The sequence below is a fragment of the Micromonospora pallida genome (genome assembly GCF_900090325.1).
GTDB lineage: Bacteria > Actinomycetota > Actinomycetes > Mycobacteriales > Micromonosporaceae > Micromonospora > Micromonospora pallida.
The window spans coordinates 1,093,546-1,208,888 of record NZ_FMHW01000002.1 but is presented as its reverse complement, the minus strand read 5'-3'; the positions used below and the strand labels follow the sequence as shown (position 1 = coordinate 1,208,888).

The following is a 115,343-nucleotide window of genomic DNA, read 5'->3' as shown; positions in this document are numbered from 1 at the left end:
AGGAGGAAGGCGGTATTTCCCGGCCGGATATCGCATCCGTGGTCGATCCACGCGGCGTGTTCGGCAGGTGCCGAGGGATGGTTGGAGAGCGCGGTGCGGACCTCGACCGCTGGGTCGGCGGCGAGCCTGGCGAGCTGGTCGTCGGTCAGGTCGACGCGGCCGGTGACTGCCTGCCGGACCGACGGGTCGGGGTGGCGCAGGAGTGTCTCGACCACGTCGGGCGGGACGGTCGGGTTCCTGCCCATCACCTGCAGCGCGTCCGTGTCGCCGCTGGCCAGCACCTGATCGACCAGGGCCCGGGACAGTGGACGCTGCAGCACGTACCAGAAGGCGTGACAGTGCTGGTCCGGCAGATCCGCGGGCTGCATCACCTGCTGCCGGTGCGCGACGGCCGCTGCGGCGGCCGCCCGTACCTCGGGCGCTTCGTCCTCCAGCAGCGCCTGGCACGACCGCTCGTCCAGCAGGTACAGGAAACCGGCCGCGAATCCGCGCACCCCGGGCCGGGGGTGCGCGGCAGCCAGCCGGAACAGCCGCAGCTCATACCCGGTCGCATGGCACAACTCGCCGAACAACTCCTCGCGGATGAACAGCATGTCGGAGGGCGGGTCGTCGAGCTCGGCCAACAACCTCATCAGCGCGTCGTCCGGCAACGGCTCCTGACCGGGCTGGCCGAACGCGCTCAGTCTCACCCGCCACACCGGGTCGGCCAGCAGCTCGGCGCGCGCCACAGCGTCAACGTGCGGGTGGGCGGCCAGCGCCGCGCGGACCCTCGGCGAGGGATGACGCAGCATCGCATCCCGCACCGGCAGGGGCAGCACGCGGCGGCGACGTAGCCCCTCGCACGCCTGCTCCGGCCACGCCTCCACCAGCCGCAGCAGCACGGTGACCGACGCCGCCGGGTTCCTCGCCAGCCCCCGCAGCACGGGCGAAGGAGACAAACACCGATCCAACCAGGCATCACCGATCACCGGCCGCACCCTACGCCCACGCCCGTCGTCACGGACCCAGCGTGCACCCTCAGCGTCTGCACCTGTGCCAGCGCCGAACAGCCCTGGGTGCTCAGTCCTCCCCGACCACGGCCAGGTTGTCACCGAGTGCGGTAGCGATCTCAGCGGCTCGGGAGTGGTCGTCCAGCCGACGGGTGAGGTAGGCGCAGGAGTGGTGGTGGTTGAGGGACCACCAGGCGGCGGAGCCGCCGATACCGCCCTTGGCGATTTTGCCGCGGTCACGGATGAAGCCGAGCGTCCAGGTGAGCCTGGTGCCGAAGACGTGGTCGTGGTCGGTGATCTGCGAGGTGAGCAGTTCGGTGTGCAGCTGCGGGCCGAGCAGCTCGCGCAGGGGCCCCTCTTCGCTGGTGATGGACGAAAAGAAGCGGGCCATGGCGGTCGCGGTCGTGTGGAGGTTGGCCGCGGCGAACACCGTCTGCCGCCAGGCGCGGGAGTTGGTCCGACGGGTGTCCAACGCGCCGTCGGGGATCTGCAGCCATGGTGCTGCGTGCAGTTGCCGCGGCCAGTCGGGGCTGGCGTACTCGAGGTCGGCGACACGTTCGAGTTCGGTGTCCGGTACGCCGAACCAGGCGTCGAGAGCGAGCGCGGGTCGCACGACGCTGTCGAACACCTCCTGGAGGCTGCGTCCGGTGGCGGCGCGGAGGATCCCGTCGATGAGGTGGCCGTACGTCAGCGCGTGCTCCCCCAGCGCGGTGCCCGGGGCGTACTCCGGCGCCGTCCTCGCAAGACTCTCCCGTAGCCCGGCATCGTCGAGCAGGTCCAGGTCCGCAGCCTCTTGCGGAAACCGGGGTTGCCCCGCCTGGTGGGTGAGCACCTGACGCAGCGTGGTCCGGTCCTTGCCCCTCACTCCGTACTCTTTCCAGTACGCCGCGACGGGCTCATCGAGGGCCAACGCACCGTCGCGGACCGCCACCAGCGCGGCGAGGGTGGCGAACGTCTTCGACAACGAGTAGGGCTGGACCAGCGTGTCATCGCGCCACGGGCGTTGCCGCTGCACATCAGCCCATCCCCCGCTGAGCCGAACCACCTCGCGACCGTCCCGCCACACCGACACCCCCGCGCCGGTTTCCCGGCCCTCGTCGACCAGGCGCTGGAACACCTGCCGTACGGCGTCGTACCCCTCTTCGGTGAACCCTTCGACCTTCACCCGGATTACCCTACCCCGGTAGGGTAATCTCGGCAATCGATGGTTGCCGCTCTCCACCTGCTCGACGAACCCGGCACGGACGCGTACGGGTGGCGAATCTGATGATCGCCGCTACCTTTGTCACCGTGCTCGCTACCTGGGACCTGATCGGCCACCTACCCCTGCCACTCGGCGTCGCCGGGCACGAGGGTCGCCCCGCCATCGTCCGGCTCGACGGACTGCGGCTGTCGCCCAGCCGGACAGCCGCCGAGGCCGCGTCGTGACCCGCCGCACCGGCCCCACCGCCCGCGACACGGCAGCCAACCCGAGCTGCACGGTCACCGTGTGCCGGGGCTGCTGCTGCGGCACGAGCAAGATCCCCGGTGTCGACCACGCCGCCCAACTGTCGCAGCTACGGCAGACACTGGCCGGCGTGGCGCAGGTCCGGGTCAGCGACTGCCTCGACACCTGCGACTACGCCAACGTCGTCGTCGTACAGCCCTCGGCTGCCGGCCGGCGAGCCGGCGGCCGACCCGTCTGGCTGGGCCTGGTCAACGACCCCGACGCCGCCGGCGACATCGCCGCCTGGGTCCACGCCGGTGGCCCCGGCCTGGCGGATCCGCCAGGCGTGCTCGACCTGTACACGATCGCCCCCGCCCGACGGACCCGCCAGCAACTGCCCTGAGCAACCCGCCCGCAGCACGTATGCCTTGTGCCCAAACGGCACGGATGCCGGAGGCGGGATGCCTCCGGCATCGAGCGGTGCCGGTCAGCCCCACCAGGTGAGCATGAGCCGCATCGGCTGCTGCCGGGACCAGTAGAAGACGTACGGGTACCGGGTGCCGGTGAACCTGTTCGGCAGCGCCACGGCGTCCCCGCAGCTGGGGTCGAGTCCGGCGGCGTCGGTGCCGGACTGCACCGACCACTGCCATTGCGACCCGGTCCACCAGTTGGTGCGCAGTGGACCGCCCTCCAGATCGCAGGAGAAGAGGTAGGGCCGTTGTGGGGCGTCCCAGCCGTCCTGTACGGCGATCGTGCCGGCGTGCCGGACGTAGGTGGTGCCCGAACTGGAATGGGTGGACCACCACCATGCGCCGTTCCACCAAGTGAGCTCCAGCACGGTGCCGTTGACGCCGATGAACGCCTCGGGGCGGGAGGCGGTGTTGGGTCCGTCCTGGACAGCGACCAGACCCACGCCGTGAGCGTTGTAGCTGGGCTGCGGTGAACCGTGGCCGTACCATCGCCAGGTCAGGCCGTCGAAGCCGTGGCGCCAGAGATTGCCCTGCACGTCCAACACGAAGACCTGGGGCAGGTCGGGTTGGGTGGGCGACAGCCGCAGGTTGACCGCGCCCACCGGGTCGGCGAGGCGGTTCAGGGTCACCCCCGCCGGGACACCCTGGTCCGTCCAGGTCCATTGTCCGGTGTTGTTCTTCCGGCTCCACCAGAGATGCCCGTCGGCGCCGATCACGTAGATGTACGGGACCGCCTGACTGCCGGGAGCGGTCTGTACGGCGACCGCACCGACCGGCGCGCTGACCGTGGTGCCGCCGGGCGTGCCGATGTCGGTCCAGGCCCAGCGGCTGCCGTCCCACCAGTTACCCCACAGGTGGCCGTCGTCGGTGTAGACGAAGACGTAGGCGCGCTCGATGGACGTGAACTGGTCCAGGAACTTGACGACACCGACCGAGCCCCTGATCCGGCCCACCGGGGGCGCGCCGCGCGCGGTCCACCGCCAACTGCCCGCCACCGGCGACATCACCCACAGGGCATCGTTGATGATGTTGAACATGTACGGCCGGGGGTCGCTCGCCGGGCCGTCCTGGAGGCTGACCGCCCCGACCACCCTGGCGTACCCCAGGTTGGGAACCGGAGCGCCGAGGTCTTCGACGTGCCACGCCGAAGCGGTCGACATTGGACCCGCCGTGCTCGACGCGAGCGCGGGCCGCGCCGCCCCGGGCTGAGCGGCGGGGACGGTCAGTAGCGCGCCCACCAGGATGGCGGCGAGTAACCGCGTTCGTCGTCTTGACCTCAGCATCGATGGGGCTCCTGTTCGCGAGGGAATCGCACAACCGCCGGCGCTGTCTGTCGACAGTGCCGGCGGGCGATGGCCCAGAGCGTGGCAGGAGCCCCTCTGCGTCGATGTCCGCATATCGACACCGGTCGGCTTTCCGTCATCCGGGCCGGCGCCAGCCGAGGCAGCGGGCCCGTCAGCGCTCCGGTCCGAGGTGGGTGCGCTCGCCGTCGTGGTCGAGGATGCACAGCATCTCGGCCGGTCCACGGTCCACGCCGAACGCGTGCGGCACCATCGTGGAGAACTCGGCCGCCTCGCCCGCCTCGACCCGGATGGTCCGCTCGCCGAGCCGCAGCAGCACCGTCCCGGAGAGCACGGTGAACCAGTCGCGCCCCGGATGCACCCGTAGATCCGCCGGGACCGGCCGGGTGATCCGCAGCTTGGCGACCGTCATCCTCGGCGCGGCGTCGCCCTGGGACAGCAGCCACGTGGTGATGCCCCGCTCCGGCTCGTGGTGCGGCCGGATCACCACGTCGTCGTCCCCGCCCGCCTCGACCAGTTGGTCCAGCGTGATGCCCAGTGCCCGGGCGATCGGGGTGAGCTGGTCGAGCGCGATGCGCCGGTGGCCGGTCTCGATCCGGCTCAGCGTGGACGGGCTCAGATAGCTCCGTGCCGCCAGCTCGTCCAGCGACCAGCCGCGGGCCGTCCGCAGTCCGCGGATGCGCTGCCGGACGAGGGTGTCCAGATCTCCGTCTTGCTTCATACGCAAGACCTTATGCCATTCGCGCATGACCGACGTACGGTCGGCGCATGGCACACACGCACCTGGGCGAGATGCTCGAACTCGACGCCGCCGTCCTGCACGAGTACTACGCGGAACTGATCGGCTGGGTCGGCGCACAACTGCCGGACCGGCCGCACATCGTCGACCTCGGCGCGGGCACCGGCGTCGGCAGCCGCTCGTTGGCCCGCCACCTGCCCACCGCCCGGATCACCGCCGTTGACGTCGACGAGGAAATGCTCGCGCACCTACGGCACAAAGCGGACGAGGAGGGCCTGGGAGACCGAGTTCGAACCGTACGCGCGGATCTGGACCAGCCCTGGCCGCAGCTCGAGCCGGCCGACCTGATCTGGGCGTCCGCGTCCCTGCACCACATCGGTGACCCGGACAGGGCACTGGCCCGGGCGTACGAGCTGAACCGCCCCGGCGGTCTGTTCGCCGTGGTCGAACTCGACTCGTTCCCGCGCTTCCTGGACGATCCGGCCGGCGCCGCGCTGGAGGAGCGGTGCCAGGCCCTGCTCGCCGCCAAGCGCCTCGAACACGGCCTGCACATGGGCGAGGCGTGGGGCGAGCGGCTGACCGGCGCGGGCTACACCGTCGAGGCGGAGCGCCACTTCGACCTCGTCCTGCGGCCGCCGTTGCCCGCCGCGACCAGCCGCTATGCGGAGATCTCGCTGGGCCGCATCCGCCTCGGTCTGGAGGACCGCCTCCCGGCCGAGGACCTGGCCGCCCTGGAACAGTTGGCCGCCGACCTGCCGCACCGCACCGACTTCACGGTACGCACGGAGCGTACGGTCTGGCTGGCCCGCCGCCCCACCGAGCTGTAGCTGAGGGTGGCGTGGTTGATCATTGAGCGGTGATGAACCCTGCCGCGCTGCCGCCCACCCCCGGTGCGTTCTCGTTGGCCGTTCCGCCGCTGCTTGCCGCGCTGGCTCCGGCGCGGAGCATCCTCATCGCCGGAGCTGGCGGGGGGTTCGACGTGTACGCCGGCCCGCCCTTGGCGTTCGCCCTGTGGCACGGCGGCGCACAGGTGCACCTGGCCAGCCTGTCCTTCTCCGAACTCGAGTTGATCGACCGGGACGCGTGGGTAGCGGAGCACGTCGCGGCGGTGCAGCCGGACACCACCAGCCCGGACTGGTACTTCCCCGAACGGACGCTCGCCCGGTGGCTGGCAGCTCACGAGCTGCCGTCGACCGTGTACGCCTTTCCGCCACTCGGTGTCCAGCCGTTACGGGCGGCCTACCGGCACCTGGTCGAACAACTCGACATCGATGCGGTGGTGCTGGTCGATGGCGGCACCGACGTCCTGCTGCGCGGCGACGAAAGCAATCTCGGCACCCCGGTGGAGGACATCACCAGCCTGGCCGCCGTGGCCGCCCTGGACGTGCCGGTCAAGTTGGTAACCAGTCTCGGCTTCGGCATCGACGCCTACGACGGCGTCAACCACGTCCAGGTGCTGGAGAACCTCGCCGCACTCGACCGTGACGGCGGCTACCTCGGCGCCCTGTCCATCCCCGGTTCCAGCCGCGAGGCCGCGCTGTACCGCGATGCTGTCGCCGACGCCCAGGCCGCCACACCGGACCGGCCGAGCATCGTCCAAGGGCAGATCGCCGCCGCCACCAGTGGCGCGTTCGGAGACATCCGGTTCACCCGACGCACCGGAGGCGGCGACCTGCTCGTCAACCCGCTCATGGCGATCTACTTCACCGTCGACCTCGACAAACTCGCCGCCCGATGCCTGTACCTCGACCGCATCGAGAGCACCATCGGCAGGCGACAGGTCATCACGCGCATCCAAGCGTTCCGCGACGAACTCCGCAACGCACGCACCCCTCGCACCTTCCCTCACTGAACGCCCGGATGACGGCAGGTGAGCATGCCGTGACGGTCCGCTTCCTGGGCCAAAGTAGGCTCGACGGTCGGAGCATGCATGGTGCTGGTCGTGTCGGGTGGAACGGAGGCTGTCGTGGCCGAAGCCGTGAAACGCTCTCCGAGAGTGCTGGCGATCTCCTGGGGGCGGATGGAGGTTGAATATCTGGGTACGGGCAAAGACTTCAAGCTCTATCCCGGCGGCGGCAGGACGTGGGACTGGTCCGAGACCGGAACCCGCCACAGTCCCGGGATCCAGCCCGACGACGTCGAGGAACTCCTCCTCCACGGGGCGACGGCGATCGTTCTGTCGCGCGGCATGCAACTCCAGCTCCAGGTCGACCCGCGCACACTCACGCTCCTCGAAGAGCGTGGCATAACTCCGCACATCGTCGAGACAACGCAAGCCGTGCAGCGGTACAACGAACTGGCCACGACGCAGCCGGTCGGCGGGCTGTTTCACTCGACCTGCTGAATCTGGATCCGGCGCGACCTACCGCGACGCGCCAGATCCGGATGCCGGATCGATGAAGAAAGAGGCTCATCAACGTGGCAGCGAAAGCCCACAAACTAGACAAGGTGGTAAAGCCCTCCTGGGCTGCCCGGGTGCTCTGCATCGACCACAGTGATCTGCCGAAACTCGACCGACCCTGGACCAAGGGGGACGTCCGAGAGCTGCGTGACAGCAACCCCGCCTGGCTGACCGAGGCGCGGCAACGGTATGCGACCCGGCGTCAGCAGGAGAGCGAGACACGCATGGCCGAACTGGCCGCGGAGTTCGCGCGGCTGGGGTACGACGAGCCCGACCAGGGCACCCTCGACCAGGCGATGCACTACATCGACGGCGCGCGAACCCACCTGATGATCGCGACCGACTGTTCCGAGACGGAGGCCGACCGCGCGGCTTGGCGAGTGTGGCCGAAGTCCATGGCCGCCGAGGACGCCGACCATGAGAATCAGCTGAATCGGGGTGTATCCGAGACGGGCTGGCGAAGCTGAGTCACTGCTGCCGCGTACCGCGGGCCAGACCCACGCCGTACTGGCTGAGCTTGCGGTAGAGCGCAGGTGTCGCAGCACTTGGCGAGGGCACACTGCCAGGCCCTCCATACCGCTCTGTGATGGCGCCAGCCCCGTTCGCGTCCTGGCCTGATCGATCGCGGAACGACCGACTCAGCAGCGGAAGGACACTCAACGCCCCCAGTCCAGTGCCGATCGCGAGTGCGGCGCGTACACCCAGGATCTCCGCCAGGAGGCCGACCGACCCGATGGCTATCGGGTGCACCAGTCGCGTGGTGGCCGCCCAGCTACCGACGACCGAGCTGAGCCGGTCCGCCGGGGTGACCGACATCCGCGTCGACGCGAACGTCGGGTTGAACAGTCCCGTGGTGAAGAGCAGGCCGAACTGCAACGTCAGGATCGCCGCAAGCGCCGCAGGCCCCGCCGGTATGGCGGCGAGGGGAAGCAGCCAGACGACGCGGACCAGTCCGGTGCCGAGAAGGACCCGGTCCCTCCCCCACCGCCGGATCAACCGGTACGACAGCGTGCCCGCGAGCATCCCGCCGAGACATGGAACGCCGAGGGTCAGCCCGTACTCCCACGCGGACAGGCCCAGGTCGTGCACGATGAACAGCGCCAGGATCGGGTTCGTGGCCATGAGGGCGGATCCGAAGAGCACGGCATTGACGTAGAGGGCACGAAGGGAAGGCAATCGCCAGATGGTGCGGAGGCCCGCGCCGACCCGAAGGCCGGTCGACGCTCGTTCGGCAGCGGGACCTGGTTCGGAGATCCCGGCCAGCAGGATGGCAGACAGCAGGAACGACGCGCTGTTGCACGCGAGGGTCAGGGACGCGCCGATGGCCGAGGTCACCACGCCCCCGGCAGGTGGACCGATCAGCTGGGCCGCCCAGAACACCGACTCCTGCCGCCCGAGCGCCCAGTCCAGACGATCGCGGCCGACGTGTTTGAGCATCGACGTACTTGCGGCGGCAAAGAGGATCGCCACCGACATCGCGGTAGCGGCCACCGCCGTCAGGTGCCACACGGTCACCTTCCCCGCCCAGGTGGCGAGGCAGAGGCTGAGCAGGGCGGCGCCCGCCAGCAGGTCCAACGTGATCATCACCGGCCGCTTGTGCCAGGTATCGATCCTCGGCGCGACCACCAGGGCGGTGGCACCCGCCGCAAGCGTCGCCATGCCACTCAACAACCCCAGTTCGCCGCCGCTGACACCGACCTGCGTGATGGCGATCCACAGGACGACGCCGCTGCCGAGCAGCGTACCGACGGTGCTGACCGTATAGGCGAGAAGCATCCGCCGCAGGTCCGGTGAGGTGACCGGCACCGCGACCTGCTTCAGTTCAGCCGAACCCATGTCCACCACCGTCGCGGTCCGCATCAGAGCGAACTTCAGAACAGCCGCCAAGAGCAAGCGGCTGTAGGGTACGCCGCCGGCCTATCACGTGGGGCGCGAGGCGAGTTCGGTGCAGGCGTGCAGGTCCGCGTACTCCTTGCGAATCCGGGCCGCATTCTCCCCGTCGGCGAGTTCGGGTCGACCGGTACGGCGGGAGATCGTCGCGGGCACCAGTTCCGTCTTCGAAATCGCCGAATCGTCGAGGGTCACCCGCAACACCCCCGTGTCGTTGCTGTACGCATCGTCACGCCACCACAGGAAGTTGCCGAGTCCGTACTGGACGAAGGTATGGCCGAGCCACCCGTCGCCGAGCAGGAGATGGGCGTGGGTGCCGACCACGAGCGTGGCACCCGCCCTGGCCATCTCGCCGGCGAACTCGCGGGCCTCGGCGGGTGGACAGGCCTCGCCCTCGGTGCCCCAGTGGACGTAGACGACGACCACGCTGGCCTGGCTCCGGGCAGCGCGCACCGCCGCGACGGCGCGCGGCAGGTCCCGGGTCATCGCGATGCCGGCCCGGGAGTCGGTGGCTCTCCACTCCGACCACAGTTCGGAGACCTGGTTGAAGCCGAGGACAGCGATTCTGGTGCCGCGTATCTCGGTGATCCACGGTGCGTAGGCCGCTGCCGCGTCGGCGCCCGCCCCGACGGCGGGCATCCCGGCGGCCCTGGCTGCGTCCACGGTGTCGGCCAGGCCCGTCCGGCCGTAGTCGAGCGCGTGGTTGTTGGCGATCGTCACGACGTCGACGCCGGCGGCCTTCACCGCGTCGTACGTGCTCGCCGGCGCCCGGAAATGGAACTCCTTCGGCTCGGGGGTGCCCCGCGTGGTGACCGCCGTCTCCAGGTTGACCATCGCGAGGTCCGCGGCCGACAGGATCGACGAGATCGGCCCGAACGCGGTCGCCGGGTCACGCAGCAGGTCGGCGGTACGGTCGGCGAAGTGCACGTCGCCTGCGAAGGCCAAGGTGATCTCGGCGGGGTGCGACGGGGATGCCGCCGGGGAGGAACGGGTGGGCGCACCGGCCGGTGGCGTCCGGGCGGCATCGCACGCCGCAACAGTCAGGGTCGCCGCCAGCGCGACGAAGGATCGTGCCCACTTCACCCAGCGCAGCGTACGGAAATCCGTCCGTCCCCGGGCCTACTTGGCCCGGATTGCCTCGGCCTGACCTGCGTGATGTCCGGGCGAGGACGGCCATCGACCCGACCACACCCCCGGCACGCATCGCAACCGACCAGGGGGGCCGGCTCAGATCAGCGGTTGCAGGAGGCGGTGCGGGTGCTGCCGCATCGCGACGCTCACCGGGTCCTGGCGCGGCTGGGCCGGGATGCCCGGCCCGGGGTGGGTCTCGACGTCGCCCGGTGGCACATCGGCCCCGCCGCAGGCCGGGCAGCGACTGGCCGGGTCGAGTTCGGTGCCGCACGTGACGTGCCGGAAGGTCCGCAGCCGCTCGCCGGAGGCGAAGTGCCGCTCGCCCCAGCGCATCAACGGGTAGATCACCGACCAGAGTTCGATGCCGCGGTCGGTGAGCAGGTATTCGTCCCGCGGTGGGGAGTCCTGGTAACGGTGGCGCTGGAGGATGCCGGCGTCGACGAGGGTGCTGAGCCGGTCGGCGAGCACGGCCCGGGGGATGTCCAGGTGGGCGAGGAAGTCGCCGTAGCGGCGTACGCCGAAGAAGGCGTCGCGGACGACGAGCAGCGTCCACCGTTCGCCGACCAGTTCCAGCGCCCTGGCCAGGTAGCAGTTCTGCCCCTCGTAGCTCTTTCCCAGTGCCATGGAACGGATCCTACACCGGTCAGTTCATTGAACGAACTATCTCTGCTATCGTCGGTTCGTTCACCGAACCGAGAGGCCACCCGCATGTCGACACCCGCCGGCGTCACCGCACCGTCCGCCGCCCCGGTCGCGGACACGAACCGCTCCGGTTCTCGGGCCCTGTTCGCGGTCTGCGCCGCGACCCTGCTCGTCCTCATGAACTACACCGCCCCGGTGGCCGTACTGCCGCAGACCGCGCGGAGCCTCGGGGCCGGCCTCACCACCCAGACCTGGCTGATCAACGCGATCAATCTCGGACTCGCCGCCACCCTGCTGGTGGCCGGCAGCCTCGGCGACGACTTTGGCCGACGCCGGATCTTCCGCGTCGGCCTCGCGCTGCTCGCCGCCAGTACGGTCGGGGCAGCCGTCGCCCCCGACGCCGGCACCTTCATCGCCGCCCGAGTGACACAGGGCGTCGCCAGCGCCGCCATCCTCGCCGTCGGCCTGGGTCTGCTCGCGCACACCTTCCACACCCACCAGGGCCGGGCCCACGCCACGGCGCTCTGGGCGTCGATGATCGGCGCCGGCATCGCCGTCGGCCCACTGGCCGCGGCCGCGCTGACCGCACTCAGCAGTTGGCGCTGGCTCTACCTCCTCCTCGCGGCGCTGGCCGCCGTACTGGCGGCGACCGGTGGCCGGCTGCTCGCCGAGTCCCGGGCCGAACGGGCGGCCCGTATCGACGTACCCGGTGTGTTGACCCTCGGCACGGCCCTGGCACTGCTGCTCATCGCCGTCACCCTCGGACGCGCCGGCTGGCTGCGGCCCGCGGTGCTGATTCCCCTGGGGCTGTCGGTGCTGCTGCTCGCCGCCTTCGTGGCGACCGAGGCCCGCACCCGGGCGCCGATGCTCGACCTGGCCCTGTTCCGCCGGTCGGACTTCCGGGTCGCCACCATCGGCGCGCTCTTCACCGGGCTCGCCGCGCTCGGCCCGAGTACCGTCCTACCCACCCTCGTGCAGCGGTTGATCGGCGTCAGCGCGCTGGGCGCCGCCGGCCTGGCCTTCGTGTGGGCCGGAGCCTCGTACGTGGTCAGCAACCAGCTGCGCCACCACGGAACCCGCTTCGCGCCCACTCGGCAACTCGCCCTCGGCTTCGCCCTCACCGCCGCCGGCTACCTGACCATGCTCGGCTACGCCGGCGCGCACTCGTGGGCACGCACCATCCCCGGGCTGCTCATCTCCGGGGCGGGCAGCGGCCTGCTCAACGCGGCACTCGCCCGGCTCGCCGTCGCCAGCGTCCCCCCGGACCGGGTCGCGATGGGCTCCGGCGCCAACAACACCGCCCGCTACGTCGGTGCCTCGCTCGGCGTCGCCGCCAGCATCACCGTGGCCTCCAGCCTGCTGCCGGCCGGCCAGACCGGCGGCTTCTCCGCCCACGGCGCCGACGCGGTCCTGCTGCTCGGATCCGGCCTGGCCGTGCTCGGCGCCGCGGCGGCCCTGATCCGCCGCCGGGCCACCGCACCCGCCCTGGCCTGAGCCGTCACGCCGGACGGCCGCGCGGGCGGCATGAACGCGAAGCTCATGTCGAGCGTCCTCCCGAATCGGACTCTCCGGTCCAACGGGCGGCAAGGTCGGTCCCCCGCCTCCGGATGCGGTCGTTGCCCGCCGGGCTGTTGTACATGGCGTAGTGCGGCCACTGGAACAGCAGGATGGCCAGCTCCTCGGCCAAGGTCGCCCGACGCAGCTCGGCGGACCGCTCGGTGTTCACCTTGAGGTAGGCGTCGAAGAGCGCCCGGGGCACCGCGACGCCGGCCGGAGTGGCCCGCACCGAAAGCAGTGCCAGATCCCCGGATGGACGGCCGACCCCCGAGGACTGCCAGTCGCAGAGGACGAGGGAGCCGTGGTCGAACGTGACGTTCTCGGTGTGGCAGTCGCCGTGGACGAAGGTCGGCGGCACTGCGGACATGTCGCCTCGCACGCGGTCGGCACCGGACAGGATGTGGTCGAACTGCGGCAGGGCCGATTCCCAGAACTCTCTCATCGTGCGAATGTCCGGGTCGGTCATCGCCGCGCCCAGCGCATCGGGTCCGTCCCACGCGCGCGTCGGTAGACCGGACGCGGAATGCAGCGCGGCCAGGTCGTGGCCGAGTGCGGCCCAGTCCCGCTCCCGCCACATGTCCACGGCCAGCGAGCCTCCGGCGTCGGCCAGAAGCAGCGCAACGCCGTCGGCCACATCGAGGTGATTGATCAGTCGCGGCGCCCGGACCGGGACGATCGACGCCAGGTCGCGGTAGAAGCGCAGCTCACGGCGTGCCGCCGCGAGCGCCTCCGGGCCCAGTGACGCCGGGGCGATCTTGAGGTACGCATCCGTGCCGCCGAGCGAGGTCACCGGGTGAACCCCGACGCCCGACCGAGATTCCAGGCCGCCGGATCGTTCCCGCGGCACGGCGCGGAACGTACGCAGAATTTCTTGAACGTCGATACGCCGCTCCCCTGCTGCTCGACCAAACGCTTCCAGAGGAAGGACCGACGCTTCCTGGCCGCGGTGAGGTCCAAACGCCAATTATTGCTGTGCTGCACAGCGTTCTCGTGGAAATTTCTCACCCTCGCCTGGTCGCGTCCCACCTACGCGGTGCGGTTGCATCGGGCCCGCAACCGGTTCCGCGCTGCTGGTGGTCCGACCTGACCGGTCACGGCACGCACGTCACGGGTGAGCAGTCCCGACTCGACGAGTCACTTGAGTGGGTCGGCGAGAATATTCGAGGCGATCCCCTCGATAGAGTTGGCTTGCAGTTCTCGGAAATAGCGGCGGTCTCCGAAGACGATGCCAACCAGGACGAGCGGGCTCCGGCGATCGCCGGACACCTCGACGGCGGCGTTGACCGGGCACTCCGACCGCGGCTCATTCGCTTCGCCCATGATGCTTGCCACCTATTACTGCCAGGCACTACCGTCTCGCCGGGCGGTTGCAGACCACAAGCGGAAGGGGTCATCGTGCTGAGACAGGTCGCGGACGGTGTGCTGATCCACGAGAGCGAGTTTCTCCAGAGCAATTCCATTGTCGTGCAAGGCCGCGCCGGTGTTTTGCTCATCGACCCCGGGGTGCAGGACCAGGAAATGGCCTGCATCGCGAACGACCTGTCCCATTCGGACCAGGCCGTCGTGGCAGGCTTCTCGACGCATCCTCACTGGGATCACCTGCTGTGGCACGCCCAGCTTGGCGCGGCCCCTCGTTACGGCACGGCCCGCTGCGCGGCCACCGTCCGGGATGAGCTGTCCGACCCCGGTGCGAAGGCCGAGATAACCGCCCACCTGGAACCGACGGGCATCGCCGACCGGGTACCGCTGGACCTGTACGGCCTGATCACCGCCCTGCCCGCCGAGACGACGCAGATCCCCTGGGATGGCCCTCAAGTCCGGATCATCGAGCATCAAGCACATGCGCCGGGCCATGCGGCGCTGTTCGTCGAAGAACGCGGGGTTCTCGTCGCCGGCGACATGCTCTCTGATGTCTTGATTCCAATGCTCGATCTGAACGGCACCGCTGACCCGATCGAGGACTACCTCGCAGCACTGCGGCTGCTGGAGGACGTGGCGGGCGATGTCGATGTCGTCGTCCCCGGCCACGGGTCAGTCGGCGGAGCTGACCAGGTACGTGCACGGATCGAGCAGGATCGGGCGTACGTGCTCGCCTTGCGTGACGGCCATGTTCCCAACGACCCGCGGATCGGCCCATCGGCCAAGCCCGGCTGGGAGTGGGTGAGCGATGTGCACAACGGGCAAGCCCAGCGCCTCGCCCAAAGAAACGAGCGCGCCGGGACGCCCGGCTAACGACCTCGTGCACGGTTGCGCGTGCTCTCTCACCGGACGTGGGGCGCGGCGGGTAGTGCCTATGCTGCCGGGTGGTGTTCTCGCTACGTCGGTTCGTACAACACCATGCGTCACCGGCGGCGATGAACGCCAGCCCACCCGGAGCGGCATGAGCGGACGTCCGCGTACTACTCGTTGACGAGCTGCTCTCGAAGAATGTCTGCGTGCCCACAGTGCTGGGCGAGCTCGCGCAGCACGTGGAGATACACCCACCGCAGCGGAAGCGGGCCCCGCCGGTGCCCGTGCAGGATGTCGTCCAGACCCAGGGATGACGTCGCACGGCGTGATGCTTCGCAGGCTTCGCGGTGTGCGTGCCGGACGGTGGCGATCGTGTCGTCGTCATCGAGAATGAACGACTCTTCTGACCTCGCGGGGATACCGATCTCAGCGCGCGACCGGCACGTGACGGCTTCGTCGAACCAGACCTTCTCGACGAACGTCGCGTGCTTCACCAGACCCAACAGCGTGGTCCCGGAGGCCACCAACGACCGGCGCACCTGTTCCTCCGTCAGCCCGTCCAGACAGCCGTTGAGCGCGCCGCGGTGCTCGTCGAGGAACGCCTCGAACTGGGCACGGGCTGGGAGTGCGACGACCTGGTCGGCGAAGGTAGGCGGATAGGAAGGCATAAGCGAAGCATTCCAGACCATCGCCCAGGAGCAACCAACGGACATCGGTACGAGCGGTCGGCCTCGAAGGTACGGCGACGTTGAACAATCCGAGGGTGGATGTTGCTGATCTACTCGTTCGGGCTGCGGCCATGGTCCCGGCTGATGTCGTCAACGAGGCTGGCGTAACGGTGGCCGACGTACGCGAGTACCTCGACCACGACGAGTGGGAGGTTGCGCTCGGTCCGCCTGGGCCCGCTGTCCCCAGACCGCTGGCGGCACCTACAGCCGGGCATGACGATCACCATGCACGAGGGCCGACCCGCGGTGGGAACGGCCACCATCATCGAGGCGTCAATCGCGCGCTGACACCGGCGGAAGCGGATGCGGAGTGGTTCGCCGAGGCCGGGGTGCCCGTTACATGACGTAACCGGTCGGGAGTGCGGGCGTAGGACTCGGGGGCAACGGGACACCGCCGCCGTGAGGTGTTGCAGGCTGACCATCATCCGACAGTCGCCCTACCGAATGGGGCACACCGCCGCCGCCCTGCTGCTGGCCGAGGGGGAAGCGGGGCACCGGAAGGTCCGCTTCCCGCCAACCCAGGTGGTCCGCTCCTCCACCGCCTGACCGTCCTGACCTGCGGCGAGGGAACCGGAGCAGACCGGACCTACGGGGAAATCACAATCATCATTGCCGATACCTGAACAGTTCGCCGAAGTCGGTCCTACACCACGGGGGGCCAACAGCGCTACGGCGCACCGAACGAGTCCATTGTCGACTTTGTTGAGGCTCAAGATCGGTCCGGTTTGTAGGGTGTACCGCGCTGACCGTCCACCCCAGAGGGATGCCCCATGCGTCTGCTCGCCGTACCCGTCCGAATCGACGCACTGTGGCTCCCGGCCCAGCGGACCGTCGCCGGCCCGGTCGCCGACTTCACCCGACTGCCCTACTGTGACCCGGTCACCGGGCGGGACGTCCACCCCGACCAGCCCTTCCTCAGCGATGGGATCCTCCCCGCCCCCTTCGAGGAGGAGTTCACCCTCCAGGCCGGGGTCCACCTGCACTGGGCCTTGCCTGACGCACTGACCCGCCTGGTCCACGGCCCGCAGGAGGGCGTCCCCGGCCGAGGGCGGGAGGCGGCGGTGCAGCCGCCCCGGGTACCCGACCGGTGGCTGGTCACCCGCACCGACCCCGACGGCCGGCGGGCCCGGTGGGTGGTGGAGAGCGACGCCCTCACCGACGAGTCGCCCGCCTCGGTGGCCTACCCCCTCTCCCCCGCCGACCCCCCGGGCCCCTCGGGTCGGCCCTGGCGGCGGCTCGGGCGGGTCCTGCCCCTCGGGGCCTGGCCGGGGCCGGAGACCGACCGGGTGGCCCGGCTGACCGCCCTCGGGTACGGGGAACCCACCTTCGCCGCCTTCTACCCCAACTCGGCCAGCGTCTTCGGGTTCTTCGACCCCCAGTCGGGCACCCGGCCCCCGGCCGGTACCCGGTACGACCTGCTCGGCTGGTACTCCTCCCCCGCCCTGGACGAGCTGACCGGCACCCTGGCCCGGCCGGGTACCGGCACCTGGGCCCAGCGGGTGGCCGACGAGCTGGGTTGGGCGGCGGGGCCCGAGGGGGCGGCCCCGGAGCGGATGGTCTGCTTCGGCCGGCTGACCCTCGACCCGGAGGGGGAGCTGTCCCTGTTCGACACCCGGACCACCGGGACCGGGGTCTACCTCGCCGACAGCGCCACCGAGGCCCTCGCCGCCCATCTGGGGGCGGAGCTGCCCGGGGTGAGCGCCGACGAGATGGAGCAGCTCCTGGAGGCGATCGACCTCGCCGAACACCTGGAGACCGCCACCCTGGACCTGCCGGAGCGGCTCGCCGAGGCCCGGCACACCGCTGCCTTCACCCCGGTCGCCGCCGGGACCCGCTGGACGGTCCGGCCCCAGGACGCCGTCCCCGGTACCGACCCGACGGCCCTGGTCGCCGCCGCCGGCCCCGCCGGCCTCGCCCCGGTGGGGGCTGCCCCCGCCCGGGAGCTGGCCGACCTGCCGCCCGAGCTGGGTGACCTGCTGGTCGCCCTGAACGCCGCCCAGGCCACCCACGAGGGGGCCCAGGCCGAGGCCACCGGGCTGCGGCAGCGTCTCTTCGCCGACTGGCACCGGTACCTGACCTGCGCCTACCCGCCTCCGGAGAACCGGACGGACTACCCCGACCCGGACCTGGCAGCCGCCTACCTGCAACGGGAGCTGGCGGCCCTGGACGCCCTGCTCGCCGAGACCGGGGAGTTCCCCCGAGCGGGCGGGGGGACACCCTGGCCCACCGGCTGGCGGCGGCCCGGGAGGCGGTGGAGGCGGTGGTGGCCCGGGTCAACGCGGAGCTGCCGGAGGGGGCCGGCTACCGGCTCCAGCAGCTCCCCGACGACTCGTACCAGGTGCCCAACGAGCCGGTGGTGCTGCTCACCGGCGCCGAGGCCACCGGGTCGGACCGGTACGGAAGCGACGACGAGCACCCCGAGGGCCTGCTGCCCTGCCTGGTGGTGGAGACCCCCGGGGCGGTCGGGGCCCTGACCGAGGCCGAGGGGTTCGCCGCCGCCGGCGACCTGCTGGACACGGTCCTCGCCGGGCTGACCGAACCCCACCCGGCGCTGCGCCGCTGGGCCGGCCAGCCCTGGCATCCTCTGCTGCTGCACTGGGAGGTGGAGTTCCTGCCGTCCGCCCCCGGGACCAACCTCGACCCCACCGACCGGGACTACGACCCCGAGGTGGTCAGCCTCAACTACCGGCTCCCAGCCGGGGAGGTCGAACTGGCGCCCCGCCCCGGGCACCGGCTCACCGAACGGGCGGCCGTCACCTACAGCGGCAGCACCGTGCTCTCCACCGCCACCCGCCCGCTGCTCTCGGCCCGGATCCTGCGGTACCTCGCAGGCGGCCCCCTGGCCCGGTACAACGAGGAACGGGCGGCCGCCGGACTGGGGCCCCTCACCCCGGAGCAGGTGACCGGGGACCCCGGGGCCCTGCTCGCCTGGTGTGCCGACCAGTCGGCCGACCTCCGGTTGGGGACCCTCGCCGCCGCCTACGCCCACCTGGCCGAGCACGAGGGGAGCAACCTGGCCCAGAGCCTGGGCGGGTTCAACGATGCCCTGCTGATGCGCCGGCTGACCCGCCAGCTCCCCATCCTCGACCCCCTCGGTTTCCCCTCCGGACAGTTCCTCGCCGAGCAGGTGCGGGACCGGGTCGGGGAGCAGAACCGGCAGGCCCCGGTGCCCCTGGCCGACTTCAACCCCCTGCGGGCCGGGTGCCTGCGGCTGTTGCGGCTGCGGGTGGTGGACTCCTTCGGGGTCGGGCACGACCTCTCGGTGGACCAGCCCGCCGCCACCACCCGGCTACGGGTACCGGACCGGCCGGGCTGGATCGCCCTGCCGCCCCGGGTGGCCCAACCGGCCCGACTGCGGCTGCGGCTGCTCGACGCCGAGCACCCGCGCCGGCCGGTCAGCGGCCTGGTGGAGTCCTCCCCGGTCTGCGGGTGGCTGCTGCCCGACCTGCTCGACGACGGACTGCGGGTACACGCCGCCAGCGGGGAGTGGCTGGGCAGCCTCCTTCCCGACCCGGACCCGGACCGCCCGGCCCTGGCCCGTTGGCTGGCCGCCCCCACCGGGGGGTTTCCCGCCGTGGAGCAGATCACCAACCCTGGGCTGCGGGCCGTCGTCGACCGGCTGCGGGGGTACGGGGCCGACCGGCTCGGGGAGCTGTTCAGCTCCCTGATCGAGGCCCTGGAGGCGGTGGTCGAGGAGGGGGAGGGCGGCCACCAGGTCCGGTCCCGGCTCACCGGCCGACCGATCGCGGTGCTGCGCCTGGCCGTCGGGCTGGACCTGCTCGGCCCTCCCGCGATCCACCAGGACTGGAACGTGTTCCGGCAGGACCTGGGGCGTACCGGCCGGGAGACCAACGGCTTCCCGCTGGTGCGGTTCCCGGTCCGGCTGGGGGCGTACGGGCGGCTCGCCGACGGGGTGCTGGGCTACTGGCGGCACGAGCCCGACGGGAGCCTCGGCACCGAGTACCACGACGTGCCCACCATGGCCGCCGCCGGCACCGACCCCCCGGTACGGCTCGCCTTCGGTCTGCCCGAGGAGACCCTGACGGTGCTCCTGGAGCCGGCCGGGGCCCTGCACGCCACCACCGGCATCCTGCCCACCGTCTCGGTACGGCTGGACCCCGCCCACCACCACGCCGCCCTGGCCCGCCTGGAGACCGGCTTCCTCGCCGCCCCGGTGCTGACCGACGCGGCCGAGGTCGGGCTGGTGCTGCCCGCCACCGAGCCGGGGCGCCGGTGGACCTGGCGGGAGCGGGCGGGTGCCGTCTGGACCGAGACCGAGGATCCCCCCGCCCCAAACCCGGGGTTCCCCACCGACCTGACCCTGCGGGAGGGCTGGCTCGCGCTGCCCACCCCGACCCCACCCACCCGATGAGCCACCACCCCGGTCACCCGACCGGATCAAGGATGCGAGCGATGCCCCCGATCACCCTCTCTCTCACCCTCGACCAGACGAACACGATCATGGAGGCCCTGGGTCAGATGCCCTACGTCCGTGTGTACGAACTGATCGAGAGCATCGGCCAGCAGGCCGGGGCCCAGCTCCACCCGGACGGGGCCCCGGCCGGCACCCGACCGGCCGCCCCCGGTGCCGCCGCCTCCGCCGCCCCCGTCGTCCCGGGCTCTCCGGCATGAGCGCCACCCTGCTGCTGCACTGGCAGCTCGACGACCTGGCCCGCGGCCCCCTGGTCACCGGCTCCCCCGCCGCCCCGGCCACCGGGGAGATCGAAGGTGCCCCGCAGGTCCGCGCCGACAACCGGTTCGGCAGTTGCCTGGCCCTGGGCGGGGGCTCCGACGCGGTGGTCAGCACCTCGGGCGTGACCCGGCCGATCACCAGCATGGCCTGGGTGCGGGTGCCCCCGATGCCGTCGAACTCGAAGGCCGTCGTCTTCGGCCAGTGGGGCCACTTCGCGCTCTGGCTCGTCGACGACGGTCGGATCGTGTACCAGGGCTCCACGGTGAACGGCCCCTTCCAGCAGGAGACCGCCCCGGGGACCTTCACCTTCGACCAGTGGCACCACCTGGCGGTGACCAGCCAGGACAGCACCGCCCGGATCCTGCTGGACGGGATGGTGGTGGCCGAGGACGCGATGCCGGGGCCCACCCAGCCGAACGGGGAGAGGTTCGCGCTGGGCCGCGACCCCAACTCCGTCAGCTACCACCTCGCGCTCGCCGCGGCCCACCTGCGGGTGTACGACGCTCCTCGGTCGGTGGCCGAGATCCAGCGGGACATGGCCGGCGACGAGGCCCTGCTCGCCACCTTCGTCCGTACCCACCCCCTCACCTTCGAGCTGGTCAACGTCGACGACCAGCCGGTGCTCTACATCGACGACACCCCGGCGGGACAGACCCTCACCCTGCGGGTCACCAACTCCTCCCGCCAGGACCTGGTCCTCTGGTCGGCCCCCGGACCCACCGGTCCCGAGAACCATCACCTCGCGGTGACCTTCCGCCAGGGGGTGCTGGCCGCCGACACCCGGCCGGCCGTGGAGGTGCCGGGGTGGGAGCTGTCCCTGACCGGGTCCACCGGCTGGCTGCGCGGACCGGAGGGGCTGACCCTGCCGGCCGGGAACTCCCTCGACCTGCCCCTGACCGGGCTGCGGGCCGACGGGGTGGGGGGCACCCGGGGCAGCCGGGTGGAGCTGGGCTACCGGCGCATGGGGTACAGCGGGGAGCCCACCGAACTGACCGGGGCCCGACACCAGGTGCTGGAGATCGTCAACCACCGGGGTCGACCCGACGTACCCCTGCACCTGGGGTTCGTCGGCGGGGACCGGGTGCTCAGCGACGGCCGTACCCCCTGTGACCTGCGGGTCCGGGTGGCCAACGTCTCCCGGGAGATTCCCGTTCCGTTGACCGGGGCGGACGGGACCGCTCCCACCGAGCTGGTCCTCTCCTTCGAGGTGCAGGGCGACCGGGAGACCCGGGACTGGGCCCTGACCACCGCCGGTACCGCCGGCACGGTCACCCTCCGGGTCGGGGGGTCGGTTCCCGGGGTCTGGCAGGTCCACCGGGAGATGCTGGCGGACCGGGCCCAGTGGACCCTGATCCCCCAGCAGGACACGACCCTGCCCCCCGGGGGGTGCCTGGAGCTGACCCTGGAGGAGGTGCAGGGGCTGCCGGACCCCGGCCACGCCCCGGTGGTGCTGGCCTACCGCAACCTCCCCGGGTTCCAGGACGGCCAGCTCAGCGCCGCGGTGGAGCGGGCGCCCCTGGTCTTCTCCGCCCGCAACGCCGGGCTGGGCACCGCCACCCCCCAGGCCCGGCTGCACATCGTGGACGACAACGGCGACGCCAACGGGGGCAGCGTCATCGTCGGCCCCACCCACCAGCCGAACCTACGGCTCGGCTACGACACCGGGTACTCCTGGATCCAGTCCCACGGCTCCGCGCCTCTGGCCATCAACCCGTTGGGCAACAGGGTCGGCATCGGCACCACCGCGCCCCAGTCCCCGCTGACCGTCCAGGCGGTCTCCGAGCACCTGCAACTGCGGCGGGAGGCCCAGAGCGGGGGGCCTGTGGTGTTCCTGGAGCTGTTCCAGGCCGAGACCCCGCCGGGGGTGGACGTCTATCCCAGCATCCGCTTCCACCACGCCAACAGGTTCGGGCACCGCATCGAGGGCCGCCCCGAGGGCTTCGCGTTCAAGCAGGGCAACTCCGACGAGCTGACCGGCGTGCAGACCGGGGCGCTGACCGCCAGCGCCGTGACGACCGGGCCTCTGGTGGCCGGCACCGTGACGACCCCCCAGCTCCAGGCCGACGAGGTGCGCGGTACCCGGCTCGCGGCCGGCCAGTCGGTGTTCACGGCCGGCTCCGACCACCTCCAGCTCCGCCGGGAGGCCCAGAGCGGCGGCGGGGTCCTGTTCCTGGAGCTGTACCAGGCTCAGACCCCGGACGGGGTGGACGTCCACCCCAGCATCCGCTTCCACCACTCCCACAAGTTCTGGCACCGCATCGAGGGCCGCCCCGAGGGCTTCGCGTTCAAGCAGGGCGGCTCCGACGACCTGAGCGACGTCCGGGCCGCCCGGGGGACCTTCCAGGCCCTGACCGTGGACGGGGTCACCATCGGCGCCCACGAGCTGCGGGCCCTGCTGCGGCTGGCCGCCGGGGAGCTGGAGTTCGACCTCTACAACGTGCTGCAGAACGAGTTCGCCTACGCCGCCGACTTCAGCCCCTTCGACAACGACCGCCGACACGTCTTCACCTGGCGGCGCAAGGGTGAACGGGTCAGCCAGGGCCGCTGGCGGATCGCCTTCCCGAGCTGAGGAGAGCAGCATGACCAGCCCGAACCCTCCGACGCGCAAGCGGAAGACGGCCGACTACGACCTCGGCCTGAGAGACGGGGAGACGATTCTCCACAAGAGCCGCAAGGAGTCCAAAAAAAAGCGGATCAAGCTGCAGGAGGAGCACGAGGCAAGGCTCCGGAGGGAGGCCGCAGCCCTGTCCAAGCTCTGGGAGGACGAGGTCAGCAAGCGGCCCCCGGCCGCCCCCGGCAACCGGGGGGACCGGAAGTTCTACGCCCGCATGATCAAGGTGGGGCAGGGGGACTGCATCGTGCTGAGCACCCCGGGTGGGCGGATGATCCTCATCGACTGCGGCTCCACCTCGAAGGAGATGGACGACTCCGAGGCCGATGTCTACACCAAGCGGGTGCGGGACTGCCTGGAGGATCCGAAGTTCCTGGGCCCGGCGCAGACCACCACCGTCTTCGGCACGACCCCGAGGGCCCAGCTCATCGACATCCTGATCTTCACCCACTCCGACGAGGACCACTACAACCAGCTCGCCACGGTGCTCGCCGACAAGCCTTACAAGATCCAGGTCGGCCGGGTCTACCACAGCGGGAACTTCGCCGACTACGGCACCGCCAATACCTGGGTGCGTCAGCACATCGTGAACGAGAACCTGATCCGCAAGGTGGTCCACAACGCGGTCGACCCCGACAAGAAACTGAACAAGGGTGAGGTGGCCGGGGAGACGACCCTGGAGGGGATCGCCCTACCGGCGGCGATGACCGCCACCGACATCGACTGCCTCGACGCCCAGGGCGGCATCCGGATCGTGGCCGAGACTGACCCGGCCTGCACGGTGACCATCCTGGCCTCCGGGGTCGTGAACAATTACAAGAAAGACGGAGACCCGGGCAAGAACCGGGGCAGCGTGGTGCTCCTGGTGGAGGTCTTCGGCAAGAAGCTGCTGCTCTGCGGGGACTCGACCCGCAGCACCGAGCACCACCTCATGCGCCGGGGGATGTACGCCGCCCAGAACCGGACCCGGCTGAAGAACGTCGACGTCGTCCACATCGCCCACCACGGCAGCAACCGCACCTCTTCCTCCCTGGAGTTCGTGAACCTGGTGGACCCGAAGGAGAAAGCCCTGATCAGCGCCGGGAAGGAGGGCGTGACCAGTCACCACCTGCCCTCCCGGACCGTGGTGGAGCGCTACGTCAAACGGTTCATCGACAGCGGCCGGGAGAAGACTCCGCCCCACTCCGGATGGGCCTGGGACTCCGAGAACTGGAATCCCCCGATGTCCCTCCAGTTCCCCTTCAAGGCCCCGGTCTACATCACCGGGTCCCACGGTGACCTCGACATCACCTGGGAGAAGAAGTCATGACCCCCGAGGCCCTGGAGACCCTGCTGGCCGGGGTGCCCTCCGGCCGGCTCGACCTGCCGGTCTCCGCCCTGGACCCCCCGACCGCCGCCTACCTGGGCCGGTTCCTGCCCACCGGCCGGCTGCTGCTGACCGGCTGTGAACGCGCCGAGGCCCCCGGCCCGGTCACCATCGAGGGCACCGGCTCCGGAGCACCCTTCGACCGGGCCGACGTGACCCTCCGGTTCACCCTGACCGGCGACACCGTCAGCCGGGTGGAGGTGATCGTGCGGCCGGCCGCCGACTGGTCCCTGGCCGACACGTTCCCGCCCCTGCGCGGGACCCTGCTGGGCACTCTCCGATTCAGCGGGGCCGTCCTGCGCCTGGACACCGACCTGATCGCGGAGAGCGGGGAGCCCCCCGTCCCGACCGCCACCTGGATGGCCTTCGAGGGGAACCTGCTGATCCGGCCCGGGATGGAGCTGGTCGGGCTGCTCTTCCCCGGGGAGAGCCACCCCCTCTCCGGGGAGATCACCATGGTCTCCCTCGCCCCACCCGGGATCACACCGGCCGCCCCCCTGGTGCCGAGCGTGGCCCTGTACGGCCCTGCCGACGCCGGCCTCGACCTGGGGCTGTTCACCCTCACCAACCTGCGGTACGGGCTGTTCGGCCTGCCCGACCTGAACTACCACACCCTCGACCACCGGGTCCGGGGGCGCTGGTCCTCGCGGCGGGCATCCCGGTGTCGGCGGGCAGCATGACCGGGGTCACCGAGGACCACGAGATCACCATCGACGCTCGCCTCGCCTCCTGGAGCGAGGACCTGGTCCTCACCGCCGACTTCAGCAAGCTGGGCCCGTTGACCCTGACCGACATCGCCGGCCTGGTCGGGCTGGAGACCCTGTCGGTGCCCTTCGGCATCGACCCGGGGGCCGGGATCACCCTGGGGGCGGTCACCCTCGCGGTGAACCCCACCGCCGCGAACCCGGTCGAGTACCTGACCATGACCCTGTACACCGAGGCGGATTGGGAGGTGATCCCCGGGCTGTTCACCCTCCAGCAGATCGACCTGACCGTCCGGGTGGTCGCTCCCGGCCCGTCCGCCCAGGTGTCGGTCCTGGTCGGCGGCCTGTTCGGGATCGGTCGGGACGGCACCCTGGAGCTGGTCGCCGACTCCGCCACCCGGCAGATCGGCGGCGGGCTGCGCGTCGGCGACCCGCCCCTGCGCATCCGGGAGGTCTACCAGCACTTCACCGGCCTCGAGCCCGACCACGTCCCGGATCTGACGGTCACCCGGTTCCAGGCCGGGGCCGTGGTGCCCTCGGCCACCGTGCCCGCCTCCTTCGACGGCGAGATCGTCATCGACGGCGCCTGGCAGATCACCGAGGAGGTCACGCTCACCCAGGTCGGCTTCGACCTGCTGCACGACTCCACCGGCACCACCTTCCACGCCCGGGCGGGGCTGCTGCTGGGCGGGCTCGGGGTGACGGTCCAGGCCGCCTACGACCCGGCCCCCGACCGGCGTTGGGAGTTCGCCGGGGAGACCGGCCCCGACCAGCAGATCCCCATCGGGCACCTCTTCGCCGACCTGGCCGACCGCTTCGGCGGGCTGGCCCTGCCGGCCCCCCTTGCCGAGTCCACCGTGGACAATCTGGCCGCCGAGATCTCCACCGGGGCCCGACGCCTCTTCCTCACCGGACGGACCCGGTTCCCGGTCGACGGCACCGAGGTGGCCCTCACCCTGGCCGTGGACACCGCCCGACGCTCCGTCGCCGGGACCCTGGACCTGGCCGTACCGGTCCAAGGCGGAACCTTCCACCCCACCCTGGAGCTGCACTTCGCCCAGGACCCCACCGCCCACCGGCTCGCCGCCTCCTACCGGCACCTGCCCGCCGACCCGGTGCCCGACCTGAAATCCCTGGTGGGGGCCATCTCCCCCACCGCCGCCGCGCACGTGCCCGAGGGAATCCGGCTGGACCTGCGTCAGGCCCTGTTCGCCCTCACCGGCAACGGCACCCGCACCGGGTACCTCTTCGGGGTGGAGGTCGCCGCCACCCTGGACCTGGGGCGGCTCCCGGTGGTCGGGGACCACCTGCGGGGCACCAAAATGGGGGTGGACCCCCTGCGGCTGCTCGCCGCCACCACCGCCCTGCCCGCGGCCGAGGCCACCGCCCTGGCCGCCCTGCTCCCGCAGGGAACCGACATGCCCAGCGGGGGCCTCGCCGCCGGGTTCACCGTGGACGCCACCCTGGTGCTCGGGCCCTTCACCCAGGCCCTGGCGGTACCGGTCGGCGGCCCGCCGGGGGTGACCCCGGCACCGGCCAGCGGCGGCCCCGCGCCGGTACGGACCGGCGACGACGCCACCTGGCTCACCGTCCAGCGTTCCTTCGGGCCCCTGCACATCTCCCGGGTCGGCCTGGCCTTCCGGCAGTCCCCCGGCCGGGAGGCCCGGGTCGCCCTGCTGCTGGACGCCTCGGTCACCGTGGCCGGGCTGACCCTCTCCCTGAGCGGCCTCGCCATCGAGGTCTCCACCACCGACCCCCTCTCGATGCCCACCTTCGACCTGGCCGGGATCGGGCTGGCCTACGACACCGTCCCGCTGCGCATCGACGGGGCGCTGCGCAAGGACACCATCGAGTACGAGGGGGCCAGCTACACCGCGTACAGCGGGGGGCTGAGCGTCCGGACCCCGTCCTTCTCCGTCGGGGCCCTCGGCGCCTACGTCCAGCTCCCCGCCGGACCCTCCCTGTTCGCCTACGCCTACCTCAACGGCCTGCACGCCGGTCCGCCCGCCCTGTCGCTACGGGGGCTGGCGGGCGGGTTCGGGTACAACCGGCGGTTCGTGGCCCCCGCCATCGACCAGGTGGCGACCTTCCCCCTGGTAGCCGACGCGGTCACCGGGCCGCCCCCGGGCACCACCCTCGCCGACGAGTTGCGGATCCTCGCCGACTACCTGCCGCCCTCGGTCGGGGACTACTTCCTCGCCGTGGGGCTGCGGGTCAACTCCTTCGAGATGGTGGACGCCTTCCTGCTGGTCGCCGCCGCCCTCGGGCACCGGTTCGAGCTGGACGTGCTGGGGCTGGCCACGGTGGTGCTGCCGGCACCGGACGCGGGGGCGGGGCCGGTCAAACCGGTCGCCCAGATCCAGCTCGCCATCAAGGCCACCCTGGTCCCCGAGGACGGGTACCTGGCGGTGGAGGCCCAGCTCACCCGGGCCTCGTACCTGCTCTCCCCGGACTGCCACCTGACCGGGGGGTTCGCCTTCGCCACCTGGTTCACCGGGGAGCACGCCGGGGACTTCGCCCTCACCGCCGGGGGCTACCACCCCCAGTTCCCGGTACCCGCCCACTACCCGACGGTGCCCCGGCTCGGCTTCGCCTGGCAGATCACGGAGCAGTTCAGCATCGCCGGGGCCGGGTACTTCGCGCTGACCCCCACCATGCTGATGGCCGGGGGCCGGGTCACCGCCCTGTGGCAGGACGATTCCCTGCGGGCCGGGTTCGACGCCTCGATGGACTTCCTGATCTCCTGGCAGCCGTACCACTACGAGGCGTCCCTGCAGGTCAGCATCGGGGTGTCGTACACCTTCAGCTTCTTCGGCACCCACACCCTCAACGTGCAGGTCGGCGCCGACGTCCAGTTGTGGGGCCCGGACTTCGGCGGTGCCGCCGCCATCGACCTGGACATCGTCACGGTGCGCATCTCCTTCGGCGCGAACGGTGGGGCGAAGCCGGCGCCGGTGAGCTGGGACCGGTTCCGGGACACCCTGCTGCCGCCCCGGGACCGGATTCTCGACCTGTCGGTACGGGCCGAGACCCACCGCACCGCCCCCGGGGCCGCCCCCGAGGAGCTGGGGATCGTCGACCCGGCCACCCTGGTCGTGTCGACCAACAGCGCCATCCCGGCCAGCGGGGCGGTCCGGGGCACCCCGGAACGGGAGGTGGCCCTGCCCACCGGCGGGGGCCGGACCGCGTTCGGGATCGGCCCGGCCGACCTGGCCCCCGGCGCCGTCACCGCCGTCCACCGGATCGTGGTCACCCACGAGGGGATGCCGGTCGAGGACCGGTTCGACTTCACCCCGGTCCGTCAGGGGCTGCCCTTCGCCCTGTGGGGTGGCCGGCTCACTCCCCAGGTCACCGACCCGGCCCTGATGGAGGACCTGGTCACCGGGTACGAGCTGCGCCCCCGGCCGCCCGCCCCGGCGCGTGCGGTCTGGGTGGACCGGTCCGCCCTCCAGGCCGACACTCCCCTGTACACCCGGGAGGTGCTCACCCTGGCCCCGCCGCCCCGACGGCCGGTCGTACCGGACGGGCCGGCGGCGCGGGCGACCACGATCCGGACGGCGATGGCCGACCCAGGGGTCGCCGCCGCCCGCAGCGCGGTCGCCGCCGCCCTGCTTCCCTCGGCGGTAGTCGACCCCGCCGGCTTCGACACCACCCAGTTCCACGCGATCCCCCAGGTGGCAGCGCATGTCTGAGTCCCAGGTGACCTTCCGCCACGAGCACCGCCCGGTGCTGGCCGCCGGTAACTACCAGGTCACCCTCTCCCAGCGGGTGAGTCTGGAACCGGTGGACTTCACCACGACCCGTCGGTTCACCGTCGCCGGGGACCGGTTCGGCCTGGCCCCCTCCCTCATCCGGTCGGTCTTCCCGCCCGAGGGGAGTGTCGGGGACCACGCCACCGTGCTGCCGCACATCGTGCTGGAGCGGGCCACCCTGCCCTGGGAACGCAGCCCGGGGGGAGGCGGCCCGCAGACCCCGCCCTGGCTGGCCCTGCTGCTCTTCACCGAGCAGGAGGCGCCCCCCGTCTCGACGGTGCCCCTGGGGCGGCTGGGGGCGGGCCCCTGGCTGCCGCCGGCCGCCGTCGCTGCCGAGTCCCACGAGTCGGCCGAGGAGCCGGTCACCGTCATCGACGTCCCGGCCGCGCTCCTCGCCGACCTGCTGCCCGGCTACGCCGATCTGCCCCTGCTGGCCCACGTCCGGGCCGAGGGGGACGACCCGGCCGACGCGGCGGTGGTGGTCGGCACCCGGCTGCCGCCGGCCGGGATGACCAGCGTGGTGCACCTGGTCTCCCTGGAGCACCGGTTCACCCCGGCCGCCGACGGGTCGTGGGCACTCGATCGGGGACCCGCCCCGGTCGGGGACACCGTCCGGCTGGTCAGCCTGACGAGTTGGCGGTTCGCCTCGGTGAGCGCCGACCACACCTTCGCCACCCTGGTCCGGGACCTCGCCGAGGAGGGGGCCACCCTCCGGCTTCCCCCCAGCGGGCAGCCCGCCGCTGACCGGTACCTCGATCAGGGGTTCGTGCCAGCCCGGCACCGGCTCCGGCAGGGCGGGAGCAGCATCGGCTGGTACCGGGGGCCCCTGGTGCCCGGTCCGACGGATGCGGGGCCGGTGGCCCCGGTACGGTCCGGGGACGCTCTGCTGCGTTTCGATGCGGAGCTGGGCATGTTCGACCTGGGGTACGCCGCCGCCTGGCAGCTCGGCCGGCTGCTGGCCCTGGGCAGTGGGGACACCGCCACCGGCCTGTACGGGTGGCGTCGCCGCCGGGACCAGCAGGCCGCCCGGGACCAGCGCGCCGCCCGCAACCTCGACGCCGGATACCCCCTGGCGGTGGCCCCGATCGACGACTCCCTCCCGGCGGGGGTAACGGACTGGCTGACCGGGCTGACCCGGCTCGAGGGGGTGCCCTTCGGCTACCTGGTGCCGGACGAGGGGCTGCTGCCGGCCGAGTCGATCCGGTTCCTCGGGGTGGACCAGGGCTGGGTCCGACACCTGGTCGACGGGGCGGTCAGCGTGGGTCGGCTGGGCCCCGCCGACGAGGCCCGAGACGCCGCCGCTCCCCTGCCGTTGGAGTTCCCCACCCTCACCGGGGCCCTGATCCGGTCCCAGGTGGTGTCGGGCTACCCGGGGCTGCTCGTCGACGGGTACGCCGACCGGGCCGGCACCGGACACCTGACCCCCTGGGTGACCCGCCGGCTGAGCCCGGAGGTGCTGCTCTGCCTCTTCGAGGGGGAACTGGCCCGGCTGGACCTGCACCAGCCCCCGGAGGCCCAGCACCTGGCGGTGGAGCCGCACTCCCCCGGCAGCTTCGGCAGGACCCTGCGGGCCCCGGGAGGCTCGGAGCGGGTCCCCGACCCGGTCGGGCCCCTGCCCCTGGGGCCCCGGGGCACGGTTTCCCCGACTAGGTTGGCCGCCGCGATCGCGGGGTCCCTGGGGGTGCCGGCGGCCGAGGTGGACTCGGGGGATCTGGCCCTCCAGCTCACCGAAACCGCCGAACGGGTCACCTTCCTGCGCCCCTGACCCGGTGACCGGGGCCCCGCCGCGGGGGCGGGGCGGTGTCCCCGCAGCGGGGCCCCGACCAGGGAACACCACGCTCTCCCGCCATTGCCTCCGGCCCTCGCCGCCCGGCATGGTGGTGTCCTGTCGATCATCTTCCGGCTGTGACGGGTTCAGGCGGCGACCGGCGGCGTTGTCGATTCGTCCGGAAACCACACCAGTATCCGGACGAGCTTCGCCTCGTCGGACCGCCGTCTGGACTCCGCCGCACAGCGGCGCGATCGACCGGACACGGCCTGGTCGTCGCAGGGCAGCGCCGTAACGACGGTGGGATTGGGTGACGAATGCACGGGGTGGGTATCAGCGAGCAGGACGAGTCGGTCTACGTCGAGCTGCTGCGGCGACGTCGGGCGACCGTCGCCGAAATGGCGGAGGTGCTCGGGCTGCCGGCGCCGGCTGCGGAATCCGTGATGGCGCGGCTGGTCGCGCTCGGGCTGGTGACTCGCGACGGCAACCTGCACACGGTCGTACCGCCGGACGTCGGGCTCGGCACCCTGATCGTGCAACGGCAGACCGCACTGCAACGGGTCCAGGGCAGGCTGACCCAACTGATGGAGGTGTACCAGACGGGGGCGGCCGCCGCGGTGAGTGAGGTGGAGGCGCTCACCACCCCCGAACAGCTCGCGACCTGGATCGACAACATGGAGCGGGGCGCCCGGCGGGAGGTGTTGGCGTTCTTCCGGCCGCCGTACGTGCTGGACGGCGAGCTCGACGTCTCGGTCGAGGTGCCCAGCTACCGCTATGTGTACGAACGTGCCGCCCTCGACGACCCACGGACCCCGGACGAGATCGGCAGGTTCCTCAAGCATGGCTACGAGATCAGGATCGCCGCCGACCTGCCCAGCAAGATGATCATCATGGACCGGGCGTCGGTGTTGTTGCCGATGCTGCCCGACCAGACCAGCATCCACCCCGGGTTCCTCCTGGTCCGGGGGCAGGCGCTGGTACACCTGCTGGTGGCGCTCTTCGAGCGGGTCTGGCAGACCGCCACGCCGCTGCGGCTCACCGCCACAGGTGTCACCGAGGGAATACCGGCGTGGGACGACGTCGACATCGCGCTGCTGACGTATCTGCTCTCGGGCATGCCGGACAAGACGGTGGCCAGTCGGCTCGGGACCAGCGAACGTACCGTGCAACGCCGGATCCAACGGTTGATGAAACTGGCCGGGACCGACAGCCGGATGCAACTGGCCTGGTACGCCGCCCAGTCGGGACTGATCCCGTCCTGATGGTCAGCGAAGGCGGGATCGCCCCCGTCCACGATGTGGACGGGGGCGATCCCTGCGGTGCGCGCGGGAGTTATCGCAGCCGGTAGGCACGGGTCACGATCTGCTCGACGGAGTTGCCGTCGGCGTCGGTGGCCTGCACCTTCAGGGTCACGAAACCGTTGTTGCCGCGTAGTGCGGGGTTCTTGATGGCCCCCGTCGCACCGGTGGCACCGTTGGCGGTGACCGCCATCTGTTGCCAGGTGGCACCGTCGTCGGACGACAGCCACAGCTTCGTGTCGGCGATCCGCAGCGGGTGCATACCCTTCGGGTAGCGGAAGCCGAGCTGGATGCCGACCGTCGACTCTGCCGGCACGCTGTTGTCCAGGTCGACGTTCAGGTCGTAGTCGATCGAGATCACCGGCAGCCGAACTGCCTCGTCGCCATCGCCGTCGTACGCGGAGTGGAACGTCCAGGCGGTGTTGACCCTGGTGGAGGTCGTCCACGTCGGCTGGTTCCGCTGCACGTCCGTCACCACCCGGTACTGGGCCCGCTCCGGCGTCATGGGGAAGGCCGCCTGCGCGGACGCCACCGAACCCAGCAACTGGCCGTCGCGATACACGGTGGTCATTTCCTTGTCGGCGCCGTGGCGGTACGCGTACAACTGGCCGGTCGCCCCGTCGAGAAGTCCGGTCGGCAACACGACGCCAACCTCGCGATTGCGGGCAGCACCGTCGGGATGATTGGCCGTGATCGCGGACCGGACCACCGCCTTGTTCCAGCTCCGGGTCACCCGCTGGCCGGGCTCCAGCACGTGTGGGGCCGTCTGCTGGAAGGCGGGCAGCCCTTCCCATACCGGGCTCGTCGACACGAGTTCGAGCGTCGGCAGGCCGGCGGTGACGTACTCCGTGACGGACCGGGGCATGGTCATCCGGGCGAAGGTCGTGACCAGGAAGGTCTGCTGCGGCCCGATGAGGAACCGCCCGTACCCGCCTTCGGTGTCGGGCGCCGAGGCGTGGAAGGACGCCTCGACGGTGGCCAGTTCCCCGGCCCCGACCTGGTAGCTCTGGTCGGGCAGGATGCCCTGCTGGTGCTTGAGCACCTCGTAGGTGTACGGGCTGGCCGCGATTCCCTTGAGCTGGATCATGGCGGTGTCGCGGGCGGCCAGGTCGGCCAGCCGGGCGCCCTGCTCGCTGCCGAGCGTCAGGGCCGGGATCGCGGTCGGTGTCCTCCCGTAGAGGCTGACGCCCCAGCTGTCGGGCGCGTCGTGGTAGATGATGATCGCGCTCGCGCCGGCTGCCGCCGCGTTGTTGATCTGCGCCCCGGTGGTGAGGGCGTCGCTGCGCCGTACCAGAGCCAGCTTGCCCTTGGCCGCCTTGCCCGCGTAGTCCTGTGGCCGCCCGCTGCCGGCGTTCACGACGCGCAGCACGTGCGTGCCGTCGAGACGCGCCGAGCCGACCCAGCCGTTGACGTACTCCGGTGTGATCGGGAAGGCACCGGGACTGACGATCTGCGCCGCCAGCTCTGGCGCGGTCAGCGACCAGTTCAGCCGGTGCAGAAGGTTCTCCTTCTTGAGCTGCGACGGGATGGCGTGCATCCGCGTGTAGCCGGCCATGCCGTCCTGCAGCGAGTAGTTGAGCGACCGGTCGCCCTTCAGCAGCGTCAGCCCCATGGTGACCCGCCTGGTCTCGCTCGGCTTGGGCGTCCCGACGGTGATCAGGCTGGCCTGGCGTCCGTCGAAGGTGAGGGTCTGGTCAGCGTCGAGGTGGATACCCGACGCCGCGCCGTAGACGTAGTCCCGGACCTGCGAGTAGTCAGGGGTGAAGCGGTACGTCCCCGACGCGAAGGCGTACTCACCGCGGGGCAGCCGCAGGTCCACGGTGCCCTCGGCACCGAGGATGTAGTGCATGTCGGCGGGCCGGGCCCTGTTCTGGTCGAAGACCCACACGATGCTGTAGGTCGAGGCCGGCGCCTTGCCGTCCACGTCGATCAGCTTGACGCTGATGTCGAAGCGCTCGACGTCCTTGACGAAGGCGACCGCCGTGCTCACGACCGTTCCGCCGTCCGCGGAGGCGGCCGTGACGTGGGCGCCGTACGCCCCGGACGCCACGGTGCCGGGGTCGAGCGTCACGTTCACGACGGCGGAGCCACGGGCCGGCACGGTCACCGTGTCGGCGCCCAGCGCCAGCGACCGGGCCGGCAGGTCGCCGCCGGCGGCCTTCACCGTCAGCGCCAGGGTGACCGCCTGGTCGCCGTCGTTGACGTAGGTGATCGGCTTGACGACCTGGCCGGTCGAGTCCCACTCCTGGCTGCCGAAGTCGACCACGCCGGACCCGGACACCGACTGCCGCACCGCGCGGCTCACGTCGGTCCGGCCGGCTCCCTGGGAATACACGGACGTCCCGGGCGTGGTCTTCGCCGTGCTGACGAGATGGCTCTTCAGCCGCTCCGGGGTCCAGTCCGGGTGTTCCTGGGCCAGAATCGCGGCGGCACCGGCCACGTGCGGCGTCGCCATGGAGGTGCCGCTGGCGGAGGTGTAGTAGTCGTCCACCGGCGTGCCCATGGTGGTGCCGGACGCTCGGGCGGCGACGATCTGCGAGCCCGGCGCGGTGATCTCCGGCTTGAGGCGTCCGTCGGTCAACGGGCCACGGCTGGAGAAGTAGGTGATCGCGTCGGCGTCGTCCACCGCGCCGACGGTCAGGGCCGCCGCAGCGATGCCGGGCGAGCCGACGGTCGTCGTGCCCGGCCCGGAGTTGCCGGCGGCGATGGTGAACAGGGCGCCGGTCTCGGCCGTCAGCCGGTTCACCGCCTCGGCCATCGGGTCGGAGTCGCCCTGCGCCGGGCCGCCGAGGCTCATCGAGACGACCTTCGCGCCCGAGTGGGCCGCCCACTCCATCCCGGCGATGATCTCCGACTCACCACCGCTGCCCTCGTTCGACAGCACCTTGCCCACCAGGAGTTTGGCACCGGGCGCGACGCCCCGGTGCTTGCCGCCGGACCCGGCGCCCGTGCCGGCGATCGTGGCGGCGACGTGGGTGCCGTGCCCGTGCCCGTCCTCGACGGTCTGGCCCGGGATGAAGCTCTGTGCGTCGACGATCTGTCCGACCAGGTCCGGGTGGTTCGCATCCACTCCGGTGTCCAGGACGGCGACCTTCACGCCCGTGCCGTCGTACCCGGCAGACCAGGCGTCGGGGGTGCCGATCTGCGGCACACTCACGTCGAGCGCGGCGTGCACCTTGCCGTCCAGCCAGATGTGCTCGACGCCGCCCGAGAGCTTCGCCTTGGGGCCGCGGCCCTTGGCCGTGTCGTCGTCGACGGCCTCCCAGAACGTGGCGGCCTGCTTCTTGTCAGCAGCGACGGCGGCGCCCCGCACACTGCGCAGGTTCCGCGTCACGCGGCTGCCGGCCGGGGTGGTGGGCGCCGCGGCCTTGGCGGCCGTCTGCTTGGGGTATCGCACGATCAGGGGGATCGTCGAGCTGTGCGCGTCGTCGTAACCCTGCGCGATCAGGCCGGTGATGTTGAACAGCCGCTGGTCCACCTGGCCGGACGCGATGAACGGTGCCACCGCCATCGGCACGACGTACACGTCGCTGCCGACCGAGTAGGTGCGGAAGATGCTGTCCGGGCTGTGCGGGGTCACGGTGACCGCCGGCTTGCCACTCAGGTTGGTCAGCGTGACCACGTCGCCGGTGACGAGGGTGACCCGCGTGGCGGTCGCTGACGACGCCGGTACCGCGGTGACCCCGGCCACGGACGCCGGTGGCTTGCCGTACGCGCTCGTGCCGCCGGTCGCGACGAGCGTGGCGGCGAGCGCGGCACCGACCCACGTCGATTTTTTCCATTGCATGAGCTGGCCCTCCTTCTGCCGGTACCAGGGCTCGCACCGGTGGGCACAGCTTCGTCAAGCACGAGGTCGGCGCGCTACGGCTGCACATGGCGGACACCAGACATGTCAGGTCGTCGCCACCGCGTGACGGGCAGCCGGCAGGGACCGACCGGACTCGCCTGGGTATGCCGAACAGCGCGCCGAGTCCCTCGGGTACGTGGTGGTGGCAGGGTGGCAGCCGTCGACGGCCTCCACACGGACGCCCACTGGTCGGCGCGGATCGCGGGCCGGGACCGCCGCCAGGTGCACCGCCTGGTGCGGGTGGATGTCGCACATCTGCCGGGCCGCGGCGGGCAGGGGCGAATACCTACTGCGGCACGGCAGCGGTCCATTCCGCAACCGCTGCCCCGGAGCGGGCGCCGGTCAGCGCCGCTGCGACCGCGACGGCGATAACTCCGGGCAGCGAGTGGACGACAACCTGGGGGGGGTCCCGCCGGTCCGGCACTGCCGTCAACGCGGTGGCCAGGCCCGGTCGGCGTCGCACCAGCAACGGCCCGTCAAGGCGGCATGCACGGCCAACACCTCAATCAGCCGTGATGATCCCAACGGGCGTGGTCCTCTTTGATCTTCCCAGACTCGACACCTGGATGATCGTCGAAGGAAAACGCCCGTCTCTATACCGCCATGATCCGGAGTGCCCGCGCTCAACCGCCCACAGCGGCCATATCGCTACCTTGCCGGAGCCCCGACCCAAATCTTGCTGAGATCACTTCAATTGAGGCCGAAAACGAACTACTACAGATCGCGAAGTTGTTCCTCCACCGGAGTGGCGGAGCTTGCCAAGAACAGCGCATCCCCGTTCTTCGGAACCACGATGGGGCCGTTACCGGCAAGCGAAGCCACGAAGTCCATTTCCAGCAAAAAGCGGCGAGTATTATAGCCGAAAACCCAGGAGTTGGCATACTCCGAGCATGAGGCGATTACAATCTCGAGCGGGTGCTGTCCGCGCATATTCGCGTCCAAGTAGCGCTGCGCCGCCTCATATGCGTCTTGAAAGATCATCCTCAGTTAGCCCTCACAAAACCGTATAAATAGCACCCACTCCAGCTAGCACCCTCGCCGGTCTGAAAGTCGGGAAAGTTGACGCGCCCACGCCGCACAATCGCGTTCCAGACGCCGCCGACACTGATCGGTTTTTGCCGATCAGTTGACTCGGTCACATCATCTCAGGGCTACGGGTCTTCACCGGCCCTCGCCGGTCTCGTCGTCGGGCCGGTCGCGGATGCGCTGCTGCTCGGTCAACCACTGCGCGACCGCCCGCTTGCCCGCCCGATAGTTGAGGTAGTCCTGCGCGTCGACCTTGCCACCACTGTGCTTGTCCAGAATGGCGACCACTTGCTCGGGCGGAACAGTGAAGCTCTCCAGCGGCAGCAGGCCGTACGCCCGCCGGCCCTCGTGTCCGAGGCCGAAGCGCCTCCTGATCCGCACACCGGGCGCCACCCGAACCTCCAAAATCGGATTGCCCCAGTCGGTGCCCCTCTTCGCCGCCGTCAACATCTCCACCGAACTCCACGGCAGCCGCGTCGTGGCACCACGCGCCCGAACAGTCATCCCCGCCTCGTCGACGACGATGTAGAACGACCAGAAGAGGGCAGCCAAGGCCCCGACGGCACCGAGAAACAGGGCCCCGCTGGCGTACATGAACGGCCCCGTGTTGCTGAAAACAGAGGTCGGATCCGCCGCAAAATGCCGGGCCGCGCCCCAACCACCAGCACCAATAACAGCCGGAAACAGGTATCTCCCGAGCATCTTCGCCGTGTTCCGCCGCAGCCGCACCCCTTCGTCCATCAGACCATCATGCACCCCGCGGCCCATCCGACCGAAGACCCTCCACACCCGGGTATCTCCTCGACCGGCGTCCAGCACGACCGCCAGATCCACCGCCACCACACGCGCTTTTGACGCAGGCTACGAAACTGGACCGACGCCGGAGTTCGGCAACACGCTCCCGCCCTGACCGCAGGCAACGCCACGACGTCCCCCAACTACAGATCTTGAAAGCTCAGGTTGAGCCGGATCACGCAACGAGGCCGAGAAACGGCCTCACCCCCGGCCGGTGCGCAACCGCGAAGGGCCCGGCCCGCCGAAGCGAGCCGGGCCCGTGTGGGAGAACGTGTCCGCCGCTGACTAGAGAGTCAGGGTCCAACTGTCGATGTAGCCAGTGTCCGCCGTGGCGGCGTCCTGCACCCGCAGACGCCAGGTGCCGCTTCGCGCCTCGCTGGAGACGTTGACGGTGTAGGTCTGGTTGATGTTGTCGGCGCTGCCACCAGCGCGGTTGTGCAGGACGTAGGCGCTACCGTCCGGGGCGATCAGGCTGACGACCAGATCGCCGATGTACGTGTGGACGATGTGTACTTCGACCTTCGAACTGCTCGACCCGGTGCCCGTACAACTGATCGGAATGTTGCTGTACACCGTCGTGTTGTCGGGGATCGACACATCGGTGCCATTCGTGGCGGCTGGGCACCCCCCGACCGGATTGACCGTCCAGGTGAACGACGTACTGCCGGTCTGGCCCGCGCTGTCCTGCGCCGTGACCGTCGTGGTGTAGGTCGCCGCGGTGGTCGGCGTACCGGTGATCTGCCCGGTCGAGGAACTGATGGCCAGGCCGGCCGGCAGGCCGGTAGCCGACCAGGTGTACGGCGCGGTGCCGCCCGTCGCGCTGTTGCCCAGGGTCACTGCGGTTCCGACCGTGCTGGACTGGTTACCCGGGCTGTTCACCGCGATGCCGCCTGGCGCGCCGCCGAGGGACTGCGCCGCCGCCCTGATGTCGTTGGCGAAGTAGCGCACCTCGGCGTAGACACCGGGCGCGTTGGGACGGGCGCAGCCGATGCCCCAACTGGTGATCCCGACCTGGACCCACTGGCCGGCGGCGTTGCGCTTGAACATCGGACCACCGGAGTCACCCTGGCAGGTGTCCACCCCACCCGTGCTCATGAAGCCGGCGCAGATCTCCTCGTCGTAGATCAGACCGGAGTAGCTGCCGCCGGCGCTGGCACAGGTCGGATCGCTCACGAACGGAACGTCGGCCTTCATCTGGTACCGCGACTGGGCGCCGCCCTCACTGGTGGCGCCCCAGCCCGCGACGGTGAAGGTGCCACTGTGCAGCGAGGTGTCCGTGGCGATCGGCAACAACGGACTGTTGATCGGGCTCGACAGGCGGATCAGCGCCCAGTCCTTGCCGTCGCCGTTGTACCCGGGTGCCCGGTACACGTAGTTGGACGTCCGGGTCACCCGGTTCGTGTCCTGCAGGTCCACCACGCCCCAGGTGGCCGTGATGGAGGTGGTCGGGCCGGTAGCCCCCACGCAGTGCGCCGCGGTCAGCACCAGGCTCTGGGTGTACATGGCACCGCCACAGCCCATCGACAACCGGACCATCCACGGAAATTCGCCCTGCGCCGCCCGCGTGCCACCCACGACCTGCGGACCGACGTCAGAAGCGTGGCTCGGCACCGCCGTGAGGCCACCGCCCATCATCGCCCCGACCAGCGCCACGACGCCGACCCGGAACGCCTTGCCCAGTGCTCGTCTCAACAGGTCCCTCCCTCGATCCACCGGCGCGACGTGCCCACCATGCGCACATCGCCGCCTGCAAGGTAGCCCCGACAGAGACGAATATCAATATAGAAAATGTCCAATGGAGGCAGGATGCGGAAGAGGTACCGCTGCGGTCACCGGCGCGTGAGCGGAACCGGGCCGGGCGCAGGCCCGCGAGGCGCTGGCAGAACGTGGGTTGGCGCCCTCGTTACCGGTGCGTCTGCCATCGGCAGGTCGCGCCTGCGGCTACCAGGAGGGCCTCCGTCTCGGAGTGGCCGCCTCGGACAGCCCAGTCGAGTGGCGACAGGCCACTGCCGTGATCTTCGCGAAGGTTCGGGTCCGCGCCGTGGGCGAGAAGTTCGCGTACGACGTCCACGTGCCCCCACGCCGCAGCCCCCGTCAACGGTGTGCCCTCGTCACCATGTCCGCTCTCGACGTTCGGGTCCGCGCCGGCAGTCAAGAGGATCCGCACCACCACAGGCACGTTCTGTACCGAGGCCAGGTAGAGGGGCGTCGTGCCATCACGGCCTGCCGCATTCGGGTCGGCACCTGCACGCACAAACGTCAGCGCGGCCGGAAGATCGTCACGCAGCAGCGCCGCCATCAGGCGGGAGGTGAGTTTCTTGCGCTGCCGGACGTTCACCCTCACCCCTGTGCGTCGAGGTCGCGTATCGCGAAGCGAAGGTGCTCCCACTCCTCATCGAAGATCACGTGGAGACAGTGCAGGACCGACTCCTCGTGTTCGGGTGACCACGCGACCGGCCGAGGCTCGGCGAGCAACTCCGGCGTAACGCCCGCGAGGAAGTCCCGCACCATGGCCTGCCGCCCGGCCCGCAGATCGAGCACCTCGGCGAAACTCGGCTCCCCGGTGGCAAAGATCGACATGTCACATCCATCCGTCTCGTACTCGGCGTGCGGCTGCCCGAGCGGATGGAAGGGCCGCGGCAGCCGCAGGATCGCCTTTCCGAGCCATGCATCGGTGGCGAACGCGAGGTGCCGCAGGGTCTGCACGAACGACCACTCGCCATCAACCGCGACGTCGGCAGCGCCCTGGGGCATGGACTCGACCCGGTCGACCGCAGCCTCCCAAGCCCGTTCGAGCGCCGCCCACGCCGTACGCAGGCCATCGGGATCCTCGGCATGCCTCAACTCGCGCCCGGGAAACCGCCGGTCGAGTTCGGCCTCGACGAACGGCACGACGTCGACACCGTTGATCACCAGTGCACCGTCCGCCAGCCACGGCGCATCGATGTCGAGCCCGCGCACATCGACACCGCGCATCACCGCACCGGCCAACGTCGACCTGTTGAACCGCGCGCCCCGCAGGTCCCTGTCGACGAACGTGGTGACGTCTCCCTGTGCCACGACACCCTCCCACCCATCAGCGCTCGCGACGATGCTAACGAGCGGGTCCGACAACGAACGCCACAACGCAACGACTGACGCGTACGGAATCAACTAATGCGAAGGCAATCGGGGTTCAGGCGTGTTGCTCGGCGCTGGGTAGCTTGGGTCGCATGCGCACCATCGCGAGCAACCGTCTCCTGCTGCGTCCCTGGCGTGACGAGGACGCCGATTTCCTTCTGGATCTCGAGTCGGACTGGGAGGTCGTGCGGTTCCTGGGCGCGCATCCCACGATCATGAACACCCGCGAGGACGCACTCGCCTCGATCGCCCGCCGACGCGCCATCGACGACCCGATCCACGGAATCTGGGCCATCACCACAGCGGCGGACGGCCGCCTGGTGGGAAACCTCCTGCTCAAGCCGATTCCACTGTCGGCCGGCGAGCCCTCCGGCGGGCCGACCGATGTCGAGATCGGCTGGCACCTGCATCCGGACGCCTGGGGGCACGGCTACGCCACCGAAGCAGCAGAGGCCGTCCTCGACGACGCATTCAGCCGGGGCCTCGCGAAGGTCTTCGCCGTCACGAATCCCGACAACCACGCCTCCCAGGCCGTCTGCCGGCGGCTCGGCATGACGCACCTCGGCCGGACGACGAGGTACTACGACACGCCGAACGAACTCTTCGAAAAGCAGAATGGAGCGGTGCGCACCAGCGGGTAGCCCCGGGCCGCCATGCGGCCCGGGGCTACCCGTCCAGGGTGCCGCGCGCTACCGCACGCCGTACGCCCGGATGATCGTCTGGCGTACGCCGTTGCCGTGCTCGTCGCGGAGGTCGACGCGTAGGGAGACGTTCTTTCCGGCGCCCGCCGACTGATCCACAGTGGTAACGAACCCGGCGCCCCTCCGGGTGACGGTCACCTCCTGCCACGTCGTCCCGTCGTCGAACGAGACCCACGCCTGCGCCGCCGTGATCTGCCCGGCGTCGTAGTCACGCTGACCGGCGCCGCCGAAGCCGATTTCGAACCCGGCGGTCGCCGGGGTCAGGTTCCGCGTATCGACGGCGATGTCGTAGGACGGCACCAGGATCGGCAGGGCGTAGAGGCCGTTGTCGGACGGCCGCTGCGACCGGAACCGGAACTCCGTCTCCGTGCTGTAGAAGAGACTCCAGTTCGGATGGTTGGGCTGCCCGGGGTTGAACCGCATGGTCGTCACCCGCAGCCGGTAGGCCGCGTCGTCGTCCGGCACGTCCCAGATTCCCTGCGGCCAGGCGCTGCGCCCGAGGCTGACGCCGTCGGCGAACAGTTCCGCGTTGCCGACGTCGCCGAAGCCGCCGAAGCCGTAATGGTCGGGGTCGGAGTCACCCCATACCAGCATCGACGCGCCGATCTGGCCCTCCTGCCTCTCGGCGATGCGCTCCGCCGACAGGTCCGCCCGCCGGGTGCCGGTCGAGCGCATCGGGCCGCGGTACCAGTCCTCCGACCGGACGGACCCCGCCTCGGCGGTCCGCGGCGCGGCGAACATCGTCTCGCTCCGGCCGCTCGCCCCGGACATGAGGCGCTGGGTCTGCACACCGGCGGTCACGAACGAGGCCCGTTCGACCGGAACGGCGAAAGTGTCGGAGACGAGCGACACGGTGCTGGGGTAGTTCGCCGGGAAGAATTGGATTCCGTCGACGATGACCCGGTTGGTGCGGGTGGAATGGATCCGCTCGTCGACCCGGGCCAGATTCTTCTCTCTGACCTGCAGCGGCACGTCCGGCTGGGTCATCCGCTCGTCCGCGAACGCCACGTTGTAGACGTAGGGGCTCGTGACAACGGCGTCCCAGGCCAGCGTCACCGGTCCGGCGGCCAGCGCGGCCCGCAGGGCGGACTCCTCCGTGGTGGTGACCGTCAGACCCGGGATCGTGGACGCGGCGAACGCGGACCAGCGGCCTGGCTCGTCCCGTGCGAAGAGGACGGCCTTGACGTCTGCGGCCGCGGCGGCGGTGAGGACCCTCGCGACATCGGTCGAGTGCACCAGCGCGATCTTCCCGGCCGCTGTGACCAACTCCGCCTGACTGCCTGCTCCGGCGTCGACCAGTTCGGCGGTGCCGGATCCGTCGAACCGGGTCGGTACGCCGGCCTGGAGCCGGCTCGGCCCGATGTACACCGGGTCGAGAGCGATGCCGCCGGTAGTGCGCAGAACCAGCTCGGGCGCGTACAGCCGGTAGTAGCTGCCCAACTGGAAGCCGCCGTCGGTGACCGGCGTGGTCCGGCCGACGTAGACCTCGTCGACCGACTTCCCGCCGGTGTAGCCGCCGCTGATGTACGCGGCGTCCCACCAGCGGCCGTACTCCAGCGCGACACTTTGGGCCTCGGTCGGCCGCTCGGCGGTGATCTTCTGCCGGACCGCCGTCCGGGCGTCGTAGGTGATGGTCCGGTCGACGTCGTCGTTGTTGACCACCAACTCCGGGTCGCCCATGAACGTCACCGAGTGGACCAGGCCGTTCGCCTCGGTGGTGCCGGCGTCACGGCTGGCGATCAGGGCGTTGATCGAGTAGCGGCCCTCGCGCAGCCGCAGCGTCGGCTCGGTCGTGAACGACGTGAACCGCAGGGCGGTCAGCCGGTCCGCGTCCACGACGTCCACGAACGACGGCGCGGCCGGCACCTCGCCGCGGCGGTCGATCAGCTTCAGCTTCACGGTGACCGCGTGCGGCTCCAGGTATGCCGCGATCGCCGTGACGACGGTGCTGCCGTCAGCGGCGGTGGCGACGAGCCGGGCCCCGATCGCGCCGTACTCGGCGGCCCTCAGCTTGACGGCCGGGTCGAGGACGACGGGCACCTCGGCCGTGCCGTGCGCCGGGACGGTGACCGTGCCGATCCCGGCCGCGAACGTCCGCTTCGGCAGCGGCGCTCCGTTCTCGGCGGTCGCTCCGGCGATCGCGAGGTCGAACGCGACCGCCTTGTCACCGGTGTTGGTGAGTGTGACCGTCGTCGTGGTCTTCGGCTGGTGCAGGTGCGGCCAGGCATACGATCCCGCGTCGACGACACCGGGGCCGACGACCGCCGCGGTAAGCGGGCGCAGCGCGTCGACGACACCGGCGCCCACCTCGTGCACCCGGCCCGTGGTGCTCGGCGTCGCCGCCGAGATCAGCGCCGCCTTGCGCTGCTGCGCCGTCCAGCCTGGGTGCTTCTGCTTCAGCAACGCGGCGACCGCGGCGACGTGCGGGGTCGCCATCGACGTGCCCGACATCCGGGTGTACCGGCCGGTGCCGGACTCGGCCGCGAGGATCTCCACACCCGGAGCGGCGATCTCGGGCTTGACGGTGTGGGTACCGACGACCGGGCCACGGCTGGTGAACCGGGCGGCCTGACCCGCGGAGTCCACGGCGCCCACGGTGAGAACGTCCTTCGCGCAGGCGGGCGCGCTGATCGTCTGGAGCGTGGGGCCCGCGTTGCCGGCGGCCACCACGAACAGCGAGGTGCTCTGCTGCGCGAGCGCCTGCGCGGCGACGCCGATCGGATCGGTGCAGTCGGTGCCGACGCTGCCGCCGAGGCTCATGCTGATCACGTCGGCCTTATGGTCGACGGCCCACTGCATGCCGTTGATGATCCAGGACTCCTGGCCTTGGCCGTACCTGTTGAGCACCTTGCCGATGAGCAGCTTCGCGCCGGGTGCGACGCCCTTCTCGACACCGTCGGAGGCGACGCCGGTGCCCGCGACCGTCGACGCGACATGTGTGCCGTGCCCGTTCAGGTCCACGTCGGCGCCGCCGGAGTCGGTGGTGAAGTTCTTCGCGCCGGCCACCTGCCCGGCGAGGTCCGGGTGCTTGCCGTCGTAGCCGGAATCGAGGACGGCCACCGTAGCGCCCGTCCCATCGAAGCCCGCCGCCCACGCCTGCGGGGCGTGGATCTGCGCGGCGCTCTCGGCCATCGTCACGCTGACCCGCTCGTCCAGCCACAGCTTCGCGATCCTCGGCCCGTCACCGTCGGTCAGGTCGCGCCAGAACTCCGCGGCCTGCTCCTTGTCCGCTGACAGGGCGACGGCGTCCGCGACCGGCAGGGTCGCCTCGACGGTCGCGCCCTGCGGGGCCTGCGGCGCCTGGCGGGTACGCGTCACCGCGCCCCCATAGGTGGCGAGCAACGGCAGGGCCGCGGCAGACCGGTCGTCGTAGCCCTGGCGTACCAGCGCGCTGACGTTGAACAACTGCTCGTCGAGGGCGCCCTCGGAGATCATCGGGACCGCGCGGGCCGGGACGACGTAGACATCACCGCGGAAGACGCGGGTGATGTAGCCGTCCGGGTCGGCGTTCGGGCCCGGGACGAGCGACGCCGACGGGCGGCCCGCGGCGTCGACGGAGTGCACGGCGAGGTCGCCGGTGATCAGTGTGACCGGCGTACCGGCCGGGGTCGCCGTGCCGGACGCCGAGCCGACGATCGGCCGCTGCGGCGGTGCCGCGGCGGCCGGCGCCGCAGCGGCGGCAACGCTCACCGTCAAGGCGACGACGCCCACGGCCCGGCCGAACCGGGCCCATCGGTGGTGGGTAGACATGGGATTTCCTTCCGCGATGCGTGGCCTGCACGGATCGTGGCAGCGCATCGTCTCGCGGAATACGGACCATGGCTGGCGGTTCTGCGCCTTGGCGGTACTTCGCCGCTGATCCGGTCATTGCGCTGGCCGCAATGACCGGGGCGAAATGTCAGATGTGGACAACGTGTCGGGACCCGCGGCGGTCCGGGTAGCCGGCGGACGGCGGGTCGGCGACAGCGGCCGGAGCGCCGACCGCACACTGGGCACATGGACGACGAGTCGTGGACGCGGGACGGCATACGGGTACGCGGTGGCGGACCGGCCAACGGCGACGGGACCGGGCAGCCGGTCCTGCTGCTGCTGCACGGGCTGGCCGCCAACGGCGCGGTGTGGGACGGGTGGCGGCCGGTGCTCCAGCGGCACTGGCCGGGCCGGTGGCTCGCGCCCGACCTGCCCGGTCACGGCGGCTCGGAACCGCTGGACGACTACACGTTCCACACGTTGGCCACCGGGGTCGCCCGCATCCTCGACCCGGGGCAGCGGCTGGTCGTCCTCGGCCACTCGCTCGGCGGCGTACTCGGGTTGGCCCTGGCCGGTGACGGGTTCACCCTGCCGATCGAGGCCGTCGTCGGCCTGGGCGTCAAGGTCGCGTGGCGCGAGGAGGAACTGACCCGGCTCGCGGCACTGGCCCAGCGTCCGGTTGCCTGGTTCGACTCCCGGGCCGAGGCCACCGCCCGCTACCTGCGGATCTCGGGCCTGGACGGGCTGCTCGACCCGGCCTCCCCCACCGTCGACGCCGGTCTGCGCTCCGACGACGGCCGATGGCGGCTGGCGCTGGATCCCTCGGCGTTCGCCGTGGGCGCGCCGGACATGGAAGGGCTGCTGGCAGGGTCACGGGCCGAGGTGACACTGGCCCGGGGAGAACGGGACCAGATGGTCAGCCGCGAGCAGTTGACCCGGCTGGTCCCGGCACCGGTCACCCTGCCCGGGCTCGGCCACAATGCCCACGTCGAGGACCCGGCCGCCGTGTTCGAGCTGCTCCGCCCGTGTCTGGACGGAGCCGGACGGCCGTGACACCGGAACTGGAGGTGAAGGTGGCCCGGGTGCCGTCGACGTGGGCATCGACGAACGGGTTCTCGTCTTCCAGGTAGACCACCCAGAGCAGCTGCCGGTTCCGGTCGAGCCGGCCGAAGAACCCCTCCGAACCGTAGGAGCCCTCACCGCAGACCAGGTGGCCCGACCCGTCCGACAGTTCCCGTTCCAACGCCACCGTGATCGTGGTGACCTCTTCGGGGTCCGGCACCAGGAACTCCGTCAGGCCGAACGGCTCCCCCAGAGCCAGGCCACCCGGGGCGGTGGGGTCGGCCCATGCGTCACGCGCCGTCCCGGCCGCCCGGTAGAGCCCGTCGCGGATCGGCAGGTTCTCCGCCAGCCACAGCCGGCTGATCACGCTGGTCATCTCCTCTCCGACTTCTTCGGGACGATCGTCGGCTGCTCATACGGACCAGTGGGAGGCACGCACCCACCCGGCCGGACGTTCCGCTTGTCGTTGAACCGGTCCTTGAACGCCTGACCCCAGGTCTTGCCGCCCCACCTGTCCGTTGGCAGGGGGGCTCTCGTCAGATTCCGCGTGGCGGCCCGAGCGCTCGGAGCGCTGCCACGAGGTCGGGCGGCACGGTGAAGTGAGTCGCCTGGACCCCGTGGTCGTAGCCCGTTTGGAACGGATACTCCACTTCCTCGGGAAGGTGGCCTTGCTCGATAAAAGAGGCCGTGATGCGGTTAGTAGGACGTGTCAGTCCGCGCAGCGTGCGATCCGGTGGGAACTCAGCGATCACGTACACCTGTTCCCGCTCCAGCCGACCGCCCTGGCGCGCTGCGGTACGGATCAGAGCTGCCAGCACCGGGTAGGAGTTGTCGAGCACGGTCATCAGCTTCTCAGCTGCCCGCACCGACCAGCCTCGAATTTCACGTGGCACCCGCTCAGCCTGATCTTCGATTACGATCCGCACCGCGGGACGTACCCGTTGCCGAGGCCGTGCCGGGAGGTTGCGTCGCAGGAACGAGGTATCGGCTGCGTCAGTACCCGCGCCGTCCTCAACCTGCTCCTCCTCCGAGGGAGGCCGGGGAGGCGCTTGCACCGGTTGATACCGCAACTGGACGAGCCGGTCTTCCAGAAACAGGCTGATCGTCGGCAACAAGAACTGTCTCGCATCGGCCGCACGTCGGCGTTGCTGCTCGGGTATGGACAACAACCAGGCCTCAAGCGCGCCGGGGAGACCGAAGGACAGCCGGAAAGCCTCGGGATCCGCCATGGGGGTGATGGTCCAGTCCCCACGAGCCCCTTCTCGCCCGAAACGGATGTCCACTGGGATGTGAGTGCCGTGCTCTGCGATGAAGGCCTCGAAGTCCTCCATGCTGTCGGGCTGCATGGCCAGAATGAACGGCGCTGTGGGGAAGCCCAGGATGAGCCCTTCACCGGTAGCCGAATCCTGCAGTTCGGCGGTCACCCGGGCCGCCCAGAACGCCAGGATGTCCGCGGGCAGGGCGCCGGCCGTACCTGCAGTGGGCACTCCGGTCGCAGTCATCTCGACTCCTGCGCTGCTGAATGCAGTTCGGAGTGCCAGTCGCACTTGCCGGACAGGGAAGGTCGTGAGATCGGCCTCCACTGCTTCGGCGAGGACCAGACTCGCGGCCCTTTCTACTGTGGCGATGAGGGGTTCGAACGCGGGCCCGGATAGGTCGACAAGCGAGATCTGTTGAGCGAGCGCGTAGCTTTGTGCTTCCTTTTTGAAACCGGCCGCCGAGAACAACGCGTAGCGGTACTGATACCGGCGTAACGGATGCCGGTAAGACGTCGATAATTCGGTCGAGTACTGCTGGTTCACGTCATCGATGACGCCGTGGGCGTTGCGCACCTCTGCCAGGCCGACCTTCGAACCGCGGTTCTTCGCCTCGACGAACAGCCGAACAGGTAGGGAGAACGGCGTCGGCATCAGCAGATCACCCAACACGTCGGCCTGGTGATCAGCCCCCCGGCCGCGAACGAGCAGGCCGTGTCCCGCTTGACGCAAGGCTTGCTCATCAGCGTCCGAGTCCTGCAGGAGCCGGTATCCGTTCGAGCTAAGCAGGAAGGCTATCGCCTCCTCGAGAAGATACCCGGCGAGGGCATCGGTGGAGATCAGTGCCATGATCTGATCCTCCCATGTGGAGGCCGATGCGGGGCACCCGACTACCTGGGCAGGCGCGTGGCACGCGAGGGGGTGCCGGTAATCCCGCTCCTACCTGACGGAGGGCGCGTGGCCTGCGGGAAAGGGACCTTCGCGAGACAGCCGACGAACCTGCCGTCGATGTGGATGGTTAGTCTCGGAGGCGCTCGCCACGACTAGGAACGGCGGAAACGGCGTGACGGACCACTTGCAGGTGCCGGTGTGGACCCTGGCGACGGAATCCGGGAGGGTTTCGCTGGCAGCTCAGCTTCCTGTGGATCACGAGGGGATGACCCCGGAGCGGCTTGCCGGGCTGCGGCAGGCGCTCGCCGCGTTTCTCGACACGCCGCTTGTCACGGTGGAGGCATATCCGCTTCCCGTAGAGGCGCACCTTCGGGGCGGGCGGCTCCTCGACGCCGCTTCGCCTCTCGCCATGGAACTCCGGCGCCTGTTGAAGGTGCCGGCAAACGCCTCCACCAGCGTGGCCGGCGCCGCGAAGTCGACGGAGACGCTGTACCGCATGGTGGTGCCGAGGACGGTGGCGGCGCAGCTCGGTGAAGGCCTGGTCCGATCCATGCCGTCCAAGAAAGTCCTCGGCGGGATCCACAGCGGGATCCTCGGCAAGACAGGGATCGTGGGGAACGCGACCTTCGTCCCGGTGGTGGCCGACGCGTCACGTCCGGGCGCTACCGCGGCGGTGAGCGGCACCGCAAGAGTCGCAACTGGCGTCGGCATGGTCACCGCCGCAGCGTCCTTCGTTCTCCTCGCCGTCGCCACCGCCGCGAGCGTGTACGCCGAAGAGCAGCGCCGTAAGGCCATGGAGAGAGTCACCGAGCTTCTCGAGGAGCTGACCGCCGACAATCTCGACGCGGAGCGCGATCGCCTCAACGGCGCAACGACAGCCGTCGAGAGAGCGACCGCGCTCCTGCTCGACAAGGGTGAGGCCGGACATTCCCTGGGCCTGGATGCCGCGGTGCACACCGTCGACACCGCCATCGCCGCGGCCACACGCAGGGCCGCGACATGGCGGGCGAAACTCGCAGCGTTCTCGTCCGAAGGTGTGGAGATCGCTGACCTCGTCAAGGCCTTCCCCGGAATCGACCAGCCCAACGGTGCGTTCCGCGTCGAGCTCCGGCTCGCTTCGCTGGCGATCGCCACGAAGCGACGTGTCGCGGTTCTGCAAGCCGTGGAGCACGCTCAGAAGTCTCCGGAGCTCGACTTCCGTCGTTTCACGGCGATGCTGCAGGATGAGCAGCGAAGCGTGGACGAACTCCAGAGCGAGCTGCGCGCGCTCCTGGTGGACCTGGCGGAACTCCGGCTCCGTGCTCCCACCAAGAGCTTCACGGACCGCCTGCTGACGCAAGGCGAAGTGAACAACCTGCTCGCCTGGCCGGGCCGCCTGCGGCAACTGGCGAGCGAGGAGTCGGTGGCCGCCTCGGAGCTTCCCGATGTCGAGATCGGCCTCGTCCAACGGGCGGACGGGAAGGTACTGGTTCTGCCCGCAGAGGCGATGCCACGCGATCACGCCGCCTGAGCCGGCCGCCGACACTCCCGGTTCAGCGCCTCCTGTGCGGGGCCGCTGATCTGCCGAGAGGTAGGCGTCGTTCCTCAGAACGCGCAAATTCGGGTAACCGCGGAACGACCTACGCTCAGGAAGTTTGGCAATAAGGGACAAGGTCAACATCCTAGCGTTGCGGGGCAATATCGACGGCGCAGAAGCCTGCGCGGCGCAGCTGCTCGCCACTGCTGACCTTCCCGCCGAGCAACGGCGCCAGCTCCACCAACGGATGATCAACCGGCGGCTAATGCTCGGCGGCTGGGCAGGTCGGTGCTGCACAGCCTGCGCCCGCTCGGCGCGGAGATGCTCGCCTCGGACCGTCGGCAACCGCCCCTGAGCGCTCGCTTCCCGGGCAACCCGTGCCGCTCCGGGCCGGACCGGCACGGTTCAGGAGCGCCCGAGGCGGTCCAGCAGCTCGCCGAGGAGCGCGTGCTCCCCGGCGGTGAGCCCGGTCGAATCCTGCTCCAGCAGGGTCCGCAGCGCCAGCGCGGTGCTGGCGCGGGTCGCCGCCGGGGACTCACCGCGCGCGGTGGTGTCGAGGACGCCGGCGAGTGCGGCCTCCCGTACCCGATTCGAGAGGCCCGGGTCGCGCGCCTCCTCGGGCTGCGTGATCAGGCTGAGGGTGACGCCGACGTTGGCGGCGAGGATCTGCTCGGCCGCGTCGTCGACCGGTACCCGTAGCAGCCCCTGGCGCGCGGCGGCGCCCAGCAGGTCCCGCAGCATGGCGTGGGCGGGCGCGGTGATGGCGCAGGGTCGGCCGGGCTCGACCCGCCCGTAGAGCAGGGCGTAGAAGGTCGGATGTTCCAGTCCGAACCGGACGTGCTCATCCCAGCCTCGGCGGATGTCGTCCAGCGCGTCCCGGGTGTCGCCGGAGGGCCGCGGCGAGTGGACGTACTGGCTGAAGCCGTGGTTTATCACCGCGTCGATCAGGCCCTGCTTGCTGCCGAAGTGGTGGTAGAGCGTCGGCGCCTGCACCCCGGCGCGCTCGCAGACCGCCCGGGTCGACACGTCACGGTCGCCGGAGCTGTCCATCAGCTCGGCGGCGGCCAGGAGGAGACGGTCCCGGGCATTACCGCTCAGCGCACGACGAGGCATAGCGCTATGGTATCTCATGTAGCGCTACACTATGCCGTGTAGCGTGTATAGCGGCAGAGGGGGAGAGACATGGACACGGCAGTTCCCAGCGTCATCCGGGACTACTTCGACGCGAGTGCGAGTCGCGACGTCGAGCGCGTCGTCGGCCTGTTCACCGAGGACGCGGTGGTAGTCGACGAGAACGAGACCCGGCGCGGCCGGTCGGAGATCCGGGCCTGGCAGGAGGGGCCGGCGTCGCGGTACGAGTACACGACCGAGCTGCGCCGGGTGGAGCCGGCCGGGGCGGACGCCTTCCTGGTCAGCGGCCGGATCGAGGGGAACTTCCCGGGCGGTACGGCCGACCTGACCTGGCGGTTCACGCTCTCCGGCGACCGGATCAGCCAGCTGGAGATCGCACCCTGACGCCTTCCGCTCCCCAGGACCGGCGAACCGTTTCAGGAAGGGAATCGGGAAGGAAGTCATGAGGACCTGGTTCATCACCGGAGGCACCCCGGGCGGCTTCGGTATGGCGTACGCGGACGTCGTGCTCGGCCGTGGCGACCGGGTGGTGCTGACCGCGCGGCGCCCCGACGAGTTGCGCGACTGGGCGGCGCGGCACGGCGACGACGCGCTCGTCCTGCCCCTGGACGTCACCGACGCCGGGCAGATCCGGCTGGCCGTGGCGGAGGCCGAACGGCGCTTCGGGAGCATCGACGTGCTGGTCAACAACGCCGGACGCGGCTGGTACGGCTCGGTCGAGGGAATGGACGAGGCCGCCGTACGCAACATGTTCGAACTGAACTTCTTCTCGGTGCTACGGGTGACGCGCGCCGTGCTGCCCGGGATGCGGGCCCGGCGCGCCGGCTGCATCGTCAACATGTCCTCGGTTGCCGGCCTGGTCGGTGTACCCGGATTCGGTTTCTACACGGCGGCGAAGTTCGCCGTCGAGGGGCTGACGGAGGTGCTGCGGCAGGAGGTCGCGCCGTTCGGCATCAGGGTGCTCGCGGTGGAGCCCGGCGCTTTCCGCACCCGGGCCTACGCCGGCTTCGCCGACGAGCCGGTCGAGGAGGGCGTCGAGGAGTACCGGTCGATGCTGGCGACCGTGCGGGCCAGCATGATCGAACAGAACGGCCGGCAGCCCGGCGATCCCGTGCGTGGCGTCGAGGCCGCGGTCGCGGCGGTCGACCGCGACCAGGCCCCGAGGCGCTTGGTGCTGGGCAGCGCGGGGTACGACCGGGTGGCGGACAACCTGGAGGCCATGCTCGCCGAGCTGCGGGCGGACGAGGCGGTCAGCCGGGGCGCGGACTTCCCGGTCGCGGCGGACACCGGGACAGGCACCCGCAGGTGACCGCCCCACCGGGGTCCGTGCCGGCCGGGTCGACCGCATCCGGCGGCCGGGCGGGGCTGGTACACCCCTGGCTCAGCGGGCGGTGTAGCCGCCGTCGACGGGCAGGGCGACACCGACCACGAAGCTGGCGCCGGAGCTACACAGCCACAACACCGCAGCGGCGATCTCCTCGGGTTCGCCGAGCCGGTTGATCGGCTGGTTGGCGATCGCCTCGTCGCGGTCGAGCTCACCCTTGTCGATCATGTCGGTGACCATCGGGGTGGCGATGGTGCCGGGGCAGACCGCGTTGATGCGGATGCCGCGCGGCGCGTACTCCAGGGCGGCGCTGCGGGTCAGGCCGATCACGCCGTGTTTGCCGGCGTGGTAGGCGGCCCGGCCGGGCAGGCCCACGAGTCCGCCGAGCGACGAGCAGTTGACGATCGCGCCGCTGCCCTGGGCGCGCATCTGGGCGAGTTCGTGTTTCATGCACGCCCAGACTCCGCGCAGGTTGATCGCGTTGACCCGGTCGAAGACGTCGGCGCTCTCGTCGGCGGCGTCGCTGGGCGGCGCCTGGATGCCGGCGTTGTTGAACGCCATGTCCAGGCGCCCGAACTGCTCGACCGTGGCGTGCACGGCGGCGGCGACGCTCGCCTCGTCGGCGACATCACAGGGCACGCCCAGTACCCGATGTCCGGCGCCGGTCAACTCGGCGGTGACGGTGCGCAGCGCGTCGGGGTTGATGTCGGTCAGCACGACCGCGGCCCCGGATTCGGCGAAGGCGCGGGCGGTGGCCAGGCCCATCCCGGAGCCGGCGCCGGTGACCAGGGCGACCTGACCGGTGAAGTCGTAGGTGGGGTTCATGCTCAGGCCGCCTGGTTCGCGGTCTTGTAGCGCTCGTCGGTGACCGGCTCGAGCCAGGTGGTGGGGTCGCTGCCGTCGGGTTTGGCTTCGAGCATCGCGAGGTGGCTCATGAACGTGTCTTCGGCGGCACCGTGCCAGTGCTGCTCATCCGGTGGGCAGAGCACCGTCTCGCCGGCGTGGATACGCAGCACCGAGCCGTCGCGGGTGCCGACCAGGCCGACGCCTTCGGTGACGTGCAGGGTCTGGCCGACGGCGTGGGAGTGCCAGTTGGTGCGGGCGCCGGGGGTGAACCGGACCAGCGCGACGGTCATTCGCGACGGCCCGGTGCCGTTGTAGATCGGGGTCATGTAGACGTCGCCGGTGAACGCCTGCGACGGCATCTTGATGGTGGATTGCACAGCCTGAAGCTTCATGACGGCCCCTCCTCACAGTGGTTCTGGCCCGGTTGTACCTGCCCGCTGTGGGCTCCCTCCATGAAAGCGGATACTTCGGGCGCGAGGGAGTTACCGAGGAAGGATGTACCACCAGGGCGTCCTTGAGCGGTCACAGCCGCAAGGGCGTGGGGGTAGCTGCTGGTCCGCGACGCCAGACCCTCGAGGGACGGCTGTCCGGGCGTGCCGTCACACAGGCGATGTCGTCGGGGGTGGGTTGTCGTCGGTGCGGTCGGTGGACGGTAGCCACAGCAGGAAGGTGCTGCCGACGCCCAGCCGGGAGAAGACGGCGGCGTGCCCGCTGTGCGACTCGACGATCTGCCGCACGATCGCCAGGCCCAGCCCGGTTCGCCGGTCGCGGGAGGAACCCTGGCCGGTTTCTCCGCGCCAGAACCGGTCGAACACCCGGGTCTGGTCGTCCTCGGCGATGCCCGGTCCCTCGTCGGCGACGGCGAGCCAGAGCCAGCCGCCGACCCGACCGGTGGCGATGGTGATCGCTCCGCCGGGCGGGGAGAGGCGGACCGCGTTGGACAGCAGGTTGCCCGCCGCCCGGCGCAGTGCGTCCGGGTCACCGATGCAGACGAGTTCGGCGCCGAGCACGTACCGCAGGCGCAGCCCACGCCCGGCGGCGAGCGGGGCGATGTCCTCGCCGGCCTCCCGCGCGACGACGCTCAGCTCGACGTCGGTGTCGTTGAGGGCGTCGGTGTCGCGGCGGGCGGTGGCGAGCAGGTCCTCGATGAGCCGGGACATCCGGGTGGTGGCCCGGTCCACGGTGGCGACCGCCTGCGCCCGCTCCTCGTCGCTCGCCTCCGGCGAGGTGAGCGAGGCGTCCAGGTGCGCGCGGATGATGGCGAGCGGGCTGCGCAGCTCGTGGGAGGCGTCGTCGACGAGCTGACGCTGGGCGCGGAACGCGTGGTCGAGCCGGTCGAGCATCGAGTCGATGGTGTCGGCGAGGTCGCGCAGCTCGTCGCGGGGGCCGGTGAGCCGGATACGCCGGGACAGGTCGGTGGCCTGGATCTCCCGGGCGGCGCGGGCGATCGCCCCGACCGGGCGCAGCGCCCGCCCGGAGAGCACCCAGCCGATGCCGAGGCTGGCGACGAAGAGCCCGCCGAGGGCGACCAGCGAGTAGTCCCGCAGGGTCTCCATCAGCCGCAGGTTGACCTCACCCTCGATCTGCTGCACCTCGGCGACCTCGATGGTGGTGCCGGTCGGTACCGTACGGCCGTCGCTCTTGAGCTTGACCAGCTGTGCCTCGTAGCGCTTGGTGACCGGCTTCGGGTCGACCGCCCGGTCCACCGCCACGTATGCGACCAGCAGACCGGCTCCGGCCAACGCGAACAGCAGCGTCGAGTAGAGCACGGTGAGCCGGAACCGGATGGACCGGAAGATCTTCATACTGCCTCCCGCAGCCGGTAGCCCCGCCCGATCACCGTCTCGATCGGCGGGTCGCCGTCGCCGCCGGTGAGCTTGCGGCGCAGGGTGCCGACGGTCACCCGGACCGTCTCGGTGAACGGGTCGGCGTTGGCGTCCCAGACGTGTTCGAGCAGTTCCTCCGCTGGCACCACCCGGCCAGGGCGGGTCATCAGGTACTCCAGCACACCGAACTCCTTCGGCGTGAGCCGCAACGGCCGGCCCGCGCGTTGCGCCTCGTGCCGGGCCGCGTCCAGGGACAGGTCACCCACGGTGAGCACCGCGCCGGTGCCGGCGGTGTCCCGACGCAGCAGCGCCCGTACCCGGGCCAGCAGTTCGGCCAGCGCGAACGGCTTGACCAGGTAGTCGTCGGCACCCTCGTCGAGCCCGCGGACGCGGTCACCGAGCGCCCCACGGGCGGTCAGCATCAATACCCGCAGGTCACGCCCGGCGGCCACCTCGACCTCGCCCCGGCGGATCGTCCGGCAGACCGTGAACCCGTCGACGTCGGGCAGGTTGACGTCGAGCAGCATCAGGTCGTACGCGTTGACCAGCAGCAGCTCGTACGCCTCGGTGGCGTCGGCGGCCAGGTCGACGGCGTGCCCCGCGCGGGTCAGGCCGACCCGCAGCGCGCCGGCCAGGTCCGTCTCGTCCTCTACCAGGAGCAGCCGCATGAGCAGAAAACCTATCCCCTCGCGATGATGCCGGCCGCCACACGCGCGGCGCGCTCGATCGGGATCGCGAAGCCGATGCCGATGCTGCCGCCGCCCTCCAGCGTGGCGATCGCGGTGTTCACCCCGACCACCTCGCCCCGGGCGTTGACCAGCGGTCCGCCGGAGTTGCCGGGATTGATCGAGGAGTCGGTCTGCACGGCGGTCTGCCGGGCGCCGCCGCCGAGGCGTACCGGTCGGTCGAGGGCGCTGACGATCCCGGCGGTGACGGTGCCGGAGAGTCCCAGCGGGGAGCCGACGGCCAGCACCGGTTCGCCGACCCGGGTCTGTCCGGCGGCGGCCAGGGGCAGCGCGGGAAGCCGCCCGGCCGGGTCCACCCGCAGCACCGCGATGTCGCTGCCGGGATCGCGGCCGACGAGGCGGGCGGTCAGCCGGCGGCCGTCCTGACCGACGACGCTGATCGTGCCGCCCCCGGCGACGACGTGGTCGTTGGTGACGATGTGACCTCGGTCGTCGATGACGAACCCGGAGCCGGAGGAGCCGGATCCGCCTCGCCGTACCTGCACGGAGACCACCCCGGGCAGGGCCCGGGCCGCCGCCGTCACCAGGTCGGACGGGACCGCCGGGGCGGTGCCCGACGGCGGCAGTGGTGCCGCCGCGCCGGGTGCCGGTGGGTCCGGCTCGTCGGACGCCGCGAGGTGACCGGCGGTGCCGCCGGCTCCCGCCGACACCGCGACCACGGCCAGACCGGCCAGCAGCAGCCGGGGCCACCGCCGGTCGGTCGCGGCCGGCACCGGTCCGGCGTCCGACCTGGGTACGCCGACCGGACCACTGCCGGCCGTGAGGTCCGGTGAGGTGAACCGCGGACCGCGCGGCTCCCCCAGACCGGTGGATGTGGTCGACATCGATGACCCTCCTCAGTCGCTCGTGGTCAGGGCAGGCGGGAGAACCAGAGCATCGACGTCGCGGCGGCGAGCAACGCCAGCACCAGGCCGACGCCGATGAACCGTGCCGACACGTCCTGCCGCTCGGTCTCGTAGCCGACCGAGGTGCCGATGTCGGCGTACACCGCGCGCAGTTCGTCACTGCTGCCGGCCTCGTGGTAGCCACCACCGGTCTGCCTGGCGACCTCGCGCAGCGTCTCGCCGTCGACCGGGACGGCCTGCCCGCCGCCACCGGAGCCGATCACCCCGTCCGGGGTGCCGAACGAGATCGTGTCGACCGGTACGCCCTGCTCGGTGGCCTCGGCGGCGGCCTGTGCCGGATCCCGTCCGGAGGTGTTGGCACCGTCGGAGAGCAGCACCACCCGGGCGGGCGGCGGTTCCTCGGCGGCCCGGGCGTCCAGGGTGCGGATCGACTCCAGCGAGGTGTCGATCGCCTCGCCGATGGCCGTGCCCTGGATCCCGGCGGCGCCCTCGGCGAGCCGGTCGATGCCGGCGGCCAGCGCCGCGCGGTCGGTGTCCGGGGCCACCAGCACGGAGGCGTCGCCCGCGAACGCCACCAGCCCCACGTTGAACTCCTCGGGCAGGTCGTCGACGAACTCGCGGGCGGCGTCCTTGGCCGCGGTGAGCCGGTCCGGGGCGACGTCGGCGGCGAGCATCGACCGGGAGACATCGACCGCGACGATGACGGTGGCCCGCTCGCGGGGCACCCGAACCTCGTCGGTGGGACGGGCGAAGCCGACCACCAGCAGCGCCAGCATCGCCAGGAACAGGCTCGCCGGCACGTGTCGGCGCCATGCCGGCCGGTGCGGCGCGACCCGGTCCAGGAGCCGGAGGTTGGTGAACCGGACGGCGTAACGGCTGCGCCTGCGTTGCATCAGCAGGTAGCCGACCACCAGGGCGGCCACCCCGGCCAGCAGCCAGAGCCGTTCCGGGGACTGCCAGGTCACGTCGTCACCCCGTCGCTGGCGGGCTTCGTACAGCGGTCGTTCACGCGGCACCTCCGGTCGGCGGTCGTACGGCGCCGGCGAGCCGACGCTGGTTGATCACATGGCGGGCGATGTCGCCGATCCAGTCCCGGTCGGTGGAGAGCCGCAGGTGCGCGGCGCCGCTGCGGCGGATCGCCCGGGCCACCGCCTCCCGCTGGGCGGTGGCCGCTGCCGCGTACCGCTCGCGCAGCCGCCGGCTGCCGGTCGACACTTCGCGCCGGCGGCCGCTCTCCGGGTCGACCAGGGTGATCAGCCCGACGTCCGGCAGCTCCCCCTCGCGAGGGTCGGACACCTGCACGGCAAGAACCTGGTGACGGGCGACCAGCCGGCGCAGTGTCCGCTCCCACGCCGGTGGTGGACCCGCCGCCCCGGCCACCCCCGCGTCGGGCAGGCCGTCGAGGAAGTCCGAGACCACCACCACCAGGCCACGCCGGCTGGCGGTCCGACGCAGCCCGTCCAGCCCGTCGGCGAGCGGCACCGGCGCCGGTGCCGGCAGCCCGCGTGGCACCTCCAGCAGCGTCCGTAACAGCCGGAACAGGTGGGGGCGGCCGGTGCCCGGCTTGACGGGGCGGAGCCCTTCGTGGGTGAGCAGGTGCGCGCCGAGCCGGTTGCCGACGCCGGCGGTGAGGAAGCCGACGGCGGCCACCGCGGCCACCGCGAGTTCCCGCTTCTCCAGCTCGGCCGTGCCGAAGTCCATGCTCGGCGTCGCGTCGACCAGCACCCAGGTGGTCAGCTCCCGGTCCGCGTCGACCGTCCGTACGTGCGGCACTGTGGTGCGGGCGGTCACCGACCAGTCCATCCGTCGTACCTCGTCCTCACCGGGCCGGTACTCGCGGCTACCGGCCGGTTCGCTGCCCGGCCCGGGCAGCAGGCCGAGGTACCGGCCGTGCAGCAGCCCGTCCAGCCGGCGGGTGACGGTCAGCTCCAGCCGGCGCAGCCGCCGCTGCGGCGCGAGGTGCCGGATCGTCGCCCCGGATCCGTTCACGCCGCGGCCCCCAGGCCGGGGCCCTGGTCCTCCTGAGCCGGTGCGATCTGCGGCAGGGGCACGGCGTCGACCAGCCGGCGAACCAGTGCGGTGGTGTCGACACCGTCGGCGAACGCGTCAAAGGAGAGCACCAGCCGGTGGGCGAGGACGTCCACCGCGATCTCCCGCACGTCGGCCGGCAGCACGTAGTCCCGACCCCGCAGGAGCGCGACCGCCCGCGCGGCGGCCACCAGGCCGAGCGTGGCCCGGGGGCTCGCCCCGTACGCGAGCTGACCGGCCACGTCCGGCAGACCGAACCGGGCCGGGTCCCGGGTGGCGGCGACCAGTCTGACGACGTACTCGGCCAGGGCGTGGTGCACGAACACCTGCCGGGCCAGCGTCTGCAGAGCGACCAGCCGATCCGGGTCGAGCACCGCGCGTGCGGTCGGGCGGTCGGCGCCCATCCGGTAGAGGATGCCCAACTCCTCCTCGTCGGTCGGGTAGTCGACGACCACCTTCATCAGGAACCGGTCCCGCTGGGCCTCCGGCAGCTGGTAGACACCCTCGGACTCGATCGGGTTCTGGGTGGCCAGCACGAGGAACGGTGTCGGCAGCGGATGGGTGCGCCCGCCGATCGAGACCTGCCCCTCGGCCATCACCTCCAGCAGCGCCGACTGCACCTTCGCCGGGGCGCGGTTGATCTCGTCGGCCAGGACGAGGTTCGTCATCACCGGGCCGAGTTCGACGTCGAAGCTCTCCCGGGAGGACCGGTAGATGCGGGTGCCGAGGATGTCCGACGGCACCAGGTCCGGGGTGAACTGGATCCGGGCGAAGCTACCGCCGACGGCGGTGGCCAGGGTCTCCGCGGCGAGGGTCTTCGCGACCCCGGGCACCCCCTCCAGGAGGCAGTGCCCCCGCGCCAGCAGTGCGGTGAGCAGGCGCTCCACCAGCCGGTCCTGGCCGACGATGACCCGTTTCACCTCGAACAGGGTCTGCTCGAGCAGCCGGGCAGCGTGGGCGTGGTCGAGGCCAACCCTGACGTCGGTGCCGTTCACCACGGCCGGTACCGCCGTCACAGTGCCTCCTGCGGCGCGGCCGACTCCTGTGGTGTGGTCGGCTGGCCCGTCTCGCTTCCACCGGGGGCGGTCGGCGCAGCGTCGTCCTTGTCGGGGCAGTCCTCGGTGGACCACCGCTGCCCAGCACCGCTGCTGCCAGCCTGCTCCTGCTCCGTCACGATCTGCACGACGGCCTCGTGGTCAGCGTCGTCGGTCGCGTACGCCACACCGCCGGCGACGGCCACTGCGGCTGCGGCGCCAGCGAGAGCGAGCCCGGTCATGATGCTGATCCGCATGATCTCTCCTCGACTGCGTTTCGGGATGGGGCGGGTGCCCGGCGAACGAGGGTGCGGGGGCCGGGCACCCGCTGGCACCAATTCAGCCAGGACGGACCGAAAGACAGCCGAAGAGCGTTGCTGTCACCCTCCACATCCCGCCGAGGTGGCGGACCCCACCCTGCGCGGTTGACCGGGCGCACCGGGGACGCGTCACGCCGCCGCCGATCGCGCGGGCATGGTGGCGTCCGACCGAGCGGCGAGCTGCGGGCGAAGCGGCATGGATCAATGGGTGGTCAACTCTTGCTCCGGAGGTCGAATGTCGGGAAACTGGCCAAGATCCTCGTTGGGCCAGTCGCGACGCGCGGTCCGTGATGTGGACAAGGAGCTGACACGTGGGCATTGGTCGGCGCAGCGCGGGAGGATCCTTGGCAGTCGACAGCGTCGACATGCCGGCCATGGTGTTCGCGCTGCTGGCCCGCGTCGCCGTGACGGGGGTTGCCTCACCGCGGCGGCATCCGACATGGACGGTGACGGCCTCCGTGGACGACCTCGGCCCGGTCGACGACGCCGCAGCCGCCCTGCACCGCCAGACCTCGCGTTGCCTGCTGCTCGGTGCTCTGGCATACCGGGTGTGCGTCCTGCCCGTCGCCATGGGCCTGCTCGTGGCGTTGGGCAAGCCGGTGGCGCTGGTTACTCTGCTGCCGGTCGCGGCGCTGCTGCTGACCGCCAACGTCGCGGCGATCGTCGCGGCCCACCGGCGGCCGACGGTGGACCTCGAACACGTACGCGGGGCGGTGCTGGTCGACCTCGCGGTGTCGTACGGGGTGGCTCTGGCGGTGAGTGCGGTCGTACCGCACACCGAGGTGTTCTGGCCGTACCTGGCCGGTGCCGTGGTCCTGGTGACCGGCGCGTACGGGCTGCTCGGTGGCGTGCTCGCCGTGCTGGTGTCGATGCCGGTCCAGTTGGTGACGGTCGCGTTCGGCGCCGCCGCGGACATGGCAACGCTGGCTGGCCGGGCCGGGTGGCTCGCGTTGGCGGTGGTGGTCGCGTTGGCGGCGCTGGTGATCTGTGGGCTGAGCCTGCACCTGGCCATGTCCTACGGAATACGGGCCGGTCGGGAGGCCGAGCGGGCCCGGTGGCTGCGGTCGGTGCACGACACGGTGTTGCAGACCCTGGAAGCGATCGCCCTGCACAGCGCGGCGGACGAGACCGCGTCGGCGACGCAGCTCGCCCAGGTGCGGGCCACGGCCCGGGCCCAGGCCGCTCAGCTGCGCAGGATGCTCGACGAACCCGGTGGCGGCAGGGACAACCCGCTCGCCGACGGATTGGCCGAACTGGCCGAGGAGCTCGCGGGACGCGGGCTGCGGGTGCAGTTGGCGGTGGCCGCCGGCGCCGGCAGCCGGATGTCCGGCCCCTACCGGGACGCGGTCCTCGGCGGGGTCCGGGAGGCGCTGGGTAACGTGGCCAAGCACGCCGGGACCGGTGACGCGGTGGTCCGCGCCGACGAGGAGAGCAGCGCCCTGGTCGTCGTGGTCCGCGACCATGGCTGCGGCTTCGAGGTCGCCGGCCGACCCGGGTTCGGCATCCGGGAGTCGATCATGGCCAGGCTGCGCGAGGTCGGCGGCAAGGCGACCGTGGAGTCCTGGCCCGGTCGCGGCACCCGGGTGACGCTGCGGGTGCCGGCATGATCCGGTGGGGCAGTCCCGAGCACGGCGGCGGCACGACTGCCCGTCGGGCTGGCACGCGACCCGCCCTTGGCGCGCTGGCGGGCCTCGTCGGCGCGTTGCTCGGGGCGCTGCCGGTGGCCGCCGCGCCGGCCCGCTACGGGGCGCCGGCCGGATGCGCCAGCCCGGTGGGGGTGCACACCGCAGGCACCCCGTGGGCGATCGAACTGCTCGGGCCGCGCCGGGTGTGGCCACTGAGCACGGGTTCCGGCGTGCGGACCGCGGTGCTCGGCACCGGCGTCGACGCCCGTAACGCACAGTTCCGTCCGGGCCAGGTCGAGGATGGTCGGGACGTCCTGGACAACAGCGGCGTGGCCACCGACGACTGCGACGGCCGCGGCACGTTCGCCGCCGGCCTGATCGCAGCCCGGCCACATGACGACACTACCTTCGCCGGCCTGGCTCCCGGGGTGTCCGTGCTCCCGGTTCGCTACACCCAGAGCACCACGCAGGGCAACGGGGCCGTCGACCCCGACCGACTCGCCGCCGCCATCGACGTCGCGGTCACCGCCCGCGCCCGGGTGATCTACGTGGTACTGCCGGCGACGAGGAACACCGCCCAGCTGCGGGCCGCCACCGCACGGGCGATCGCGGCCGACATCGTGGTGGTGTCGCCGGCCACCTCCGGCCCGCGGACCCAGGGGGCGACCAGCTACCCGACCGCGCTGCCCGGGGTGCTGGCGGTCGGCGCGTTCGGGCCGGACGGCGCGGTGGCCTCCACCGAATCCGGTGACCACATCGGGGTGTCCGCCCCGGGCAGACAACTGCTGAGCCTCTCCGCCGGAGCGAACGGCCGGCTGGGACATTCACCCACCGTCGACGATCCGGCCTACGCGGCGGCGTACGTGGCGGGCACGGCCGCGCTGCTGCGGTCCTACCGGCCAGAACTCAGCGCCGCCGAGGTGGTGCGGCGGATCACGTCGACCGCGCAGCGGACCGCCGTCGCCGGGCACCACCCGCAGCTCGGTTGGGGAATGGTGGACCCGTACCGGGCAGTGGCCGCCGAGGGTGTCGAGGACCCACCGGCAGTCGCGGCCGCGAGCGCGCAGCCGGTCGCCGCGGCCGGTGCGGATCGCGGTTCCGACGTGCATCCGGTGGTGCTGCCGCTGGCGTCGGCGGGACTCGTGGCGGCGCTGCTGGTCGGGATCGGTACGGCCGTGACGCGTCGAGGCCGGGCCCGCGGATGGCGACCCGGCGGCTGACCGGCCCCACCCCTGCTGTGCCGGTACTACGGCACCTCGGTCGGTACGCAGGGACTGGAGCCGCCCACGACCACGTCGCCGGCGCCGTCGCGGGAGATGTGGACGCCGAGGTTCGCCCCGTCCCGCTGGAACTGGTAGGCCACCTCGGTCGCGCCGCTGCGGTCGGTGGCGCGCCAACCGTCCGCACTCAACTGCGGCACCACCTCGGACAGCAGGATCTCGACGGCGTCGGGCGGGGTGGGCACCCGGAGGTTGTACTCCCAGCGCACCGACTCGCTCGGCACGCCGGCCGGCCGGAACGGATCGCAGTCGAGCTGTTCGTCCCGGCTGATCCGGACGTCGGCGCCGAACCGCGCGGCAACCCTGTCCAGCACGGCCCGCAACGGCTCGGCGACGGCGGCCAGTGGCGCGAAGTCGATCGGCTTGGTCACGGCAGCGACGGTACCGTCACCAGCGGGCCGTTGGTGAACACCTGATAGATGTTCCACCATGCGTCACTGTGGTAGGTCAGCACGTCGGAGTGGGCGGAAACGCCTTCCAGCGGTCGGCCGTCGGCGTAGTTGCCGGTCTCCAGCCTGATCACACCCGGGAACTCGTCGGGGTCGGCCCCGTGCCCCCAGTTGCCGATGTTGATGTCCCGGATCCAGGCGATCGGATCGCCGGGCGCGGTCATCGAGTAGCGCTGCACATCGGGCTGGGCCGGACGCAGGTCCTCCGGGCCGTCCACGTGGTGACCCATGCCCGCCGACTCGATGTGCAGGATCCGGTCCGCGTCCAACCCGTGCTGCTCGGCGGTGCCGACCACCGCACCGCCGTACGAGTGGCCGGCGAAGGTGACCTGCACGTCGTTGCCGGCCGCAGCGGAGCCGGCGATCTCGGCACGCAGTTGACGGGAGAAGTCGGCGAGTCGAGGCCCGAGGTCGTCGGCGTAGCTGGCCGATGGCGCCTGCGGGAACAGGTTGGACGGCAGGTCACCGTCCATCCAGACGACCATGGCCAGGTCCCGGCGCGGGGCCGCGTCGACGAAGCCGACCGCACCGTCGTGGTACCGCTCGAAGTTGGCCAGTTCGGAGGTGGTGCCCGGGACGAACACCGCGACGTTGCGGGTGCCTGCGTCGATGTTGCCGACCAATTCGACCATCGATCCGTCACCGGACGGGTCGAACGAGAGGATCTTGCGGTGTTCGGCGATGACGTTCTCGTACAGGTCGATGCGCGCCTGCGACCGGGTGATGCTCTCGCGCAGCTGGTGGTCGACGGCCGGATCCCCGGTGAACTGGGTCTGATAGGTGGCCAGGCGCTGCCGTTCGGCGGCCAACTCGGCGGTGATCGCCGAACGGTTGGCCGCGATCCGGGCATCGAACGGGGCGGTGCCGGCGGGCGCGGCGGCCCCGCCGGCAGCCAGCGTGGTGCCGCCGGCCAGCGCACCCAGTAGCTGCCGGAACGCCTGGCTGGCCTGGGTGTCGCCGCGCCGGTAGTTGGTCACCGCAGCGGTCACCCCGGTGGCCAACCGCCGGGTCTGCGTCGCCGCCGACTCCAGCTCGGCGCTGCTGAGCTGCAGGCTGGTGCCGTGTGCCTGCATGGCGCGTTGCGACTGCGGCACCAACCCGAATGCCTTGCCGTCGATGGCCGGCGTGTGGAGTTGCCCGTGGATGGCGGTCAACCGGTCGGCGCTCCCGGTGAGTTCGGCCACCGCGGCGTCCAGACCGGTCGGAACGGCGCGGAACCCGGTGCCGGTCACCTCCATGATCCGGTCCCCGGCTGGCCCGCCTCAGGCTCCTCGCCGATCACCGCCGGCGTCACCACCGACTGCTCGCCCCACACATCCTCGGTCTCGACCAGCCAGGGTGGGATGCGCCGGCTGCCGGCGGCGTCGCCCCCGCCCATCGGGGCGAAGGGCATCGCCGGCATGAAGCCGCCGGTCATGCCCTTGGTCGCGGCCACCCCGGCGGCGGCCCCCGCGGCTCCGGCGAGCCCGCTCGCCGTCGGGCCGCCGGCCTGACCAGCCAACGACTGGTTCGCCACCGGCGACATGTCGACGCCGCCACCGCCACCGACGCCGCCGCCCACACCACCACCGCCGCCACCCACGCCGCCGGCGGAGATCCGGGCGCCGTTGCCGGCGGCCTTGTCGTCGGCCGTGGCCACCGGGGCGGGGTCCTTCTTCTCGTCCTTCGGCTTGGCCCCCAGCCCAGGCGGCACGCTGGTGAACCGCCCGCCCAGCGCGGCCGCGGCTGCGGCCAACCCGGCGGTGAACATCGTGCCGAACAGCGGCCGGGGCTGGGTCGCCGGCGGCACCGAGTCCGGGTCGACCGGTGGCGCGGACGGGTCGACCGGCGTCGTGGTCGGGTCGACGGGAGTCCCGGCCGGCAGGCCGCCACCGGGCTGCGGAACCAGTGGTGACGTTGGCGTGGTCGGCGGTGGCTCCTCGATCGGCGCGCCGGTGACCGGTCGGGACGCGGCGCTCGGGGTGACGGGCATCGCGTCCTCGTCGGTGACGTACTCGGTGGCGAGGGTGGTCATCACCTGCACCGCCTGCTGGTGAGCCGCGTCCGAGGCGGCCTGTGCCCGCTGCTGGGCCTGGACCTCGGCGGTCGCCTCGGCCTGGTGCTGGCGGAGCGTGTCCACCGTGCTGGCCGGAGTGTCCGCGGGTACGACCAGGGGCGTGGTCGCGGCAGCGATGACGGAGGGAGCAAGATCGGGCACGGCGACCGGGGCGGGCATCGACTTCTGGGCCGTCGTGAGCGCCTCGGCGGAGGAGTAGGCCAGGTCACGCACCGCGAACGCGGTGCTGGCCACCTGCCGGATACCCGAGGTCAGGTCGTTGATCATCAACTTGTACTGCCGGGCGGCGCCGCCGTCCCACCACTGCTCGAACTCGCGGAGCTGGCGCTCGATGTCGCCGGCGCGCTCGTGCAGCGCCGTGCCGGCGGCTCCCCAGCCCTCCGCCGCCTCGGTCACCGACCTCGGTTCGCCGGCGTGCAGCATTCGCACGAGTTCCTGGTGGCTGTACTGGCTGAATTCGCTACGCGCCCGACCGCGTCCACGCGACATCGTGTCAGTCCCTTCCGTGCGCCCGGAAGGACGTGGCGACGCCGGTGTCGTAGTCGGCGTACCCGTCCGCGATCATGCGGGTCACGTCGTTGGCGAAGGCGATCGCCTCCCGCACGGTGTGCAGCAGTTCGTGCATCTGTTCGGCGGCGGCCCGGTGTCGCTCGGCCAGTGACGCCGCTTCGCCGAAGTCGCCGAGCCGGACCGGCCGGATGCGCAACTGGCCGAGGCCGTCCGTCGGCTTGCGCATCGCCTCCAGTTGGTCCTCCAACTCGCGGGCGAACGCCAGCAGCGATTGGAGGTGGACCCGGAACGACTCCTCGTGGGACATCGTCGCGCTCTCCTGTCTCGGAGCTCGGCTGGGAACTACGCCGGCCAGCGGGGCGGCGGCGTCGAGTGGAGGCGGATCCCGCCCCACCCCACGCCGCCGCTGGTCGCCCCGGCTCAGGCGAAGAAGCTGGTGTTCCGGTTCTCGAGAGCCAACTGGGTGTCGTGCGCCTCGTTCACCTTGCCGGAGAACTGACCGATCACCGCGATGATGTCGGCCAGCGCTACCCGCAGCCGCTTCTCGGACTGTTCCGCGGCCTGACCGGCGGCGCTGCCGGAGGCGTACCAGGTCTGCTTGATCGGGGCCAGGCTGGTCTGCAGCTGGTCCATGTGGCCGTTCAGCGCCTGGGCCTTGACCTGCAGCGAGTCGGCGGCGGCCCGCAGCGCGGCGAATTCGACGTTGATCACATCAGCGGTCATCTCACATCACCCCTTCCGGGCAGGTTAGGCGCCGGCCAGCCGGCTGAGTACGGGGCTGCCCTCGCCCACGGCGCCGCTGAGGCCCCGCAGGGAATCGGCGGCCGTCACGTCACCGGTGTTGTAGTTGCGGAAGCTCTCGTTGACCAGGCCGGACATGGTCTGCAGTTCCCGCGACGCGACCCGCATGCTTTCCTGCAGCCGGGTTTGCAGCTGCCAGAAAGCCGTGGCCTGGTTACCGGAGTACCGGCTCAGTACCGACATGAGTTCGCTCTCCAGTTGCGCCATGCTCCGAGCCGTGTTGGTGGCGGCTTCGTCGAACCCGCTGACCGCTCGCGTCATCGCGGCGGCATCACTCTGGTATCCGGGACTGGCCACGTCGGGTCACCTCCTCTTGGCAAGGGTCGCGCGCCGACTCGCGGCGCCGTACACGCTGGCGATGCTATGCATCCGTCACCCCTGGTAGTACGGCACAAGTACCCGTCACGGACACGGCACTATTACCCACAGGGACCCGACGGCCGGGGCAGCCGGATCCCGCGCGTCGACCGGCCCGGATCATGCCGGGTCGGTCTGGGCCCAGGCGAGCTGCACCAACGACACACCGGTCCGCCGGTCCACCAACTGCCCACGTCCGGGTGGCTGTTTGCTGGGCTTGACGTCGGCCAACAGCGCGCCCTCGTCACGGGAACCGGACAGCAGCAGGCCCGGTGTACCCAGGTCGCGCAGCCGCTGCACGACCGGCTCGAACAGGCTCCGGCTGGCGCCGCCGGACCGGCGGGTGAGCACCAGGTGCAGGCCGACGTCCTTGGCCTGGGGCAGGAATTCCAGCAGGGGTGCGAGGGGGTTGTGGCTCGGTGACACGACCAGGTCGTAGTCGTCGACGAGGACGAACAGCTCGGGGCCTTTCCACCAGCTGCGCTCACGCAACTCGGTGGCGGTCACCTCCGGACCGGGCAGGCGTCGCCGCAGTCCCTCCGCGGCCTCCGCGACGAGTTGCGTGAGCACCGGCTCACTGCCGGCGTAGCCGAGCAGGTGCGGGCCGGTGAGCGCGTCCACCAGCCCGCGCCGGTAGTCGGCGACGATGACCGCGGCCTCGGCCACCGGATAGCGGGCGGCGATCTGCTGGGCGAGCACCCGCAGCAGCCCGGTCTTGCCGGACTCCACGTCGCCGAAGGCGAGGAAGTGCGGGTCGGCGTCGAAGTCCAGGTAGGCCGGTCCCAGATCCGCCTCGGCCAGCCCGATCGGGATCCGCCGGTCACCGGGAACCGAAGCGGGCAGGTCGGTGGCCGGCACCAGCCGGGGCAGCAACCGCACCTGCGGAGCGCGCGGGCCGTGCCAGCTCGCGTCCACCTGCTTGACCAGATCGCTCGCGCCGTCGGGCAGGTCGCTGACCGTGGTACGGCCGTCGATGCGCGGCAGCCCGCCGAGGAAGTGCAGCTTGTCGGCGGTGAGCCCGCGTCCCGGAGCACCCTTCGGCACGTCGGCCGCCGCCCGCCGGTCGTACGCCGAGTCGGCGGGGTCGCCGAGGCGCAGCTCGACGTGAGTGCCGATCAGGTCGCGCAGGGCCGGTCGGATCTCCATCGCGCGGTTGGCCGACAGTACGACGTGCAGACCGAACCCGAGGCCGCGGGCGGCGAGCGTGGTGACCGCTTCCTCCAGCTGTTCGAACTCCTGGCGCAGGGCCATCCAGCCGTCGACGACGAGGAACACGTCGCCGAACGTCCGCCCGTCCGGGCTGGGCGGTGGGCGGCGCCGGAAATCGGAGATCGAGTCGATGCCGTGCGCGGCGAACGACTGCTCCCGCTCGGCCAGCAGGCCGGTCAGTTCGGCGACGATCCGGCGGACCCGTTCGGTGTCCATCCGGTTGGCGTAGCCGCTGACGTGTGGCAGGCCGGAGAGGCTGGCCAGGCCACCGCCACCGAGGTCGAGCAGGAAGAACTGCACCTCGGTCGGGGTGTGGGTGAGCGCCAGCGCGGCCACCAGGGTACGCAGCAGGGTGCTCTTGCCAGTCTGCGGTGCGCCGAGCACGAGCCCGTGCCCGGCCGCCCCGGACAGCTCCGCCCAGAGCAGGTCCCGACGCTGCTCGAACGGCTTGTCCACGATGGCCAGCGGCACGGTGAGCTGCCCGTTGCCGGTCCAGCCCACCGGGGTCAGACCGCGCCGCGGGTCGACGCCCAGGGGCGGCAGCAGTTGGTCCAGGGCGGGCGCTTCGGCCAGCGGCGGCAACCAGATCTGGTGCGCGGCGGGCCCGTTGCCGACGAGCCGGCCGATCATGGAGCTCAGCACGGTCTCGCCCTTGGCCGCCGCGGTGTCGGGGCCGGTCGCCGGTGCCGGCGCGCGCACCGCCTCGGCCGGCACCAGCGGGGCGAGCCCGAACGGCAGCACCCGCCGCTCGTACGGGATCTCCTCGGCCACGGCGGCCACCTGCTCGGGCGGCAGTTCACCGGAGACGTACGCGGCCTTGAACCGTTGCAGGGTGGTGATGTCCCACTTCAGGTACGCCGAGCCCGGCACCGGCGGCAGTTCGTACGCGTCGGACACCCCGAGCACGGCCCGGCTCTCCGCCGCCGAGAAGGTGCGCAGCCCGATCCGGTAGCTCAGGTGGCTGTCCAGACCGCGTAGCCGCCCCTCCTCGAGTCGCTGCGAGGCGAGCATCAGGTGCACGCCGAGGCTGCGGCCGAGCCGACCGATCATGACGAACAGGTCGATGAATTCGGGCCGGCTGGAGAGCAGTTCGCTGAACTCGTCGATGATCACCAGGAGGGAGGGCAGCGGTTGTAGCGGTGCGCCGTCGGTGCGGGCCCGCTCGTAGTCGCGTACTGAGGCGTAGTTGCCGGCGGCCCGCAGCAGTTCCTGGCGGCGGACCAGTTCGCCGCGGAGTGCGTCGGCCATCCGGTCGACCAGGGTCAGGTCGGCCGCCAGGTTGGTGATGACCGCGCAGGTGTGCGGCAGGCCGGTCATGCCGGCGAAGGTGGCACCGCCCTTGAAGTCGATCAACGCGAGGTTGAGCGTCTCCGAGGAGTGGGTGGCGGCGAGCCCGGTGACCAGGGTGCGCAGCAGTTCGCTCTTGCCGGACCCGGTGGCTCCGATGACCAGCCCGTGCGGGCCCATGCCCCCTTCGGCCGACTCCTTGAGGTCCAGGTCGACCGGACGCCCGTCGGGATCCACCCCGATCGGGATGCGCAGCCGATCGCGGGCCGACCGGGGGCGCCAGGTGACTGCCGGGTCGAGCCGGCGCGGATCGCCGATGCCGAGCAGGTCGGCCAGCCCGAACGTGGTGGACAGTGGCTGCTCGCTGGCCGCCGGCGTGCCGGTGTGCAAGGCGGTGAGCTGCCGGGCGACCACCTCGGCACCGGCGACGCTGAGCTGGTCCGGCACACCCACCAGGGAGACCCCGTCCGCAGTGCGCATGCCGAGCCGACCCTCGGCGATCACCAGATCGAGCGCGTGGGCGTCAGCACCGAGCCCGCCGCCGATGTCCAGGATGGTGGTGCCGGCCAGCCCGTCGGGTGGGGCGAGCCCGGCATCGGGCAGCGTGCCGGCTCCGTCGAGCACGATCAGCAGGTGCGGCGCCCCGGGCCGGGCACCGGGCGTGAACGAGCCGCGGGCCGCCGGATCGGCCGGATCGTCGGCAAGGAGCGCGGCCACTCCGCTGAGGGTGGGTGCGACCAACCGGGTCGGCCCGCTCGCGTCGGCCCGGCCCGCGTGCACCGAGTGGGGCAGCCACTTCAACCAGTCCCAGCCGTCCTGCCGGTCCGGCCCGACGCAGGCGGCGATGCGCAGGTTCTCCGGCGAGTGGAAGGTGACCAGGTGGGCCAGCAGGGCTCGGGCGAGGGCCAGGATCTCGGGGCGGTCACCGGCCAGGGTGACCCGCTGGAACGAGCGTAGCGACACCGCCACCGGCAGCCCGCCGACGGTCGCGTAGGTGCGGATGAAGTGCCGCAGCGAGGTCGATGCCACCGGATCGAGGTCCTCCAGCGGGGCGGTCTGCGGCGCCCGCAGCGCGGTGGCCAGCCGCTGCGGTCCGGTGCCGACCCGGACCCGGCCGAAGTCGGGATCGGTGCGGGCCCGTTCCCAGAGCCGCTCGGTGCCGGCGAACGACCACAGGTCGGCCGGGTCCGGCAGGGCTGCCAGGGCCGCCTCCCGTTGGCGGACCGCCACCTCACGGACCTGGCCGCGCAGGCCGCTCAGGTAACGCAGGTAGTCGCGTCGTTCGTCGTTGATCTGCGCCTTCTTCGAGGCACCACCGCGGGACAGGCCCATGGCCAGCATGCCGACCATGGCGCTGATGTACAGGGCGCCGAAGATCCAGGTCATCGCCCCGCCGGAGCGCCCGATGTAGACGAACGACATGGCGCCCATGCCGAGCATCATCGGCAGCATGAACATGAGCTGCATGCCGACCTGGCTGGACCCGCGGGGCAGGGCGGGCGGGGACTGCAGCATGATCTCGCCGCGTGGCGGTTCGGGCAGTACAGCCCGGCGGCGGAAGGTGTCGGCGGACATCCGGCGGTGCCTCCTCGGCCCGAGAAATCGGAACCAGTGGTCACTTTGACAGAGCAGGTCGTGGGTAGTTTTGCCGTTCAAGGGCGCGCGCGCACCAACCTACGATGACCCGCAACCATCCGGGAACCGCCTCAGCGCGGTCGAGTTGCCCGGCCCCGGCGTGGACGATCTGGCGGGAAGGTGCGAACCATGACGACAGGCTCGTCGTACAACGTGCGGCCGGATGCCGTACGTGGAGTGGTCGGCAACGTCGTCGGCATTTTGCTCCAGGCGTACAGCACGGTGGTCGAGTTGGAGCGGCTGGCCCTCCCACCGACGTCGTTCGCGAAGCTGGGCTCGCCGGTCGCGTCGGCGAACATCGCGATGCAGGGGCAGGTCGTCGGCACCATGCGGACGCTGCTGCAACTGCTGCAGGAGGTCAACGACCTGGTGCACCGTAGCGCTAACGACTACGACGAGGCGGACCGGGCGGTCGCCGCCGCGCTGGGCGGGGGGTCCACCGGCTCCGGTGCGGCACCCAACGCCGTCCTCGCCGGCTACGCGATCAACGACAGCGCGGGCGCGGCGGGCGAGCCGGGATCGGTCGGCAACATCCTGGACTACCTGGGCCGCGCGGGGCTCGGTGAGCTTTCGTCGCGGCCCCTGACCGAGGCGACCTTCCGCAACGCGGGGGACTTCGCCGACTGGCTCGACCGCAGCCCGGCCAACCAGGAACGGGTCGGCCTGCTGGCGGTCTACTCGGGCAGCAGTCGGGACGTCTCCGGCCTGGTGCACCCGGGCGACGTGGTGGTCGTGCAGCCCGCCGGCGACGGAGGCCTGGTGATCGGGGTCGCCGGTGCGGGCGGCCAGCTCTACAACCATGGAGCGGTGGGCTCGGCGGCGGATTCCGGACGCGTCCGGGTCTACCGCCCGATGACGGATGCGACCCCGCTGTGGTGAGCCCCGACGACCTGAAGCCGAGAGAGGTGCGTCGTGTTTGACATCCCCAATTCGGGCGCGATGGACGCCGCCGCCGGCGGTCGTGGGCCCGGTACCGTCGCGCTGCCCACGATCGTGGGTGGCAACCCGCAGGCGATCCTCGCCCACGCCGCGGCGTTGACCGGGCGGGTGGCCCGGCTGGTCACTCTGTTGGCCGACCTGGAGCGGGCCCGCGACCAGCTGCGTGAGGTGTGGTCCGCCGGCTCGGCGAGCGACTCCGTGGTGCAGAAGCTCAGCAGGTCCTTCGCCAGCTTCCAGCAGATCATCGAGACCGTGTACGCCGGCATTCGGGAACTCGAGGGTGCCGCCGCGCAGTTGACCACCGCGCAGGGGGGCTACCGGGCGGTGGTCAGCGCGGTCAACCCGACGGTGGCCGCGCTGATGTCCAACCCGTACACCCGGGCGGCCGGTCGGGCCCTGGCGGTCAGCACCACCGGGATCCTCAAGGCGTTCCTCACCGGTATCGGTGGCATCCTCTCCGCCATCGGGGTGACCAACCTCGGCCAGATCCTGACCGGTCTGGCCACCATCGTCGGCCAGGTCGAGCAGTTGTTCTCGAAGAACAACGGCGGCGGCGCGGGGTCCGCCCCGGCGCTGCCGGCCGGCAGCGCGGGCAATCCCGTGCTCGCGCCGCCACCGATGGCCAGCATCGCCACCGGCGCGGGCCAGGCGGCCCTGGGCGGCGGCTACGGCATGCCGTCGTTCACCGGCGCGGGCTACCCGGCCGGCGGTTCGATGAGCAGTTACGTCCCGCCGGCGCTCGGCACCGACCAGTGGGTCGCGGTCCAACCCGGTCAGTCCTCGCTTCCCTCCGGTGGCACGCCGGTGACGACCACGCCCACCGGTCCGGTGCAGATCCTGCCGATCCCACCGGCCGCGTCGGATGACGGGCCGCCGTCGTCGGCGCCGTCCAGGCCCTCCGCCGACGGCGACGACGACGAGGTGACGATCACGGCCAGCAGGGGCGACATGACGCTGACCGTCGAGGTGCCGGTGGACACCGGACGCGCGTTCGACATCGAGGTCACCGCCAGCTCCGGTGGGCAGACCGTCAACGCCGACATCAGCGTCGGTGCCGACGGCTCGGTCAAGGTGGACTGACCGGTGACCGGCGTCTCCCCCGTCCTGGTCGGCCACACCGTGAATCTGTCGGGCGCGCTGTCCTGGCTGCTCGACCGGTACGCCACGGTGCTCGCCGAATACCGCCGGCAGATGACCGGCGACCCGGCCGGGCTGCGGACCGTGGCCCACTCCTACCTGACGATCGCCGACCAGGCAGCGGGCGTCTCCGGCGAGTTGGTCCGGCGCCGCAGCGGGCTCGCGGCGCACTGGCACGGCTCGGCGTACGACGCGTTCGGCGCCGCCGCCGGCCGGGTCACCACCGGGCTGGACGGCACCGAGGCGCGGCTGCGCCGGCACGCCGCCGCGCTGGAGCGTGCAGCCGGCGGACTGGAGGCCGCCGCGAGCACCGCCGACACGGTCATCGCCCGGTTCCGGGCCAACGCTCAGCTCCTGGTGGCTGCCGCCGGGGCGGTGCCGAGCAGCCAGGTCTCCGCTCTGCTCGGCCACGCCCGCAACGTCGGTGAGCAGGCGTTGAGCGCGATGCGCGGAGTGTGGGACCGGCTCGGTGCGGTGCTGGCGCAGGTCGCCACCGAGCTCGGCGGGCCGCATTCGGTGGGCGCCGCCGGTCCGGCCGCCGCGGCCGGTGCCGACGGACGTCTCGCGGGAGAGACGGTGCGGGCCGCGCTCGCCGGAGACGCCTCGCCCGCGCAGTTCCGCCAGAGCATGGCGCAACTCGCCGTGATCACCGACCGGGTACGCACCGGCCAACCACCGTCCGCCGCGGACAAGGCATTCCTGACCTCGTTCTACGGCGCGCTCGGCGACCGGGTGTTCGACCTGCCGGGCTACGTCAACGCCACCGAGCACCGCTACCACACCAGTCTGTTCGGCATCTTCGGCGAGACCGCCCCGGGTTTCGCCCCAGCCGACCGGCAGGCGATGTTGCGGACCGTCGGCAACGGCATCCTGACCCTGTCGCAGGACCCGGCCGACCTGCCCGCCGCGATCCGCGATCTCGTGCACACCAGGGCGGCCACCGAGACCAACATCGGCACCAACTCGTTCGGCTTCACCCACGAGGTGCCGTCGACGCCGGGCCGGGCGCCGTTGACCGGGGTGCTCGGCGAGACGGTCTACACCAACCGGCTCGACGTGCCCCGCTACGCCCAGTGGGAGGCGTTGTCCCAGATGACCGGCGCGGCCGACCGGGACGTCGTCGCCGGCGCCGACTACTCCGCCGCGGTGACCCGTCGGGTCGGTGAGATCGCCGAGGTGACCCAGCGACTCGACGACGTCTCCCGGCACAGCCCCAATCAGCCCGGGTACCACGTGTCGACCGACGACGCGGTGCTCTGGGACAAGCCCCGGGTGGATGCGACGTTGACCACGCTGCTCGACGTGTCCACCCGGAACCACGCCGCCGACGCGGCGCTGGCCGGCGACGGCGAGACACTGCGCCGACTGGCCGGCTTCGCGTGGGCGGACGACGGAAGCACCGCGGGCCGGGTCGTCGACTGGATCGGTGCCGCAACGGCCGATCCCGTCGAGCGCGACCTGGCCCGCGGTGCCTACGTCAACCTCGCCCAGACGATGACCGACCCGGCGTCGTACCCGCAGACCCTGGCCGCGATGCGGGAGAACCCGCACTTCGCCGAGGCGATCGCCCGGGCCACCGTGCCGAACATGGACCTGTACGCCCAGCCGCTCGACGGACTGGACACCGATCCGGCGGCGCAGCGCCTGGGCAGCACCGACGCCCGACACATGCTGATGCTCGGTCAGGTCACCCAGGACGGCCGCGACGAGATCAGCGTGGCCGCCGACCTCTACCAGGAGTACCTGCTGCGCCAGGCCGACGCCGGCACGATCCCGATGGAACAGGCGGGCCGGTACGCCGGCAACGTCGATGGCCTGACCAACGCCGCCGCCGCCAACGCGATCTGGTACGCCAACGTGCAGGACGCCGAGCAGGCCACCCGTACGGCGCAGGAGGCGTACGCCCGACAGGTGGCGATCGCCAACGCGGTCAAGGACGTGGTCGGGTTCGGTGTCGGCAAGGTGCCGCAGGTCGGTGATTTCGCCGGCTTCGCCTTCGGGCAGGCGGCCGACGTCGTCAGCGGTGCCCTGCAGGCACCCGTCCCGGTGCAGCCGCAGAGCCTGCCCACCGACGTGTTCCACCACCCGCAGTTCACCGGCAACGGGACCGTCTACACGGCGGCCGGCGACCTCGCCAGTTTCGAGCTGCGCAACGGCGGATCGGCCCCGACCGTACCGGTCGGCGCGCTGCACGGCGCGGCCACGGAGGAGGCCGTACGGTGGGCCCGGGCCGACCCGGGCCGGGCCGACTACATGGACGCCTACACCACCGCCGCGCAGTACGTATACCTCGCAAACCTTGCGACCCATACCCGTGAGTCGATCCAATACGACGTGCAGGGGCGGCGGCCGTAGCCCGTTGGTGGGCCACGGCGCCGCGAGGTGGCGGTGACACCGGAAGGAAGACGACAGATGGAACCGGCGATCGAGGATCTGCTCGCCCAGGTGCATGAACAGCAACAGCGGATCGAGGAGATCCAGCGCTCGGTGGCGACGATGGAGCTGACCGGGTACGCCGGCAACGGTGACGTCACCGTGAAGCTCAAGGGCGACGGCCGGTTCACCGAGGTGACCATCGACCCGCAGGTGCTGCGTCGCTACGACGCGGACACCCTCGGTCAACTCGTGCTGGAGGCGGTGAACGACGGCCTGGCCAAGCTGGCGGCGGCCAACGAGGCGAGGTACGCCCCGCTCCTCGGCGAGGCGCAGCAGTGACCACTGCGGTCGCCCCTCGACGGGTCACCGTGGTAGCCCCCCACGCCCGTCTCGACGTGTCGTTGCCGATCCAGAGCACGGTGGCGGAGCTGCTTCCGCAACTGGTCCGGCTGCTGGCCACCGACGCCGACCGGGCCGACCGGGCCGGCGGCATCGGCTGGGAACTGCGTCGCTTCGGTGGGCCGCCGTTGGACGGCGCGGTCACCGTCAGCGGCGCCGGGGTGCGCGACGGCGAGGTGCTCTACCTGGGCACCGTCGACCGCCGGGCCACCCCGATGATCTTCGACGACGTGGTGGACGCCATCGCGAGCGCCGCCGCGGACCGGCCCGGAGTGTGGCGGCCGGCGGCGTCCCGGAAGGTCGGCGGTGCGGTCGCCGCGCTGGCCTTCACCGCAGTGGCGGTCGCGGTCGGCCTGAGCGGGCTGGCCGCGTTGACCGTCGCGCTGCTCTCCGGCACCCTGGCCCTGGCGCTGCTGCTCGCCGGCGGAGCGTTGGCACGGGCGTTCGGCGACCAGGGTCTGGGCGCGGCGGTGGCCGCCGGCGGCGTACCGGCCGCGATGATCGGTGGAATGGCGGCGATCGGTGGTCCGGACGCGGCGATGGAGCTGACCCCGAGTCGACTGGCTCTGGCCGGCACGACGGTCACCCTCTACACGGCGCTGGCCGCCGTGGTGGTGGCGGAGCAGCGGTTCGTCGCCGCCGCGGTGGCTGCCGCGGTCGGTAGCCTCGGCGCACTCGCCAACCTGCTCACCGCCTCCTCGCCCGCCTCGGTCGCGGCGGTCACCTGTTGCCTGGTGGTGGTGGCCGGTCCGGCGCTGCCGATGCTCGCTCTTCGGCTCGGCCGGCTGCCGCTGCCCGGCGTACCAACCGACATAGAGGCGTTCCGCGGGGACGAGCGGCCCACGCTCGGGCCGGAGGTGGTCGCGGACACCGAGGCCGCTGAGCGAATCCTGACCGGTCTGCTCTCCGGCCTGGCAGTCATCGTGGCCGGCTGCGCCGGGATCCTGCTGTGGAGCGGTGGTCGCTGGGCGTGGGCCCTGGCTGGTCTGGCCGGCGTGGGGCTGTTGCTCCGCGCCCGCGCCTACGCCGGCGTCGGCCAGCGGGCCGCCCTGTTGCTGGCCGGTACCGCGTCGGTGCTCGGCATGACGGCTCGGGTGAGCCTGGCCGGCGGACCCGGAACGCGGCTGCTCCTCGCCGGGCTGCTCCTGGTGACCGGAGTGGTCTGCGGGACGTACGCGGTCCGGGCCGCCGCCAAGACACCATCTCCGTACTGGGGCCGGCTGCTCGACGTGGTCGAGTTTCTGGCGCTGGTCAGTCTGGTGCCGGTGGCGGGCGCGGTGCTCGACATCTACGGCGCGGCACGCGCATGGGGCGGCTAACCCACTGGCAGGCCAGCCAGCGGCAGCGTGGCCCAGGCCGCCTCGGCATGTGCCCCGTCCAGTGGGACCAGGTCCCGGTCCAACCCGGCGGTGGCCTTTCCGACCGCCTCGGCGACCGCCTCCCGGGACGGCCCGGCGGGAACCCCGAGCCGGATCAGCGCCGTGCTGCGGGTACCGCCGCCGCGTTGCCGGTCCCACCGTACCGACACGGCACTGACCAGCGCCGGTGTGCCGGCGTGCCGGCGAAGCAGCGTGGCCACGTCGCTCAGGCTCCGGGGGGCTCGGCGTGGCCGGAAGCAGACCTGGTGCAGCATGCCCAGCGACCAATAGTGCCAGGTCTCGGTGCCCGGATCGTCCGCACGCCGTGGATCGATACCGAGTACGGCGGCCCCCGCGTCGCGCAGCTGACCGCCGTCGAGCGTGGTGACCTGATGCCCGCCGGCGCGCAGCTCGTCGGCGAGCCGCAGCGCGGCGGTGCCCGCGGCGCGTACCGCACCGATCCCGCCGCCGCCGCGGGCCCGCACCGCCCGGCTGGCCATCTCGGGGTCGAACCGGATGGCGACCCAGCGCTCCGCGTTGCCGGTGCCGGGCGAGGTCCAGTCGACCAGCTGCGCGCCGGCCAGCGGCAGATCGGGGTCGTCGTAGCGGGACAGCAGCCGGCGCAGCAGATCGTCGAGGTCACCGTCGGATTCGACGCGCAGCAGCGCGCTCCACGAACGGCCGTCACCGGCCAGCCCGATCCGGTTACCCGCCCGGTCCGCTTCGGTCCGGGTCCGCAGGCCGGGCAGGGCCGGCAGGGCACGCCCGGCGCGGCGCCGGAAGCGGTGCCGGACCACCACCCAGTCGGACAGCCACCGGCCACGCCAGCGCACCCCGGTGGCGAGCACCACGCCCGCCGCTACCCCGGTGAGCGTGCCGCCGACCACACCGGACGGTCCGCCGGCCGCGACCGCACTCAGCACCGCGGTCTGCCAGAGCATCAGCCGGCCGACGCCGAGCCCGCGCAGTGTGCGCGGTCCCGCCGGCGGCACGGGCAACGGCGACGCAGCCCGCTGCCGTGCGGAATCGCGGGGCGGTGCGGTGGCCGGTGCGGTTGGCGGCATGACTCGGCTCCCTGGGCTCGATCTCGTCGGCGATCCGTACCTTGTATCCGTAGTTCTAGTGCACCAGGCGGGCAACGCACCATGGCGGGGACAAACTGATGTGGACACAGCGCGACCAAGTGCAGGCGTACCAGTTTCTCCGCCGCCGGCTCGTCTCGGCGTTGCAGGTCGGTGACGCCAATCACCCGGTGTCGCCGAGCCGCCGCCTGGTCATCGGGTGTGCGCTGGGCGCGGCCGTCGCCCTGCTGGTCACCGCCGGCTTCGGCGTGTACGGCTTCCTGCGGCCCGGCGCGAACACCGACTGGCGCAAGCCCGGTCAGGTGGTGCTCGACAAGGACACCGGAGCGGCGTACGTGATGGGCGCCGACGGGTTGCTGCACCCGATGCTCAACTATGCCTCCGCGCGGCTGCTGGCGGGCGGTGACGGCACCGCCACCAGCCGGGTGTCGAACAAGTCGCTGGCGCGGGCACCGCGCGGCGTCCCGCTCGGGATTCCCGGCGCGCCGCCGTCGTTGCCGGGCCGGGATCGGCTTCTGACCGGACCCTTCACCGTCTGTGCGCGGTCGGCCGACGGTCGGCCGGCAGGCACCGCGCCGGTCACCACGGCGCTGGCCGGGGTTCCGCCGGTAGGCGGCGAGGTCGATCCGGCAACCGCGTTGCTGGTCGCCGGTCCGGACGGCACCGAGCACGCGGTGGTGGCCGGGCGTCGGCACCGGATCACCGACCAGGCCACCGCGGTTGCCCTCGGCTACGACGCGGTACGCCCGCTGCCGGTCAGCGCGGCCTGGCTGAACGCGGTGGTCGCCGGCCCCGACCTGCGACTGGTCACTGTGGCCGGGGTGGGCTCTGCCGGGCCTCGGGTCGGTGACCGGAGCACTCGGGTCGGCCAGGTGCTCGCCGCCACGACCGTCGGTACCGAGCCCCGCTACTACCTGGTCTACGCCGACGGGCTGCTGCCGATCGGACAGACCGAGGCGGCGCTGGTGCTCGGCAACCCGGCCAACCGGGCTGCCCACGCGGAGGGCGCGGCGCGCGAGATTCCGGTGACGCCGGCCGACGTGGCGCAGTCACGGCCGGTGGCCGGGAAGGCCGCCGACTATCCGGCCCGACTCGCCCCGCCGGCCGAGGTGCCCGGGGAAGGAGCCGCGGTGTGCGCCACGGTCGACGACGATCGGGCGGTGGTCAGGCTGGGCGCCGGCACCGGGGTGCCGGCCGGGGCGAAGCCGTTGGCAGCCGGTGGTGGCACGCGAGCCGACGCGGTGTTCGTGCCGGCCGGCCGGGCCGCGGTGGTCCGGGAGCGATCCACACCGCAGGCCGCCCTGGGCACCGTCTTCCTCCTCACCGACCAGGGCGTCCGGTATCCGGTACCGGACGGCGACGCGCTGAAGGCGCTCGGATACGGGACGGTTCGGCCCACGCCGGTGCCACCGACCGTGCTGGCCCTGTTCCCGGTCGGCCCGGTGCTGGACCCGGCCGCCGCCGGCCGGCCGGCCACGCAGGCTGTCACCGCCCCGGTCACCGGCGCGGGGGAGCCCCGGTGACCGGCGTGCCGACGATCGAGGTGTCGGTCGTGGAGGACCACCCCCTCTATCGGGCCGCGCTGGTCCGGGCGCTCGCAGACGCACCGGATGTCCAGGTCAGGGTGACCGCCAAATCGGTGGAGGAGTTCGCGGCGTACCGGCAGCCCGGCGGTGGGGTGGTGATCCTCGATCTACGGCTGCCGGGGGTACGCGACGCGGCGGCGGTGGTCGCGGTCACCGAGATGGGCCACCGGGTGCTGGTGGTGTCCGCGCACGGCGATCAGGCCGACGTACTCGGGGCGATCGCCGCCGGGGCGCGTGGCTACCTGACCAAGGACGCCGACGCCGACGAGATACTCCGGGCGGTACGGGAGATCGCCGCCGGCAACACGTACGTGTCGCCGACCCTGGCCTCGATCCTGCTGGACTCGTCCCGGGGGCGACAGCCGCTGCACCGGGTGCCGTTGTCGGACCGGGAACGTCAGGTGCTGTCACTGCTGGCAGCCGGCGAGCGGGACCAGGACATCGCGGAGGCGTTGTCGATCAGCGTCCGTACTGTCCGATCCCACCTCGACCGGATCCGGGAGAAGACAGGGCGTCGTCGGCGACCGGAGCTGACCCGGCTGGCGATCGAGGAGGGCATTGCCGCACCCGCACAGAACCGCTGAGCGCACGGTGGGACACCGGACAGCAGGGCCCACACGATGACGTCACGCCCCGCACTCCGTGGGCCGCTCCGGATCAGGGGCGTCAGGTCGGAGGGGGCGCGCTTTTGCGCGGGTTGCGTCCACGGGAGTGGTGTACGACTTGCCCGTGTTGGGCGTGTTGCATAGTTAAGAGACGGCCATCGCGTCGATCCTTCGAGACGACCAAGTCAGAGAAGGAGAAGAGAACGCGATGGCCGCATCAGAGAGTGTGAACCCTGTTGACCTGCTGCGCGAGCAGATCAAGGGCGCATCCCCGGACTCGCGCCAGGAAACCACACCGGATTCCCGGGCGCGACCGGATTACCCCGTCCGCCCGTTGGTGAGTGGTGTAGCTGAGCGGCGTACGGCCGGTTCACGGCGAGAACGGATGTGGCTGCCCGCCGGAGAGAGGCCACAACTACGGTGGCTGCCGTGACGGTGTGGGAGCTCTGGCGGCAGGACGACAACGGCAACCGGGTCCGGATGGGCGTCTTCGCTGATCGGGTCGAGGCGCTGGCGAAGATCCTGGCGCTGGAGTCTGGTGTGGTGCACAAGCAGACCTACTGGGTCGACGGGCCACCCGGGCCGGTCTGCCGCACGAACCGCGACCTCTACCGGCGCCTCGTCTCGGAAGGCGAACGCATGAACGCCGCCACGCGCAGTTTGGACGTGTTCCTGCGTGCATGGTGGCGGGTCGCCCGGCCGCTGTCGGATCGGGTCTCGCTGGACCTGGATACGGTCGCCGCGATGGTCGCGGCGGCGGGCATGGTCGAGCCGGCACCGCTGCAGGCGTCGTGGCGTTCCGCCTCGTTTCGCTACACCGACGAGCCGACGTCGTACGCTGACTGGGAAGCCATCGTGCTGTCTCAGATCGCGGACCTGGCCGACTTCGCCGATCAGGGACCGCTGGACGAGTACGCCCGGTTCGGCATGGACACCCCCGGACGGCAGCATGTGTGCGAGCCACGGACGTCCGCTGGTACAACTTTGACCCGCAGTCCTACCTGGAATGCGGGATGGCCGGAGCACTCGGCGGCTGGAGCGAAGACGACGGCCTCCGAAAACCGGTTCCTGGCCCCGTTGTGGCGTTGATGAACGAACCGGAGCCGGGTGAGCACACCATCGGCTCCCTCGGCTGGTCCGACCTCGCAGAGCTGGCCCGATGCGGGCAGGAGTACGAGTAGCACGCCGCAGCCGAAGTCCCGGGCGACACCGGGAACGGATGCCCCCGCGCCACGCAGGGGATCGCCCCACGGGGCGCCGCACTACCTCGTCCCGCCGCGCCCGGCGCCCTGCTGCGCCACGGGCATCAATCTGTCCGAACCCATGCTGTTGGTGACCGGCATGCCGGGCGCGGTGGCCAAGCTCCGCTGCTGCCCACGACACGCCACCACGATCGTTCAGGCCATCCGCGTCCTACATCACGCCCAGACCAGCCGAACCCACGATGAGAAACGCACGGATTCTGGAGACCCGTCCGGCACCGTCAGGTCCCGTTCGAAGAGCTCATCCTGGCGCTATTTCTCATAGGTTCGGAGGCCGTTACCCATCGCGAAAAAGGTTGGAGCCCATTCGCCGATGAAAATGCCCCAGCGGTCTGCGCGGTCGATGCCGGCTTTTTCGAGGCGCTTGGACAACATCCAGCCGACGAAGGCCGCGCCGATGCTCGCCATGCCGGCCATGTAGCAGTGCTCGGCCCTCAACCCTGACTTGTGCAGTTGCTCCAACATCCTCATACACCCTTCGCAGTCGTAACCTGGCCTGTCGGCCACAACGCGACCAGCGACTACCCCTGGACAGTCGACCTACACCTACCCACCATCGACGAGCTGACCAACGCAACTTGTGGCCTGCGGCGCCGTGGAGAGGCGGAGAACGCCAAAATTCGTCAAGTACCGTCGCGCGCGGGTGCCCTGGGCATCCGGCCGCAGCGAGTGCAGCGCCGAGGCGAGTGCGTCCAGGCTCACCTCGAGAACTCCATGATCATCTCGACGGCCTCACCCGCTTCCTTCGCCTCCGGGTGGGCCACTCATCCCGCGAGTCCCCAGCTCAGCAACCCGCGAGCCGAACACGCAATCACCCCGGCCCTGACCCGAGCCGGGTGACGCTGGAACATTCCATAGCGGCTGGTGCCGCGACAAAGGTGCTGTGAAACGACGGCCACAGCTTCTTCAATGGTTCTTCACGACGCCTCCGTACGGTGTGCGGTCATGGGACGCCAACAAAAGCGCAAAGGCGCGCGAGCCCCGGTTTCCGCCGAGGTCGCGGCCGTGGCGGCGGGGTCCGCCGTCGCCATCGGCACCGCAGGCACGGCGAGCGCGACGGCGTCCACTGAGGACTGAGGATCCTGGTAGTTGACAGCGCAAGACTGCGCCAAGTCCTCGATCAGCAGCACCGCATCCGCCCAGTATCCCCAGCACCGCACGTGGGTGGCGTGGTTCGGCGACCGGTTGCCGATAGGCGGTCGCCGGTAAATCTGCACAGTGCGCTTGTCGATCGGGAAAGGACCGTGATCGTGGATTCAGTACGTGGTATCGACCGGCGGCGGCTGGTCGGATGGGGTGGGTTGGCGGCCGCCGGCCTGGTGGCGGCCGGCGTGCCGCTGGTGGACGCCGAGCCCGGCCACGCTGCCCCGGCCCCGACCGGCTCCGACGCACTCTTCGCACCCGAGCCGTCCGGGCACCACCGGATCCCGCCGGAGACCCGGCCCGGCGGTGCCTACGACCGGTACGTGGCAGAGCTGGCCGCCGAGGACAAGTTCTCCGGCGTGGTGCTGCTGTCACACCGGGGTCGGACCGTGTTGTCGCGCAGCTACGGCATGGCCGACAAGGAGAAGGGGATCCGCAACCACGAGGGCGTCGCGGTCAACCTCGCCTCGGCGAGCCAGCCGTTCCTGGCGGTGGCCGTCCTGCAGTTGGCGCAGCAGGGCAAGGTGAGCCTGTCGGACAAGGTGGGCACCCACCTGACGGGCTTCGCCACGGAGATCGCCGAGCAGGTGACCATCCACCACCTGCTCACCGTCACCGCGGGGCTGGACGCCCCGATGCCGGACTGGCAACGCGTCTTCACCAGCAAGGAGGAGGTGCACACGTACTACGAGCAGTGGACCCGGCAGGCGACGCTGGTGGTTCCCCCCGGTTCGGGCGACCAGGCCCACCTTGCCGGCGGCGGCGCCGGCCTGGCGATCGCGGCGCAGATCGTGGAGGCCGTGACCGGCATGACGTTCTGGGACTACGTGCACGAGCACGTCTTCGGCTGCTCCGGCATGACCGGTTCGGCGTTCTACACCAGGCCGCAGTGGCTCACGGACGAGCACATCGCGCACTCGTACATGCGGCAGGCCGACGGCAGCCGGGTGGACGCCGTCCGCAACCTGGACAAGGGCAGCCCGAGTCCGCAGATGCCAGGCAGGAATCCGGGCCGCGCCTTCATCGGTTACGCCTCGGGCGACGGGTTCGCCACCGCGCCGGACCTGGTCCGGTTCGCGCACGCGCTGCGCGACGGCACGGTGCTGGACCGGCCCTTCGTCGAATTGCTGACCGGGGCCAAGCTCCCCGGCCGCACGCCCACGTCGTACAAGGCGTACTCGGGTCCGCTCCACCTCCTCAACGGACGCCAGTGGGTGTTCGGCCGCGGCGGGGCCAACGGCGGCAGCGTCGCCAACTGGAACATCTACCCGGACACCGGCTGGGTCGGCGTCGTCCTCAGCAACTACGACGACATTCCGTTGCAGGAGATCCTCCGGCGGGAGACCCAGGCCATCACCGGCCAGCCAGTCGACCCACCGGGCGGTGGCGGCTGACGGCCGCCACGGCTGGCCGACGCGAAGCGATGGGATCTCCTGACGGTGGCGAAGGCCTCGCAGCGCGCCTCAGCGGCGGTGACAGTCGGGGCGGCGTAGATCTCCCGCAACGCGGGAGTGATCTTCTGCCTTGCGGTTGGTGTGTCGCAGTGAGGCCCGCACGGGGTGCACGACGCACTGCCGGTGCACCGCCTGCGCCCAGACCTGCTCGATGGCGTCCGTCTTGCCCTCGAACTGTCGAAGCACACCACGAACACATCCTCGACGCACGGTGGGATCGGCGGCGAGCTTGCCGACAGCGCCGCCGAGCGTCGCGGCAACGTACGGCCGTGGTTGGTGCCGCATTGATCCACGTCCGCCGGAAGACCAAGTGATGGCCACCGGCAACGTCTGTGAAACACGGCCGGTCCCGCTGTTCCGCTGAGAGAAACAGCAGGTCAAGGGCGTGTCTCGAAATAAGTTACCAGTCAGTATCTTATTGACTGCCGGTCAATGCCTGACCTAGCGTTCCCCCCAATCGAACGGCGTGTGGCTCAACCGAACGAACGTGGTTCGGTGTGTCGGACACCGTCCAGACGGGAGGCCGTGGGCATGGCCAACGACGGACAGCTTCGATCACTACTCACCCCGGTGCATCTGGGGTCGATGCGCCTGCGCAACCGGGTCTTCGTCCCTGGCCACACCACCAACTTCGGGCACCGGAACGAGCCCACCGCGCGGCTGGCCGCGTACCACGCCGAACGGGCCCGTGGCGGTGTCGGTCTGATCATCACCGAGGCGATCCGGGTCCACCCGACCAGCGCCGGGCGCAGCATCAGCCTGGGTAGTTTCAGCGACGCGGTCATCCCCGCCTACCGGGCGGTGACCGACGCGGTCCACGAGCACGGCGCCCGGATCTTCGCCCAGATCATGCACGCCGGACGGCAGGCCAACGGGGACGCCACCCGCACCGCCGCCTGGTCCTCCTCACCGGTGCCGTGGGCGGCCGGTGCGCACGTACCGCACGCGATGGGTCACCGCGACGTCGCGGTGGTCGTCGAAGCGTTCGCCGCGGCGGCGGGCCGGATGTACCGGGCCGGCTTCGACGGGCTGGAGGTCCACGCCGGACACGGCCACCTCCTGCAACAGTTCCTGTCGCCGCACACCAACCAGCGCGCCGACGCGTACGGCGGCAGCCTGGACAACCGGCTGCGCCTCACCCGCGAGGTGCTCGCCGCCGTGCTGTCGGCCGCGGACCTTCCCGTCGGGCTGCGGGTCAGCGCCGACGAGTTCCTTCCCGGCGGACTGGACCCGGACGCCGTGGTGGAGATCGTCGCCCGACTGAAGCACGATTTCCCGCTCGCCTACGTCCACGTCAGCCACTCCGCCTACCACGGCAGTTACTCGCTGGCGACCCAGATGGCGGACATGAGCTTCGGCCACGCCCCGTTCCGGCACCACGCGGCGCGGTTCAAGCGTGAGTTTCCGGACCTGCCCGTGCTGGCAGTGTGCCGCCTGGACAGTCTGCCCGAGGCCGCCGAACTGGTCGCCGCCGGCGAGGCCGACCTTGTCGGTTTGGCCCGTCCACACATCGCCGACCCGCATCTGGTCAACAAGGCGGCCGAGGGCCGCCAGCACGAGGCCCGCTCCTGTCTGGCCTGCAACCAGGGCTGCATCGGCCGGCTGGAGGCGAGCCTGCCGATCTCCTGCGTGGTCAATCCCGAGGTCGGCGCCGAGCGGGAATGGCGTACCGCCTGGCGGGAACTGGCCAGCGCCGCCGGTGGTGGCCGCCGGGTGCTCGTGGTCGGCGGCGGACCGGCAGGTCTCGCGGCGGCCGTCGCCGCCCGTCGCGCCGGGCACCAGGTCAGCCTGGCCGAGGCCGGTGACGACCTCGGCGGGCAGGTGGCCGTCGCCGCCCGGGTGCCCGGCCGGGAGCGCCTCGGCCTGCTCACCCGCGACCTCGCCGCAGAGATCCGGTCGGCCGGCGTCGACGTGCGGCTCGGCTGGCGGCCGGGCGTCGACGCCGTGCTCGCCGGCGGCTACGAAGACGTGGTCGTGGCTACCGGGTCCCGCCCGGCCCGGCGACCGCTGCCCGGCGGACCACCGGTGCTCGACCTGTGGCAGGCGGTGACGGATCTCGTCGCGCCGCCCGGCGGCACCCGACTGGCCGGCACGTTCGTGGTGATCGACGACGAGGGGACCTGGGCGGCTGCGTCCGTCGCGGAGGGCATCGCGCGGCGGGGCGGCAGGGTGCACTTGGTCTCGCCCATCGCCGGGGTCGCCGCCCGGATCACCACGTACTCCCGGCTGGCGTTGCTGAAACGCTTCGCCGACCTGCGGGTCGCGGTGCATTCGATGCGCACTGTCCGTGCGGTGGACGCCACTACGGTGGCGCTCACCGGCCCGTTCGCCGACGCCGACACCACCCTCGACGACGTCACCGCGGTGGTCGACGCCGGCTCGGCGGTCGCCGTCGACGACCTGTTCCGCGAACTGGACGCCCTGCCCGACGGGCCCACCGTCCACCTGGTCGGTGACGCCAACGCCCCCCGCACCGCGCTGGAGGCGGTCTACGAGGGCCGGCTGGCCGGCGCCTTCCTCGGCCGCCACGACACACCCGCCGCCGAGCTGGTGAGCCATGCCCACTGACCCGTGCCGTAGGCCGGCGATCCCCGGCGCCCGGCCGACCGCTCGACCCGTACCGCAACCGACCCTGACCCGCACGGTCGGCCCGACCCAGAGGAGTTGAGTTGTTGGACATCGAGAAACGCCTCACGCTGGACGAGCGCTCGGCCGTGGACTTCGTCCTCGGCCTGCGCAAGCGCTGGGCAGACACCGTCTACCCGGCACTGACCCGGGAGTACGCCGCTACCGGCGGGCAGGCGGAGGACATCGCCGAGGCCGGCCGGGCGCTGCGGGAGCTGTCGTTGTACCCGTGGTTCAGCCACCTGGAGCGGGTGCAGCAGAAGATGCTGTGGAAGACCGCCGGCGACGCGGTGCTCAGCCGCCGCGACGAACTGGCCGAGCAGCTCGCGGCGATCCCCGCCCAGCCGGTGGGCTCGCTGCAACTGGACCCCGACCTGGCGCTGCCGGACTGGTACACCGACTACGACATCCACATCCAGCCGGGCGGCTTCTTCTCCGACGACATGTCCGCCTACGTTTACGAGTTCGGCGCCCGCATCGTGATGCTGCGCGACAACGACGGCTACAAGTTCCACAAACTGTTCACCGACACCGCTCTGCCCGACCTGCCGGCGGCGACCCGGGTCGTCGACATCGGCTGCGGGTTCGGCAAGAGCACCCGGCCGCTGGCCGGCCGGTACCCGACTGCCCAGATCATCGGGATCGACCTGGCCGCGCCCGGGCTGCGGCTGGCGCACGCCGAGGCGGAGGCGGCCGGGCTGGCCGTCGACTACCGCCAGGGCGACGGGCGGGCCACTGGCCTGCAGGCCGGCTCCTGCGATGTGGTCACCGGGACAATGGTGCTGCACGAGATGCCGGCCGAGGCCATCCAGGAGACCATCGCGGAGGCCGCGCGGCTGCTCAGGCCCGGCGGCGCACTGCGGTTCCTGGAGTTCCAGCTCACCGGTGACCCGCTGCGCGACGCGACCGTCTATGAGCACGCGGAACGCAACAACGAACCGTTCTTCCACGCGCTGTTCGGTTCCGACCTGGTGGCGCTCTGCGCCGAGGTGGGCCTGACCGACGCCACGTGGACGCCGTTCGACGAGCGCCGCAACGGCATGCAGCCGGAGGGTTGGGGCGACCGTTCCGAGTGGCACTTCCCCTGGGCCGTACTCTCCGCGACCAAGCCGGAGGCGTGATGAGCAACGAGTTCGACTACTTCGGCGACCCCCGGTCCGGCAAGCTGTTCGACCTGGTGCTCCAGCTCTCCACGGAGCTGCACGTGACCCGGCAACGGCTCCGGGTCGTGGAGGCGCTGCTGGTCCGCCGGGACGTGCTCGGCGCGGGCGACGTCGACGGCTTCGCCCCGGAAAAGGACGAGCAGCAGCTCCTCGACTCCGAGCGCGACGCACTGCTGATCCGGCTGATGCGCATCCTCACCGAGGACGGTCCCGCCGAGCACCCGCTGCGGGACCAGTGGGAGGCGGCGCTGCGCGGCAAGAGCGGCTGATGGACCTGACGCAACCGGCCAGCCTGGTGGACCACTACCTCCAGCTATGCGAGGACCGGCAGCTCGACCGGGCCGGCCGGCTGCTCGCGCCGGGCGCCCGGCTGGTGTTCCCCGGGGGCCGTCACTTCGGCTCCCTCGACGAGATGGTCGCGGCGTCGACCGGGACCTACCGGTGGGTGCGCAAGCACCGCGACCGGTACCTGGTCGGCACCGACGGCGACGACATCGCGGTGACCTCGCTGGGCCGGCTGTACGGGCAGTGGCCGGACGGCACCGCGTTCGACGGGATCCGGTACGCCGACGTGTTCCGCGTCCGTGACCGGCTGATCGTCGAACAGCACGTCTTCAACGACCTGGCGGTGGTGGTGGCGCAGCGGGAAGCCGCTTCCCGCTGACCATCCACCCCGGACCGCCACAGTCCTCATCCACGCCGGCAGAGCCGGCTGAACAGTCCTCATCCCGGCCGGCAGAGCCGGCTGAACAGTCCTTCCTTCCAATCGTTGACGAGGTGTTCGGATGAAGCAGAAGTGGGGTTTGCTGCCGGCGGCGTTGGTCGCTGCGGTGGCACTGGCCGGATGCGGGGGCTCCGGTGGGGAGTCGAGCGCCAAGGAGGGCGCCCCGGCGGAGTTGACCTTCGCCATCGCCTCCGCGGTGATCGGCCCGAAGGAAGAGGTCGCCATGTTCGCGGTGGCCAAGGAACTGGGGTACTTCGCCGAGGAGAAGCTGACCGTCGAGACGATCAACACCGACGGATCGGTGGCCGCCCTGCAGGCGGTCGCCACCGGCAGCGCCGACGTCACCGCCGCCGACAGTGGTTCCATCCTCGGCGCGGTGGAGAAGAACGTGCCGGTCAAGGCGATCGGCGGCCTGGTCCAGAACTGGCCGTGGGTGATGGCGGTGAAGCCGGACAGCACCATCAGCGGCGGTGCCGACCTGCGCGGCAAGAAGATCGGCGTGATCAGCCTCGCGTCCGGCTCGGCGCCGTACGCGCGGGCCTACGTCGCGGCGGCCGGTCTCGACCCGGCCAAGGACGTGGAACTGCTGCCCGTCGGGGTCGGCGCGCAGGCCGCCGCCGCGCTCAACGACGGCCAGGTCGACGTCCTGGCGCTCTACACCCAGGCGTACGCGGTTATCGAGAACGCCGGTACGACCCTGAAGTACCTGGACAACCCGGACACCTTCGACGGCATCCGCTCGCTGAGCTTCGCCGTCGGGGCACGCAGCCTCGACGACAACAAGGACGTGTACACCCGGTTCCTGCGGGCGGCGTACAAGGCGATGTTGTTCTCCGCGAACAACCCGGAGGCGGCCATGCGGATCGGCTACCAGGTCTTCCCGCAGATCCTCGCCGGCAAGCAGGCCGCGGAGCAACTCCCCAACGACGTGCGCAGCCTGGAGGCATGGCTCAAGACGGCCACCCCCGCCTCCGGCGACCCCAAAGACTTCGCTGATTGGGGCGCCATCGACGACCAGGAGTGGGCCAAGACACAGGCGTACACCAGGGAGGCCGGTCAGATCACCGGCGAGGTGGCGCTGGCCGACCTGTGGGAGCCGGGCCTGCTCGCCGGTGCCAACCAGTTCGACAAGGCCGCGGTGCTCGACAAGGCCGCCAACTACACCAAGTAGCAGCAGCGGACGCGGAAGGGATGTCGATGGCCATCAAGGCGGTGGGTCGCCGGACACAGCAGCCGGCAGCGGTGTCGCAGGGTTCCTGGATCGAGGTCGTCGGTCTCGACAAGCGGTATCAGCCGCGCAGGTCGGCCCCGACCCAGGCACTCAGTGATATCAACCTGACCGTGCGGCGCGGGGAGTTCGTCTCCGTCGTCGGACCCTCGGGATGCGGCAAGACCACCCTGCTGAAGATCCTCGCCGGCCTCAGCCCGAAGACCGGCGGCGCCGTGCGCATCGCCGGCCGGGAGGTGAGCAAGCCCCTTCCCGAGGTCGGGATGGTGTTCCAGGCCCCCACGCTGCTGCCCTGGCGCACCATCTTCGACAACATCATGGTGCCGGCGGAGATCCAGAAACTGGATCGCGCGAAGCACCGCGAACGCGCCCAGCAACTGCTGAACATGGTGGGCCTTTCCGGCTTCGAGCGGAAGTACCCGCACGAGCTGTCCGGCGGCATGCAGCAGCGGGCCGGCATCTGCCGGGCACTGGTGCACGACCCGGCGGTGCTGTTGATGGACGAGCCGTTCGGCGCGCTCGACGCGATGACCCGCGAGTACATGAACGTGGAGTTGCTGCGGATCTGGCGGGAGAGCGGCCAGACCGTGGTGCTGGTGACCCACTCGATCCCGGAGGCGGTGTTCCTCTCCGACCGGGTGGTGGTGCTCAGCCCACGCCCCGGACGCATCGCCGAGATCGTGCCGATCGAGCTGGAACGCCCGCGGGACCTGAGTGTCATGTCCTCCGACCGGGCCGGGGTGTACGTGGACCGGATCCGCAGCCACTTCAACGCCGCCGGCGTTATCGACTGACAAGGGGACGCCATGGCAACAACCGATGTGGTCGACACAAGCCCGCGCGCCGGCGCGCCGAAGCCGGACGGGCCCGCCCGGCGCCCGCTGGACCTGCGGGAACGACCCCAGCTCTGGCTGGTCCCGGCCGTGTTCGTCGTGGTCGTGGTCGCCTGGGAGTACGGCACCCAACTGCTCGAGGTCGACGAGTACGTGCTGCCCCGGCCGTCGCAGATCGTCGAGGCGCTGCAACGGCAGCTCACCGACGCCCAGTTCTGGGGCCACTTCTGGGTGACCACCCAGGAGGCGCTGCTCGGCTTCGTCATCGGCGTGGGCGCGGCGGTCGTGCTCGGCACGGTCATCTCCCAGATCAAGGTGGTCGAGGCGACGCTGATGCCATACATCGTGGCCTTCCAGACCGTGCCCAAGGTCGCGCTGGCCCCGCTGTTCGTGCTCTGGTTCGGCTTCGGCCTGACCAGCAAGGTGGTGATGGCCGCGGTCATCTCGTTCTTCCCGATGCTGGTCAACGTCATCGAGGGGCTGCGCGCCGCCGACGCCGACCGGATCCAGATGCTCACCGTGTTCGGCGCGAGCAAGGCACAGATCTTCCGGATGGTCCGGCTGCCCAGCGCACTGCCGTTCATCTTCGCCGGGCTGGAAATCGGCATCGTCTTCGCCATCCTCGGCGCGGTCGTCGGCGAGTTCATCGGCGCCAAGGAAGGTCTGGGCTATCTGCTGCTGCAGACCAACTACAACTTCGACATCGCCGGGATGTTCGCGGTGCTGGTGGTGCTCTCGGTGATGGGGCTGGTCGCCCACTTCGTCATCCAGTTGCTGCAACGCCGCCTCGCCTTCTGGGCCGAGGACACCAAGGTGATCGGCGCATGAACCCGAACAGGTTCGACGGGCGGGTCGCCCTCGTGACTGGCGCGGCGCGGGGCATCGGTGCCCGGATCGCGGCGACCCTCGCCGAGCGGGGAGCCACCGTGGCCCAGGCCGACGTGGCGCAGGATTGGGCCGGCCTGACCGGCGGTACGCACACCCGGCACCGGGTCGACGTCCGCTCCGCGCCTTCCTGTCAGGACCTGGTGGCCGAGGTGCTCGACCGGCACGGCCGGCTGGACCTGCTGGTCAACAACGCCGGGGTGGTCCGCCGGGGGCCGGCGGCGACCATGTCCGAGGAGGACTTCACCACCGTCCTGGACGTCAACCTGACCGGCACCTTCCGGATGTGCCAGGCCGCCTACCCGGCCCTGCGCGCCGCCCGGGGCGCGGTGGTCAACCTCGGCTCCACCAACGGACACATCGCGGTGCTCGACACCGTCGGCTACTGCGTCAGCAAGGCCGGGGTGCTGCACCTGACCCGGGTGCTCGCCCTGGAGTGGGCCCCCGACCAGGTCCGCGTCAACGCGGTCGGTCCGACCATCGTGCCCACCGACATGACCACCGACGTACGCGGCGATGCCACGTACCTCGCCGACAAGCTGGCCACCATCCCGCTGGGGCGGATGGCCGAGCCCGCCGACGTCGCCAACGCGGTCGCGTACCTGCTCAGCACCGCCGCCGCGATGGTCACCGGCCAGACGATCTTCGTCGACGGCGGCGTGACCATCCACTGAACTGCCACCACCCCCGACCAGCGGGAGGAAGCCCATGACCCACCCCGACACCGCCGCCGCGCTCGCCGCAGTCGACGCCCACTTCGACGAGTTCGTCGAGGAACTGCAACAGCTCTGCCGCATCCGCAGCCGTCGCCAGGAACCCGAGGAGATGGTCCGCACCGCGGAGTTCATCGCCGCCTCGGTACGCAACTGGGGTGGGCAGGCAGACGTCATCGAGTGGGAACACTCCTACCCGTACGTGCTGGCCGAGGTGCCCGGCGCCGCCGACCGGTCGCTGCTGCACTTCACCCACTACGACGTGGAGGTGGAGCCGGCCGGCGACGACGCCGACTGGATCAGCCCGCCGTACGCCGCCGAGATCCACAACGACCGGCTGTACGCCCGGGGGGTGGCCGACGACAAGGGCGCGCTGATGTCCCGCATCCACGCGGTGGCCGCCTGGCGGCTGGCCGGGCTCACCCCGCCGGTCACCAGCCGGTTCATCGTGGAGGGCAAGAAGTGGCTGCACAGCCCCGGTCTGGGCTCGTTCGTCACGGCCCACGCCGAACGGCTGACCAGCGACGGGACGCTCTGGGAGAACTCCTGGGTGGACGGGCAGGACCGGCTGCTGCTCAAACTCGCCGAGAAGGGTGTGCTGTACCTCCGGCTCACCGCGCATACCCTGCCCCGGGACCTGACCAGCCAGAACACCGTCCTGCTGCCGGCGGCGACCGCCCGGCTGGCCGCCGCGCTGGCCCGCCTGCAGGAGCCCGACGGCACGGTCACCGTCCCCGGCTTCGCCGACGACGTACGCCCGCTGACCGACGCGGAGCGTGACCTGCTGGCCGAGGTGGACTTCGACGGTGAGTTCCTACGTCGCCGGGCCGGCGTCGACGGCTTCACCGGCGGCCTGGACGACCGGCAGGCGGCCGAGGCGATCCGTACCGTGCCGACCCTGACCGTCACCGGCATCGCCGGCGGAGACATGCGCGACGACGTCACCCTCGGCATCCCGGCGACCGCCTCGGCGAAGCTGGAGATCCGGCTGGTGCCCGGTCAGGACCCGGACCGGGTGCTCACCGCCATCCGCAGGCACCTGGCCGCCACCGGCTTCGGTGACCTCGACGTCGAGGTGATGGCCACCAGCCGGCCCAACGTCACCGACCACCGGGACCCGTTCGTCGCGCTGGTCGCCGATGCGGCCCGCCGGGTGTACGGCACCGAGCCGGTGATCGAGCCGTACACACAGTGGATCGGCAACCAGGGGGTGCTGGCCGGCCGGCCGATCGTCGGCGTCGGGGTGTCCCGGGCCGACTCCGGGGTGGACGGCCCCAACGAGAACATCCGCCTCGACGACTACCGGGCGGGCATCAAGCACGTGGTGGAGGTCATGGCGGCCATGGCGGTGACGGCATGAGCGAGCGAGAGGCAACCAGCCGGGCACGCGGAACCGGGCGGCGTGGCTACGTCGACGTGCCGTGGGGCCAGGTGCACTACCGTACGGCCGGCGACGACGACGCCCCGGTGCTGCTCATCGTGCACCAGTCCCCACTGTCGTCGGCCACCTACGACACCGCGCTGGCCCCACTGGCCGCCCGGGGTCTGCGGGTGGTCGCCGTGGACACCCCCGGATTCGGCCTCTCCGACCCGCCGCCGCGTCCCTGGTCGATCCCGGAGTACGCGGCCGGGCTGTGGCAGGCCGCCGACGCCCTCCGCCTGGGCCGGGTGCACCTGCTCGGGCAGCACACCGGCGCGGTCGTCGCCGCCGAGGCCACCCTGCGCGACCCGGAGCGGGTGCACCGGCTCATCCTGCAGGGCCTGCCCCTCTACGACGAGCAGGAGCGGCAGGAGAAAAAGACGTCGTACGCGCCGGGCTACGTCCCCGACCGCGACGGCAGCCACCTGCGGGTGATCTGGGACCGGGTGTACGGCCTCTACCCCCGGCTCACCCCGGCGGAGGCCGACCGGCAGGTCGCCGAGTACCTGCTGACCGGCCCGGACTACGCCACGGCCTACCGGGCGGTCTTCGACCACGAACTCGACACCGAAGCCCTGACGAAGACCGGAATCCCCACCGTGCTGCTGCACGGCGACGCGGATCTGGTGCACCGGTTCACCCCGGTGGTGCGGGCCGCGCTGCCCCACGCGCCGCTGGTCACCATCCCCGGCGGCACCGACTTCGTCGCCGACGAACAGCCCGAGGCGTTCGCCGACGCGGTCGCCGCCCAGGTCCACGCCAGCGGCTCCGAGGAGACGGCGCGATGAGCGGAGCGACCGTACCGGCTGAGGTCACCTACACCGCGACGGTGCGGGTCAGCGGCGGGCGGGGCGGCACGGCACGGTCGCTGACCGGGACGCTGCGGGTCGACCTGACCCGCCCCGCGCAGCGCGGTCCCGATGCCCCGGGCACCGACCCGGAAGAACTCTTCGCCGCCGGCTACGCCGCCTGTTTCGACAGCGCCCTCGCGGTGGCCGCCCGCCAGGAAGGCGTACGCACCGGTTCGACCAGTGTGACTGCGTCGGTGTCGCTGCGGCCGACCGGCGACGGCCGGTACGCCATCGCCGTGGCCCTGGCGGTGTCCGCGCCCGACTGCCCACAGGGTGACCTGGAGCGGGCCGTGGCGGCGGCGGACCGGCTCTGCCCGTACTCCAATGCCCTGCGGGGCAACACCGCCGTGACGATCCGGGCCGATGGACACCAGTGACCCGCGTGGGACCGCGTTGGTGACGCCGCCGTCGGCACTGCCGGGCGGCAGCGTCTCGCCGGTGCCGTGGTGCTCGCCGCCGTGGCGCTGGTGGTCGCCCGGGAACGGCCGCGACGATGGGCGGGATTGCCGCCGGGTACGCCCGCGCCGCCGTGAGCGCCGGCCGTCCCTGCGCCCAGGTACATCGACAGTGAGGACAGCCATGACCACCACGCCCCTCGTCGAGCGGGACGACACCCGCGTCCGCTCCGGCCTCGGCCGGGCCCTCGACGTCATCAACATCATCGCCGACCGGGCGCCGGAAACCCTTGGCGTGTCGACGATCGCGCGGGAACTGGGCCTGCCCAAGGCGGTGGCGTACCGGATCCTGAAGGAGTTGGTGGCCGACGACTTCCTCAGCTTCAACGAGGACACCAAGCGGTACCGGCTCGGCGCCGGCGCGCTGGCGGTGGGACTGGCCGCGCTGCGTGCCCTGGACGTGCCGGACACCGCCCGCCGCTACCTGGTCCACCTGGTGCGCGACAGCGGGGAGACCGCGACGCTCTCGGTGCGGCAGGGCTGGCTGCGGGTCTACATCGACCAGGTGCTGTCGCCGCACGAGGTACGCATGTCGGTGTCCCTGGGCACCAGCCACCCGTTGCACTCGGGCTCGTCGTCCAAGGCGATCCTCGCCGCCCTGCCCGACGCCGAGGTCGAGGAGTACCTCGCCCAGCCGATGCGGCAGGTCACTCCGTCCACCATCACCGACCCCGGCGCGTTGCGCGCCGAACTGGCCCTGGTCCGGCAGCAGGGCTACGCGGTGAGCATGGGAGAACGGCAGAACGGGGCGGGCAGCGTCGCCGCGGCGGTGCGGTACGGCACCGGGCAGGTGTTCGGCTCGATCTCGCTGTGCGGGCCGCAGGACCGGTTCACCCCACAGGTCTGCGCGGCGCACGGCGCCCTGGTCGCGGCGGCGGCCGGCGAGATCTCCGCCGAGCTCGGCTACCGGATCCCGGGGGCGCGGACGCCCGCCGATCCGGGCTAGACCAGGCCGCCCCGGCGACGGGGACCGACACGAGACCGCTGGGCGGGGCACCCCGTACCCGCCCGGCCGACACCGATTCGGGGATGGGGAGGTGGACCTGGTGAACGACGGACCGCTCGCGGGAGTGCGGGTGCTGGACGTCTCGACGATCCTGGCCGGGCCGCTGTGCTGCCAGATCCTCGGCGACTTCGGCGCTGACGTGATCAAGATCGAGCACCCGACCGCCGGCGACAGCATGCGTGGGCACGGTAAGTCCAAGAATGGGCAGCCACTGTGGTGGAAGGAGATCTCCCGCAACAAGCGTACGGTCGGGCTGAGCCTGTCCGCCCCGGAGGGGGCGGCGCTGCTGCTGCGCCTGGCCGAGAACGCCGACGTGCTGGTGGAGAACTTCCGGCCGGGCACGCTGGAACGCTGGGGGGTCGGGCCGGCGGAGTTGCACCGGGTCAACCCCCGCCTGATCATCGCCCGGATCACCGGCTTCGGTCAGACCGGCCCGTACGCCGGCCGGGCCGGCTTCGGCACCCTGGCCGAGGCGATGAGCGGCTTCGCCCACCTCACCGGTGCTGCGGACGGCCCGCCCACCCTGCCGGCGTTCGGCCTGGCCGACAGCATCTGCGGCATCGCCGCCTCGTCGGCGGTGATGATGGCGCTCTGGCACCGGGACCGCAACGGCGGCACCGGCCAGGTCATCGACCTGAGCCTGCTGGAGCCGATCATGGCGGCGGTCGGCCCCGGCCCCACCGTCTACGACCAACTCGGCATCGTCGAGCACCGCCACGGCAACCGGTCGACCAACAACGCCCCGCGCAACACGTACCGCACCCGCGACGGCACCTGGGTCGCGGTGTCGACCAGCGCCCAGGCGATCGCCGAGCGGGTGCTGCGGCTGGTCGGGCATCCGGAGGTGATCGAGCAGCCGTGGTTCCGTACCGGCGCCGGTCGCGCCGCCCACGCCGACGAACTCGACAAGTACGTCGGCGACTGGATCGGCGCCCGGACCCGCGAGCAGGTGAGCCGCGCGTTCACCGAGGCGGGTGCCGCCGTGGCCCCGGTCTACGACGCCCGGGACATCGTCGAGGACCCGCACGTACGGGAGACCGGCATGGTCACCGTGGTCGACGACCCCGACCTCGGGCCGATGCGGATGCACAACGTGATGTGGCGGATGTCGGCCACCCCCGGCCGGATCCGGTTCACCGGGCGTGCGCCCGGTGCCGACACCGACTCCCTGCTGATCGACGAACTTGGCTGCGATCCGGCCGAGATCGCCGGCCTCCGAGACCGCGACATCGTCTCCTGACGTCGCCGACCCTGCTGAAACGCGAGGAACCGTGACCATCACCGCAAGGCCCGCCGACCGCCTGCTCGACGCCGTACGCGGCGGTGCGCAGATCTACGACCTCGGCCGGCTACTGACGATCGGCATGCCCCAGTCGCCGAACCACCCGCCGTTCTGGCTCAGCATGCCCCGCCGCCACGGCGACATGGTCCGCGCCGACGGCGGCTCGGCCGCAAACGACCTGCTGGTCATGGGCACCCACGTCGGCACCCACGTCGACGCCCTCGCCCACGTGTCGCACGAGGGCCGGCTGCACGGCGGCGCCGACGCGGCCGACGCGCAGGCCGGTGGCCGGTTCACCGAACTCGGCGTACACACCGTCGAGCCGATGCTGCGCCGTGGGGTGCTGCTCGACGTCCCCGCCGTGCTCGGCGAGCACTGCCCGGCTGGCTACGAGATCACTCCCGCCGACCTGGACGCCGCCGCCCGCCGGCAGGGCACCCCGGTGGAACCGGGCGACGTGGTGCTGATCCGCAGCGGCTGGGGCCGGTTCTTCGGCCACGAGGACCGCAGCGTCTACGTCGGCCGCGACTCGGGAGTACCGGGCGTGAGCAGCGCCGGCGCCGGGTGGCTGGCCGAGCGGCAGGTGCACGCCGTCGGGGCCGACACCATCGCCTTCGAGTGCCTGCCCCCCGGCCAGGGGCACACCAGCCTGCCCGCGCACCGGATCCTCCTCGTCGAACACGGCATTTACCTCATCGAAGCGATGGCGCTGGAGGAACTCGCCCGCGACGAGGTGTACGAGTTCACCTTCGTCATGATCCCGCTGCCGTTGTTCGGTGCCACCGGCTCGCCGGTGCGCCCCCTGGCGGTGGTCAGCCGTGGCTGAGCGGACCCTCGGGCAGCGCCTCGCCGCCTTCGCCGCCGACACCCCGGCCGCCGGACTGCCGCCGGAGGTGGTCGACAGCGTACGCCGCCGGGTGCTCGACGTCGTCGGGCTCTGCGTCGCCGCGTCCCCGCTGCCCACCAGCCAGGCGGCCCTAGCCTACGTAGGCGAGCAGGGCGGCCGGGGCCAGGCCAGGGCGATCGGCCTGGACACCCGGGTTCCGGCCGCTCTCGCCGCCTTCGCCAACGGCGTGCTGGCCCACTCCCTCGACTACGACGACACCCACCTGCCCTCGGTGCTGCACCCCAGCGCCTCGGTGGTCCCGGCCGCGCTGGCCGCCGCCGAGCTCACGGGTGCCAGCGGCCGGGAGACGGTGGCCGCCATCGCCGTAGGTCTGGAGGTGTGCATCCGGGTCGGCATGGCCGGCTACGACCGCACCGCCGGCAACTCGGTCTTCTTCGAGCACGGCCAGCACGCCACCTCCATCTGCGGCACCCTCGGTGGGGCCGTCGCCGTCGCCCGCCTGTTCGGTCTGGACGCCGGGCAGACCCTGGACAGCCTCGGCGTGGCCGCGTCGATGGCCGCCGGCCTGATCGAGGCCAACCGCACCGGCGGCACGGTGAAGCGGATTCACTGCGGCTGGGCGGCGCACGCCGCGGTGACCGCAGCCTCGCTGGCCAAACACGGCATCAGCGGCCCGCCGACGGTACTGGAAGGGCGTTTCGGCTTCTTCCAGGCGTTCCTGCGCGGCGAGTTCGACCCGACCGAGATCGTCGACGGACTCGGGGCGAGGTGGGCGGTGCCGGGCATCTTCTTCAAGCCCTACCCGGCCAACCACTTCACTCACGCCGCGATCGACGCGGCGATCGCCCTGCGCGAACGGGGACTGGCCGTCGCGGACATCGACAAGATCACCCTCGGCGTGCCGACCCCGGTGATCCGCACGATCGGCCAGCCGATCGACCGCAAGCGGGCTCCACGCACCGGTTACGAGGCACAGTTCAGCGGCCCGTACGCGGTGGTCGCGGGGCTGTGCGGGGGCGGCGTCCTCGGCGTCGGCCCGGACGACTTCACCGATGCCCTCGCGGCCGACCCGGTCCGCCGGGCGCTGATGGCGCGGGTCGAGGTGGTACCCGACGACCGGTGCGATGCGATCTTTCCGTACCAGTTCCCGGCGGTGCTGCGGGTGGTCACCCGCGACGGCCGGGTGTGGGCCGCAGAGGTGCTGGCCAACCGGGGTGGCCCGCAGCGTCCGCTCTCCACCGCCGAGCTGGCGCTGAAGTTTCACCACAACGTCGCCGGACGGCTCGCACCGGACGTCGCCACCCAGGTCGAGCAGGAGATCGGCCGGCTGGACCAGGCCGCCGACGTACGCCGGCTGACCGGCCTGCTCGCCGCCGTGAACACCGCCCCGCCAGCCGGTACGCCGGCACCGACCTCGCTCGCCAGCGCCTGCCCCTCCGAGGAGTGAGACCATGACATCCTTCGACCTGTTGCTGCGCAACGTCCGCGTCGTCCGGCACGACCGGCCGGACGTGGAGTCCGCCGACATCGGCGTCCGGGACGGACGGATCGTCCACGTCGCGCCCGGCATCGACACGCAAGAGGCCGACACCGTGGTCGACGGCGGTGGCCGTCTCGCCTTCCCCGGCGTGGTCGACGCCCACCAGCACTGGGGCATCTACAACCCGCTGAGCGAGGACACCGCCTCCGAGAGCCGCGCCTCCGCCCAGGGCGGGGTGACCACCGCGCTGACCTACATGCGTACCGGGCAGTACTACCTCAACCGGGGCGGACGCTACGAGAACTTCTTCCCCGACGTGCTGGCCGCCAGCGCCGGCCGCTCCTACATCGACTACGGCTTCCACCTCGCCCCGATGATGAGCGAGCACATCGACGAGATCCCCGACCTGGTGGAGAAGTTCGGCGTCACCTCGTTCAAGATCTTCATGTTCTACGGCAGCCACGGCCTGCACGGCCGCTCAGCCGACCAGAACTCCTTTTTGATGATCCCCGAGGGGGAGCGGTACGACTACGCCCACTTCGAGTTCGTCATGCGCGGGGTACAGGCGGCCCGCGAGCGTTTCCCCGAGCTGGCCTCGGACATCTCGCTGTCCCTGCACTGCGAGACCGCCGAGATCATGAGCGCCTACACCCGGCGGGTGGAACAGGAGGGCACCCTGAGCGGGCTGGCCGCCTACCACGCCTCCCGGCCGCCGCACTCCGAGGGACTCGCCGTCTCGATCGCCTCGTACCTGGCCCACGAGACCGGCCTGCCCACCATCAACCTGCTGCATCTCTCCTCCGCGAAGGCGCTCGACGCGGCCCTGCGGATGGCCGAGGCGTTCCCGCACATCGACTTCCGCCGGGAGGTGACCATCGGGCACCTGCTGGCCGACATCACCACCGCCCACGGGCTCGGCGGCAAGGTCAACCCGCCGCTGCGGCCCCGGGAGGACGTCGAGGCGCTGTGGGGGCACCTGCTCGACGGCCGGATCGACTGGGTGGTCAGCGACCACGCCTGCTGCAAGGACGAGCTGAAGTTCGGCAACCCCCGCGACGACGTGTTCCTCGCCAAGTCCGGCTTCGGCGGTGCCGAGTACCTGCTGCCCGGCCTGGTCACCGAGGGCAGCCGTCGCGGCCTGCCGCTGTCGGCCGTCGCCGCGCTCACCTCCTGGAACCCGGCCCGCCGGTTCGGCCTGGCCGACAAGGGAGCCATCGCCGAGGGGTACGACGCCGACCTCTGCCTGGTCGACCCCGACGCGACCTGGACGGTGCGGGCCGAGGACTCCGAGTCGACGCAGGAGTACACGCCGTTCGAAGGTTTCGAGCTGACCGCGCGGGTGACCGACACCTTCGTCCGGGGTGAGCACGTGCTCGTCGACGGCAAGGTGACCGGCACCCCGCAGGGCCGGTACGTGCCCCGGGCCGGCAGGGCACCGGCGTGACCGACGTCGCCCGCAGTTACCTGTACGTGCCCGGGGACCGCGCGGACCTGTTGCACAAGGCACCCGGGCGGGACGCCGACGCGCTCGTGCTCGACCTGGAGGACGCCGTCGCCCTTGCCCGCAAGGAGCAGGCCCGCGAGACGGTCGCCGCGCACCTGCGGAACGCGCCGGTCGGGGTGGCCCACTGGGTACGGATCAATAGCGACCAGGTCGAGGCGGACTTGGCGGTGCTCACCGCGACGGTGGTTGGGATCTGGGTACCGAAGGCGGAGCCGGAACTGCTGGACGAGGTCGATCGGGGGTTGCTGGTCGCGGAGCGGCGGCTCGGCCTGCCGGAACGGACGTTCCGGGTAGTGGCGCTGATCGAGACGGCCCGGGGTGCCCTGGCCTGCGCGCAGGTCGCCGCCGCGCCCCGGGTGCTGCGACTGGGCATCGGCGAGGCGGACCTCGCCGGCGAACTCGGCCTGCAACCCGACGCGGACCGCACCGAGTTCGCCGCGATCCGCTCCCAGGTCGTCGTCGCCTCGGCGGCGGCCCGGATCACCCCGCCGGTCGGCCCGGTCGAGACCCTCCTACACGACCCCGAACGGCTGGAGCGGACCAGCCGTGCCCTGCTGCGCCAGGGCTTCCGGGCCCGCAGCGCCGTGCATCCCGGCCAACTCGCCACCATCAACGGCGTGTTCACCCCCACCACCGAGGAAGTGTCCACCGCCCGGCGGATCCTCGACGCCCTGGAGCGGGCCGAGCGGGACGGATCAGGGGTGGCCGTCGACGACCAAGGACGAATGGTGGACCGGGCCGTGGTCCGCAGCGCGGCGGAGATACTGAGCAGGGCCGGTGCCTCCCCCCACAGCAGCCCGGGACGTGACTATGCTGCGCCCTGATCCCCCGCCCACAGTTCCCAGCCGAGATGTGCCTCGCCATTGGTCGCGGTCGCTGCTTCGCCGCGAGAGCACACCCTGGTCCTGGACCACCGTGATCCGCCCTCACTTCCGGCGCATCCCGCCGGTAGCGGTCGACGACGTCCCGCAACTCCTGATACAGAGCGGCGGTCTCCTCGGACGTGAGCCGAAAGGCCCAGTCGGGTGGGTCAACGGCACACGGGATGGCAGTTCACTGGCGGTCGATCTAACTACGGGGGACGGGGAAGAGTGGTCCGAGGTCACCACGCCTGAAGCACGGGGCCACTGATCATCCGGTCGTCGAGACCTCTCCGCCGATTCCGGTCTCGTTGCCGTCGCTGTCGTGGAAGACGTACTTCCAGACCGAGCCGTGCTTCTCAACGTCGACCGGCTCCAGGCCCCGTCCGGAAATCCTCGCAACCTCGGCGGCTGGGTCGTCGACCCAGATCATGCTGACAGCTCCGCCGGCCCGGTCGGGATCCTGGATGATGTACACGTACCGATCCTCGGCCAACTGCCAGACCGCCTCGATCTCGTTCGGATAGAAGGTCGGTTCAGCACCGAGCAGCCGCTTGTACCACTCCAGGGCGCTGTCATAGTCGCGCACCGCGATGCCCGCGAACACTCCTACCGCCATGTCTGTCTCCTCAGCGATGCCGAGCCCGACCGGTGCCGGGCACTGAAGGACAGACCGGACCTGGCAGCGAAACCTAACGGGGTCGACCCGATCGCCTTCGGACGGCTCCCGCGCCCAGGCTACCCCTTGCAGTGGCGGTCCGAGGTGCCGCCGTCGAGCTGGAACACCCCGGCGGTGACCACGCGGTCGATCCGCAGGGTGCCACTCATAGCGTCACGACCGAGCGCAGCACCTCGCCGGCGTGCATGGTGCGGAACGCCCTCTCGACGTCGTCGATCGCGATGCGTTCGGTGACGAACTTGTCCAGCGGCAGCCTGCCTTGCAGGTACAGGTCGATCAGCATGGGGAAGTCCCGCTCCGGCAGACAGTCGCCGTACCAGGAGGACTTCAGCGCGCCGCCGCGGGAGAAGATGTCGAGCAGGGGCATCTCCAGGCGCATGTCCGGGGTGGGCACGCCGACGAGCACGACCGTGCCCGCGAGGTCGCGGGCGTAGAACGCCTGCTTCCAAGTCTCCGGCCGTCCGACCGCGTCGATCACGACGTCGGCACCGAACCCGCCGGTCAGCTCCGCGATCGCGGTGACGGCGTCGGTGGCTGAGGCGTCGACGGTGTGGGTGGCTCCGAGGTCTCGGGCCCACTCGAGCTTGCGTGCGTCGCGGTCCACGGCGATGATCGTCGAGGCGCCGGCCAGACGAGCGCCGGCGACGGCGGCGTCGCCCACTCCCCCACAGCCGATGACGGCCACGGAATCCCCGCGTCCCACCGCACCGGTGTTGATCGCCGCGCCCGGGCGGAGTCAGCCGGGGTGTCGTTGCGCGTGGCGGCCGAGCCCGTTGCGGTACACGCCGATCCCGACCGGCTCCGTCAGGTGGTGGGCAATCTCGTCACCAACTCACTACGGGCGACCGCTGCGGGCGGCAGCGTACGGCTGGCCGCGAGCCGCACCGACACGCAGGCGATCGTCCAGGTCGCCGACACCGGCTCGGGAATCGCAGCGGACGCGCTGCCGCACGTGTTCGACCGGTTCTGGCGGGCCGACGCCGCGCGGGGCCGCCGTACCGGGGGCAGTGGCCTCGGCCTCGCCATCGCCCGGCAGATCGTCACCGATCACCAGGGCACCATCACGGTCGCGAGTGAGGCCGGCGTCGGGACGACGTTCACCATCACGCTTCCCCGCGCCGACCAGCAGACGGAACAGGCGGGGAGTCAGGCCCAGTTCGGTCGGCGGCATCCCGCCCGGTAGCACCACCGGCCCGACGGGTTCAGCCGTCCGGCCCGAGCGTCACACCACCCCGGCGCCGTCAGACACCGGGGCGGCGGGACGCTCAGGCCGGCTCGGTCACACCGCCCGGCTGCGGAGTCAGCTCTGGCGGCGGTTCCAGGGGCCGGTGACGGCGTACGTGATGCCCGGGTTGTAGACGTTGAAGAACATGGTCCGGCCGTCGGCGGAGAACGCCGCTCCGGCCAGCTCGCCGTACTCCGGGTCCGCCACGGTGCCGACGTTGACCCGGTTACGCGCAAAAACGAACACCTCGCCATCGGCGGTCGTACCGAGGATGTGCTGGTCCCCGATCCCGTCCTCGCACATCATCAGGCCCCCGTACGGCGACATGCAGATGTTGTCCGGGGAGTCGAACTCCGGGTTCTCCGGCGCCGGCGTCGGACGGGTGAAGATGGTCTCCAGCCGCAACGTGTTGGCTCGCGGGTCGTACCGCCAGACCTGGCCGTCGTGGTCGCGGGCCGAGCCCAGCTCACGCCGGGCGAACGACGAGACGAAGTAGGCACAGCCGTCCTTCTCCCCCCACCAGGCGCCCTCGATCTTGTACCCACCCGTGATCGGCTTGCGGTAGTCCTGGGCACGGACCGACTCCGTCGTCGCCAGCGGGTCCGGCACGTCAAGCCACTCGACGCCGGAGAAGGACGTGCCCGCCTCGGTCACCACCGACAGGTCCGGCAGGTCCGGGACGTGCAGAGCCTGCAGCACGCCGCCTGCCCGCAGGCTCCCGTGGCCGCCGAGCGGCCGGTTCGGCAGGAAGCGGTAGAAGCTGCCCAGCGGCGCCACGAACGCGTCCTCGGTCTCGTAGACGATGCCGGTGTGCGGGTCGACCGCGACCGCCTCGTGCTGGAACCGGCCCATCGCGGTCAGCGGTGTCGGATCCGTGTTGCGAGCACTGTCGTACGGGTCGACCTCGAAGACGAATCCGTGGTCCTTCGTGTACCCGCGGGTCCCCGCCTTGTCTTCGGTCTCCTCACAGGTCAGCCAGGTGTTCCACGGCGTCCGGCCGCCGGAACAGTTGATGGCCGTACCGCCCAGGCTGACGTGCTCAGTGACGGCGCGGTTCGCCGCGTCGACGGCGAGTGTGCTGGTCCCACCCCCGGCGGCCGGGTCGTACGTGCGTTCCGGCGGAGCCACGACCGTGATCTTCGCGGTCGGCGAGCACTCGTGGTTGCGGACCAGGCGAGTACCGCGCGCCTTGCCGGCGAACGCACCCATGCCGTCGAACCGGCTCGGCACGATGCCACCGTCCGGCCGGACGGTGCCTTCGCGCGACAGCACTGTGTAGCGAAAGCCCACCGGCAGGTCGAGCATGCCGGCCGGGTCGGGCACCAGCGGACCGTACCCGATCTCCGGACCGGACACCCCCAGCGCGGGTGCCGCGGTGAACAGGGCGTCGACCGAACCGACCACGGTCACAGCGAGACCAGCTCCGGCCGAGCGGGACAGGAACTGGCGGCGAGACATAGACACGGACAAGCCTCCTAGACGTCACGGACGGCTGCGGGCCAGCCGACCTCGACCCGAACCGCTCGATCCACTACGTCACATCCCACCTCACCCGTCAAGATACTGATCGATATGATGTGCCCACGATCAGCAGACTCGGCCGCCACCTCGTCAACGGAAGCAAACAGGGCCGCCACCTGCGTTTCCGCTGGTCACGGCCGACGCAGGCGGTACGCCCTGGCCTGCAGACCGAACAGTTCGCTGTACCGCCCGCCGGCCGCCATCAGCTGGTCGTGGGTGCCCTGCTCCACCAGCCTGCCCCGATGCAGCACCAGCACCAGATCGGCTCCGGCGACCGTGGACAGCCGGTGGGAGACCACCAGGGTGATGGCGCCGTTGCGGGCGGCCAGCTGCCGGGCCCGCTGCATGTAGCGTTGGAAGATGGCGTGCTCGCTCGGGGCGTCGAGGGACGCGGTCGGCTCGTCGAGCATGAAGAGCAACGGGTCCGTCCGCATGCTGGCTCGAGCTAGTGCGGTCTTCTGCCACTGTCCCTCCGACAGGTCGACACCGCCGTACAGCGGTGACAGGCGGGTCGCCGCGCCTGCGGGCAGACGCCTGACGATCCCCTGGGCGTCGGCCGCGTCGATGGCACGCCCGACCGCATCCACATCGTCGAGACGCCTGATGTCGCCCAGTCCGACCGCCTCTGCGAAGGTCATCTGGGGATACCGACCGAAGTCCTGGTAGGCGGCGCTGGTACGCCTGCGCCACTGCTCGGTTTGGATGTCGCGGAGGTCGGTGCCGTCGATCGTGATGCGGCCGAGGCTGGGTTCGTAGAAGCGGCTGAGTAGCTTGACCAGCGTGGACTTGCCCGACCCGAACTCTCCGACGAGCGCGACCACACTGCCGGCGGGCAGCAGGACGTCGACGTCGGCGAGCACCGGCTCAGCCGCGCCCGGATACGAGAAGCCGACCCGGTCGAGGCGGATACCGGTGGTCAGGCGCTCGGGCGGCGGGAGGTCGCCGCGGCGCGCGGACCGCTCCTGCTGCAGATATGCCCTGAGCCACAGGTACGGGTCCAGGAAAAGACCGGCGTTCATCGTGGTGGCGAGCTGGCTGACGGCGGTCTGCACGGTCTGCTGGAGGTTGATCGTGAGTGTCACGACGAGGACGACGTCGCCCGGGGTGGCGGTGCCCGCCGCGGCTTGGCGCGCCACGATACCGAGGCAGGCAATGAAGCCGGCCACGAAGACGGTCCAGCCGGCAGCGCGCAGCCAGGCGGCGCGGACACGGGCACTGTACCGGCCGACGGTGGCCTCGTGAAACGCCGCCGCCTGCAACTGTGCGACCCGGTGCCCGGCCTGGCTGGTACGGATCTCCTTGCCCGCAGCGGCGTCGGTGGCGACATCGAACAGGTGCCGCTGGAGCCGGAACGCTTCAGCGGTGCTGATCTCGGCGTGGCTCTCGATCTTCCGGCCCGCGCGGTCGCACCACAACGGGGCCGCGGCGAGCACGAGGAGCACCAGCAGCCAGGGGCTGACTGAGCCGAGCAACAGCAGCGTAAGAGCCAGCTGCAGCATGGTGAAGCAGGCGCGGACCGCGTTCCACATCCCGCCCACGATCCGCTTCGGCGCGTAGCGCAGCACAGTCAGCCGGTCGAGGTAGTCGCTGCGCTCGAGATGCTCGATGCGTTCGAGCGCGGCGATGTCCTCGAGCAGACGTTGTTCCAGAACCATGCCGACCCGTTCAACGATCAGGAACAGCCCGATCAGTCCGTGCAGCCGATTGAGCAACAACACCGTCGTCGAGGCCACCGCCGCGACCACCGCGGCGGTGACGGCGGCGGGGACATCGCCGGCTACAAGTCCGTCCACGGCGGCTCGCAGGGCCAGTGCGATGCCGATGTTCCCGGCGACCAGGCCGACCTCGATACCGAACACCGTGGTGGTCAGCCCACGGGCGTGGCGCCACGAGACACCCAGTATCTCGGTCCACAGCCGCAGGTAGCGGGTCACGGCGTGTCCTCCTCGTCGAACCTGTCGTCGAAACCCTGGTTGAAGCGTTCCGCCTGGGTGATGAAGAGCTTGGCGTACCGGCCGTCCTCGGCCATCAGTTCGTCATGGGAACCGGACTCCACGATCCGGCCGCCATCGAGCAGCACAATGCGGTCGGCGAGGCGGACCGTGGACAGCCGGTGTGAGATCAGCACTACGCCGGCGTGCCGCTTGTGCCGGGCGAGTTCGTGGAAGACCTCGAACTCCGACTTGACGTCCAGATGGGCCGTCGGCTCGTCGAGTACCAGCAGCCGGGCTCCACAGCGCAGTGCGTACATCGCCCGGGTCAACACGACCTTCTGCCATTGGCCGCCGGAGAGGTCCACGCCGCCGACGCGGGTGCGGGCCAGCGGGGTGTCCCATCCGAGGGGCAGGCGGGCGACCAGCTGGTCCAGTCCGGAGTCGGCTGCCGCCTGCTCGATACGCTTGCGGTCCACCGGCGCGGCCGCGTACCCGAGGGCGACGTTGTCGAGACAGGACAGGTGGTAGCAGACAAAGTCCTGGAAGACGATGGAAATCCGGCTGCGCCACAGCGGCGGTTCGACAGCCGCCAGGTCGACGCCGTCCACGGTGATACGGCCGGAGCTGGGTGTGTAGAGCCCAGCTAGCAGTTTGATCAGCGTGGATTTGCCGGCGCCGTTGAGGCCGACGACGGCGAGCAGCTCGCCGGGGGCGATCTCCAGGTCGAGGCCGTCGAGCACGGCCGGACCCGTGGCGGAGTAGGCGAACGAGACCTGCTCGAAGCGTACGCGCGGCGCATCCAGGCTCTGGGATACCGCGGCGACAGGCACGTACGGGTCGGCGGTCTCGGCGCGCAACGTGGCGTACGCGCGGCAGCCGGGGATGGCCCCCTCGATCTCCAGCGCGTCGATGAAGCCGAGCAGGTTGAGGACCGCCCAGCCGGCGCCGAGTACCGCCGCCGCCTCGGCCACGCCGTCGCCGTTCTGCCCGGCGTGCCACACGACCAGTGTGAAAGCCACGGTCAGCGGCGGCCCGACCAGCACCGCTACCTGCCACTGGTCCAGGACGCTACGGATACCGGCGTGCCACTTCGGCGACAACATGGTCATCAGCCGCTCATGCCAGCGAGCGAGCGCCCAGTGCTGGAGCCCAAAGGTGCGGCTCTCCTTGCCGTCGGTCGCGTCCACCGCCAGGCGCCGCCAGTGGTCCGCCTCCATCCCGGCCGACACGCCACGCCGCTCGATCTCGATGTGTTCCATGAACTGACGCCGCCACAGCCAACGGCTGGCGACGGCCGGGATGATCACGAGGGGGGCGAGCCACCAGGCGAAGCTGGCCAGCACCGCGGTGGCGGCGAGCACACCGATCCAGCGCATGATGAGATCCAGCTGGGCCGTCGCGCCCGTCCCCGGTGGACGTTCGGCCCAGAACTCCGGATCCGCGCGGGCCACCCGGATCAGCTCGCGAGTCCGGGGCTGTTCCATCGGCCCGAGGTGCGCTCCGGAGACCGCCAGTGACGTCAGCGCGGCACGGCGGGCCATGTCGATGCGCTGCGAGACCAGGAAGGTCGCCGGCGCGGAGACCGTCTGCGCCAACCGTCCGGCCAGGAGGACCGCGCCGAGCAGGATCAGCGCGACGGTCAACGACGACCCGAGCAGGACCCGGTTCACCAGGTTCTCGATCGTCAGCGCGGTCAGCGCGGGGACGAGGGCGATCGTCACCTGCGTGAACATCAGCACGATCACGGCGAGCGGACCGCTGTGGCGCAACTCGCCGATCAGCAGCATCCGGTCGCGCAGAGTGGATCGCGTCGTCATCGGCCGGCTGGCGTCGCCGGAGGGAGGTCTCATCGCCGACCGATCCTAGCCATGGATCGATGCCCGTGGTGCGACCCGACCGAAGCGCGTCCGGGCATGCGGACAGGCACGGTACGGCGACTACGCTTGCCTGATGCCGACTGCTCTGGTCACCGGGGTGTCTCGTGGTCTGGGTATCCGCATCTGCCATGAGCTGAAGGCGGCTGGCTACCGGGTGCTGGGTGTCGGGCTGTCGGTCGCGCCGCAGCATGTCCCACTCGACGACTACCGGGTCGTGGACCTCCGGGAACCGGTCTCGTGCGAGCTGTTCGCCGGCGAGGCCGTCGACGTGCTGGTCAACAATGCCGGCGTGTACCTCGACGATCCGCGCGGCGGATACGGTGACCTGTTCGCGCTGTCCCTCGCGGACCTGCGCGAGACATTCGCGGTGAACCTGTTCGGGGCGACGCAGTTGGTTCAGCGTTACGCGCCGCCGATGCTTGCCCGCGGCTCGGGGCGGGTCCTGTGTGTCTCGTCCGGGATGGGCCGCCTCCAGGACGCCGACGGCGCCTCGTTCGCCTACCGAGCGTCCAAGCTGGCCCTCAACGCACTTGTGCTCGGACTCGCGCGTCACTTCGAGCGGCGAAACGCGGACCTGTCTGCGTTCGCGTTCTGTCCCGGATGGATCCGCACCGACATGGGCACCCGGACCGCGCCCAACGATCCCCGCCTGGCCGCCGAAGACCTGGTCCGGCTCCTGAAACTGCCTGCCGCGCGCTCCAATGGCAGGTTTTTCCGCGGGCGACAGGAGCTGGGCTGGGACACATCAGGACCACTCGTTGTGAACTGAACTCTCCCGTTTCGGCGATGCGCAGCCCTTGCAACATATCGATAGATCTAGCATCCTCGCCGGAAGCTGATCCAGTCGACCGGCCGCGGCGCCTTCTCCACCGGAGGGGACCCGCCGCGCAGCTGCGCCCCCGCGCGGGGCATGACCAGAGACATGGGGTGGGCACCACCATGGTTTCCGGTAACAAACTGCGCCGACACGCCATTCGGTCAAGGTTCGCCCACACCGGTCTCACATGCACGCCAGCTGTGGCCGACCAGATCAGCCGGTTGGCAGCACCGTGGTTCACCCTGGAAGCGGGCAGGCCGGATACCGGCGCGTGGGAGGTGTTTGCCGACACCGAACCCACCGGCGAGTCGGTGCCCGAGCTGGTCACCGCCCACGGCGAGGAAACCGTGGAGTACGCCGTCGACCACTCCCGGAGGTTTCTCTTCCATCTGGCTCCGAGCGGCGATGCCTGGACGGCTCAGTCGCTGCTGCGGGCGACCCGGGCGATCCACCGTTCGGCGGCCGCCCGCCAGGGCACGTCGTTCCTGCACGCGGGACTGGTGGAGCTGAACGGCATCGGTGTCGCGCTGGTCGGCGGGAGCCGGGCCGGCAAGACGTCCTTCATCATGGCCGGCGTCCTCGACGGATCCGGCGTCATGGTCTGCAACGACGACGTCAGCATGCTCGCCGGCGACGGCGACGAGGGCGTCACCGGCTTCGGCTGGCCGCGGTCGGTTTCGGTACGTCTCGACACCCTGGACCTGCTGTTCGGGCACGACCGCGCGCAAGCTGTCCTGTCCCGGCTGTCGCATCCCGCCAACGCGACGTTGCCGCGTCTGCGTGAGTCCGGCGCCGAACCGAACGGCACGGCACTGCTCTACCCCTGGGAGTACGCGGACCTGCTGGACACCAAGATCGGCCAGCACGCCCGGGTCGACGTTGTCGTGCACCTGAGCCTCGCCGACGATCCGGCGGAGGCCACCCTCGCCCCGGTGCACCCGTCGGAGCGCCGGACGCTGCTGGAGCGGCGCCTTCTGGCCCAGCCCAACAAGCACCTCAACATCTTCGGGCACGAACCCGAGCCGGGCAGTGCCGAGCCGACCCGGGATGCCCTCACGGCCCTGCCGACATACCGATTCCGGTACGACTTCCATGACGTCCGGCGGCAGGTCGATCGGCTCGCCGGATTTTTGAGCAGCCAGCTCGTCGGCCCGTGACGCCCGAGCGGGAAGTCGCGTCCGGCCCAACGACGTGGGGCAGTGGTCTGCGACCGCCGCCTCCCGCCCCTCCTGGAGGACCACATCGTGCAGCCGGCGAACGCGGCCGGAGGGCGGATACCGGTCGTTCACACACATCAGCTCTGGCCTCTCCGGCGCACACCCGTGGACAGCCGGGAAAGGAGACCCCTGTGAAACCGATCCGTGTGGTACTGGCCGGCGCAGGCAACTGCGCATCCAGCTTCAGCCAGTTCGTCGCTCAGGCGCAGGCGGACCCCGCCGCCACACCTCCGGGCCTCATGTGCCGTTCGGTGGGTGGGTACCTCCTGTCCGACGTCCGGGTCGTTGCGGCGTTCGACGTGGACGCGACCAAGGTGGGCCGATCCCTGTCCGACGCCTTCGCCACCCCCGTCGTCTCCGCGACCGCCTTCGTCCCGCTCGGCGCCGACGGTGATTCACCGGTCCTGCCCGCGCCGGTGCTCGACGGCCTCGCCGGGCCGCTGGGTGGCGTCGTTCAGCCCGCCGACGCCGCGCAGGACGCTCGACCGGAGGACGTCACGAAGGCGCTGATCGAACTCGAGGCGGACGTCCTCGTCATCATGCTGCCCACCGGCGCTTCCCGGGCTATCCGGATGTTCGCCGACGCCGCGCTGGCCGCCGGCATAGCCGTCGTGAACGCCACACCCGAGGAACTGGCCCGCGACGAGGCCCTGTGCCGCCGATTCGCCGATGCCGGCGTGGTGATTCTCGGCGACGATCTGCGCAGTCACCTGGGTGCCACGACACTGCACACCGCCCTGCTGGAGTTGCTGCTCAGCCGCGGCCTGGTGCCGTCGAGCACCTATCAGCTCAACGTCGGCGGGAACACCGACTTCCTCAACCTGGCCGACCCCACGCGCTCGGCGTCCAAGTTCACCTCGAAGGCCAACGCGCTGCGGGCCGCCGGGATGGACGATGCCAGCATCGCGGCCGGACCGACCGGCTTCATCCGCCACCTGGCCGACACGAAGGTGTGCTTCCTCAACATCACGGCGACCTCCGTCCTCGGCTCCGAGGTGAAGATCGACGTCAAACTGACGGTAGAGGACAGCCCGAACGCCGCCGGCGTCATCGCGAACGCCGTCCGGGCCGCCCGGCTGGCCACCGACCGCGCCCTGTCCGGCGCCGTGAACGACGCCTGCGCCCTGCTGTTCAAGAGTCCGCCGCGCGGCCTGCCCGAGGGGGAGGCGAGAGCGGCCTTCCTCGGTTTCGTTTCTTGAGGACCACTGCCCACCGCGTACGAAGAGAGACGGTCGATGCTGTCGATTGAACGCACCTCCCGATCGGTCGAGGACCTGCCGTACGAGCTGGTCGAACGCAAGGGAGTAGGACATCCGGACACGATGTGCGACGCCATCGCGGAGCGCATGTCACGGTACTACTCGCTGCACTGCATCCAAGAGTTCGGTGGGGTCGCGCACCACTGGTTCGACAAGGTCACGCTGTACGGCGGCGGCGCCGACATCGGCTACGGGCGCGGCGAGCTCACCTCGCCGTACCGGGTGAAGGTCTTCGGCAAGGCTGCCTTCCGCGTCGGCGACACCGCCATCCCCGTGCAGGACATCATGTTCCGCGCCGCCGCCGACGTCCTGGTCGAGGTCACCACCGGTTTCGACCCCACCCGACACCTCGTGGTCGAGATCGGCGTGGTGGACCACCAGGGCTCCGGGCGCGGCGTATCCCGGTACCAGCCGGGTTCCCCGGGCGATCTGGTGCCACTACGGTCCTGCGGGCTGGTCTCCAACGACACCAATCTCCTGCACGGATACGCTCCCCTGTCCCGCCTCGAACGTGTCGTGCTGGAGCTCGAGAACCTCATCAACGGCGACGACTTCAAACGGCGACACCCGGACACCGGGTGGGACGTCAAGGTGTTCGGCAGCCGGCGCGGCGACACCTTCAGCCTGGTGGTCAACATGCCGTTCCTCGCCGCGCACATCGCCTCCATCGACGAGTACTGGGCCCGCAAGGCGGTGATCCAGCAGGAGCTGGAGCAGTACGTCGCCACGCAGCACGTCGACGACTTCCGGATGCTGATGAACGCAACCGACCGCAACGGCCGCGCGTACCTGACGGCGCTGGGCTCCGTGGCGGACACGGGGGACGTGGGCGTGGTCGGTCGCGGAAACCGGGTCAACGGCCTGATCACGCCGATGCGCCCGATGAGCATCGAGGCACCGGCCGGTAAGAATCCTCTGGACCACACCGGCAAGATCTACAATGTCATGGCCATGCGGCTGGCCCAGCAGGTGCACGAGACCTTCGGTGGACCGGCGCAGGTCCACATCTTCACTTCCAAGGAGGCGCCGCTGGAGCGGCCCGACGAGGTCGTGGTCACGACTCCGGAGCCGGACGAGCCGGCGCTGGGCGCGCTCGTGGAGGCCATGGTTGCCAGCACCGGCGACCTGACGGTCGAGCTCATCGAGAAGGGCATCACCCTATGGTGACCAGGGAGGACGTCCACAGCCTCGTCGCCGGAGCGCGGCAGGTGGGCGGCCGCCGGGACACCGGCCTGGTACGGAAACCGGCGCCCGACAGCGGCAGCCACGTCGTCGTACTGGTCAAGCCCGAGTTGCTGGGCGCCGCCGCGGAAGAAGCGATGACCGAGGTGGTGCGCGTCCTCGGTTCCGGCGAGGTGGACATCCTGCGCTGCGCCGTCATGCCGGCCGCGGACTTCAGCGCACGCGGTGCCCTGCTGCGTCACTATCCCCGCCTGCACCGAGTCGCCGCCGACGGCGCCGCTGCACTGGCCGGTGACGCGCGGCGGGCGCTGGAGGCGTTGACGGCTACGTCGGGGCGGCTGGACGTGCTGGGTGCATACGCCGCTCTGGATCACGACGCCAACCTGTCCGCGGCCACGCTTGAGACTCGCTGCCGCGAGGCGGGCATCACCAAACTGGGCTCCGGCTCCTACGCCTCGACTGTGGAGGTCCTCGGCCGACCCATCGTGGTCCTCAACGGGTTCCTGCCTGCACTGGCCGACGCCTACCGGCAGGACCGCGGCGCGCTCGTGGGCCTTCTCGAGTGCCACAGCGACCGTGAGGTCGGTGACCTACGGTCCGGTCTGCTCGGCGCCCTGCACCCGGGGCAGGCGGCCCCCGGATCGCTGCGCGGTGCGGCGGGCGCCGTGGCGGGCCGGCACGGCATCGAGCTCTCCGAAGGCCGAAACGGTGTACACCTGTCGGCTGGACACCTGGAGGGGATGCTGCAAGCCTGGCGGTACTTCGCGGCGGCCGACGGCTGCGGGGTGGACAGTACCGCGCTTGGCCGGGCGCTGGTCGGACACGGCGTGCCCACCGCCTTCATCACCGGGCTGGCGGCCGATCACAACCTGCCCTGCGGCCCGGCCGACACGGTGGCTCCGCACGGTGCCACCGAGAGCCTCAGCCGGGACGAAGTCATCGGGCTCGTCCGGCGATGGGCCACAACCACCCCCACGAATGGAAGGGTCCTCGTATGACTGGTCTCTCCCGCGGCCTGCGCGGTCGCACCGCGATGGTGACCGGTGGCGCACAGGGCATCGGTGCCGCCGTCGCCGAGCGGCTCTGCGCGGAGGGCTGCCGCGTCGTCATCCTGGACATCAGCGCCGACGCCGGCCGCGACACGATCGCCCGTCTGCACCGGCAGGGCCACTCGGCGCACCTGGCGGTGGGCAACGTGACGGACACCGCGGCGGTGGACGCGGCGTTCGCTGGCGTCCCGGCCAGCTGGGCGACGCCGACCCTGCTGGTCAATCTGGCCGCGGGTTTCGTCTTCAAGGGTGTAGAAGCGACCGCGGCGGATTGGCACGCGGCGCTCGATCCCACCATCATCGGCCTGTCCCACGTGACCCGGGCATTCGTCGCCGGGCTGCCCGAGCGCAACGCCGACGCGGCCATCGTGAACATGGCGTCCATCTCCGCGCACATC

Annotated in this window: 99 protein-coding genes and 1 pseudogene (2 of these 100 only partly in view); 57 read left to right on the top strand and 43 right to left on the bottom strand. The window is 71.3% G+C overall.

What is annotated here, in order from left to right; genetic code table 11:
- Both GA0074692_RS35715 and GA0074692_RS05395 read right to left on the bottom strand, forming a co-directional pair.
- A protein-coding gene (locus GA0074692_RS35715; protein WP_245730171.1) for a hypothetical protein crosses the window boundary here: on the bottom strand, positions 1–938 show its 5' portion. It extends 286 nt beyond the left edge of the window; the window shows 938 of its 1,224 coding nt (coding positions 1–938); the start codon lies at positions 936–938; the stop codon falls past the left edge of the window.
- A 121-nt stretch (positions 939–1,059) separates the two neighbouring features.
- Positions 1,060–2,154: a serine hydrolase domain-containing protein gene (locus tag GA0074692_RS05395; RefSeq protein WP_091639987.1), complete on the bottom strand. Its 1,095-nt coding sequence runs from the start codon at positions 2,152–2,154 to the stop codon at positions 1,060–1,062.
- 89 nt (positions 2,155–2,243) lie between these two features.
- Here GA0074692_RS05395 and GA0074692_RS05390 point away from each other — a divergent pair, with 89 nt between their 5' ends.
- Positions 2,244–2,417, top strand: coding sequence for a hypothetical protein (locus GA0074692_RS05390; protein ID WP_218106555.1), 174 nt, complete (start codon positions 2,244–2,246; stop codon positions 2,415–2,417).
- Entirely contained in the window at positions 2,414–2,818 is a 405-nt protein-coding gene (locus GA0074692_RS05385) for a hypothetical protein (protein ID WP_091639985.1), read from the top strand. Before GA0074692_RS05390 ends, GA0074692_RS05385 begins: the two co-directional genes overlap by 4 nt.
- An 84-nt stretch (positions 2,819–2,902) precedes the next feature.
- On the opposite strand, the gene GA0074692_RS05380 is transcribed toward GA0074692_RS05385, so the two are convergent.
- Both GA0074692_RS05380 and GA0074692_RS05375 read right to left on the bottom strand, forming a co-directional pair.
- A complete protein-coding gene (locus GA0074692_RS05380; protein ID WP_091639982.1) occupies positions 2,903–4,045 on the bottom strand; it encodes a PLL family lectin in 1,143 nt (380 codons plus the stop codon).
- Between the two features lie 295 nt (positions 4,046–4,340).
- Positions 4,341–4,907: a helix-turn-helix domain-containing protein gene (locus GA0074692_RS05375; protein ID WP_091639979.1), complete on the bottom strand. Its 567-nt coding sequence runs from the start codon at positions 4,905–4,907 to the stop codon at positions 4,341–4,343.
- Between the two features lie 47 nt (positions 4,908–4,954).
- Between GA0074692_RS05375 and GA0074692_RS05370 the strand changes: the two genes are divergently transcribed.
- The 4 genes from GA0074692_RS05370 to GA0074692_RS05355 all read left to right on the top strand — a co-directional run bounded on the left by GA0074692_RS05370 (position 4,955) and on the right by GA0074692_RS05355 (position 7,793).
- The gene (locus GA0074692_RS05370) at positions 4,955–5,752 is read left to right on the top strand and encodes a class I SAM-dependent methyltransferase (protein ID WP_091639977.1); all 798 of its coding nucleotides are present in this window, start codon (positions 4,955–4,957) and stop codon (positions 5,750–5,752) included.
- A 32-nt stretch (positions 5,753–5,784) separates the two neighbouring features.
- Entirely contained in the window at positions 5,785–6,777 is a 993-nt protein-coding gene (locus tag GA0074692_RS05365) for a DUF1152 domain-containing protein (protein ID WP_091639975.1), read from the top strand.
- Between the two features lie 78 nt (positions 6,778–6,855).
- On the top strand, positions 6,856–7,269 hold the full coding sequence (locus GA0074692_RS05360) for an Mth938-like domain-containing protein (protein ID WP_176738313.1): 414 nt from the start codon (positions 6,856–6,858) through the stop codon (positions 7,267–7,269).
- Between the two features lie 74 nt (positions 7,270–7,343).
- Entirely contained in the window at positions 7,344–7,793 is a 450-nt protein-coding gene (locus GA0074692_RS05355) for a hypothetical protein (protein ID WP_141725171.1), read from the top strand.
- A gap of 1 nt (position 7,794) precedes the next feature.
- Here GA0074692_RS05355 and GA0074692_RS05350 read toward each other — a convergent pair whose 3' ends face one another.
- The 3 genes from GA0074692_RS05350 to GA0074692_RS05340 all read right to left on the bottom strand — a co-directional run bounded on the left by GA0074692_RS05350 (position 7,795) and on the right by GA0074692_RS05340 (position 10,971).
- A complete protein-coding gene (locus tag GA0074692_RS05350) occupies positions 7,795–9,186 on the bottom strand; it encodes an MFS transporter (protein ID WP_091639970.1) in 1,392 nt (463 codons plus the stop codon).
- Positions 9,187–9,246: 60 nt separating this feature from the next.
- On the bottom strand, positions 9,247–10,299 hold the full coding sequence (locus GA0074692_RS05345) for a CapA family protein (RefSeq protein WP_176738312.1): 1,053 nt from the start codon (positions 10,297–10,299) through the stop codon (positions 9,247–9,249).
- A gap of 144 nt (positions 10,300–10,443) precedes the next feature.
- Positions 10,444–10,971: a winged helix-turn-helix transcriptional regulator gene (locus GA0074692_RS05340; protein WP_091639964.1), complete on the bottom strand. Its 528-nt coding sequence runs from the start codon at positions 10,969–10,971 to the stop codon at positions 10,444–10,446.
- Between the two features lie 84 nt (positions 10,972–11,055).
- Between GA0074692_RS05340 and GA0074692_RS05335 the strand changes: the two genes are divergently transcribed.
- Complete coding sequence (locus GA0074692_RS05335; RefSeq protein WP_091639961.1) at positions 11,056–12,483, top strand: MFS transporter; 1,428 nt, start codon at positions 11,056–11,058, stop codon at positions 12,481–12,483.
- A gap of 43 nt (positions 12,484–12,526) precedes the next feature.
- On the opposite strand, the gene GA0074692_RS05330 is transcribed toward GA0074692_RS05335, so the two are convergent.
- On the bottom strand, positions 12,527–13,336 hold the full coding sequence (locus GA0074692_RS05330) for a phosphotransferase family protein (protein WP_176738311.1): 810 nt from the start codon (positions 13,334–13,336) through the stop codon (positions 12,527–12,529).
- Positions 13,337–13,680: 344 nt separating this feature from the next.
- Positions 13,681–13,878, bottom strand: coding sequence for a winged helix-turn-helix transcriptional regulator (locus tag GA0074692_RS05325; protein ID WP_218106554.1), 198 nt, complete (start codon positions 13,876–13,878; stop codon positions 13,681–13,683).
- A gap of 63 nt (positions 13,879–13,941) precedes the next feature.
- Here GA0074692_RS05325 and GA0074692_RS05320 point away from each other — a divergent pair, with 63 nt between their 5' ends.
- The gene (locus tag GA0074692_RS05320) at positions 13,942–14,778 is read left to right on the top strand and encodes an MBL fold metallo-hydrolase (protein WP_091639956.1); all 837 of its coding nucleotides are present in this window, start codon (positions 13,942–13,944) and stop codon (positions 14,776–14,778) included.
- A gap of 167 nt (positions 14,779–14,945) precedes the next feature.
- On the opposite strand, the gene GA0074692_RS05315 is transcribed toward GA0074692_RS05320, so the two are convergent.
- Positions 14,946–15,443 (bottom strand): DinB family protein, encoded by a 498-nt coding sequence (locus GA0074692_RS05315; protein ID WP_091639954.1) that lies wholly within the window; start codon positions 15,441–15,443, stop codon positions 14,946–14,948.
- Between the two features lie 2,311 nt (positions 15,444–17,754).
- Between GA0074692_RS05315 and GA0074692_RS05305 the strand changes: the two genes are divergently transcribed.
- From GA0074692_RS05305 to GA0074692_RS05270, 8 genes are all read left to right on the top strand, one after another.
- A complete protein-coding gene (locus tag GA0074692_RS05305) occupies positions 17,755–19,875 on the top strand; it encodes a hypothetical protein (RefSeq protein WP_218106553.1) in 2,121 nt (706 codons plus the stop codon).
- Positions 19,876–19,916: 41 nt separating this feature from the next.
- Positions 19,917–20,135, top strand: coding sequence for a hypothetical protein (locus GA0074692_RS05300; RefSeq protein WP_091639949.1), 219 nt, complete (start codon positions 19,917–19,919; stop codon positions 20,133–20,135).
- The gene (locus tag GA0074692_RS05295) at positions 20,132–22,765 is read left to right on the top strand and encodes a LamG domain-containing protein (RefSeq protein WP_091639947.1); all 2,634 of its coding nucleotides are present in this window, start codon (positions 20,132–20,134) and stop codon (positions 22,763–22,765) included. Before GA0074692_RS05300 ends, GA0074692_RS05295 begins: the two co-directional genes overlap by 4 nt.
- A gap of 10 nt (positions 22,766–22,775) precedes the next feature.
- Entirely contained in the window at positions 22,776–24,116 is a 1,341-nt protein-coding gene (locus tag GA0074692_RS05290) for a ComEC/Rec2 family competence protein (protein ID WP_091639944.1), read from the top strand.
- Positions 24,113–24,853 (top strand): hypothetical protein, encoded by a 741-nt coding sequence (locus GA0074692_RS05285; protein WP_091639942.1) that lies wholly within the window; start codon positions 24,113–24,115, stop codon positions 24,851–24,853. The genes GA0074692_RS05290 and GA0074692_RS05285 overlap by 4 nt, the downstream gene beginning before the upstream one ends.
- Positions 24,850–28,569: a DUF6603 domain-containing protein gene (locus tag GA0074692_RS05280; protein ID WP_141725169.1), complete on the top strand. Its 3,720-nt coding sequence runs from the start codon at positions 24,850–24,852 to the stop codon at positions 28,567–28,569. The genes GA0074692_RS05285 and GA0074692_RS05280 overlap by 4 nt, the downstream gene beginning before the upstream one ends.
- A complete protein-coding gene (locus GA0074692_RS34560; RefSeq protein ID WP_176738310.1) occupies positions 28,562–30,394 on the top strand; it encodes a hypothetical protein in 1,833 nt (610 codons plus the stop codon). Before GA0074692_RS05280 ends, GA0074692_RS34560 begins: the two co-directional genes overlap by 8 nt.
- A 329-nt stretch (positions 30,395–30,723) precedes the next feature.
- Positions 30,724–31,659, top strand: coding sequence for a helix-turn-helix domain-containing protein (locus GA0074692_RS05270; protein WP_218106552.1), 936 nt, complete (start codon positions 30,724–30,726; stop codon positions 31,657–31,659).
- A 70-nt stretch (positions 31,660–31,729) separates the two neighbouring features.
- On the opposite strand, the gene GA0074692_RS05265 is transcribed toward GA0074692_RS05270, so the two are convergent.
- From GA0074692_RS05265 to GA0074692_RS05235, 6 genes are all read right to left on the bottom strand, one after another.
- Positions 31,730–35,482 carry a S8 family peptidase gene (locus tag GA0074692_RS05265; RefSeq protein ID WP_091639930.1) on the bottom strand — a complete coding sequence of 1,251 codons (3,753 nt, stop codon included), beginning with the start codon at positions 35,480–35,482 and terminating at the stop codon, positions 31,730–31,732.
- A 774-nt stretch (positions 35,483–36,256) separates the two neighbouring features.
- Positions 36,257–36,523 carry a YrhB domain-containing protein gene (locus GA0074692_RS05255; RefSeq protein ID WP_091639928.1) on the bottom strand — a complete coding sequence of 89 codons (267 nt, stop codon included), beginning with the start codon at positions 36,521–36,523 and terminating at the stop codon, positions 36,257–36,259.
- A gap of 180 nt (positions 36,524–36,703) precedes the next feature.
- Positions 36,704–37,309, bottom strand: coding sequence for a hypothetical protein (locus tag GA0074692_RS05250; RefSeq protein ID WP_245730169.1), 606 nt, complete (start codon positions 37,307–37,309; stop codon positions 36,704–36,706).
- A gap of 339 nt (positions 37,310–37,648) precedes the next feature.
- Positions 37,649–39,055, bottom strand: a complete 1,407-nt coding sequence (locus GA0074692_RS05245; RefSeq protein ID WP_342672826.1) for a trypsin-like serine protease — start codon at positions 39,053–39,055, stop codon at positions 37,649–37,651.
- A gap of 211 nt (positions 39,056–39,266) precedes the next feature.
- Positions 39,267–39,701, bottom strand: coding sequence for an ankyrin repeat domain-containing protein (locus GA0074692_RS05240; RefSeq protein WP_176738309.1), 435 nt, complete (start codon positions 39,699–39,701; stop codon positions 39,267–39,269).
- Positions 39,702–39,703: 2 nt separating this feature from the next.
- The gene (locus GA0074692_RS05235) at positions 39,704–40,423 is read right to left on the bottom strand and encodes a DinB family protein (RefSeq protein WP_218106551.1); all 720 of its coding nucleotides are present in this window, start codon (positions 40,421–40,423) and stop codon (positions 39,704–39,706) included.
- 152 nt (positions 40,424–40,575) lie between these two features.
- Between GA0074692_RS05235 and GA0074692_RS05230 the strand changes: the two genes are divergently transcribed.
- A complete protein-coding gene (locus GA0074692_RS05230; protein WP_091639926.1) occupies positions 40,576–41,124 on the top strand; it encodes a GNAT family N-acetyltransferase in 549 nt (182 codons plus the stop codon).
- A 48-nt stretch (positions 41,125–41,172) separates the two neighbouring features.
- Here the strand turns inward: GA0074692_RS05230 and GA0074692_RS05225 are convergent, their stop codons facing one another.
- Positions 41,173–44,934 carry a S8 family peptidase gene (locus tag GA0074692_RS05225; RefSeq protein WP_176738308.1) on the bottom strand — a complete coding sequence of 1,254 codons (3,762 nt, stop codon included), beginning with the start codon at positions 44,932–44,934 and terminating at the stop codon, positions 41,173–41,175.
- Positions 44,935–45,180: 246 nt separating this feature from the next.
- Here GA0074692_RS05225 and GA0074692_RS05220 point away from each other — a divergent pair, with 246 nt between their 5' ends.
- The gene (locus tag GA0074692_RS05220) at positions 45,181–45,987 is read left to right on the top strand and encodes an alpha/beta fold hydrolase (protein WP_091639921.1); all 807 of its coding nucleotides are present in this window, start codon (positions 45,181–45,183) and stop codon (positions 45,985–45,987) included.
- On the opposite strand, the gene GA0074692_RS05215 is transcribed toward GA0074692_RS05220, so the two are convergent.
- A complete protein-coding gene (locus tag GA0074692_RS05215) occupies positions 45,890–46,372 on the bottom strand; it encodes a hypothetical protein (protein ID WP_091639919.1) in 483 nt (160 codons plus the stop codon). The two genes, GA0074692_RS05220 and GA0074692_RS05215, sit on opposite strands and share 98 nt — an antisense overlap.
- 160 nt (positions 46,373–46,532) lie before the next feature.
- Complete coding sequence (locus GA0074692_RS05210) at positions 46,533–48,101, bottom strand: PDDEXK family nuclease (protein WP_091639916.1); 1,569 nt, start codon at positions 48,099–48,101, stop codon at positions 46,533–46,535.
- A 214-nt stretch (positions 48,102–48,315) separates the two neighbouring features.
- Between GA0074692_RS05210 and GA0074692_RS05205 the strand changes: the two genes are divergently transcribed.
- Positions 48,316–49,653 carry a hypothetical protein gene (locus GA0074692_RS05205; RefSeq protein WP_091639913.1) on the top strand — a complete coding sequence of 446 codons (1,338 nt, stop codon included), beginning with the start codon at positions 48,316–48,318 and terminating at the stop codon, positions 49,651–49,653.
- A 411-nt stretch (positions 49,654–50,064) separates the two neighbouring features.
- On the opposite strand, the gene GA0074692_RS05200 is transcribed toward GA0074692_RS05205, so the two are convergent.
- The gene (locus GA0074692_RS05200; protein WP_088979848.1) at positions 50,065–50,772 is read right to left on the bottom strand and encodes a TetR/AcrR family transcriptional regulator; all 708 of its coding nucleotides are present in this window, start codon (positions 50,770–50,772) and stop codon (positions 50,065–50,067) included.
- A gap of 69 nt (positions 50,773–50,841) precedes the next feature.
- Between GA0074692_RS05200 and GA0074692_RS05195 the strand changes: the two genes are divergently transcribed.
- The gene (locus GA0074692_RS05195; RefSeq protein ID WP_091639910.1) at positions 50,842–51,174 is read left to right on the top strand and encodes a nuclear transport factor 2 family protein; all 333 of its coding nucleotides are present in this window, start codon (positions 50,842–50,844) and stop codon (positions 51,172–51,174) included.
- Positions 51,175–51,232: 58 nt separating this feature from the next.
- Positions 51,233–52,099, top strand: a complete 867-nt coding sequence (locus tag GA0074692_RS05190) for an SDR family NAD(P)-dependent oxidoreductase (RefSeq protein WP_091639907.1) — start codon at positions 51,233–51,235, stop codon at positions 52,097–52,099.
- Between the two features lie 72 nt (positions 52,100–52,171).
- Here the strand turns inward: GA0074692_RS05190 and GA0074692_RS05185 are convergent, their stop codons facing one another.
- From GA0074692_RS05185 to GA0074692_RS05145, 9 genes are all read right to left on the bottom strand, one after another.
- Entirely contained in the window at positions 52,172–52,939 is a 768-nt protein-coding gene (locus GA0074692_RS05185; protein WP_091639904.1) for an SDR family NAD(P)-dependent oxidoreductase, read from the bottom strand.
- Positions 52,940–52,941: 2 nt separating this feature from the next.
- Positions 52,942–53,352 carry a (R)-mandelonitrile lyase gene (locus GA0074692_RS05180; protein ID WP_091639902.1) on the bottom strand — a complete coding sequence of 137 codons (411 nt, stop codon included), beginning with the start codon at positions 53,350–53,352 and terminating at the stop codon, positions 52,942–52,944.
- A gap of 207 nt (positions 53,353–53,559) precedes the next feature.
- The gene (locus GA0074692_RS05175; RefSeq protein WP_091639900.1) at positions 53,560–54,765 is read right to left on the bottom strand and encodes a sensor histidine kinase; all 1,206 of its coding nucleotides are present in this window, start codon (positions 54,763–54,765) and stop codon (positions 53,560–53,562) included.
- Positions 54,762–55,454 (bottom strand): response regulator transcription factor, encoded by a 693-nt coding sequence (locus GA0074692_RS05170; protein WP_091639898.1) that lies wholly within the window; start codon positions 55,452–55,454, stop codon positions 54,762–54,764. Before GA0074692_RS05170 ends, GA0074692_RS05175 begins: the two co-directional genes overlap by 4 nt.
- An 11-nt stretch (positions 55,455–55,465) precedes the next feature.
- Positions 55,466–56,356 carry a S1C family serine protease gene (locus tag GA0074692_RS05165; protein WP_091639895.1) on the bottom strand — a complete coding sequence of 297 codons (891 nt, stop codon included), beginning with the start codon at positions 56,354–56,356 and terminating at the stop codon, positions 55,466–55,468.
- A gap of 26 nt (positions 56,357–56,382) precedes the next feature.
- Complete coding sequence (locus GA0074692_RS05160; RefSeq protein WP_091652638.1) at positions 56,383–57,342, bottom strand: VWA domain-containing protein; 960 nt, start codon at positions 57,340–57,342, stop codon at positions 56,383–56,385.
- Positions 57,343–57,382: 40 nt separating this feature from the next.
- Positions 57,383–58,366: a DUF58 domain-containing protein gene (locus tag GA0074692_RS05155; RefSeq protein ID WP_091639893.1), complete on the bottom strand. Its 984-nt coding sequence runs from the start codon at positions 58,364–58,366 to the stop codon at positions 57,383–57,385.
- Positions 58,363–59,403 carry an AAA family ATPase gene (locus GA0074692_RS05150; protein ID WP_091652634.1) on the bottom strand — a complete coding sequence of 347 codons (1,041 nt, stop codon included), beginning with the start codon at positions 59,401–59,403 and terminating at the stop codon, positions 58,363–58,365. Before GA0074692_RS05150 ends, GA0074692_RS05155 begins: the two co-directional genes overlap by 4 nt.
- 14 nt (positions 59,404–59,417) lie before the next feature.
- Positions 59,418–59,696: a hypothetical protein gene (locus tag GA0074692_RS05145; protein WP_091639890.1), complete on the bottom strand. Its 279-nt coding sequence runs from the start codon at positions 59,694–59,696 to the stop codon at positions 59,418–59,420.
- A gap of 407 nt (positions 59,697–60,103) precedes the next feature.
- Between GA0074692_RS05145 and GA0074692_RS05140 the strand changes: the two genes are divergently transcribed.
- Both GA0074692_RS05140 and GA0074692_RS05135 read left to right on the top strand, forming a co-directional pair.
- Positions 60,104–61,366: a sensor histidine kinase gene (locus GA0074692_RS05140; protein ID WP_141725168.1), complete on the top strand. Its 1,263-nt coding sequence runs from the start codon at positions 60,104–60,106 to the stop codon at positions 61,364–61,366.
- Positions 61,363–62,604 carry a S8 family serine peptidase gene (locus GA0074692_RS05135; RefSeq protein WP_091639886.1) on the top strand — a complete coding sequence of 414 codons (1,242 nt, stop codon included), beginning with the start codon at positions 61,363–61,365 and terminating at the stop codon, positions 62,602–62,604. The genes GA0074692_RS05140 and GA0074692_RS05135 overlap by 4 nt, the downstream gene beginning before the upstream one ends.
- A 26-nt stretch (positions 62,605–62,630) precedes the next feature.
- On the opposite strand, the gene GA0074692_RS05130 is transcribed toward GA0074692_RS05135, so the two are convergent.
- From GA0074692_RS05130 to eccCa, 7 genes are all read right to left on the bottom strand, one after another.
- Positions 62,631–63,035 carry a hypothetical protein gene (locus GA0074692_RS05130; protein WP_091639884.1) on the bottom strand — a complete coding sequence of 135 codons (405 nt, stop codon included), beginning with the start codon at positions 63,033–63,035 and terminating at the stop codon, positions 62,631–62,633.
- Positions 63,032–64,351, bottom strand: a complete 1,320-nt coding sequence (locus GA0074692_RS05125) for an alpha/beta hydrolase (RefSeq protein WP_091639882.1) — start codon at positions 64,349–64,351, stop codon at positions 63,032–63,034. Before GA0074692_RS05125 ends, GA0074692_RS05130 begins: the two co-directional genes overlap by 4 nt.
- The gene (locus tag GA0074692_RS05120) at positions 64,342–65,658 is read right to left on the bottom strand and encodes a WXG100 family type VII secretion target (protein ID WP_141725167.1); all 1,317 of its coding nucleotides are present in this window, start codon (positions 65,656–65,658) and stop codon (positions 64,342–64,344) included. Before GA0074692_RS05120 ends, GA0074692_RS05125 begins: the two co-directional genes overlap by 10 nt.
- Positions 65,659–65,662: 4 nt before the next feature.
- Positions 65,663–65,986, bottom strand: a complete 324-nt coding sequence (locus GA0074692_RS05115; protein WP_091639878.1) for a hypothetical protein — start codon at positions 65,984–65,986, stop codon at positions 65,663–65,665.
- 113 nt (positions 65,987–66,099) lie between these two features.
- Complete coding sequence (locus GA0074692_RS05110; RefSeq protein ID WP_091639876.1) at positions 66,100–66,402, bottom strand: hypothetical protein; 303 nt, start codon at positions 66,400–66,402, stop codon at positions 66,100–66,102.
- Between the two features lie 24 nt (positions 66,403–66,426).
- On the bottom strand, positions 66,427–66,777 hold the full coding sequence (locus GA0074692_RS05105) for a WXG100 family type VII secretion target (protein WP_218106550.1): 351 nt from the start codon (positions 66,775–66,777) through the stop codon (positions 66,427–66,429).
- Between the two features lie 180 nt (positions 66,778–66,957).
- Complete coding sequence (gene eccCa, locus GA0074692_RS05100; RefSeq protein WP_091639871.1) at positions 66,958–70,908, bottom strand: type VII secretion protein EccCa; 3,951 nt, start codon at positions 70,906–70,908, stop codon at positions 66,958–66,960.
- A 189-nt stretch (positions 70,909–71,097) separates the two neighbouring features.
- Here eccCa and GA0074692_RS05095 point away from each other — a divergent pair, with 189 nt between their 5' ends.
- From GA0074692_RS05095 to eccD, 5 genes are read left to right on the top strand one after another with little or no spacing between them, the layout of a single operon-like run.
- The gene (locus GA0074692_RS05095; protein ID WP_091639868.1) at positions 71,098–71,847 is read left to right on the top strand and encodes a WXG100 family type VII secretion target; all 750 of its coding nucleotides are present in this window, start codon (positions 71,098–71,100) and stop codon (positions 71,845–71,847) included.
- 33 nt (positions 71,848–71,880) lie between these two features.
- Positions 71,881–72,987, top strand: coding sequence for a WXG100 family type VII secretion target (locus GA0074692_RS05090; RefSeq protein WP_141725166.1), 1,107 nt, complete (start codon positions 71,881–71,883; stop codon positions 72,985–72,987).
- 3 nt (positions 72,988–72,990) lie between these two features.
- On the top strand, positions 72,991–75,399 hold the full coding sequence (locus GA0074692_RS05085; RefSeq protein WP_091639863.1) for a WXG100 family type VII secretion target: 2,409 nt from the start codon (positions 72,991–72,993) through the stop codon (positions 75,397–75,399).
- Positions 75,400–75,456: 57 nt separating this feature from the next.
- Positions 75,457–75,759 carry a YbaB/EbfC family nucleoid-associated protein gene (locus tag GA0074692_RS05080; RefSeq protein ID WP_091639860.1) on the top strand — a complete coding sequence of 101 codons (303 nt, stop codon included), beginning with the start codon at positions 75,457–75,459 and terminating at the stop codon, positions 75,757–75,759.
- Positions 75,756–77,138, top strand: a complete 1,383-nt coding sequence (gene eccD, locus GA0074692_RS05075) for a type VII secretion integral membrane protein EccD (RefSeq protein WP_091639858.1) — start codon at positions 75,756–75,758, stop codon at positions 77,136–77,138. The genes GA0074692_RS05080 and eccD overlap by 4 nt, the downstream gene beginning before the upstream one ends.
- On the opposite strand, the gene GA0074692_RS05070 is transcribed toward eccD, so the two are convergent.
- On the bottom strand, positions 77,135–78,241 hold the full coding sequence (locus GA0074692_RS05070) for a type VII secretion protein EccE (RefSeq protein WP_141725165.1): 1,107 nt from the start codon (positions 78,239–78,241) through the stop codon (positions 77,135–77,137). The genes eccD and GA0074692_RS05070 overlap by 4 nt on opposite strands.
- A 98-nt stretch (positions 78,242–78,339) precedes the next feature.
- Here GA0074692_RS05070 and eccB point away from each other — a divergent pair, with 98 nt between their 5' ends.
- The 3 genes from eccB to GA0074692_RS05055 all read left to right on the top strand — a co-directional run bounded on the left by eccB (position 78,340) and on the right by GA0074692_RS05055 (position 81,539).
- Positions 78,340–79,782, top strand: a complete 1,443-nt coding sequence (eccB, locus tag GA0074692_RS05065; RefSeq protein WP_091639853.1) for a type VII secretion protein EccB — start codon at positions 78,340–78,342, stop codon at positions 79,780–79,782.
- Positions 79,779–80,429, top strand: coding sequence for a response regulator (locus GA0074692_RS05060; protein ID WP_091639851.1), 651 nt, complete (start codon positions 79,779–79,781; stop codon positions 80,427–80,429). The genes eccB and GA0074692_RS05060 overlap by 4 nt, the downstream gene beginning before the upstream one ends.
- Positions 80,430–80,879: 450 nt before the next feature.
- Positions 80,880–81,539, top strand: coding sequence for a hypothetical protein (locus GA0074692_RS05055; RefSeq protein WP_176738226.1), 660 nt, complete (start codon positions 80,880–80,882; stop codon positions 81,537–81,539).
- 425 nt (positions 81,540–81,964) lie between these two features.
- Here GA0074692_RS05055 and GA0074692_RS05050 read toward each other — a convergent pair whose 3' ends face one another.
- Positions 81,965–82,177, bottom strand: coding sequence for a hypothetical protein (locus tag GA0074692_RS05050; protein WP_091652629.1), 213 nt, complete (start codon positions 82,175–82,177; stop codon positions 81,965–81,967).
- A 785-nt stretch (positions 82,178–82,962) separates the two neighbouring features.
- Between GA0074692_RS05050 and GA0074692_RS05040 the strand changes: the two genes are divergently transcribed.
- The 19 genes from GA0074692_RS05040 (at position 82,963) to GA0074692_RS04950 (ending at position 102,149) form a co-directional block, all read left to right on the top strand.
- The gene (locus tag GA0074692_RS05040; RefSeq protein ID WP_245730168.1) at positions 82,963–84,249 is read left to right on the top strand and encodes a serine hydrolase domain-containing protein; all 1,287 of its coding nucleotides are present in this window, start codon (positions 82,963–82,965) and stop codon (positions 84,247–84,249) included.
- A 165-nt stretch (positions 84,250–84,414) separates the two neighbouring features.
- A complete protein-coding gene (locus GA0074692_RS34555; RefSeq protein ID WP_176738307.1) occupies positions 84,415–84,597 on the top strand; it encodes a hypothetical protein in 183 nt (60 codons plus the stop codon).
- A gap of 243 nt (positions 84,598–84,840) precedes the next feature.
- Complete coding sequence (locus GA0074692_RS05030; RefSeq protein WP_091652626.1) at positions 84,841–86,877, top strand: oxidoreductase; 2,037 nt, start codon at positions 84,841–84,843, stop codon at positions 86,875–86,877.
- Positions 86,878–86,978: 101 nt separating this feature from the next.
- Positions 86,979–88,055, top strand: coding sequence for a class I SAM-dependent methyltransferase (locus tag GA0074692_RS05025; protein WP_091639842.1), 1,077 nt, complete (start codon positions 86,979–86,981; stop codon positions 88,053–88,055).
- Positions 88,055–88,366, top strand: coding sequence for a hypothetical protein (locus GA0074692_RS05020; protein ID WP_091639839.1), 312 nt, complete (start codon positions 88,055–88,057; stop codon positions 88,364–88,366). The genes GA0074692_RS05025 and GA0074692_RS05020 overlap by 1 nt, the downstream gene beginning before the upstream one ends.
- Positions 88,366–88,761: a nuclear transport factor 2 family protein gene (locus GA0074692_RS05015; RefSeq protein WP_091639837.1), complete on the top strand. Its 396-nt coding sequence runs from the start codon at positions 88,366–88,368 to the stop codon at positions 88,759–88,761. Before GA0074692_RS05020 ends, GA0074692_RS05015 begins: the two co-directional genes overlap by 1 nt.
- Positions 88,762–88,882: 121 nt before the next feature.
- Positions 88,883–89,992, top strand: coding sequence for an ABC transporter substrate-binding protein (locus tag GA0074692_RS05010; RefSeq protein WP_091639834.1), 1,110 nt, complete (start codon positions 88,883–88,885; stop codon positions 89,990–89,992).
- A gap of 26 nt (positions 89,993–90,018) precedes the next feature.
- Positions 90,019–90,843 (top strand): ABC transporter ATP-binding protein, encoded by an 825-nt coding sequence (locus GA0074692_RS05005; RefSeq protein ID WP_176738306.1) that lies wholly within the window; start codon positions 90,019–90,021, stop codon positions 90,841–90,843.
- Positions 90,844–90,855: 12 nt separating this feature from the next.
- A complete protein-coding gene (locus tag GA0074692_RS05000) occupies positions 90,856–91,710 on the top strand; it encodes an ABC transporter permease (protein WP_091639831.1) in 855 nt (284 codons plus the stop codon).
- Positions 91,707–92,441, top strand: coding sequence for an SDR family NAD(P)-dependent oxidoreductase (locus GA0074692_RS04995; RefSeq protein ID WP_091639829.1), 735 nt, complete (start codon positions 91,707–91,709; stop codon positions 92,439–92,441). Before GA0074692_RS05000 ends, GA0074692_RS04995 begins: the two co-directional genes overlap by 4 nt.
- A 34-nt stretch (positions 92,442–92,475) precedes the next feature.
- On the top strand, positions 92,476–93,840 hold the full coding sequence (locus GA0074692_RS04990) for a M20/M25/M40 family metallo-hydrolase (protein ID WP_091639826.1): 1,365 nt from the start codon (positions 92,476–92,478) through the stop codon (positions 93,838–93,840).
- Positions 93,837–94,688, top strand: coding sequence for an alpha/beta fold hydrolase (locus GA0074692_RS04985; RefSeq protein ID WP_091639824.1), 852 nt, complete (start codon positions 93,837–93,839; stop codon positions 94,686–94,688). Before GA0074692_RS04990 ends, GA0074692_RS04985 begins: the two co-directional genes overlap by 4 nt.
- Positions 94,685–95,128: an Ohr family peroxiredoxin gene (locus tag GA0074692_RS04980; protein WP_091639821.1), complete on the top strand. Its 444-nt coding sequence runs from the start codon at positions 94,685–94,687 to the stop codon at positions 95,126–95,128. Before GA0074692_RS04985 ends, GA0074692_RS04980 begins: the two co-directional genes overlap by 4 nt.
- 202 nt (positions 95,129–95,330) lie before the next feature.
- Entirely contained in the window at positions 95,331–96,152 is an 822-nt protein-coding gene (locus GA0074692_RS04975) for an IclR family transcriptional regulator (RefSeq protein ID WP_091639819.1), read from the top strand.
- Positions 96,153–96,252: 100 nt separating this feature from the next.
- A complete protein-coding gene (locus tag GA0074692_RS04970) occupies positions 96,253–97,452 on the top strand; it encodes a CaiB/BaiF CoA transferase family protein (protein ID WP_091652620.1) in 1,200 nt (399 codons plus the stop codon).
- A 31-nt stretch (positions 97,453–97,483) separates the two neighbouring features.
- The gene (locus tag GA0074692_RS04965) at positions 97,484–98,320 is read left to right on the top strand and encodes a cyclase family protein (RefSeq protein ID WP_091639818.1); all 837 of its coding nucleotides are present in this window, start codon (positions 97,484–97,486) and stop codon (positions 98,318–98,320) included.
- Positions 98,313–99,788 carry an MmgE/PrpD family protein gene (locus tag GA0074692_RS04960; protein ID WP_091639815.1) on the top strand — a complete coding sequence of 492 codons (1,476 nt, stop codon included), beginning with the start codon at positions 98,313–98,315 and terminating at the stop codon, positions 99,786–99,788. The genes GA0074692_RS04965 and GA0074692_RS04960 overlap by 8 nt, the downstream gene beginning before the upstream one ends.
- A 4-nt stretch (positions 99,789–99,792) precedes the next feature.
- Positions 99,793–101,265, top strand: a complete 1,473-nt coding sequence (locus GA0074692_RS04955; protein ID WP_091639812.1) for a dihydroorotase — start codon at positions 99,793–99,795, stop codon at positions 101,263–101,265.
- Positions 101,262–102,149, top strand: a complete 888-nt coding sequence (locus GA0074692_RS04950; protein ID WP_091639811.1) for an HpcH/HpaI aldolase/citrate lyase family protein — start codon at positions 101,262–101,264, stop codon at positions 102,147–102,149. Before GA0074692_RS04955 ends, GA0074692_RS04950 begins: the two co-directional genes overlap by 4 nt.
- Positions 102,150–102,456: 307 nt before the next feature.
- Here GA0074692_RS04950 and GA0074692_RS04945 read toward each other — a convergent pair whose 3' ends face one another.
- Together GA0074692_RS04945 and GA0074692_RS04940 are read right to left on the bottom strand one after the other, a co-directional pair.
- The gene (locus GA0074692_RS04945) at positions 102,457–102,804 is read right to left on the bottom strand and encodes a VOC family protein (RefSeq protein ID WP_091639809.1); all 348 of its coding nucleotides are present in this window, start codon (positions 102,802–102,804) and stop codon (positions 102,457–102,459) included.
- A gap of 205 nt (positions 102,805–103,009) precedes the next feature.
- A pseudogene (locus GA0074692_RS04940) lies at positions 103,010–103,591 on the bottom strand (zinc-binding dehydrogenase); the annotation flags it as partial.
- Positions 103,592–103,609: 18 nt separating this feature from the next.
- Here GA0074692_RS04940 and GA0074692_RS04935 point away from each other — a divergent pair.
- Positions 103,610–104,047 carry a sensor histidine kinase gene (locus tag GA0074692_RS04935; RefSeq protein ID WP_245730166.1) on the top strand — a complete coding sequence of 146 codons (438 nt, stop codon included), beginning with the start codon at positions 103,610–103,612 and terminating at the stop codon, positions 104,045–104,047.
- Between the two features lie 117 nt (positions 104,048–104,164).
- Here the strand turns inward: GA0074692_RS04935 and GA0074692_RS04930 are convergent, their stop codons facing one another.
- From GA0074692_RS04930 to GA0074692_RS04920, 3 genes are all read right to left on the bottom strand, one after another.
- Positions 104,165–105,547, bottom strand: a complete 1,383-nt coding sequence (locus GA0074692_RS04930; protein ID WP_091639807.1) for an alkaline phosphatase PhoX — start codon at positions 105,545–105,547, stop codon at positions 104,165–104,167.
- A 194-nt stretch (positions 105,548–105,741) separates the two neighbouring features.
- On the bottom strand, positions 105,742–107,343 hold the full coding sequence (locus tag GA0074692_RS04925; RefSeq protein WP_141725164.1) for an ATP-binding cassette domain-containing protein: 1,602 nt from the start codon (positions 107,341–107,343) through the stop codon (positions 105,742–105,744).
- 197 nt (positions 107,344–107,540) lie between these two features.
- Positions 107,541–109,394 carry an ABC transporter ATP-binding protein gene (locus GA0074692_RS04920; RefSeq protein ID WP_091639802.1) on the bottom strand — a complete coding sequence of 618 codons (1,854 nt, stop codon included), beginning with the start codon at positions 109,392–109,394 and terminating at the stop codon, positions 107,541–107,543.
- Positions 109,395–109,494: 100 nt separating this feature from the next.
- Between GA0074692_RS04920 and GA0074692_RS04915 the strand changes: the two genes are divergently transcribed.
- The 6 genes from GA0074692_RS04915 to GA0074692_RS04890 all read left to right on the top strand — a co-directional run.
- Positions 109,495–110,190, top strand: a complete 696-nt coding sequence (locus tag GA0074692_RS04915; RefSeq protein WP_091639800.1) for an SDR family NAD(P)-dependent oxidoreductase — start codon at positions 109,495–109,497, stop codon at positions 110,188–110,190.
- A gap of 248 nt (positions 110,191–110,438) precedes the next feature.
- The gene (locus GA0074692_RS04910) at positions 110,439–111,395 is read left to right on the top strand and encodes a hypothetical protein (RefSeq protein ID WP_091639798.1); all 957 of its coding nucleotides are present in this window, start codon (positions 110,439–110,441) and stop codon (positions 111,393–111,395) included.
- A gap of 191 nt (positions 111,396–111,586) precedes the next feature.
- On the top strand, positions 111,587–112,654 hold the full coding sequence (locus GA0074692_RS04905) for a hypothetical protein (RefSeq protein WP_091639796.1): 1,068 nt from the start codon (positions 111,587–111,589) through the stop codon (positions 112,652–112,654).
- Positions 112,655–112,690: 36 nt separating this feature from the next.
- Positions 112,691–113,881, top strand: a complete 1,191-nt coding sequence (locus GA0074692_RS04900) for a methionine adenosyltransferase (RefSeq protein WP_091639792.1) — start codon at positions 112,691–112,693, stop codon at positions 113,879–113,881.
- A 41-nt stretch (positions 113,882–113,922) separates the two neighbouring features.
- Positions 113,923–114,894: a hypothetical protein gene (locus tag GA0074692_RS04895; RefSeq protein WP_141725163.1), complete on the top strand. Its 972-nt coding sequence runs from the start codon at positions 113,923–113,925 to the stop codon at positions 114,892–114,894.
- Positions 114,891–115,343 carry the 5' portion of an SDR family NAD(P)-dependent oxidoreductase gene (locus GA0074692_RS04890; RefSeq protein ID WP_176738305.1) on the top strand. The gene runs 336 nt beyond the window's last position, so 453 of the gene's 789 nt are visible here — the first part of the coding sequence; it begins with the start codon at positions 114,891–114,893; its stop codon lies beyond the right edge, outside the window. Before GA0074692_RS04895 ends, GA0074692_RS04890 begins: the two co-directional genes overlap by 4 nt.

What these genes read in the sequence shown, in the direction of transcription:
- GA0074692_RS05380 (WP_091639982.1), bottom strand. Translation starts at nt 4,045, where the DNA reads ATGTCGACCGCTTCGGCGTGGCACGTCGAAGACCTCGGCGCTCCGGTT.
- GA0074692_RS05375 (WP_091639979.1), bottom strand. Translation starts at nt 4,907, where the DNA reads ATGAAGCAAGACGGAGATCTGGACACCCTCGTCCGGCAGCGCATCCGC.
- GA0074692_RS05370 (WP_091639977.1), top strand. Translation starts at nt 4,955, where the DNA reads ATGGCACACACGCACCTGGGCGAGATGCTCGAACTCGACGCCGCCGTC.
- GA0074692_RS05365 (WP_091639975.1), top strand. Translation starts at nt 5,785, where the DNA reads ATGAACCCTGCCGCGCTGCCGCCCACCCCCGGTGCGTTCTCGTTGGCC.
- GA0074692_RS05360 (WP_176738313.1), top strand. Translation starts at nt 6,856, where the DNA reads ATGGTGCTGGTCGTGTCGGGTGGAACGGAGGCTGTCGTGGCCGAAGCC.
- GA0074692_RS05350 (WP_091639970.1), bottom strand. Translation starts at nt 9,186, where the DNA reads ATGCGGACCGCGACGGTGGTGGACATGGGTTCGGCTGAACTGAAGCAG.
- GA0074692_RS05340 (WP_091639964.1), bottom strand. Translation starts at nt 10,971, where the DNA reads ATGGCACTGGGAAAGAGCTACGAGGGGCAGAACTGCTACCTGGCCAGG.
- GA0074692_RS05335 (WP_091639961.1), top strand. Translation starts at nt 11,056, where the DNA reads ATGTCGACACCCGCCGGCGTCACCGCACCGTCCGCCGCCCCGGTCGCG.
- GA0074692_RS05315 (WP_091639954.1), bottom strand. Translation starts at nt 15,443, where the DNA reads ATGCCTTCCTATCCGCCTACCTTCGCCGACCAGGTCGTCGCACTCCCA.
- GA0074692_RS05300 (WP_091639949.1), top strand. Translation starts at nt 19,917, where the DNA reads ATGCCCCCGATCACCCTCTCTCTCACCCTCGACCAGACGAACACGATC.
- GA0074692_RS05295 (WP_091639947.1), top strand. Translation starts at nt 20,132, where the DNA reads ATGAGCGCCACCCTGCTGCTGCACTGGCAGCTCGACGACCTGGCCCGC.
- GA0074692_RS05290 (WP_091639944.1), top strand. Translation starts at nt 22,776, where the DNA reads ATGACCAGCCCGAACCCTCCGACGCGCAAGCGGAAGACGGCCGACTAC.
- GA0074692_RS05285 (WP_091639942.1), top strand. Translation starts at nt 24,113, where the DNA reads ATGACCCCCGAGGCCCTGGAGACCCTGCTGGCCGGGGTGCCCTCCGGC.
- GA0074692_RS05280 (WP_141725169.1), top strand. Translation starts at nt 24,850, where the DNA reads ATGACCGGGGTCACCGAGGACCACGAGATCACCATCGACGCTCGCCTC.
- GA0074692_RS34560 (WP_176738310.1), top strand. Translation starts at nt 28,562, where the DNA reads ATGTCTGAGTCCCAGGTGACCTTCCGCCACGAGCACCGCCCGGTGCTG.
- GA0074692_RS05265 (WP_091639930.1), bottom strand. Translation starts at nt 35,482, where the DNA reads ATGCAATGGAAAAAATCGACGTGGGTCGGTGCCGCGCTCGCCGCCACG.
- GA0074692_RS05255 (WP_091639928.1), bottom strand. Translation starts at nt 36,523, where the DNA reads ATGATCTTTCAAGACGCATATGAGGCGGCGCAGCGCTACTTGGACGCG.
- GA0074692_RS05250 (WP_245730169.1), bottom strand. Translation starts at nt 37,309, where the DNA reads ATGGACGAAGGGGTGCGGCTGCGGCGGAACACGGCGAAGATGCTCGGG.
- GA0074692_RS05230 (WP_091639926.1), top strand. Translation starts at nt 40,576, where the DNA reads ATGCGCACCATCGCGAGCAACCGTCTCCTGCTGCGTCCCTGGCGTGAC.
- GA0074692_RS05225 (WP_176738308.1), bottom strand. Translation starts at nt 44,934, where the DNA reads ATGTCTACCCACCACCGATGGGCCCGGTTCGGCCGGGCCGTGGGCGTC.
- GA0074692_RS05220 (WP_091639921.1), top strand. Translation starts at nt 45,181, where the DNA reads ATGGACGACGAGTCGTGGACGCGGGACGGCATACGGGTACGCGGTGGC.
- GA0074692_RS05215 (WP_091639919.1), bottom strand. Translation starts at nt 46,372, where the DNA reads ATGACCAGCGTGATCAGCCGGCTGTGGCTGGCGGAGAACCTGCCGATC.
- GA0074692_RS05210 (WP_091639916.1), bottom strand. Translation starts at nt 48,101, where the DNA reads ATGGCACTGATCTCCACCGATGCCCTCGCCGGGTATCTTCTCGAGGAG.
- GA0074692_RS05200 (WP_088979848.1), bottom strand. Translation starts at nt 50,772, where the DNA reads ATGCCTCGTCGTGCGCTGAGCGGTAATGCCCGGGACCGTCTCCTCCTG.
- GA0074692_RS05195 (WP_091639910.1), top strand. Translation starts at nt 50,842, where the DNA reads ATGGACACGGCAGTTCCCAGCGTCATCCGGGACTACTTCGACGCGAGT.
- GA0074692_RS05190 (WP_091639907.1), top strand. Translation starts at nt 51,233, where the DNA reads ATGAGGACCTGGTTCATCACCGGAGGCACCCCGGGCGGCTTCGGTATG.
- GA0074692_RS05185 (WP_091639904.1), bottom strand. Translation starts at nt 52,939, where the DNA reads ATGAACCCCACCTACGACTTCACCGGTCAGGTCGCCCTGGTCACCGGC.
- GA0074692_RS05180 (WP_091639902.1), bottom strand. Translation starts at nt 53,352, where the DNA reads ATGAAGCTTCAGGCTGTGCAATCCACCATCAAGATGCCGTCGCAGGCG.
- GA0074692_RS05175 (WP_091639900.1), bottom strand. Translation starts at nt 54,765, where the DNA reads ATGAAGATCTTCCGGTCCATCCGGTTCCGGCTCACCGTGCTCTACTCG.
- GA0074692_RS05170 (WP_091639898.1), bottom strand. Translation starts at nt 55,454, where the DNA reads ATGCGGCTGCTCCTGGTAGAGGACGAGACGGACCTGGCCGGCGCGCTG.
- GA0074692_RS05165 (WP_091639895.1), bottom strand. Translation starts at nt 56,356, where the DNA reads ATGTCGACCACATCCACCGGTCTGGGGGAGCCGCGCGGTCCGCGGTTC.
- GA0074692_RS05145 (WP_091639890.1), bottom strand. Translation starts at nt 59,696, where the DNA reads ATGCGGATCAGCATCATGACCGGGCTCGCTCTCGCTGGCGCCGCAGCC.
- GA0074692_RS05135 (WP_091639886.1), top strand. Translation starts at nt 61,363, where the DNA reads ATGATCCGGTGGGGCAGTCCCGAGCACGGCGGCGGCACGACTGCCCGT.
- GA0074692_RS05125 (WP_091639882.1), bottom strand. Translation starts at nt 64,351, where the DNA reads ATGGAGGTGACCGGCACCGGGTTCCGCGCCGTTCCGACCGGTCTGGAC.
- GA0074692_RS05120 (WP_141725167.1), bottom strand. Translation starts at nt 65,658, where the DNA reads ATGTCGCGTGGACGCGGTCGGGCGCGTAGCGAATTCAGCCAGTACAGC.
- GA0074692_RS05115 (WP_091639878.1), bottom strand. Translation starts at nt 65,986, where the DNA reads ATGTCCCACGAGGAGTCGTTCCGGGTCCACCTCCAATCGCTGCTGGCG.
- GA0074692_RS05110 (WP_091639876.1), bottom strand. Translation starts at nt 66,402, where the DNA reads ATGACCGCTGATGTGATCAACGTCGAATTCGCCGCGCTGCGGGCCGCC.
- eccCa (WP_091639871.1), bottom strand. Translation starts at nt 70,908, where the DNA reads ATGTCCGCCGACACCTTCCGCCGCCGGGCTGTACTGCCCGAACCGCCA.
- GA0074692_RS05095 (WP_091639868.1), top strand. Translation starts at nt 71,098, where the DNA reads ATGACGACAGGCTCGTCGTACAACGTGCGGCCGGATGCCGTACGTGGA.
- GA0074692_RS05080 (WP_091639860.1), top strand. Translation starts at nt 75,457, where the DNA reads ATGGAACCGGCGATCGAGGATCTGCTCGCCCAGGTGCATGAACAGCAA.
- GA0074692_RS05070 (WP_141725165.1), bottom strand. Translation starts at nt 78,241, where the DNA reads ATGCCGCCAACCGCACCGGCCACCGCACCGCCCCGCGATTCCGCACGG.
- eccB (WP_091639853.1), top strand. Translation starts at nt 78,340, where the DNA reads ATGTGGACACAGCGCGACCAAGTGCAGGCGTACCAGTTTCTCCGCCGC.
- GA0074692_RS05050 (WP_091652629.1), bottom strand. Translation starts at nt 82,177, where the DNA reads ATGTTGGAGCAACTGCACAAGTCAGGGTTGAGGGCCGAGCACTGCTAC.
- GA0074692_RS05030 (WP_091652626.1), top strand. Translation starts at nt 84,841, where the DNA reads ATGGCCAACGACGGACAGCTTCGATCACTACTCACCCCGGTGCATCTG.
- GA0074692_RS05020 (WP_091639839.1), top strand. Translation starts at nt 88,055, where the DNA reads ATGAGCAACGAGTTCGACTACTTCGGCGACCCCCGGTCCGGCAAGCTG.
- GA0074692_RS05015 (WP_091639837.1), top strand. Translation starts at nt 88,366, where the DNA reads ATGGACCTGACGCAACCGGCCAGCCTGGTGGACCACTACCTCCAGCTA.
- GA0074692_RS05010 (WP_091639834.1), top strand. Translation starts at nt 88,883, where the DNA reads ATGAAGCAGAAGTGGGGTTTGCTGCCGGCGGCGTTGGTCGCTGCGGTG.
- GA0074692_RS05005 (WP_176738306.1), top strand. Translation starts at nt 90,019, where the DNA reads ATGGCCATCAAGGCGGTGGGTCGCCGGACACAGCAGCCGGCAGCGGTG.
- GA0074692_RS05000 (WP_091639831.1), top strand. Translation starts at nt 90,856, where the DNA reads ATGGCAACAACCGATGTGGTCGACACAAGCCCGCGCGCCGGCGCGCCG.
- GA0074692_RS04995 (WP_091639829.1), top strand. Translation starts at nt 91,707, where the DNA reads ATGAACCCGAACAGGTTCGACGGGCGGGTCGCCCTCGTGACTGGCGCG.
- GA0074692_RS04990 (WP_091639826.1), top strand. Translation starts at nt 92,476, where the DNA reads ATGACCCACCCCGACACCGCCGCCGCGCTCGCCGCAGTCGACGCCCAC.
- GA0074692_RS04985 (WP_091639824.1), top strand. Translation starts at nt 93,837, where the DNA reads ATGAGCGAGCGAGAGGCAACCAGCCGGGCACGCGGAACCGGGCGGCGT.
- GA0074692_RS04980 (WP_091639821.1), top strand. Translation starts at nt 94,685, where the DNA reads ATGAGCGGAGCGACCGTACCGGCTGAGGTCACCTACACCGCGACGGTG.
- GA0074692_RS04975 (WP_091639819.1), top strand. Translation starts at nt 95,331, where the DNA reads ATGACCACCACGCCCCTCGTCGAGCGGGACGACACCCGCGTCCGCTCC.
- GA0074692_RS04955 (WP_091639812.1), top strand. Translation starts at nt 99,793, where the DNA reads ATGACATCCTTCGACCTGTTGCTGCGCAACGTCCGCGTCGTCCGGCAC.
- GA0074692_RS04945 (WP_091639809.1), bottom strand. Translation starts at nt 102,804, where the DNA reads ATGGCGGTAGGAGTGTTCGCGGGCATCGCGGTGCGCGACTATGACAGC.
- GA0074692_RS04930 (WP_091639807.1), bottom strand. Translation starts at nt 105,547, where the DNA reads ATGTCTCGCCGCCAGTTCCTGTCCCGCTCGGCCGGAGCTGGTCTCGCT.
- GA0074692_RS04920 (WP_091639802.1), bottom strand. Translation starts at nt 109,394, where the DNA reads ATGAGACCTCCCTCCGGCGACGCCAGCCGGCCGATGACGACGCGATCC.
- GA0074692_RS04915 (WP_091639800.1), top strand. Translation starts at nt 109,495, where the DNA reads ATGCCGACTGCTCTGGTCACCGGGGTGTCTCGTGGTCTGGGTATCCGC.
- GA0074692_RS04900 (WP_091639792.1), top strand. Translation starts at nt 112,691, where the DNA reads ATGCTGTCGATTGAACGCACCTCCCGATCGGTCGAGGACCTGCCGTAC.